The organism is Methylobacterium sp. PvR107, from assembly GCF_017833295.1.
Classification (GTDB): domain Bacteria; phylum Pseudomonadota; class Alphaproteobacteria; order Rhizobiales; family Beijerinckiaceae; genus Methylobacterium.
This window is the reverse complement of record NZ_JAFIBW010000001.1, coordinates 2,648,513-2,760,254: the sequence shown is the minus strand read 5'-3', so window position 1 is coordinate 2,760,254 and position 111,742 is coordinate 2,648,513. Positions and strand designations below refer to the sequence as shown.

Sequence of the window (111,742 nt, the reverse complement as noted above, 5' to 3'; positions counted from 1 at the left end):
CGTCCGCTTCGGGACGAACGGGCACGTGGCGATCCGCAGCGTCGCACGCCGCAATGTCGCCGGCGCCCGGGCGGACCGCCTGTGAGCGTGGTCGAGATCACCGCACCCCTGAGGTCCTGGCGCGGCATCTCGCGGCCCGGGCTGCTCACGACCTGAGGCAGGCCTTCGACGGTCCGCTCCCGGGGTGGTTCGGCCGGCCGCGGGACCGCCTGTTGCAGCCGTTGCGAAGGCAGCCGGGACATATCGCCGATCCGGGCCGCCCTCGTCCGGAAGGAAGCTGCCTTCAAACAGCGGCCTGCTTCTCGACCACGGTCGTCTCGACGATGTCCGCAGGTTCATACAGCCACCGGGCCAAGGCCCCCGCCGCCATCGCGCCCACAATCGGCGCCAGCCAGAACAGCCAGAGCTGACCGATGTACTCGCCGCCTGCGATCAGGGCCGGTCCCGTGCTGCGCGCCGGGTTGACCGAGGTGTTGGTCACCGGGATCGAGATGAGGTGGATCAGCACCAGGGCGAAGCCGATCGGGATACCGGCAAATCCCACCGCGGCGCCCTTCGACGTCGTGCCGATGATGATGAACAGGAAGAAGAATGTCGTCAGAAACTCGGTGATCAGGCAGGCTGCAAGCCCGTACTTGCCGGGGCTGAGCTCGCCATAGCCGTTGGACGCGAAGCCGTTCGGAACCCAGCCGGCCTTGCCGGAGGCGATGCTGTAAAGGATTCCTGCGGCGAGAACGGCACCGATCACCTGGGCGCCGATATAGGGCAGAACGTGCCGCGTCGCGCAGCGATGGCCCGACCAGAGTCCAAGGGTCACGGCAGGATTGAAGTGGCCGCCTGAGATGTGGCCGACGGCGTAAGCCATCGTGAGCACCGTGAGACCGAAGGCGAACGCGACACCCAGGAAACCGATCCCGAGTTCGGGGAACGCGGCTGAGAAGATGGCGGCGCCGCAGCCGCCAAAGGTCAGCCAGAACGTGCCGAAGAACTCGGCCGTCGCCCGCCGCATCGTATCATGATCCATGCCGCTACCTCCCGCTGCTCAGGCCTGCGAGGCACTCATGAAGCAGGTCTCGAAAGGGTTCTTCGCGCGTCGCGCGGGTGACGTACCTGCGTCCGTTACGGACATTCTGCTGGTGCAGCACGCGATGATTGCATGTCACAGAATGAAGTGCAATTATGAGGTCAGAGATTATTTTTAATACAATATAAATTTGTAGAATTGCCCTGAACGGCCGTATTGAATGGTGACTTACTGTGCGCTGGCCGACGACCGATTGCCCGAGGCGATGGGGGGAAGGAGCGCGTCGGGACGGCGGGCTCCGCGACCTCGCTCACGATGGGGCGCCTTCCGCTCAAGCCCGCGCCGCCGCCCCCTCCAGCACCCCCCGGATCCGCGGCAGCGCCGCGCGGGCGGCCCTGTGCCCCAGCGCGATCCCCTCGGCGGCGCGGTGGAAGTCGAACAGGCCGAATCCGGTCATGTCCGGGCCGATGGCCACGTCCGGCGGGTCGCGTTCCAGCCGCGCCCGGGAGATCCGGTCCTGGGTGATGTTGAACGCGTCGAGCACCACCCGGGCGATGCCCGGCACGGCGATCTCGGGCTCGGCCCGGACGAAGCCCGGCAGGCGCCCGCGCACCCCCTGCAGGAAGCCTCGGCGCGGGGCCGGCTCCGGCGCCTCGCGCACGACCGGGCCGCCGGTATCGCCGTTGAGGTTCACGCAGATCACCAGATCCGCGCCGAGCGACCGGGCCAAAGCCACCGGCACCGGGTTGACCAGCGTCCCGTCCATCAGCACCCGGCCGTCATGGGCCACCGGGGGGAACAGGCCGGGAATCGCGTAGGAGGCGCGCACCGCGTCCACCGCCGGCCCCTCGGTCAGGCTGACCTCGTGGCCGGTGCCGTATTCGGTGGCCACGCAGCCGAAGCGGATCGGCAGGGTCTCGATCCGGCGCTCGCCGAGATCGGCGGCGAGCCGCTGGCGCAGGCGGTTGCCGGCGATCAGCCCGGAGCCCGGCAGCCGCGGATCGATCAGCCCGACCACCCGGCGCCGGGTCAGCGCCCGCGCGAAGGCTTCGAGCCGGTCGAGCCGCCCGGCCGCGTAGCAGGCGCCGACCACCGCGCCGATGGAGCAGCCCGCCACCACGGTCGGGGTCAGGCCCGCCTCCTCAAGCGCCCGGATCACCCCGATATGGGCCCAGCCCCGGGCCGAGCCGCCGCCGAGCGCCAGCCCGATCACCGGGCCGGCGCTCGGCGGTGGCCGGACCGGCTCGACGGTCCCGGGGAGGAACAGCGACTCGGCCGATTCGCCTTGCCACCGGGTGGCAAGGGGCCGGCTCATCGCCCGGCGGCCTTCAGGACGACGCGGCCATCCGGCGCCCGCGCGACGCTGCGGTAGAAGCAATCCCGCCGGCCGGTGTGGCAGCAGCCGCCGTCGCCGCCGACCTCCACGCGGATCAACAGGGCGTCCTGGTCGCAATCGACCCGCATCTCGACGACGCGCTGGATCTGCCCGCTGGTGGCGCCCTTGTGCCAGAGTTCCTGCCGGGACCGCGACCAGTACCAGGCCTCGCCGGTCTCGAGCGTGCGCGCCAGCGACTCGGCGCTCATGTGGGCGAGCATCAGCACGCGGCCGTCCTGCGCGTCGACCGCGATGCAGGCGACGAGCCCGTCCCGGTCGAAGCGGGGCGTCAGGGCCGTGCCCTCCTCGACCTCGGCACGGGTGCCGGGGGGGTCGAACGCGCTGCTGCTGTCGGTCATGGCGCCGAGGATCGTCCGGGACGTTACTTGGCGCCGCCGCGCACGAGGGTCAGGAAGCGGACCTGCTCGTTGGCGTCGTCCTTGAACACGCCACGGAACTGGCTGGTGATCGTCGAGACCCCGGCCTTCTGGACGCCGCGCATCGCCATGCAGAGATGCTCCGCCTCCACCATCACGGCGACGCCGCGGGGCTTGAGGATGCTCTCGATCACGTCGGCGATCTGAGCCGTCATGGTCTCCTGCGTCTGCAGGCGGCGGGCGAAGGTGTCGACCACCCGGGCGAGCTTCGACAGGCCGACCACGCCCTTGGTCGGGTAATAGGCGATGTGGGCAAGCCCCATGAACGGCACCATGTGGTGCTCGCAATGGGAATGGAACGGGATGTCGCGCACCAGCACGATGTCCGAGTAGCCCTCGACCTCCTCGAAGACACGCTCGAGCAGCGCCTCGGCATTGACGCCGTAGCCGCCGAACAGCTGCTCGTAGGCCTTGGTGACTCGGGCCGGGGTGTCGCGTAGGCCCTCGCGGGCCGGGTCGTCGCCGGCCCAGCGCAGGAGCGTGCGCACGGCGGCCTCGGCCTCGGCGCGGCTCGGGCGGCCGGTCTCGATCCCCTCGGGCACCCGGGTCGCCGAGGCCGGCTCCGGGGCGATCCCCACGGACCGGCCGTTCGCCGCCGGCCGATCGTCGTTGCGCATGCCGTTCAGACCTTGCCCGTTGATCCCGTTCCGGTCGAAACCGTGGCTGTCGCTCTGATAGGACAAGGATTTGAGCGCGGCATCCATGGCATCTCCGGCCCGCGCGATGCGGGACTTCATCGGGGTGCTGTCGGGCTTGGCGTACATCGTCGGATCGCGTCGGGCGTTTGAGGGAAGATCCCGGGCTCGAAAAAGGTTTCAAGCCGGCGCCCCGGGTCGATGAAAGCCTGGGCTCACCCCGGCCGTGGGCGCGACCCTGGTCGACGACGCGCCTCCTCGCGAAGCAGCCGTGTGGGGCCTATATCATCGTTCGCGCGGCAACACGCAATGCGCAGGCACTGCGCGGGTCGCGCGGCAGAGTCCCGGGGGCTCTGCGCGGCTCTCTGCGCCCGCGGCTGAGGATCCGATGCTCGACGACATCTACAACCGCCGTATCCTGGAACTCGCCGCCGATATCCCACGGCTCGGCCGGCTGGAGAGCCCGGATGCCAGCGCCACCGCGCATTCCCGCCTGTGCGGCTCGACCGTGACGGTCGATCTCGTCCTGGGCGCGGACGGGCGGGTGGCGGATTTCGCCCACGAGGTGCGCGCCTGCGCCCTGGGTCAGGCCTCCTCGTCGCTGATGGGCCGGCACGTGGTCGGCGCCAGCGCGGACGAGCTGCGCGGCGTGCGCGAAGCCATGCGGGCGATGCTCAAGGAGAACGGCCCGGCGCCGGACGGACCTTGGGCGGATCTGGCGGTGCTGGAACCGGTGCGGGAGTTCAAGGCGCGCCACGCCTCGACGCTCCTGACCTTCGACGCCGTGGTCGACGCCCTGGACCAGATCGCGGCCAAACGGCGGGCTGCGTGAGCGCGTGATCCGGCGCGCCGCGCATGGGCTGATTCGCGGCTACCAGCTCACCCTGTCGGGGCTGATCGGCCGCCAGTGCCGCCACTGGCCGAGCTGCTCCGAGTACGCCGACACGGCGATCACCCGGCACGGGCTGTGGCCTGGCGGCTGGATGGGCTTCGCGCGGATCTGCCGCTGCGGCCCGTTCGGCACCCACGGCATCGACCTCGTGCCGGAGCGGGTGCCGGCGGGCTCCACGTGGTACCGACCCTGGACCTACGCCCGCTGGCGCGGCGTCGAGGCGCCGCCCTCGCCCTTCGCCTGCGAGTCCGTGCAGGAAAGGGCGGAGACGCGCTGAGCGGTTCGTTCCTGTTTTGTTTCACGTGAAACAGGCGGTGTCGATCCGCTGACGCGCGCCGTCATCCCGAGGCCGTGCAGCGGAGCCCGGGATCCAGACCCGCCGACGCGTGAAAACCCGCACTGACAGCGGCTCTGGATTGCCCGCCTCCGGGCCTGCCCGTCCGGGTCCGGGCTCGCCTGCGGCGCCCCGGAATGACGGGATTGCCCGACGGGCCCATGCCATCGGCAGGCCGATCATTCGTCTCACGCGTAGAGCCCGGAGCCCGCACCGGACACGGGGGCACGGCGCGGCTGTCGCGACCGGGGGCGCCGCCCTTCCAGACCGTGGTAAGGCGATCGGGAACGGCTCTAGCTGACCTTGTCGTCGGGCTCGGTCGGCTCCACGCTGGTCCCCAATGCTCCGCCGCGAGGCGCATCGGCCGGATCGTTCCGGTCCCGGTTCGAGAGGCCGCCGCTCGCGGCAATGCGCGTATCATGCGGGTGCGTCGCGCGCCGTTCGGCTCCGCTCAGCTCCTTGCGGGTCGGGAGGGGCCGCCAAGGAGCCGGGGCGGCGCCGAGACGGAGGGCCGCAGGGGCCCGCGTGAGGAACACCGCAAGCACCACCCACGGGACGACGAAGAAGACAAACGCGGCCAGGCCCATGGCGATGCTCCGATGAAGTTTTGCAGTAATGGTGAGAACGCCGGCCATCCATGACTGATCCCGCCGCGGCAAGCTCAATCGATGTTGCGCCGCACCGCATTGATCGTCCTCGGCGGCGCAATGCACCGCCATGCCGACGCGACCCGAGCACCGCTTCTTCTCTCCCATCGACCGGCCGGAGATCTCGGACGTGATCCGGTTCGGCCCGCGAAAGCTGGTTGTGAGGGCTGCGGACGCGGCAGGGACGGAGGGCCGCACCCCGGCGACGGCCGCTGCGGAACGGGAAGGCCGACTGAGGGCGCGCTGCGGGGGCCGAGGCGGATCCGCGCGGCGCCGGGGACAGGTTCGGCGGCTCCCGATCCTGAACACGCCGCGACGCGGCCGCTGCGCGTGTTCCTCAGCACATCGGACCGGAGCGCTTGAGCATAGTTCTTCCTCAACGACGGCAGCCGCCGCCCATCCCGTGGAGATCGTCATGTCCCTCTCAGCCCGCCTCGTCCTGCTCAGCGGTGTCGTCGTTCCGGCCGGAGCCTTGCTCGTCGGTGCGTATGTCGCCCTCGTCAGCCTGGCGCTGCCGATGCACTTCGCCTGAAAGCCTGCGCGGCGTGCAGCCTGAAGCAGGGCCGCCGCCGAGACGCCCTGCAACGCACCGTCCTCAGATATTGCCGTCGCGCGTTACCGCGTTGTACGGGTGCTCATCGCCAGAGACCTGCCGTGCGCCACCGAGCCCTCGTTGCCGTCGTCCTTGCCATCAGTGCTCAGGCTGCGCCCGCGCGCGCGCAGCCGCAGGAGCAGGCACTGGCCCTGCTTCGGGCCTCCAGCGCGCAATCGGCCATCATCACGTTCTGCGGCAAGCACTACGCGATCGACGGCACGACTGCGCTGCGGATCTCCCAGACCGCGCGAGACGTGGCCACCGAGGTGTTGGGCCAGGAGCGCGCGCACGCCGCCTTCAAGGACGAGCTGGCGCGGCGTTATGCCGAGGTGCAGGAAGTCGGGGAGCGGCAATGGTGCACCGACCAGCGCGCGGCGCTGTCGGAGGGGGACGTTCGGATCTTCAAGGACTGAGGCGCACGCACGCCCCGCTCGGCGGCTCAGTCGCCGCTGTCGCCATCACCGGCGTCGCCGCCGGCATCCAGCAGCCAGTCCGGTATCCCGGGGAGGACGTCCCCGGCCACCACGCCGGCGGAGTCGAGGGCCCTTCCCGCCTTCGCCTCCTCGCTCTCGGCTCGAACCTCCGCGAACAGCTTGCGCGCCAGGCGGTCGAGTTCCTCGTCCGACAGCGTCTGGTCTGGCTCGTCCGTCATGGCCGTCCCTTTCGCGGACCGGCCGCTCGGCCCCACCCCGATCGGTTCACGAGGCGGGGGAGCGTCCGATCTCACCAGCGCGGGCCGATACGCAACGCGGCCCGACCGCAGGGTGCCAGGATTGCGTTAGCGGCCCGTCAGCGCCGCCGGCCCCGTGGTGTGCCGGATCAGGCCAGGGATTGCGCGGCGAGCCCGTGAAGGCTCCTGCGCGACGGTGCTTCACGCGATTCCGGTTGCACGCCCCATATGATGGCGACCGGTCTGTGAGCACGGGTCCCGGCCATGCGGTATCACCTGCGGATCGCTCGAACCCGCCTGCAAGGCAGCGTGGACACGCACAGCACCGTCCTCAACGCCCCGACCATCGAGGCCGCGATCGACCGCGCCATCGCGATCGTGGACAGCGTCCTCGACGGCCGGCCCGGCGTTGCGACGCTCACCAGTCCCTATCGCGGCCTGATCTGGGCGCATCGCCAGAACCTGCCGCCTCCCTCCTGGCCGTAGACGAAGCCGAGCGCCCATCGACCTGCTGCGCGCTCTGGCAACGGGCAGACGTGTCGGAGCGCGCCTTCAAGGCGGCCGTGGCCGCGGCGCGGACGCCGCGTGCCATCGCGGGCTGACGGAGACTGGGCCGGCTCCAGCCGTACGGGACCGTCAACGCAATCCGTCGGCGGGTCCACCCACGTGCTGACCCGAGTACCGGTAGGCAGGCGCGGGCCGGTCGTGGGTCACCGAGATCCCCGGCAGCAGGATCGCGGCGTTGTCGCCGGCGTAGCCCGCATAGGCTGACGCGGGGTAGGGGCTGTGCCTGCTGTCGATGCCCTGCGCGAAGGCGGGCGTGGCAACGGCGACCAAGGCGGCAGCGAGGATGTGGACCTTCATGACGCTCTCCATGCGTATGCGTTTGACTTCGCGGGGAAGCCATCCGGTCAGTCGGGTCGCGTGAGGAAGATCGTCGGTCTGGCGGTCTTGATCGCGGCGGCTGTGCTTGGCCGGCAGTGACCTCTCAACGGCGGTCCTCTGCCGATCGTTCGCCGGATTTTGTGCGCCGCCACACAAGGCACGCGGGTGGCGTGCCGAGAGGTTTCGAGGGATCCGTCCCGGCCTGAGGCCTCGGAGCGCACGATAGCCCCGGATCCTGTCGGCTCCGTTGCCCGAGACGACATTCTGCTGGGCCGCAACGCGGCCTGCGCACTCAGAACAGGGCGACCATCGCCACACCCGCGAACATCCGCACGGCGCCGAGGGCCCGCCACAGAGTGGCCGGATGGACCGGGACGCCGAACCATCCGTAGTTGTCCAGCACGAGCGAGACGGCGACGCCCACCGTCACGATGATGCCGCGGAACGACGCGGCGCCGATCGCGGGCGAGGCGTAGAGCTGGGCCAGGATCGACAGGACACTGAAGAACCCTCCGAGCCAGGCCCACCAGGGCACCGCAGCCAGTTGCTGTCCGCTCGACATCTCGCGCTTTCCGATGGCGAGGCCGCCGATCAGCAGAGCCGCCGAGCTGACAAGGCGCGTGATCACACGCGCGGTGACGGGGAGGCCGAGCGACTTCGACAGCGTCGCGTTCTGGCCAGGCTGAATCGCGTTCGCGATGCCCGCGAGGATGGTGAGACCGGAGAGGAACAGCACGTTCGGCTCGGGCGCGAACACGCGGCCAAGCTCCGCCGAGAGGGGGATGCGCGGGGTTCTGCCGCACCGCCGAAGCCCGGTGCGCCGCGTGTCCGGCCGGCGACCTCGATCCCCGGGAGGACGGAGGGCTCGGCCTCCGGCCCGCGGTGGCGATGCGGTCGCGCCTGTGCGCCGGCCCGGCCGAGCCGGTGGCGTGAGGCGCGCAGTGGTGTAGGAGGGCGTGACGACCCCGGCGGCAACGGTGTCGCATCCTTCTCGTGTGTGGGTCGCGGTTCATGCGCGCAAGCCGGTCGTGGTGATCCCCCGCTTGATCGGGGGCCTCGCGTTCATCGCTGTCCTGTGGGCCTTCCCGACCGCACCCCACGCGCAGACGCCCCCGCCCGGCTTCGGCGGCCTCGCGCTCAGCCGCGAGCTGGACGAGCACCTCCGCACCATCCACGACAGGTCGAACCATCTGGCGGCGGCGGCGGCCGGCATTCCGTCGGCGACCGCCAGGGCGCTCACGGATATCGTCGCGGACGAGACGTCCTCGCCGGCCGGTCTGGCCGCCCGCCTGCTGCTGCTCTGGTTCGGGGGCTGGCTCGCCGAGCGGCTGTTCTGGCGCTGGTCGGCGTCGTGGATGCAGCGGATCGTCGACAGCCCCCTGGACACGGCGCGACAGCGGCTTCTGGCGCAGGTCCAGCGCGTCCTGTTTGCCCAGACCCTCGTCCTGAGCTTCGCGGCCGGCGCGTGCCTCACCTATCTTGTCGCCGCCCCGCCGGGTGCGGCCGGCGTCATGGCCCTCGACGCGCTCCTGGCCATCGTCGCCGTGCGCAGCACCCGCGCCCTCGGCCGCTTCCTGCTGGCCCCCGGCGGCGCGCGGCTGCGTCTCGTGGCCCTGCCGACGCAGGCGGCGTGGCGTGCGCAGCACGGGGTCACGACACTGGCCTTCACGGCAGCGACAGGGCTGTTATGGGCGGCCCTGCTGCGCTTGGGCGGTGCCGATCCCGCGATTGCGGACGCGGTCACCAGCCTGACGCTGCTGCTCGTCGCGCTGATGGTCCCCGCCGTCGTCGGCGTGGTTGCCGTGTCGCTGCGCGGGCCCGACAGGCGGTCGCCGCGCCCGGCCGCACTGGTCCTCGGGCTTGTTCCCGCCGCCGCATGGCTGCTGGCCCAGGCCGGCCTGCCCAGCGCCGCCTGGGCCACCCTGGTCCTCGGCGTCGCGCCGGCCCTGTCGCTGGCCCTGGGCGACGCGGCCCGGACGGTCGCGTTCGGGCCGAACCACGCCGGCGTGCTGACGCGCGAGGAGCGCATCGTCGCGCGGGCCGCCCGCAACGTCGCCCTGATCGCGGCCCTGCTCCTCCTCGCGGAGCGGCTGCCGGGCGCGGATGGTGGGCTGGGCCCGGCGATGACCGCGCAGATCGTGTCGGCCCTGCTGATCCTGCTCGGGACCGACCTGGCGTGGCAGGTCGTCCGGAGCCTCATCGACCGCGGCCTCGCCCATGTGGGCGGGGACCCGCGCGCGGACCGCCTCGCCACGATCCTGCCCGCCATGCGCACGGTCGTGCTCGTCGCGCTCTCGATCACGGCCGCCCTGAGCATCGCCTCCGCCTTCGGCCTGCAGATCGGTCCCCTGCTGGCGGGCGCGGGCGTGGTCGGCCTGACGATCGGCTTCGGCGCGCAGGCGCTGGTCCGCGACGTCATCGCGGGCTTCTTCCTGCTCCTCGACGACGCCTTCCGGGTCGGCGAGACGATCGAGAGCGGCAGCCTCCAGGGGCAGGTCGAGGCGTTCTCGCTGCGCTCCGTCCGGCTGCGCGACGACAACGGGCACATGCACACGGTCGCGTTCGGCGAGCTGAAGGCGGTGACGAACTTCTCGCGGGACTGGGCCGGACTGGAGGTGCCGGTCTACGTGCCGCACGGCGTGCCCTATGCGGCCGCGGCAGGAGTGATCGAGGCGGCGATCGCGGAGCTGGAGCGCGACGCGGTGCTGAGCGCCCTGATGGTGACACCGCCCAAATTCGTGGGCCCGACGGCCCTGTCGGAAACGTGCGTGCGGCTCGCCGTGCAGGTCCGGACCCTGCCCGGCAGCCAGGCGCGGCTCAGGTCGGAGCTGCTGCGCCGCATCCTGTCCGGCATGGCCGAAGCCCATGTTCCGCTCAGCACCGGTCAATCGCCCGCTTGATCCCGCGTGGTCCGCCGGAGGCCTGGCGCGAGCCCGGATTCCGCAGGTGCGCGTGATCCTCCGCGATCGGAGGCCGAGCGCGGGATCACGCGCGCCGCCTGCTGATCCGGACGCCGCTGCAGAGCGAGCAGCCCGGCTGAATAGGTCAGCGAGACGAGGAGCGCGGCCGTAAGGGCGAGGGCGGCGCCGAACGGCTCGACCAGCAGATGAAGCGTGAGCAGCGTCAGGCCGAAGCCGAAAACGCCGCGGATCGTGATGCTCGCCAGCCGGGCCATCGCCGTCCCGCCGACGCGGCGGTGCAGGATCACGAAGGTGCTCGTGAGGGTGACCGGGTAGGCGGCGACGACCCCGGTCCGCGCCGGGCCCAGGGCCGAACTCACCGCGAGGACAGCCGTCACGAACAGCGCGACGGCGGCCGCCCGGACGATGAGGTCGAGCGGCCGGGGCCGCGCGACGGTGGTGCTCCGGGCGAGCGATGTGCGCGCCGCCGGTCGGGTCAGCAGGGTGCCGGCTCCGTACACGGCCGCATTGAGCAGGAACGCCGTCAGCGGCGTCCACGTGACGGCCGAGATCGGTGCGGCCGCTGCGAGCCACGCCGCCATCGCCGGGCCCAGGCTGAGGGCCAGGCCCCGGCCGGCCGCGCGCCGGGCGTAGACGATCAGGAACACGCCCGTCGCCGCGGTCGCCGCGAAGCCGTTGAGGGCCGCGCCGGCGACGAAGGCGGGATCGTGTTCCAGGGCCATGAACAGGTAGGCCGGTCCGGCCGAGACCGGCAGGCTGATGATGAGCGCCCCCCAGACCGGCCCCAGGAATTCCGCCAGCACCGAGGCGAGCACGACTACGGCTCCCGAGGTCAAGGCCCGGATAAGCGCTGTCACCCAGATCGCTGACAAGACCGTATCCCGTGCGTCGTGTCGCCGATTCGCGGCGGCTTCAGAGTCGAGGCCTCGCTATCATGCGCGACGGGGGACGGGCGAAAGCGGCCTGCGCGACGTCGCGCGATTCTGGGCGGGTGTGGCGCAAGCCGCCGCAGGATCATCCGGGCTCTGGATCCGTCCTCTGCAGCGGCTCGAAGGCCGATGTTCGGCTGCGCACCGCTCCCGGTCCGTCGCGGCTCACGTCCGCGCGCCTCTTGAACGGCCCGGGGCCCGTCGGCATGTCGTGGGCATGCCCGATGCCACGCTCGACGAAGCCAGCCTGTCCCGCTTTCTCGACGCCTTCTACGCCCGCGTGCGCGGCGATGCGCTGATCGGCCCGGTCTTCGCAGCCGCGATCCCCGACCCGGACTGGCCGCTCCATATGGCGACCATCCAGGCCTTCTGGTCCTCAATCCTGTTCAAGACCGGCCGCTACAAGGGCAATCCGTTCGGCAAGCATCGCGCCTTGGGCCAGCTTCAGCCGACGCACTTCGCCCGCTGGCTCGGCCTGTTCGAGGAGACCGCCCGCGCCCACTTCCCGCGTGACGTGGCGGCCATCCTGATCGAGCGTGCGCACCGCATCGGCGACAGCCTCAAGGCGGGCTTGTTCTTCCGGCCGGGTCCGTCAGGAGCGATCACAGGCGATCCCTTCCCGGATGCGGTCGGCGGATGATCGCGCCCGGCCGGATCTCTGCGGCCGTCATCGGCGCCTGCGGGCGCAAACAGGGATGCAAAGGATGAAGAAGATCGGGTTTCTGTCGTTCGGTCACTGGTCGCCGACGGGTGGCTCGGAGACGCGCACGGCCGGCGACACCCTGCTGCAGTCGATCGACCTCGCGGTCGCGGCGGAAGAGCTCGGCGCGGACGGGGCCTATTTCCGGGTCCATCATTTCGCGCGCCAGCTCGCCTCGCCGTTCCCGCTGCTCGCCGCGGTGGGCGCCCGGACCAAGCGCATCGAGATCGGCACCGGCGTCATCGATATGCGCTACCAGAACCCCCTCGCCATGGTCGAGGATGCCGGCGCGGCGGACCTGATCGCGGGCGGCCGCCTGCAACTCGGCATCAGCCGGGGCTCGCCCGAGCAGGTCATCGACGGCTGGCGGCACTTCGGCTTCACGCCGCGTGACGGCGAGAGCGATGCCGACATGGGACGGCGGCACGCGGAGGTCTTCCTCGATCTGCTGAACGGGACAGGCTTCGCCGAGCCCAACCCGCGGCCGATGTTTCCGAACCCGCCGGGCCTCCTGCGCCTGGAGCCGCATTCCGACGGACTGCGCGAGCGGATCTGGTGGGGCTCCGCGTCCGACGCCACCGCGATCTGGGCGGCCCGGCAGGGCATGAACCTGCAAAGCTCGACCCTCAAGGCGGATGAGACCGGCGAGCCGTTCCACGTCCAGCAGGCGAAGCAGATCCGCCGCTACCGACAGGCCTGGGCGGAGGCGGGACGTCCTCGGACGCCGCGGGTCTCCGTCTCCCGGTCGATCTTCGCGCTCGTGAACGACCGCGACCGCGCCTATTTCGGACGCGGCGCGAGCAGCGATCAAGTCGGCCTCATCGACAACATGCGCGCGGTCTTCGGCCGGACCTACGCCGCGGAGCCCGAGCGGCTGGTCGAGGACCTCAGGGCCGACGAGGCGATCGCCGAGGCCGACACCCTCCTGCTGACGGTGCCGAACCAGCTGGGCGTCGCCTACAACGCCCATGTCATCGAGACCATCCTGACGCATGTGGCCGCGCCCCTCGGCTGGCGGTGACGGACCTGACGCACCAGCGGTGCTGCGGGGCGCCATTCCGCCCGCCCTCGACCCGTCCCGGAGCTTCGGACCACCCGAGATCGGCGCCCGTGCGGTCCCGCGCTGTCCAGGCCAGGCACGGACGAATCGCGCTCACGCGGCGGGCAGGCCTGGATTTCGCGGTAGCGCGCATCCGCGTCGCACGCGCTGGGGCGGACGGCCGGTCACAGCGCCAGGGCGGGCATCGATCATGTCGAAACACGGAAGGGTGAATTCCAACATCGCCCTGTTCTGATCCCGGCCGAGTCGCCGCATCATGGTCTCGCCGTCGGGCCCGCGGCGCGGTCAGGCGCATCGCCGCTCCCCGCGGCCGCGTCATGGTCGACCGCGCGGCGGCGGATCCTGGCGTTCCTGATCCCCCAGGTGCGAGACCCGTCATGATGCGACACGAGCACGGATCCGAGGTGACCGGAGGCCGATTGGCCCACGCGACGCGGCGGCATCTGCTCGCCGGCGGTGTGCTGGCGACGGGCGTGGGGACATCCGGCGCCGTCGGGGCGGAAGGCCGCCCTGCGCCGGTCGGCGTGGTCCGCCACGGCACCATCCGGGCCGACGGCGTGAACGTCTTCTACCGGGAGGCCGGCCGCCCCGACGCGCCCGCGTTCCTGCTGCTGCACGGCTTCGCCAACTCGTCCTTCTACTTCCGCCATCTCATGCCGCAGCTCGCAGACCGCTTCCGCCTGATCGCGCCCGATCTGCCGTCCTTCGGTTTCACGGAAGTGCCGGCCGAGCGCGCCTACATCTACGACTTCGCGTCGTTGTCGCGCACGATCGAAGCCTTCGTCGATGCGCTCGGCCTCGATCGCTACATCCTCTATACCTTCGACTACGGAGCCCCGGTCGGATGGGATCTGGCGCTCGCCCATCCCGACCGCGTCGCCGGCATCGTGTCCCAGAACGGCAACGCCTATCTGGACGGGCTCGGCGAAGCGGCCTGGGCGCCGCTGCGGGCCTATTGGGTCGAGCCGAACGAGGCCGCGGTCGGGGCGATCCGCGCCCGCATGACCCTCGACGGCGTCAAGGCCGCCTATGTTGAGGGTGTTGCCGATCCCTCGCGGATCGCGCCCGAGGCGTACACGCTCGACGCCGCCATCCTGGCGCGCCCGGGCAATGCCGACCGTCAGGTCACGCTCAAGCTCGACTACAAGCGCAATCTCGAGCGGTATCCGCTGATCCAGGCCTATTTCCGCGCGCGCCGCCCGAAGCTTCTCGCCATCTGGGGTCGCAACGACCCGTTCTTCATCCCGCCCGGAGCCGAGGCGTTCAGGCGCGACATTCCGGAGGCGCGCGTCACCTTCCTCGATACCGGGCACTTCGCCCTCGAGACGGACGGGGACGCGATCGCGGAGGAGATCCGACGTTTCTTCTGAGGCTCTGCGCCGCTCAGGAATGCCATCGCGCGCCGGTCGCCACCTACCGCCCGAGCGGCGGGGCCGTGCGGCTCATGCGGTGTCGCGCAGCCGCGGCTTGGGCCCATCCTCACCGACGAGGGTCCCGATCAGCCGCCAGAGTTCCTGATGCTCGGGGCCGTTACGGCCGGATGCGAGGAAGGTCGAAAGACTGAAATCCGTCACGTGCCCACCGGACGCGACGTTGCCGGTATGCCGGACGAAGCTGTGCCCGGTCGTGGGATCGAACAGCAGATGCCAGTGGTCGCCGTTCGGGCTGCCATAGATCAGGCGCGCGCTTTCGGAAGGGCTCACGATCATCCTCCGGCCTCGACATGATGCGCCGCGCCGACGGGCCACGCGTTAGTCGCGCCGCGCCTCGATGCTCGCGCGCTCGACCACGGCCCGCAACGCTGCGCTGCCTTCGACCGCGAACCAAGCGCGCAACATGCCGGTGGTCTCAGGCGAGTCGTCCGGCCGCTCGCGATACAGATCGGCGGAGCGGGCGAGTTCGCGCTCCACGAACATGTCGAGGTAGGCAGCGCCCCTGGTCCTGGCGAGGTCGACGAGAGCGTCTTCGAGGACGCGCCGCATCATCTCGCCTACCATGGCCGATACGTAGACCGCTTCGGCGCTTCCCTGTTCGGGCTCGTTCAAGCCACGCTCCAGCCTGCCCAGACGCAACCCTGATCCGCAACGGGCAGGATGAAATGAGCGGGCCCCGAGGCCGGAGCCTCGGGTTCTGTTGCTAGGCGTGCCCACGCCCCGGAAGATTACGCCGCGAGGCGCATCTCCATGCCGACGTTGTCGTTGGCATTTAGAGTTTTGGTCAGGTGTTCGGAACGAGGGTTGCCCGCGCCGAACCGGTCGAGTCCTTACCGAAAGCCGCATCTTACCCTGCCGAGGCAGGACAGAACTCGCGATCCCTTTACCGCCCAGTCGAACCTGTTTCGCCCCCATCAGAAGCACCCTGGCAGCGGGCCATCCGCAACGCCGGATGCTCGCCCTCGTCCCCCCGCGGTATCGGGGGCAGGATGCTTCTGGTGGAGGCGCCGGGTACCGCCCCCGGGTCCTGAAACGTTATTACGAACCGGTCGTCAGCCTCGCGGCGACCGTATCTGATTGTGGCCTGTCCGTCCATCGCATGTGCGCCGCCAATGCGGACCGACGGTGTTGGCGCTTTGCCGGGCGAACGCCCATATGCCTCTCATCCCTCCGCGCAATCCCGTGCTCTGGGCGACGACACGGAGGCCGAAATGGCTCGCGAACTCACGACCGGCAAAGCACAGGCCGTCACGCCCGAGGATTTCAACGCGCGCGTCAAGCGTCTGCTCGCCGACAAGCCGGACCCGCGCAAGGCCGAAACGACACGCAAGAACTTCAAGACGACGAAGCCGGCCCCGAGGGTCTAAAGCCCTTCTCGATCGGGTCGGGACGGAGGCGCTGCACGTGCCCGTGCCGCACGAGGCGCGGGCCGCTCTCCGGTTTCGGAGACAGTTGCACATCGGGTGACGTTCATCGCCCGTTCGGGACAATGTTTCCATCGTCCTTTCTGTATCGCCGCATCTCCGCGTCATTCCGGGGCCGCGCAGCGGAGCCCGGGATCCAGACCCGCCGACGCGTGAAAACCCGCACTGACAGCGGCTCTGGTTTGCCCAACGGGCCCATGCCATCGGCAGGCCGATCGATCGTCTCACGCGTAGAGCCCGTAGCCCGTACGGAGGAGGGGCATGACGCGGCTGTCGCGACCGGGGTCGCCGTCCTTCCGAACCGTCGCAACACGATCCGGAACCGCCCTCGAAAGGTCGATCTCGGAGATGTACGCTTCGCTGCGAACGTCTCCGTGATCGCGAGCTTTGCTCGGCTGCGGGATCTTGCGGAGACCGAGGCGTGTTCACCCTGAGCCGCATCTGCCGCGGTGCGGAGTATCGCGTGTACAATCCTTTCATCACATCGCTGATGCTGGCTTTCGAGGCTCAGCGCGTCATCGAGCTGCGGCTCGTGCGCCTCGCCTGGGGCGGCAAAGAGGGCCTCGCCGAGGCGCAGTCCATGGTCATCGAGAAGGTCCACGCGGCCGCTGAGGCCACGACCACGCTGATGCTCGGCGGCTCGCCCGAGACCGTCATCGCCCGCTACCGTGAGCACGTGGCGGCGAACACGAAGCGCCTGTCCGCGCCCTGACGGTCTTACGGCGTCGTCCCGGAAGACCTAGCCGGAACGCTGGGCGCTCCAGCGTTCCGCGCACTCGACCAGCCCGCCCGACGTGCGCCATGTCCGGTGGTTCGGCACCCGCACGGTCCTGGTTGCGGCATCGACCGGGTCGAGGGCGCCGGCCGTCAGGCCAGCGGCGAGGATCAAGACAGGGATACGTGTCACGGAGGGTTCCGGCGAACGCGTCGCCGGGTGACCACGCTTTGGGAGAACGGTCAGGTTGCAGGAAGTGTTTCCAGGCGACGGTTCTATCGCGCCGCGGCGGTCAGCCGTGCCTGGCCTCCTCCCCCTTACGGGGCCCCTGGGCAGCCCCTGAGCGGATCGGGCGGCGGCCGATCCTGATCCGAACCGCAGCCGATACGCCGCACTGAATTGTGAATGCGCCAGCCGATCGTGCCGCGCGTTGGCAAGCATGGCCATTCCGAACCGCTCCGATCGTCACACCGCTGCGCTGAAGCGGCTCGCAGGCGTCTTGAACGTGCCTGCGGAGACGTTCCTGGGCGAGCCGCCTGAAGGCGATGCCGGAGAGCTGTTCACCCTGGTGCGCCATTGGCTGGCGATCGAGGACAGCCAGGGCCGCCGACGCGTCCTCAGCGCAGCGCGCCAGGAAGCAGAGCGGTCAGGCTACAGGGAGTGCGCCTGAGCCGTCCCAACCCATGTTGGGCAAGGTCGCTTCTGGCCGCATGGCCACCGAGCCGAGCCTGCCGTAGCTCGACCCTATGGCCTCCGATTTCGCTCCCACCATGCTCCCCGACGCCGCCGCCCTGTGGCGCAGCGCGATCGCGGACCTGTCCCCCCACGCCTCGCCGTGCCGGCATCTCATCCTGGCGCGATGGGCGCCCATCCGCGAGGCCGCGATCGACTTCTGCGACCGTCTGGGCGCCGAGGCGCATGCGCTCGGGTGGACGGCGCCCGAGCTGTTCGCCGTCCACCCGGAGCACGGGACCCTGCGGGTCGATTGTTGCGGCGTTCTGATGGTCACCGGCGATCGGGCGCAGGCGGTCGAGCCGGGCCGCCTCGTGTTCGAGCGCGGATCGGCGTACCGGACGAAACCCGGTCAGGTCTGGGGCGTGCCGGTCTGGGAATTCGCGGCGCGGGGTCCCGCACACGCATGAGGCTGGCTGGGGCCTGGAAGTGGTCCGCGTCCGATCCGTACTTCCGCCGTGATCCGATGGCTCGTTAGGATCGTGGATTCTTCGGTGATCGCGGCGACAACAGCCGCGGCCGGAACGGGGTGGATTGATGGCCCAGGGCTTTTCGCGCGCAGCAGACGTCGCGCGCACCGTCAAGACCGCGATGCGCAACCTCGCTCTCGGACGCGACGATACGCTTCCGGTCGCGCCGCCGCCGCCGCGGGGCCCGTCCTATACGGTCGAGGCCGATGTGCCGGTCGACATCGGCTGCATCCAGGTTTTCCGCGCCGAGAGCTTTCCCGAATCCGGGCCCAGCCCGTGGCTCGATCAGCCCGATGCCTTGGACATCATCGAACGACGGGTGGCACGACGGGAGATCAGCCCCAGGCAGGCCGAGATCTGCCGGCACTGGGAGGCGCACGGCTATTACGTCCTGCGCGGCGCCATCGATCCCGACACGATCGACGAGGCTTGGAGCGCCTACGAGGCGGCGATCGCGCGCGGTGACCTCACGCTCGCACCCGAGAAGGCCGCCGCGGATGATCCGCATCCGGGCCGCTACCTCAACCCGCACCTGAAGGTCCAGGAGCTCGATCTCCTCCTGAGGCACCCGGTGCTGATGAACTTCAGCAGCATGGTGCTGGGCCGGCCGGCGATCCCGTTTCAGACGATCTCCTCGCATAAGGGCAGCCAGCAATCCGAGCACTCCGACTCGATCCATATGACGACCTATCCGCTCGGCTACCTTGCCGCCTGCTGGGTCGCCATGGAGGACATTCACGCCGATGCGGGGCCGCTGGTCTACTATCCCGGCACACACCGCCTGCCGTACCTGTTCAGCCACGACGTCGGCATCTCGACCGAGGATTTCCGCGAGCGCGGCTATGGGGCCTATGTCGAGCGCTATGAGCCCGCCATCAAGCATGAGATCGCGGCGCATGGCGCGAAGCCGGAATACTTCACGGCGCGCAAAGGCGACGTGCTGTTCTGGCACGCCAACCTGCTGCACGGGGGCTCGGCCCGCGCCGACATGCAGCGGTCTCGCAAGGCCCTGGTGCACCACTATTTCGCCGAAGGCTGCGTCTGTTACCACGACCTGTCGGCCTCGACATCGGCCGTGCATGGGCCGGTCGAGAATCTGCCGACCTGCGGTGCGTCGAGCCCCAACATCACGGTCAGAGACAAGATCGCATCCTAGCGTGCGCGGGGGCAGGGGGGCCGGCTTCGAAAGCCTGATCGCCGAGCGCGCACGGCATCCAGCCCCTCGGCGTAGGAGCGGTTGCACCACCCCGCAAAGGAGTGCGACAGGCCAAGGCCCCGCGGCGTCTCCGCCCGGGGCCTCGGATCGTGTTGGATCGTGCAGCGGCGGCTAGGGGCAGCTATGCCGACGCCCATCGTTGCCGAGGTAGCTCCCCGTGCGCGGATCGTACGAACGGAAGCGCTGGACACAGTAGCGGACGGAATTGTCCGCCGTCGTGGCATCGGACTCGGCCGTGCCCAGGTCGGCTCCGTATCCGGCAGGCGCGTAACCGGCGCCGTAGCCGGCGGGTCCGACGTCGGACCCGTAATAGCCGTCATCGTAGGCCCCATAGCCGTAGCCCAGGCCGGCGCCGGCAAGACCTAAGCCGACACCGAGCCCCAGGCCGCCATAGCCGAAGCCTCGACCACCGCGGAAGCCACGTCCGGCGAAGCCGCGATTCCCCGCGAAGCCGGCCCCGCGCAGACCCGGATTGCCGGCGATCCCGCGGCCGGCCAAGCCGCCCCGGAATCCCCCGCCCGCGAGCGCATTGCCGCCGACAGCGCCGCCGCGGAAGCCGCCGGCGCCCACGCCAGCGCCGCGGAAGCCGCCACCGAAGCCGCCCCCGTGAAATCCGCCTCCGCGGAATCCACCCCCGCCAAAACCTCGCGCATCGGCCGAAGCCGGGATCAGCGCCAGCGCGCCTACGATCGTAGCAGCCGTCAAAACGATCCGGTTCATTGTGTCCCGCCGATATGAAATGAGGAGCCTCTGACGGGACAACACGGCGGCGACCGGGTTGGTCCCGCCGCCATCGGTCCGTGTCGCCGCAGGCTGTGCGGCCCGGCCGTTCGGGAGCCGCCGACGGCTATCCGCAGGGCTGGCATGAGGGCCGGCGGGCCGAGGACGAACGGCTCGCCGCCGGCGTCCTCGCCCGGCGCACGGAACCTCGTGGCAGCCCGCTACCGGCGGCCGTGAATGACCAGGGCGAGCAGATAGCCGATCGTGCCGGCCAGGATGGCGAGACCGATCGGCGATTCCTGCGCATGCGGCCGAAGCGCCTCGCTGCCCTGCCGATACAGGCGCTGCGCGTCCGGGTAGCGCTCGCGCGCGCGGTTGAGCGCGTCACCGGCAAGATCCCGCGCTTGCCCGGCGGCTTCGCTGAGCGTGTCCTTGGCTTGCCCGTACAGGTTCTGCGCCGCTCCCTTCAGTTCGGTGGTGCTGCCTTCGGCCTGCACTTGCTTGTCCCCGATCAATTCGCCGGCCGCACCTTTGAGCTTGCCACCGAGTTCCTGCGCAGCGCCGGTGATACGATCCTCGTTCATGGCTCGTCCTCATGCTCGGTGTTGGTTGAGCGTCACCGCATCGACAACGTTCGAGCAGCGCAGTTCGTCTCGGCGATGGCGGCCGCGCTGTCGCGTCGGAGGCGCGGAACGGTATCGAACGCGTGCGGTTTCCCTGAACCGGAGTGCCTTACAGGAGTCGCGTCGTGCCGAATGGTGCTCAGGAACAGAGGTCACGCGCAGCCGATCCCGATCCGGGCGCAGCGCAGCGCTTTGCGGAGACGCTGCGCCAGCAGACCGAGGGCTATGTCGAGAAGCGCAAGGCCGACGCCGCCCGGCTGGTCTCGGATGTCGGTGACGCGATCCGCGACACCGGCAGCAACTTCGACGGGCTGCCTCAACTGAAGGAATTCTTCGGTCAGGCCGCCCTCGGCGTCGACGAGCTGGCCGAGAGCATCTCGCGCCGCTCCTTCGGCGAGATGTACGACGAGGTGCACGCCGCCATTCGGCGTCGCCCCGCTCTGGCGACCGCGGCTGCCGTCCTGGCCGGTTTCGCGCTGTACCGCACGTTGAACACCTCTAAGCTCCGGCCGATCCCGCGCTCGCGTGCCGTGATTCCGGTCGATGTCTTCCCGACGCCGGACCTTTAGGAGGACGGAATGGCTGAGCCCGGCTTGCGCAGCATCCCGACCCTCGTCGGCGATGCGGTCCGCGAATTGCGGGACCTTGTCGGCAGCGAGATCACGCTGTTCCGCACCGAGCTTGCGCAGGGCGTCCATCGCATCAGCCTCGGGCTCAGCCTGTTGCTCGCGGCGGCCGTGTTCGCCATAGCAGGCCTGTTCACGCTGCTTCTCGCCCTGGTGAAGGGCATCGCGGTCCTCGTGCAATCGGACGCGCTGGCCGCGTCGATCGTGGGCGGCGTCTTCCTCCTGCTCGCGATCGGCCTCGGGCTGTTCGGACGCAGCAAGACGTCACTGTCCACGCTGGAGCCGACCCGGACCGGGCGGCAGGTCAAGCAGGACGCGCAGGTTCTGACGGAACGGATAGACGCATGAATGACGAACCGGACAAGCTGGAACGTGACGTCGAGGCGAGCCGCGGGCGGCTGGACCGGACGCTGGCCGATCTGCAGGCCCGATTCAACCAGCCCGGGATCCCCCGCGACCTCGCCGATCTGCGCCGGTCAGGGCAGGCCGCGAGCGAGACCGTGGAGCGGATGGTCCAGAATGTGCGGGTCAATCCCGTCCCGGCGCTGCTGATCGCCGCCGGCTTCGGGCTGCTCGTCTATGAGGCCTTCCGGACCGCCGCGGAGCGGCGCCGCCTGACACTCGTCCCGGCCGCGACGGCGGTGCCGGATCGTCACCTGCCGGAGAACCATCCGGACCGGATGCACGCGCGGCTCGACGACGCGCTGGAGGAGAGTTTCCCCGGCAGCGATCCCGTCTCGGTGCGGATCACCAAGTAAGGCGCTCCTGATCCGCGCTTCGACGCTTTGCGCCGGGCCGCGGCCCTCAGTGCTGGCGGCGCGTCACCGACCCGCACCAACCCGGCAGGTAGTCGGCGTCCTTCGACTTGGCGAGGCCCATCGCCTTCTCCAGCGCGGCGGAGAAGTCGTTCTCGATGCGCTTCTCCTTGATGTTCCGCCGCAGGAAATCGGCCCAGAGGAACTCGCTGAAAGGCGTCGTGTCCTTGGCGAAGCCGCCGGCCCGGCGCAGCTCGCCGGCGAGGCTGCGGTAGGGGTCGTCCACCAGCGCATCGATCGACTTCGGGATGTCCGTGAAGTGCTGGCGCACGCCCTCGGCATCGTAGGGATGTGCCCAGGACTTGTGATCGCACACCGTCCAGAAGGCGTCCTTGTCGAGGTAGTGCAGGTCCGCCACCACGGTGACCAGCACGTTCTCGACACCCTCTTCGTGCAGGGCGCGGGACAGGTGGTGGTGATCGATGATGTAATGGTGCTTCTTCGGCCCGAGCAGCGTCGGGATCATGTGGGCACCGAGAAATTCCTTCTTCTTCTCGCCGTCGTATTCCCGCCAGCGCCGCCGCTTCTCCGCCACCTCCCGGTAGCCCACCGTCATCTGCGTCGGGCGCAGTTCCGCGATGGGGACGGGCTTGAGCAGCGGTTCTCGATTGGCCATAGGAAGTCCTTCCTGCGTGATTTTGCCACGCCCATGTCACAACCTATTCGGGATCAGACGCGCGGACAGGGCGCGGGGCGCTCACGTTTCCGGGATCGCGCGCACGGCATCCAGCACGAACACCCGGATCGCCGAGGACAGGTTCTGCGCGCCGCGCCGCGCGTCGATCGCGCCGATGAGCGCCTGGACCGACTGGCCGCGCGCTTCCGCGACCTCGCGCAAAGCTGTCCAGAAGGCATCTTCCAGGGACACGCTGGTGCGGTGGCCGGCGATCATCACCGAGCGCTTGGTGACGCCGGCGCTCATGCGGGATCGGCTGCGCGTCCCGTCCTGGCGCGCGCAGCGAAGCAATGCAGGGCAGCGCGACCGCGATGGGCGTCGCGCGCCTGGGTTGCTTCGCTCCGTTCGCAAAGACACCGGCCGGGGGGCAACACAATCATTCCGCGGGATCGGCCTCGGACTCACCCCGCTCGAGCCGGTGACCCTCGTGACGCTCGGTCTCGAGCGCCTTGCGCCGCTGCTGGAGCGTCTTGGCCTTCTTGGGCTGGCCGAAGGCGATCCGGTTGGCCTCGGCCTTCGTGTCGGCCTCGGCGCGGGCCTTCGCCTTGCGGACCTGACGCAGGTTGATGATCTCGGCCATGGATCGCCTCCCGGAGCCGGCGCGGACAAGTCTGCGCCGGCCCCCCAATCCCAAAAGAATCAATCGGCGCTGGGGGCCAGCATGGTCTCCGGCCGGACCACGCGCTCGAACTCCTCCGCGGTGACGTAGCCGAGGCGCAGGGCCTCCTCCTTAAGGGTCGTGCCGTTCTTGTGCGCGGTCTTGGCGATCTCGGCGGCCTTGTCGTAGCCGATCGACGGGGCGAGGGCGGTCACCAGCATGAGCGAGCGGCTCATCAGGTCGGCGATCTTGTCCTCGTTGGCCTTGATCCCGACCACGCAATTGTCGGTGAAGCTCACCGCCGCGTCGGCGAGCAGCCGGATCGACTGCAGCACCGCGTTGGCGATCACCGGCTTGAACACGTTGAGCTCGAAATTGCCCTGGGAGCCGGCGAAGCTCACCGTGGTGCCGTTGCCGATCACCTGGGCGCAGACCATCGTCAAGGCCTCGCACTGGGTCGGGTTGACCTTGCCGGGCATGATCGAGGAGCCGGGCTCGTTCTCGGGCAGCGACAGCTCGCCGAGGCCGGAGCGCGGGCCCGAGCCGAGGAAGCGGATGTCCTGGGCGATCTTGAACAGGCCGGCGGCGAGCGCGGCCAGGGCACCCTGCGTGAACACCAGGGCATCGTGGGTGGCCAGGGCCTCGAACTTGTTCTCGGCCGACGTGAACGGCAGGCCGGTCAGCTCCGCGACCTTGGCGGCGAAGCGCTCGGCGAATTCCGGATGGGCGTTGAGGCCGGTGCCGACCGCGGTGCCGCCCTGGGCGAGCGCCAGCACGCCCGGCAGGGTCGCGGCGACGCGCGATCCGCCGAGCGCGACCTGCGCGACGTAGCCGGAGAATTCCTGGCCCAGCGAGACCGGCGTCGCGTCCTGCAGGTGGGTCCGGCCGATCTTGACGATCGTGTCGAACGCCTTGGCCTTGGCGTCGAGGGCCCCGTGCAGGTGGGAGAGCGCCGGCAGGAGGCGCCCCTGAATCTCGCGGGCCACCGCGATGTGCATGGCGGTGGGGAAGGTGTCGTTGGAGGACTGGCCGCGGTTGCAATGGTCGTTCGGGTGGACCGGCGACTTGCCGCCGCGCTGGCCCCCCAGCCGCTCGTTGGCGAGGCTGGCGATCACCTCGTTGGCGTTCATGTTGGACTGGGTACCCGAGCCGGTCTGGTAGATGACCAGCGGGAATTCGTCGTCGTAGCGGCCCTCCACGACCTCGGCGGCCGAGGCCGCGATGGCGTCGGCGAGCTTCGGGTCGAGGGCGCCGAGATCCTTGTTCACCAGGGCGGCGGCCTGCTTCACGATGCCAAGCGCGTGCACCAGCGGCGCCGGCATCCGGTCGGTGCCGATCTTGAAGTTCTGGATCGAGCGCTGCGTCTGCGCGCCCCAGTAGCGATGCGCCGGGACCTCGATCGGACCGAAGGTGTCGGACTCGGTGCGGGTGGCGGTCTCGGTGGGCGACATCGTGGCCTCTACGTCTGGTGCAGTGCGGTGCCTACTTAAATGAGGCGCGGCTGAATCGCGATGCCGGTTTCCGCAGCGCGCCGACAAGGGCGGGGCTCTGTTCCCGCCGGACAAGGAGCCGATGAACGCGACGATCGACCTGCTCGAGCCCGCCACGCGGTTCCGCCCGCGCGTGCCGCCTCCGCTGAAGGAGCCGCTCGGCCTGTTCGCGTTCCTGCGGGCGGCCCGGAAGAACCCGATCACCACCTGGATGGACGCGCATTTCAAGCTGCCGGTGGTGGCGGCCGAGAGCGCGATGGGCCGGATCACCCTGGTGAGCGACCCGGCGCTGATCCGCTACCTGCTGATCGAGAACGCCGACGGCTACCGCAAGGACGACCTGCAGCGGCGGGTCCTGGCCCCCGGGCTCGGCAACGGCCTGCTCAGCGCCGAGGGCGACGAGTGGCGGCTCCAGCGCCGGACGCTGGCGCCGATCTTCAACGCCCGCACGGTCCAGGGTTTTTCCGACGCGATGAATGCCGCCGGGGCGCGGCTCGGCCGTCGCCTCGCCCGCCGGGCCGGCAAGCCGGTCGACGTCGCCCTGGAAATGACCCGCGTCACCCTCGACGTGCTGGAGCGAACGATCTTCACGCAGGGGCTGCCGGGCGATCCCGACGCGCTGGGCCGCGCCATCACGCGCTTCCTGGAGGCCGTCGGGCCGATCGACCCCCTCGACGTGTTCGGGGTGCCCGATTTCGTGCCGCGGATCGGCCGCCTGCGGGCGCGCCCGGCCGGCCGCTTCTTCGCCGAGGTTGTCGACGAGCTCATCGCCCGGCGCAAGGCGCTGATGGGTCAGGGCGAGGCGCCTCGGGACCTGCTGACGCTGCTGCTCGCCGCGCAGGATCCCGAGACCGGCAACGGGCTCTCGGACCTCGCCGTGAAGGCCAACATCGTCACCTTCATCGCCGCCGGCCACGAGACGACCGCCAATTCCCTGACCTGGACCCTCTACTGCCTGTCGCAGGATCCCGCCGCGCAGGCGCGGGTCGAGGCCGAAATCGACGCGGCCGGGCCGGAGGATTTCGCCGTCGAGCGCCTGCCCTTCACGCGGGCGGTGATCGAGGAGGCGATGCGGCTGTTCCCGCCTGTGCCGTTCCTCAGCCGACAGGCTGTCCGGGACGACCGGCTCGGCCGGATCAAGGTGCCGCGGGGTTCGCTGGTGATGGTGGCGCCCTGGGTGCTCCACCGGCACCGGCTGCTCTGGGAGGACCCGGAGGCCTTCGTGCCGGAGCGGTTCCTGCCCGAAAACCGGGACGCGATCCCGCGCTTCAGCTATCTGCCGTTCGGGGCGGGGCCGCGGGTCTGCATCGGCCAGAGCTTCTCTGTCCAGGAGGCGGTGATCCTGCTGGCGCACATCGTGCGGGCCGTGCGGTTCCGGATGCCGGAGGATCACCCGCCGGTCACGCCGCTCCACCGGGTGACGCTGCGGCCGGAGCACGGGTTGCGCATGGAGGCCGAGGGGCGAGCTTGAGCGGGTTGGCGGGTTCCCCGTGCGTTCTCACCTTACCGGTACGCGTGGGAGAGTCGCCCTGACTGGAAGCAGGCACGAGCCGCGAGGGCCGACACCGTTGCTCCCGCGACGCTGGATTGTGCCGAGCAGGTCGCCCGCGTCCTGCGTTCCAATGCGGAGACGGAAAGATTCGTTGCCGAGCCGCGTCCGCTGATCGACGAGCAGACCAAGCTTCTGGCTGAGGCGGCGAAGGTGCACGCCGAGACACTCAAGCTCGGTCGAGACCGCGTCCTGGCCCCGCTCGCCATCGCTTTTGCCGGCATGGCGGCAGCGGCCGCCGTCCTTGGCGCAGGCGCCGCGTTCGTCAAATTGCTGAGCCCGTGACGTCGTCTACAGGGCACGACACGCCTATTTGCGTCGGCGTGGTCCGTATTCCTGCCGGCGCTGCAGGCGATCATCGAGCGGGTCGTTCTGAACGGTCGATGCCGGCGAGCGGGTACGCCTCCCGGCTTTCACCTGGACGCGCGCCAAGCGCCTCGACGCGCCTCGAGCTGACGGGTTGTGCGGTCCTAGAGCCGAGCCGCGACGAACGGACCGCCGAAGCCGATCATCGACCTCGCCACGGCGATCGCCGAGATCTGGAACGCGTAGTCTGAGGCATTCCGCTGATCCTCGGCCCGCAGGAAGAACCGAAGGGCGGTCTGTCCAATCCGATGTCGGAGGAAGGCGGCGACGAGAAAGGCCCAGCCGGTGTTGGCGAACACGTCGGCCGGGTGTTGGACGAGTGGCGCGATGAACGCTGTTCCCCGTGTCAGGATTGCCGTCGCGTTGAAGAACGTCGCGGGAGGCTTCACGCCGTCGCTGAAACGCTTGGCGCGATGCTTCCGCTCAGCGGCCGACAACATCGGCTGCGCGACCGTGTCGTCCCCCGCATGAACCCCCCGGCCGTCGATTCGGCCCGGGACAAGGTCAGCTCTTCTTGCGGAAGGCGTCCAGGCTCACGACCTCGGCGCTACCCTCCTCGCCCTCCTTCTTGGCGGCGGGACGGGGGGCGTTGTCGTCGGTCTTGCCGGCAGCCTTGCCGGCGGCCTTCTCGCTCTGGGCGGCAGGGGCGGGAAGCCCCTTCGGCGCGCTCGCGCCGATCGTGGACAGCCCGGCGCTCTTGGGCCGCACCTCGCCGGGTTCCGAGCCGGCCCCGCGCGGGCCGGGCTTGGCCGGGGCGGCATTCGCCTCCTCGGGGGTCTCGCCGGCCTCGCTGAGGTCGAACTTCAGTCCGAACTGCACGGAGGGATCGAAGAAGCCCGACAGGGCGTCGAACGGTACCAGCAGGCGCTCCGGCACGCCCGAGAAGGACAGGCCGACCTCGAAGGTATGCTCGGTGACGTTGAGGTCCCAGAACTGGTGCTGCAGGACGATGGTCATGTCCTGCGGGTACTTCTCGCGCAGGGCCTGCGACATCCGCACGCCGGGCGCTTCCGTCCGGAACGAGACGTAGAAATGGTGCTCGCCCATCAGCCCTTCGCGGGCCGCGTCGGTCAGCACCTTGCGCACGACGCCGCGCAGGGCGTCCTGTACCAGGAGATCGTAGCGGATCAGGTCGTCTGCCATCTGCGGTCGCGCTCTCGCCCGGTCTGCCCGGCGCCCCGCCGCGGATGGCCGGACCGAGGAATGAGTGAAGGCTTCCGGTGCCGGGTGCCTCCGAACCCCGCCTATGCGGTGCTACCCGCTAGGACTTCAGGTCGGTCTTGGGGACCGCTTACGCGGCCACCGCCACCGGAGCAAAGTTGTCGTTGGCAACTCTTGTAAAGGCCCGATAACGGCGGAACCATGCCGAGCGAAAGTCCAACCTTTACGCCCTCGTCGATCCTACTTCGCCCCCGCCGAAGCCTAGGCTTGCAATCATGCGCCTTGCGGCAGCATGTCCTGGGCTCGGGTGGAGGCGCCGGGTACCGCCCCCGGGTCCGATAGGTTTATTGCGAAGAACGTTTATCGCCATAGCCGGCCTCGCGACCGGCTCCCAAGATATAGAGGGGATCGGTCCGGTTTTGAAGCCCGATCGTGTCGCGCCGCTGTCTCATTCGGAGCCTCGGGACGAGGCTGTTGCCGGAAGCGCGCAGTCGCCCGCCGCCGTCCTCGACAGCCGTGGCCCGCTCGAGCGGGTCTGGGCGGCGGCCTGGCGTCTCGGCGCCCTGGTCGCCCTCGTGATCCTCTATCTCGGCGCGGCGAGCCTTCTGTCGCTGGCCGCCGTGCGCGTCGGCTTCGACCTGTGGAAAGGGATCGACCCGTTCCTGCCCCCGGAACGGCGCCCGTTCCTGGGCGCCGTGGAGCTCGCCCACCGGGCCTTCGCGATCGACGCCCTGCGCCAGGTCTTCCTCGCCGCCCTGGTGATCGGCAGCGCGTGGTGGCGCGACCGGGCCGGCTGGCGGCGTCGCCTCGCCCTGGACCGCGAGCGCCCGAACGGGATGCGGCCGGTCGCGCTGCTGGGCCTGCTCCTCGTCTGGCCGGTGCTGCACATCGCCTGGGTCACCGGGACGGCGGAGCTGTTCGGCGCGAGCTTCGGCCAGCACGTGCGGTTGTCGCCGTTCATGAGCCAGACGGCCGTCGCGGCGTGGCTCGTCTATCTCGCGATTCTGGCCCCCGTGGCCGAAGAACTGCTGCTGCGCGGCGAGGCCTTTGCCCGCGCCAGCGCTGCGGTCGGGCCTGTCGGAGCGATCCTGGTCACCGCCATCATCTTCGCCGCCGCCCACGTCTCGTCCTGGGGGCTCGCCCGGCCGGTCTCTCTGCTGCCGCTCGCCCTGGCGCTGGGCTGGCTGCGCTGGCGGACCGGCCGGCTGTGGCCGGGCATCGCCCTGCACGGCTGGTCGAACCTCGCCCTGGTGACCTATCTGCTCTGGCCGGGCTGAGCGCCTCAGCCGGTCACCAGGGCGCGCGACGGCGGTGGACATATGCCGGCGGCGAACTTGCCGGACGGCGTGCCGGCGCGCAGGAATGGGGGATGGACGCTTATCACGACCTGCTCCGGCGCATCCTCGACGAGGGCGTCGCCAAGGACGACCGGACCGGCACCGGCACGCTCTCGGTGTTCGGCCACCAGATGCGCTTCGACCTGTCGTCGGGCTTCCCGCTGGTCACCACGAAGCGGCTGCACTTGCGCTCGATCATCCACGAGCTGCTCTGGTTCCTCACCGGCGACACCAACGTGGCCGCCCTGCGGGCGAACGGCGTGACGATCTGGGACGAATGGGCCGACGAGCGCGGCGACCTCGGACCGGTCTATGGCCGGCAGTGGCGCTCCTGGGAGAAGCCCGGGGGCGGCACGGTCGACCAGATCGCCTGGGTGGTCGACGAGGTCCGGCGCAACCCCGATTCCCGCCGCCTGATCGTGTCGGCCTGGAACCCGGCCGACCTCGACCGGATGGCGCTGGCCCCCTGCCATTGCCTGTTCCAGTTCTACGTCAGCGAGGGGCGGCTCTCCTGCCAGCTCTACCAGCGCTCGGCGGACGCCTTCCTGGGCGTGCCGTTCAACATCGCGAGCTACGCGCTCCTGACCCACATGATCGCTCAGGTGACCGGCCTCGGGGTCGGCGACTTCGTCCACACCTTCGGCGACGCGCATCTCTACCGGAACCATCTGGAGCAGACCCGGACCCTGCTGGCCCGCGCCCCGCGCCCGCTTCCGCAGCTGCGCCTGAACCCGGAGGTCCGCGACCTGTTCGCGTTCCGGTACGCGGATATTGCCATCGACGGCTACGAGCCGCATCCCGCCATCGCGGCCCCGGTGGCGGTATGAGCGCGACCATCGCCCTGGTCGCGGCCGTCGCCCGCAACGGCGTCATCGGCCGCGACAATGGCTTGGCCTGGCACCTGTCCAGCGACCTCAAGCGCTTCAAGGCCCTGACCATGGGCAAGCCGATGCTGATGGGCCGGCGCACCTGGGATTCGATCGGCCGTCCGCTCCCGGGCCGCCGCACCCTGGTGCTCACCCGGGATCGCGGGTTCCGGGCGGAGGGCGCCGAGACCGTCCATAGCTGGGGCGCCGCTTTGGCCGCCGCCGCCGGGACGGAACTGATGGTGGTGGGCGGGGCCGAGATCTACGCACTCGCGCTCGCGCAGGCCGACCGGCTGCACCTGACCGAGGTGGCGGCCGAGCCGGAGGGCGACGTACGCTTCCCGGTCTTCGACCGCGCGCAGTTCCGGGAGACCTTCCGCGAGGCGCATCCCGCCGGCCCGCGCGACGAGCATGCTTTCGCGTTCGTCGATTGGGAACGCGTGCGCTGAGGCGCCCCGCCGCATTTGCCTTTGGACCGCCGCATGCCCACCTGCCAGCCTTGACAGCACGGGGCCTGCGCCCGCAGGTGCCTGTCGGGTGCGCGTCCTCGTGTCGGGCTTGCGCATCCTGCGGGAAGATGCGCCCGTGCAAGTGTTTAGGCCTCCATCCGGGCCGGATCGTACGGCGATCTGTCCGGACAGGCGGGACTAGGCGGGCGAGCGTGGCCGTTCAGGCAAGGGGTGCTGATCGGGGCGCCGGCCGGCATGTCGGTCGGGCGCGGACAGGCGGGAGACGACGGCTAGGATGCCTTGGAGCAATCAGAGCGGCGGCGGAGGCCCCTGGGGCCGGCCCGGCGGTAACGGCGGTGGCGGCCCGTGGGGCAACGGCGGCAAGACGCCGCCGAACCTCGAGGACCTGCTCCGGCGCGGGCAGGACCGGCTGCGCGGCCTGATCCCGGGCGGCGGCGGCACCGGCGGCTACGGTAGCGGCGGCGGTTCGACGGGCCTCGGTGGCGGCCGCAGCGCGGCGGTGATCGCGGCGCTCGCCGTAGCGGTCTGGCTCGCCACCGGCTTCTACACCGTTTACCCGCGGCAGGTCGGCATCGAGACGATCTTCGGCCGCTACGTCGGCACCAAGGGCGAGGGGCTGCGCTACAACTTCCCCTATCCGATCGGCGGCGTGGTCAAGCCGGATGTCGGCTCGCAGAACTCGATCCAGATTGGCTTCCGCTCCGGCCCCGGCGGCCAGGGCCGCAACCGCGACGTGCCGGACGAGAGCCTGATCCTCACCGGCGACGAGAACATCGTCGATCTCGACTTCGAGGTGCAGTGGCGGATCAACCCGCTGAAGGCCTCCGACTTCGTGTTCAACCTCCAGAACCCGGAGGGGACCATCAAGGCGATCTCCGAGAGCGCGATGCGCGAGGTGATCGGCCGCCGCAACATCCAGGCGATCCTCACCAACGAGCAGTCGAGCATCGCCCAGGAGGTCAAGGAGATGGTCCAGAAGGCGCTCGACGAGTACGGCGCCGGCGTGCGGATCGAGGTGGTCCAGCTCGTCTCGGTGAACCCGCCGCCGGAGGTACGCCCCGCCTTCATCGACGTGAATGCGGCCCAGCAGGACGCCGACACGGCGCAGAACGAGGCCAAGACCTACGCCAGCCGCGAGGTGCCGCAGGCCCGGGGTAAGGCGTCGCAGATCGTCCAGCAGGCCGAGGCCTACAAGACCAAGGCGACCGCGGACGCCACCGGCCAGGCGGCACGCTTCAGCGAAGTCTACGCCTCCTACAAGGTCGCCCCGGCGATCAGCCGCGAGCGGATCTTCCTGGAGACGATGGAGAAGGTTCTGGGCTCCGTGAACAAGGTGATCATCGATCAGAACGGGACGCAGCCGGGCTCGGCCTCGGCCGCCGGCGTGCTGCCGGTGCTGCCGCTCGCCGAGTTCGGCGGCCGGGTCCAGAGCCAGACGGGAGCCGCCCGATGAAGCAGGCGCTCCGCACCGGCCTGATCGCCATCGCGGCGATCGTCGCGATCGGGCTCTACGCCTCGATCTTCACCGTCGGCCAGATGCAGCAGGCGCTCGTCCTGCAATTCGGCCGGGTCCGAGCCGTCCTCAACGCAACCGGCGAGGACAAGCCGGGCCTCTACTTCAAGGTGCCGTTCGTCGAGAACGTCGTGATCTTCGACAAGCGCGTGCTCGACCTCGACCTGCCGGTGCAGACGGTGCTGACCGCCGACCGCCAGAACCTGGAGGTGGACGCCTTCGCCCGCTACCGGATCCTCGATCCGCTGCGCTTCTACCAGGCAGTGGGCAATATCGGGCTCGCCAACCAGCGGCTCGCGAGCTTCACCAATTCCGGCCTGCGCAACGTGCTCGCCCGTTCGACCCGCGACGCCATCGTCAAGACCGATCGCGGGCAGCTGATGCACCAGATCCAAGAGGACGTGAACCGGCAGGCCAAGGCGCTCGGGATCGAGATCGTCGACCTGCGCATGACCCGCGTCGATCTGCCCGCGCAGAACTCGGCCGCGGTCTACAAGCGGATGAAGACCGAGCGCGAGCGCGAGGCCGCCGACATCCGCGCCAACGGCGACCAGATCGCCGCCACGATCCGCGCCAAGGCCGACCGCGAGGTCACGGTGATCCTCGCCGAGGCGACGCAGAAATCCGAGCAGCTGCGCGGACAAGGCGACGCGGACAAGAACCGCATCCTCGCGGACGCGTTCGGTCAGGATGCGGACTTCTTCAGCTTCTACCGGTCGATGCAGGCCTACGAAGTTGGGCTGAAGGGCTCCGACACCCGGCTGGTGATCAGCCCGAGTTCGGACTTCTTCCGCTATTTCAGCGATCCGCAGGGTCGGGCGGCCGCAGCGGCGGCGCGTCCCGCGCGCGGACCTGCCGATCCGAGCGCCACCACCGGCTCCACGGCCGGGACGGGGCGCTGACCGGGAACGTGTCGGCGCGCTGGTGCGCCGACGCCCCTTGCGACAACACCAGCGGGCGTCCGACATCCGGTCGGCCGCCCGCGGAGCCGGAAACGCGTTCTTGAAGAGGTCGATCATGCACCCCGTCGCGAGCGCCCCCGAGGCGTCCTTCGGCCGCGCGAAGGCGCAGCCCCGCTCACGCGCCCGGGCGCTGATGGCCTCGATCCTGGTCGGCGCATCCGTGGCGACCGCCGCCCTTCCGGTCCCGGCCTTCGCCAAGGGTCCGGCCTCGCTGGCCGACCTCGCCGAGCAGGTCACCGACGCCGTGGTGAACATCTCGGCCTCCACCACGGTCGAGGCGCGCAGCGGCCGCGCCGGTCCGCAGGTGCCTCCGGGTACGCCGTTCGAGGACCTGTTCGAGGAGTTCTTCAACCGCCGGGGCGGTCGCGGTAGCGGTGGCGGTGGCGAGCGGGGCGACACCGACACGCCGCGCCAGCAGCGCAAGTCGAACTCCCTCGGCTCCGGCTTCATCATCGATGCGGCCGGCCTCGTGGTGACCAACAACCATGTCATCGGCGACGCCAACGACATCCAGGTCATCCTGCACGACGGCACCAAGCTGAAGGCCGAGATCGTCGGCAAGGATTCGAAGATCGACCTCGCGGTGCTGCGGGTGAAGCCGCCGGCCGATCACCCGCTCAAGGCGGTGCCGTTCGGCGATTCCGACAAGATGCGGCCCGGCGATTGGGTCATCGCCATCGGCAACCCGTTCGGGCTCGGCGGCTCGGTCTCGGCCGGTATCGTCTCGGCCCGGGGCCGGAACATCGAGTCCGGACCCTACGACAATTACATCCAAACCGACGCGGCCATCAACAAGGGCAATTCGGGCGGTCCGCTGTTCAACATGGACGGCGAGGTGATCGGCATCAACACGGCGATCCTGTCGCCCACCGGCGGCTCGGTGGGTATCGGCTTCGCGGTTCCGTCGGGCACGGCCAAGCCGGTGATCGACCAGCTCCGCGATTTCGGCGAGGTCCGCCGCGGCTGGCTCGGCGTGCGCATCCAGAACGTCGATGACGCCACCGCCGAAGCCCTCAACCTGAAGGGCGGGGCCCGCGGCGCCCTGGTGGCCGGCGTCGACGAGAAGGGCCCGGCCAAGACCGCCGGCATCGAGCTCGGCGACGTGATCGTGAAGTTCAACGGGACGCCCGTGAAGGCGTCCGGCGACCTGCCGCGCATCGTCGCTTCCACCCCGGTCGGCCAGAAGGTCGACGTGGTCGTGATGCGCAAGGGCGAGGAGGTGACGAAGCCCGTCACCCTCGGCCGCCTGGAGGACGGCGACAAGCCGCAGCTCGCCAACCTGCGCCAGCCTGAGCCCGAGAGCGCGACCCGTCAGGCGCTTGGCCTCAACCTGTCCGGCATCACCGACGAGCTGCGCAAGAAGTACTCGATCAAGGACACCGTGAAGGGCGTGGTCGTCACCCGCGTCGATCCGAACTCGACGGCCTCCGACAAGCGGATCCAGCCCGGCGAGGTGATCGTCGAGGTCGGCCAAGAGGCGGTGAGCACCCCGGCCGACGTGACCAAGCGGGTCGACGCCCTGAAGAAGGAGGGCCGCAAGTCGGTCCTACTGCTCGTGGCGAGCGCCACAGGTGACGTGCGCTTCGTCGCCATCGGGCTGGACTAAAGCCGGTTCCGACGGTTTGGGACGCGGCGCGGATCCCCTCTCCCGCACGGGAGAAGGGGCAAGTCGCGGCGGTCTCGGCCAGAGAGGCCCGTCTCCCAAACCGTGCTGCAATCCCGATCGGGAAGGGCATGAGCGGCGTTAAGGACGACCTCCGAAGGGTGGTCGATGGCGCGGGAAGCGGCGGCTCATCGGGCCCGATGCTCGGAAGGCTCCCGCCGTCGGGCCGCATCCGGTCCGCCCTGATCTGGCGGTAACCGCCGGTCCCGGTCGCGGAGCCCGGGCCGAGCGTCCCGCTGCGTCGCCGCGTCAGAAGTCGGTGTCGGCCGGCCGCTCCGGCCGCCCTCGCGACAACGGAAAACGCCCGGCCGTTTCCGGCCGGGCGTTCCGCAACGTAGCTGATCCGCCCGGCTTCAGGCGGTCAGGACCGTGTTCGGCTCGACCTTCACGCCCGGGCCCATCGTCGAGGTGACGGCGATGCGCTGGACGTAGGTGCCCTTGGCGCCCGCGGGCTTCGCCTTGGCGACGGCGTCCGCGAAGGCCTTGATGTTCTCGACGAGCTTGTCGGCGTCGAACGAGACCTTGCCGACGCCGGCATGGACGATGCCGGCCTTCTCGACGCGGAACTCGACCGAGCCGCCCTTGGCGCCGGCGACGGCGCCCTTCACGTCCATGGTGACTGTGCCGACCTTCGGGTTCGGCATCAGGCCGCGCGGGCCCAGAACCTTACCGAGACGGCCGACGAGCGGCATCATGTCGGGGGTCGCGATGCAGCGATCGAAGTCGATCTTTCCGCTCTGCACGATCTCCAGGAGGTCCTCGGCGCCGACGATGTCCGCACCGGCGGCCTTGGCGTCATCCGCCTTGGCGCCGCGGGCGAAGACCGCCACGCGCACCGTCCGGCCGGAGCCGTTCGGCAGGTTGCAGACGCCGCGGACCATCTGGTCGGCGTGACGGGGATCGACGCCGAGATTCATCGAGACCTCGACGGTCTCGTCGAACTTCGCGGTCGCCCGCTCCTTCACCAGCTTGATCGCCTCGTCGAGGGGATAGAGCTTGGTGACCTCGATGCCCTCGCGGGCGGCGCGGATGCGCTTGCCTTCCTTAGCCATGATGTCCTCCCTCAGGCCGTGACTTCAAGGCCCATGGCCCGGGCAGAGCCGCGGATCATGGCAACGGCCGACTCGATCGAGTCGCAGTTGAGGTCGGGCATCTTCTTCTCGGCGATCTCGCGCAGCTGCGCCTCGGAGATCTTGCCGACGGTCGGGCCCTTGCCGGGGGTCTTCGAGCCGGAGGCCGGCTTCTTGCCGATCTTCAGGCCGACGGCCTTCTTCAGGAAGAAGGTGACCGGGGGCTGCTTCATCTCGAAGGTGAAGGAGCGGTCCTGATACGCGGTGATGATCACCGGGATCGGGGTGCCCTTCTCCATCTGCGCGGTCTTCGCGTTGAAGGCCTTGCAGAATTCCATGATGTTGAGGCCGCGCTGACCGAGCGCGGGGCCGATCGGCGGCGACGGGTTCGCCGCGCCGGCCGGGACCTGAAGCTTCACGTAACCCGTGATCTTCTTCGCCATGGGACTGCTCCCAATGAGAATCCGCCCCCACGCGGCCTGAAGCGCGGCGGGTCAGACGGTTGCAGGTCGCGGTGCGAGCCGTGGATTCCCGGAGGCGAGGCCGGGCGGATCTCCCGCGGATGATGCCCCAGCCTCAGGAGGATGGGGCAAGTTCGCGGCCGCCGCTCAGCGACGGCCGGAATTGACGGGACGGCCTCAGGGCCGCCGAAATCAGGAGGCTCAGGCCTTCTCGACCTGGGCGTATTCGAGCTCCACCGGGGTCGCACGACCGAAGATCGACACGGCCACCTTGAGGCGGGAGCGGGCGTCGTCGATCTCCTCGACGGTGCCGTTGAAGCTGGCGAACGGGCCGTCGGCGACCCGGACGGTCTCGCCGATCTCGAAGGAGATCGAGGGCTTCGGCCGGTCGACGCCCTCGGCGACCTGGCCCTTGATCCGCTCGGCCTCGGCATCGGGGATCGGAACCGGCTTCGACTTGTCGGCGCCGAGGAAGCCCGTGACCTTCGGGGTGTTCTTGATCAGGTGGTAGACCTCGTCGGTGAGGTCGCACTTCACCAGGACGTAGCCGGGGAAGAACTTGCGCTCGGCATCGACCTTCCGGCCGCGGCGGACCTCCACGACCTTCTCGGTCGGGACCATCACCTCGTCGAACAGCTCGGTCAGCCCGCGCTGAGCCGCCTGATCCTTGATGGACTGGGCGACCTTGTTCTCGAAGTTCGAGTAGGCGTGGACGATGTACCAGCGCTTCGACACGGTTCCGTTCAACTCCGACAAGTCCGCGGGGTCTCCCCCGACCGGCGGCGAGCCGCCCTCAGACGCCTCCGACTCAGACGCCCAGAATCAGGCCGACCAGGAAGCGCAGGGCCTGATCCACAACCGTGAAGAACAGGCTGGCGGCCACGACCATCACGAAGACCATGATCGTCGTGATCGTGGTCTCCCGGCGGCTCGGCCACGTGACCTTGCGCCCCTCGTCGCGGACCTGCGCGAAGAACTCGCCCGGCGTGGCGCGCTTCTGCGGCGCGCGAGCCGGCGTCGCCGGCCGGGCCGGCGGCGGGTTCGCGGGGCCGCGGGCTGCGCCGCGCACCAGGTCCACCTTCTTGGTCGCTTCGTTCGATGCCATGGCGCCAGTGTCTGTGCGTGTTCGGCCCCGAGGCAGAGACCGCATCCGGGAATGCGAATATCGGTGCCGAGGACCCGGATGGGCCCGCACCGACGGTCGCTTCAGATCTCGGATTGCGCCCGCTCTAGCGCAACTCCCCCGGCTTGTCGACCGGGCCGCCGCGCGGGATCGGGCAGGATGTCTGGCAGGAGTGGAGGGACTCGAACCCGCAACCTCCGGTTTTGGAGACCGGCGCTCTGACCAGTTGAGCTACACTCCTAGCGCACCGCCCAATGCCCCATCGTGGTCCGGCTTGCAAGAGGCTGGGTGGGGGGCGGGGCCCTCCGAGCGCAAAATCGCGGGGTCGTCGCGCCGACAAGGACCCGCCGCCGCCCGGGAACGATGACGCCGGCCCCCGTCGAGACGGAGACCGGCGTGGCAGGACGGAGCGGAGCGAGACGCCGCCCCGGATCGCGCTCAGTCGTTGATGGCGGCGACGACGCCGGCGCCGACGGTACGGCCGCCCTCGCGGATGGCGAAGCGCAGCTTCTCTTCCATGGCCACCGGCACGATCAGCACCACGTCCATGGTCACGTTGTCGCCCGGCATCACCATCTCGGTGCCCTCGGGCAGCGTGCAGATCCCGGTCACGTCCGTCGTGCGGAAGTAGAATTGCGGCCGGTAGTTCGTGAAGAACGGCGTGTGGCGGCCGCCCTCTTCCTTCGTCAGGATGTAGGCCTCGGCCTTGAACTTGGCGTGCGGCTTCACCGAACCCGGCTTGCACACGACCTGGCCCCGCTCCACGTCCTCGCGCTTCGTGCCGCGCAGCAGCACGCCGACGTTGTCGCCCGCCTGACCCTGGTCGAGCAGCTTGCGGAACATCTCGACGCCCGTCACCGTCGTGGTCTGCGTGTCGCGGATGCCGACGATCTCGACCGTCTCGCCGACCTTCACGATCCCGCGCTCGACCCGGCCCGTCACCACCGTGCCGCGGCCCGAGATCGAGAACACGTCCTCGATCGGCATCAGGAACGGCAGGTCGATCGGACGCTCCGGCTGCGGGATGTAGCTGTCCACGGTCGCCATCAGCGCCAGCACAGCCTCCTTGCCGATCTTCGGCTCCTTGTCCTCCAGCGCCATCAGCGCCGAGCCCTTGGTGATCGGGATGTCGTCGCCGGGGAAGTCGTACTTGGAGAGAAGCTCGCGCACCTCCAGCTCGACCAGCTCCAGCAGTTCCTCGTCGTCGACCATGTCGACCTTGTTGAGGAACACCACCAGCGCCGGGACGCCGACCTGACGCGCCAGCAGGATGTGCTCGCGGGTCTGCGGCATCGGGCCGTCGGCCGCCGACACCACCAGGATCGCCCCGTCCATCTGCGCCGCGCCCGTGATCATGTTCTTCACGTAATCGGCGTGGCCGGGGCAGTCGACATGCGCGTAGTGACGGTTCTGCGTCTCGTATTCCACGTGCGCCGTCGAGATCGTGATCCCGCGCGCCTTCTCCTCCGGCGCCTTGTCGATCTGGTCGTAGGCCGTGAACGTCGCCCCGCCCGTCTCGGCCAGAACCTTCGTGATCGCCGCCGTCAGCGACGTCTTGCCGTGGTCAACGTGGCCAATCGTGCCAATGTTGCAGTGCGGCTTGGTGCGGGAGAACTTTTCCTTGCCCATGATTCCCGTTCCTGCGCGGGGACCGAATCGGTGCCCCGGATTGACTCGGTCGCCCCGAACTCGGAACGGGGCGAAAAGCGCGGTCCGCTTAGAGGCTCGGCCGCCCGCGATCAAGCTCCGGCGCGCGGGGTGCCTCCGGCGGGCGGCCCGCTGTCAAGCGCCGACGGCGAATCGTGCACGGGGCGATACCAGTCTTCGGCAGTGTTCGGGCGCTTTCAGGTCACAGTGTGGCATTGCGGGCATAGCGGGATCAGTGCGGCCGAGCTTAACTGAGGGCAACAACGCGTAACGTCGGATCCCGCCACCATGATCAAGAAGCTCCTCCTCGCCACCGCCGCGACGGCCCTCGTCTCGACCGCCGCCTCGGCCGCCGACCTGCCGCGCCGTGCCGCCCCGCCGCCGGTGTTCACGCCGGTGCCGGTCTTCACCTGGACGGGCTTCTACGGCGGTCTCGAGACGGCCTACACCTTCACCGACAGCCAGCGGATCACCACGGCCGGCATCTCGGCTATCAACATCGCCAACGTGGCGACGGGCGCCCGCCCGGCGGCGACCCGGATCTCCGATGACGGCTTCGCCAACATCGGCGGCACGGCCGGCTTCAACTACCAGTTCACGCCGGGCTCGGGCATCGTGGTCGGCATCGCCAACAGCATCGACTGGACCGATCTGGCCAAGAACCGCGCCTATCTCGGCAGCACCGGTGCGCTGAGCAGCTTCCGGCAGAGCACCGACTGGATCGGCACGCTCGTGGGCCGCGTCGGCTACGCCTTCGACCGCGTCATGGTCTACGGCCTGGGCGGCCTTGCCTACGGCAACGTGTCCTACGACGCGAACTTCTTCTCGCCCGCCGGCGCCCTCGCCTTCGCCGGCCGCCACGACGACTTCGAGACCGGCTTCGCCTACGGCGGCGGCATCGAGTTCGCGCTGCCCACCGACAGCTTCCTGAACACCTTCGCGGTGGGCCGGTATCTGGGCCTGAAGTACGACGCCCTGACGGTCAAGGCCGAGTACGTCCACTACGATCTCGGCAGCCGGAACGTGCTCGTCGGCGCGATCCCGGGCGTCGGCCTCGGCTCGGGCTACATCTCGCGCTTCCGGACCGAGGGCAGCATCGTCCGCGCCGGCTTCAACTACAAGTTCGGCGGCCTCTGAGATCCACCAATCGGATCGCCCGGACGCCTGGCGTCCCGGGCGAATCTTTCAGGGCGCGTGCCGGGATCGGCGCGCGCCCTTTTTCATGCCGGCCCGATATACGGCGCCGGGGCGCCGTCGGGCCTTCATACCCGAGCGGCATCGCCAGGCGGCGCTCCGTCAGGCCACGTCGGCGAGGTCCGGGCTGATCGCGCCGACGGGGCTCCGCGGCGCCCCGGGCCGGCGCTTCGGCGCCAGCACAACAATCGCCGCCCGCGGCGGCACGGACCGCGCGGCCGCGCCTCGGCGGCGGAAACGGCCACGACCCTGCGGCGAAGCGGCCCGCCCCTTGCCTCCCTGGACGTGATACCGAAACATACCGGGTGTCCGGTGTGCCGGTACACAACGCGGAGTTGCCGGCCCGCCGCCGGCCGGCGGAGACCGCATGGGCCTCGTCCTCTACGCCCTCAAGTTCCGGATCACGACCTACGTGCTCGCGGTGCTGATGATGCTAGGCGGCATCGGGGCGATCCTCGTCACGCCCAAGGACGTGCTGCCGGTCGTCGATATCCCGGTCGTCGTGGTGGTCTGGACCTATACCGGCCTGTCCGCGCCGGAGATGGAACAGCGCATCACCACCTATGCCGAGTACGGCATCTCCAACAACGTCAACAACATCCGCCGCATGGAGTCGACGACGCTCCAGGGCACGGCGGTCCAGCGGATCTATTTCGACCCCTCGGTCAGCATCGACCTTGCCATCGCGCAGGTCGTTTCCTCCACCAACTCGATCCGCGCCGTCATGCCCACCGGCACGCAGCCGCCGGTGATCGTGCGCTATTCGGCCTCGTCGGTGCCGGTGATCCAGCTCGCCCTGACGTCGGCCAAGCAGAGCCTCAACGAGGTCTACGATTACGCCCAGTACCGGATCCGTCAGACGCTCGCGCAGGTCCCGGGCTCGACCCTGCCGTCGCCGTTCGGCGGCGCCCCCCGGCAGATCATGGTCGATCTCGATCTCAACGCCCTGCAGGCGCTCGGCCTGACGCCGCTCGACGTCACCAACGCCATGACGGCCCAGAACCTGACGGTGCCGTCCGGGCTCACCAAGATCGGCGAGCAGCAATACCCCGTGCAGCTCAACGCCACCCCGCCGTCGATCGAGACGCTCAACACCGCGCCGATCAAGGTGGTGGCGGGTCAGCCCGTGCTGATGCGGGACGTCGCCTATGTCCGCGACGGCGGGCCGCCACAGGTCAACGTGGTCAGCGCCGACGGCCAGCAGGCCGTGCTGATGCAGATCATCAAGAACGGCACCGCCTCGACCCTCAACGTCGTCAACAACGTCAAGGCGGCGATGCCGACGATCCGCGCGGCGGCGCCCGAAGGCCTGTCGATCAAGCAGCTGTTCGACCAGTCGGTCTTCGTGTCGAACGCCATCGAAGGCGTGCTGCACGAGGCGCTCACCGCGGCGGCGCTGACGGGGCTCGCGATCCTGCTGTTCCTGGGATCCTGGCGCTCGACGATCATCGTGCTGATCTCGATCCCGCTCTGCGTGATGACCTCACTCGCCGTGCTGGCGGCTCTGGGCCAGACCATCAACGTCATGACGCTCGGCGGCCTCGCGCTCGCGGTCGGCATCCTGGTGGACGATGCCACGGTGGCGATCGAGAACACCTACCGGCTCTTCGAGGAGGGCGAGGAGTTCCGCGAGAGCGTGGTCCACGGCGCCGCCGGGATCGCCAAGCCGGCCCTGATCTCGACGCTTGCGATCTGCGCGGCCTTCACGGCGGTGTTCGCGCTGACCGACACGCCGAAATACCTGTTCACCCCGCAGGCGCTCGCGGTCGTGTTCGCGATGCTGACCTCCTACCTGCTGTCACGGACCCTGGTGCCGCTGCTGATCGACGTGATCGTGGCGCCGGAATACCGGCAGAAGCATGCCAAGGACCGGACGCAGCACGAGGCCCCCCGCCGGGGCCGGATCGCGCGGGGACTCGGTCTCGTCGGCGCCCCCGTGATGCGGCTCGCCGGGTGGATCCATGGCCATTTCGAGCGCGGCTTCGCGCGGTTCCATCGGGGTTATGTCGGCCTGCTCCACGCGGTGCTGCGCCACCGGCTCGTCACCCTGGGCGCGGCCGGCGGCGTGCTCGGCATGACCGGATTGCTGTTCATGTTCGTGGGCCAGGATTACTTCCCGCAGATCGAGGCGAGCCAGATGACCATGCATCTGCGCACCCGCACCGGCATGCGCATCGAGACCGCCCGGCAGGTCTTCGCCGAGATCGAGGGCACGGTCCGCGAGGTGATCCCGCCGGATGAGGTCGACCAGATCCTCCAGAACATCGGCCTGCCGTCGAACAACTACAATTTCGCGTTCTCGGACGGTTCGTTCGTCTCCTACAACGACGGCCAGATGCTGATCAGCCTCAAGGAGGGGCACCACGCGGTGGCCGGCTATCAGAAGCGCCTGCGCGCGGTGCTGATGAAGCGGTTTCCCGACGTCACCGTGTATTTCCAGCCCGCCGACATGATCACCCAGATCCTGAACTTCGGCGTGATCACCCCGATCGACGTGCAGGTCTCCGGCCGGAACAAGGAGAAGGACCTGGAGGTGGCCCAGCGCATCGTCCAGCGGCTGAAGCACACGAAGGGCCTCGTCGACGTGCACCTGCAGCAGATCGTCAACGAGCCGCAATTCTACGTCGAGGTCGACCGGCGCCTCGCCTCCGAACTCGGGCTGACCGAGCAGCAGGTGGCGCAGAACATGAACATCTCGCTGTCGGGCAGCTACCAGGTGACGCCGAACTTCTGGCCCGATCCGAAGACCGGCATCCCCTACCAGCTCTGGGTGCAGACGCCCGAATATCGCAACAGCTCGCTCACCGACCTGCGCAACACGCCGATGTTCGTGCGCGCCGCGACCACCGGCTCCGGTCCGGGCGTGCTGACGCTGCTCTCCAGCCTCGCCGACATCCGCCGGATGCCGACGCAGACGATGATCAGCCACGTCAACATCCAGCCGACCTTCGACATCTTCGCGTCGGTCCAGGACCGGGATCTCGGCGCGGTGGCCCGCGACATCGACGCGATCGTCCTGGACGAGCAGAAGAACCTGCAGGCGCCCGACAAGATCACGGTGCGCGGGCAGATCGAGAACATGCGCTCGGCCTTCTTCCGCCTGGAGGTCGGCCTCGCCATCGCGCTGATCGCCGTCTACCTGCTGATGGCGGTGAACTACCAGAGCTGGGGCGACCCCTTCGTGGTGATCGCGGCCCTGCCGATGGCCTTCTGCGGCATTACCTTCGCGCTGTTCATCACCGGGACCACGTTCTCGATCCCGTCGATCTTCGGGGCGATCATGTCGGTGGGCATCGCCTCGGCGAACTCGATCCTGCTCGTCACCTTTGCCAAGGAGCACCGGGAGGAAACGGGCTGCAGCGCCCTGGAGGCGGCGATCACCGCGGGCGAGACCCGGCTGCGGCCGGTGCTGATGACCGCCTCTGCGATGTTCCTGGGGTTGATCCCGATGGCGCTGGGCACCGGCGAGGGCGGCGAGCAGAACGCCGCGCTCGCCCGCGCCGTCATGGGCGGCATCGCCTTCGCGACGCCGGCGACGCTGCTTCTGGTGCCGTTCCTCTACGTGCTGATGCGGGGCGGACCGGCGCAGCCGGTGCAGGATTACCTGGAGCCGGGGGCGCAGCCGGCCGCCTGACGATCGGAAGGGCCGAGCGCGCGTCATTCCGGGGCGCCGAAGGCGAGCCCGGAACCCAGAACCGCCGGCCGTGCCAGGATCCGGCGCGTCGGCGGCTCCGGGTCCCGGGCTCCGCTGTGCGGCCCCGGGACGACACGCTGTTCAATGGATCTCGAACATCTCCGGACCGCTCACCCCTCCTTGAACCCGTATTCCGGGGTGTCGTCGTCGTTGCCGTAATACTTGTACGGCAGGAACTTGCCCGACATGGTGAGCCGCACGCGGTCGCCCTTGTTGTTGGCCTCGCGGGCCATGTCCATGTTGAAGTCGATCGCCGACATGATGCCGTCGCCGAATTCCTCTTGGATCAGCTCCTTGAAGGTCGTGCCGTAGACCATCACCAGTTCGTAGAACCGGTAGATCAGCGGATCGGTGGGCGGCATCGACGGGATCGAGCCCCGGTAGGGCGGCTCGTTGAGCATCCGCTCCTCGGCGGCCGTGAGGCCGAACAGCTCGGCCGCCCGCTTGGCCTGCGCCTTCGGCAGCTTCATCTGGCCCATGCAGGCCGCGGTGATCAGGAACGGCGAGAGCCCCCCGATCTCCGCGTGGATATGCTTCCAGCTCCAGCCCTTCTCGCGCTTGATGTCGAGCAGCTTCTCGGTGAGGTCCTCGCGCTTCATCTCCGCTCCCTGTCCTGTCTCTCTGGTTGGCCCGGCGCGTCGTACCTTGGCCGGCGGCCGGGCGACCGCGATCGAAGGCACGCTGCATGCCACCCGGCGTGGCCGGTGCCTCGCCCGGATCCGCGACCCGGACGGCCGCCGCTCCCTTGGGGCAACCTTAAGATTGCCGTGCCAAAGCTCGCACCGGGCTTCCCCGTCGCAAGTGAACCATGGCCGGCCGGTGCAGGACACGTCCGATCACATCCATCTCCCAGCCGGCGCCATCCTGTTCGAGGCGGGCGCCATCGGAGACTGCGCCTACCTGATCCTGAGCGGGAGCATCGAAATCTTCCTGCGTCGCGACGGCGCGGTGGCGGTGCTCGGCCGTCGCGGCCCCGGCGAGATCTTCGGCGAGATGGCCATCCTCGACGCCCGTCCGCGCTCGGCGGGGATCCGCGCCGCGGCGGATTGCGTGCTCCTGCCGGTCGGCGAGGCGCAGATCCGCCAGAGGCTCGCCGGGGCCGACCCGATCCTGCGGCTCTGCCTCGAGACGCTCATCGCGCGATTTCGCGAGGCCCTGCCGCGCCTCGCGCCCGCGGAGGCGGAACGACGGCCCATGCCGCCATCGCCCACGGCGCGCGCCGATTTCGACGCGGCGCTGGCGGCGCTCACGCAGGAGCACGCCCTCCGCCGGGCGCTCGCGCGCCACGAGTTTGCCCTCTACCTGCAGCCGATCGTGCGGCTCGCCACCGGGCGGCTCGCCGGGTTCGAGGCGCTGATCCGCTGGCACGATCCCGAGCGCGGGCTCGTCGCCCCCGCGGCCTTCATCCCGGCCGCGGAAGCCAGCGGCCAGATCGTCGCGATCACCGCCTGGGTGATCGACGAGCTCGGCCGGATCATGCCCGGGATCCTGCGGGCGGCCCTGCATGCACCGGCCACCGTGGAGCCGTCCCTGTTCGTGAGCTTCAACGTGACGGCCCAGGATCTCGCCCGGTCGGACATGCCGGGCCTGATCGGCGCGATGCTCGGCCGAAGCGGCCTCGCTCCCGAGGCTCTGAAGCTCGAGATCACCGAGAGCACGCTGATGCAGGATCCGGCAGGGGCCGCCGCCGCGCTCGCGCGCTGCCGCGCCGCCGGCCTGGGCATCGCGGTGGACGATTTCGGGACCGGCTACTCCTCGCTCAGCCACCTCAGCACCCTGCCGATCACCACCCTCAAGATCGACCGAGCCTTCATCCGGCCGATGCTGGCGGAGCCGCGCGATCGCCGGATCGTCCAGACCATCCTGCGCCTCGCCGACGAGATCGGGGTGGTTGCGGTGGCCGAGGGGATCGAGGGGGCGGCCGAGGCGCAGGCGCTCACCGCGATGGGCTGTGCGCTGGGCCAGGGGTACCATTTCGGCCGTCCCATGCCGCTGCCGGACGCGCTCGCCCGCGCGGCTTCCTGGGATGCCCAGGCCTGGCGCGGCGTTCCGCCGGCCCCGGCCACCCCGCTCTCGGCCTGAGCCTGACGGACGCCGATTGCAGCGTTCGGCGAGCGTGGTTTCGATGCACCGGGCCGGCGGGAAGCGCACAACCGCGGCCGGAAACGCTTGCATCCTTGGCGTGTTTCCGGACCATGCGCCCTCTGGTCTCGGAGGCGGGCTTTGGACGGAGACGATCGGGACGGGCAGAAGGCCGACGAGGGGGCGGGCGCATCCGCGCCGCCGGCCCCGTGGGAGTTCGTGCTGCCGGAGGAGACGGCGACCGAGGATCTCGGCCTGTTCCTCTCCGAATTCCTGTGTCCGGGCGACGTCGTGGCCCTGTCGGGCGGTCTCGGCGGCGGCAAGACGACGCTCGCCCGCGCGGTGATCCGCGAACTGGCGGGCGATCCGCGCCTGGAGGTGCCGAGCCCGACCTTCACGCTGATCCAGCCCTACACGGCCCGGGACGGCCGGGCGATCATCCACGCCGACCTCTACCGTCTGCGCGATCCCGATGAACTGGTCGAGCTCGGCTTCGACGAGATGGCCGAGGGCGCGATCACGCTGGTCGAATGGCCCGAGCGGCTGCCGTCCCGCGACGCTCCGGTGCTGACCGTCGATCTGTCCCTGCGGGCGGAATTCGGCCCCGAGGCGCGGTTCGCCCGGATCGACGGCACCGGCGGCATGCGGGCCCGCCTCGACCGGGCCCGGGCCGTGCGCCGGCTGCTCGAGCGCAGCGGCTGGGACTTGGCCGAGCGCGTGCTGATGCAGGGCGACGCCTCGTCCCGTGCCTACGAGCGCCTGACGAAGCCCGACGGCACCAGCGCCGTGCTGATGATCGCGCCGCCCCGGCCCGACGGGCCGCCGGTGCGCGACGGCAAGCCCTACAGTGCGATCGTGCATCTGGCCGAGAGCGTCCACGCCTTCGTGGCCCTTGACCGGGGCCTGCGGGCGCTCGGCTTCTCGGCGCCGAAGATCTACGGCGAGGACCTCGCCGAAGGCCTCCTGATCCTGGAGGATCTCGGCAGCGAGCCGGTGGTCGAGGCCGGCGCGCCGCGGCCCGAGCGCTACGCCGAGGCCGTGCGGCTGCTCGCCAGGCTCCACGCGACGCCGCTTCCCCCGGTCCTGCCGGTGGCGGACGGGATCGAGCACGTGCTGCCGCCCTACGACACGGAGGCGCTGCTGTTCGAGGCCGAGCTGATGCCCGACTGGTACGCGCCCGCGATCCGGGATGCCACCTTGTCGGCCGAGGCGCGGTCGGACTTCGTCGACCTGTGGCGGGCGGCCCTGCAGGGCGCGGCCCCGGACCGGCCGACCTGGACCCTGCGGGACTACCACTCGCCCAACCTGATCTGGCTGCCCGAGCGTGCCGGGCTGGAGCGGGTCGGGCTGATCGACTTCCAGGACGCCGTGATGGGTCATCCGGCCTACGACGTCGCCTCGCTGCTGCAGGATGCCCGGGTCGACACCACCGCCGAGTTCGAGCTGCGGCTGCTCGGGCTCTACGCCCGCGAGCGCCGCGGTCGCGACCCGGCCTTCGACGTCGGCGCCTTCGCCACGGCCTACGCGCTGCTCGCCGCGCAGCGCGCCACCAAGATCCTCGGGATCTTCGCGCGGCTCGACCGGCGCGACGGCAAGCCCGGCTACCTCGCCCACTTGCCGCGGATCGAGGGCTACCTCGCGCGCAATCTCGCCCATCCCGCGCTCGCCGGGCTGCGCGACTGGCACGCGGCGCATCTGCCGGGCCTCGTCACCCCCGCCCCCGAATCCTGACCACCGGACCTCCGATCGCATGAGCGAGCTCAAGCCAGCCGTCAGCCGCGCCTTCGTCCTGGCCGCGGGCCTGGGCAAGCGCATGCGTCCGGTGACCGCCACGATGCCCAAGCCCCTGGTGGAGGTCGCCGGCAAGGCGCTCCTCGACCATGCCCTGGACCGGGTCGCGGAGGCCGGGATCGGCACGGCCGTGGTCAACGTCCACTATCTCGCCGACCTGATCGAGGGCCATCTCGCCCGGCGGGCGGAGGAGTCGGGTCAGGGACCGGCCACGATCGTGTCGGACGAGCGCGCGGCGCTTCTGGAGACCGGCGGAGGCATCCGCAAAGCGCTGCCGCTTCTGGGCGAGGCGCCCTTCGTGGTGCTGAACTCGGACTCGTTCTGGCTCGAAGGGCCGGCCTCCAACCTGAGCCGGCTGATCGGCCGCTGGGACGCGGACCGCATGGATTGCCTGCTGCTGGTGGCCCCCACCGCCACCAGCCTCGGCTACGAGGGGGCCGGCGACTTCGTGATGGAGCCGGATGGACGCCTGGGGCGCCGCGGGGAGCGCAAGGTCGCTCCCTTCATCTACGCGGGGGTGGCGATCCTGAGCCCAGGCCTGTTCGCGGGCACGCCGGAGGGCGCCTTCTCGCTCAACCTCCTGTTCGACCGGGCGATCGAGGCCGGACGGCTGTTCGGCCTTCGTCTCGACGGCCAATGGCTGCATGTCGGCACGCCGGAGGCGATCCGGGCCGCGGAGGAGCGGGTGCGGGCGAGCGCGCGGACGCCATAGCCGGATCGGGCGGCCGGTCCGCGTGCGCGGCGCATTGGTGATGGCGGTGCCGTCTCGACCGAATGTGGCGCTAATCCTTGCGCCGTGCGCGTGGTGCGATGTGATGCAACGAGGTGTCTTGCCAAGCCCGATCCGAGCCTCTAGAAGCCCCCTCACACCGGCGGGCCGAGATCCCGCCGCCGTGTCAGGCGCCCGTAGCTCAGCTGGATAGAGCACCAGACTACGAATCTGGGGGTCAGAGGTTCGAATCCTTTCGGGCGCGCCATCACTCAGCTAGACTTCAAGACATCGCCGAACGGACCGGCGCAACGCTGCGGGTAACAGCGGGACCGCTCGCGTTCGGCTGCGGCGCGCATCGGATGCGCGAGCGGCCGTCGTGAAGGGCGGGCTGATTAAGCTGTCGACAGCCTCAGCGCCCTGGAACCGCTCAGCGCTCCATCCGTAGCCTTTATGTGGCTGGTCGATGTGGAGGCCATCATGATGGCGCTGGGCGTGTTCTGTGTCGTGGCAGGCGTCAGCATGGCAGCCGGATCCCTGTGGTCGCCTCGCTACCGCGCCATCCTTGAGGTGATGGGCGGCAGCCTGTTCCTCGCTGGGCTTGGATTGGCCGGAGCGGACCTCGCGCTGGCGTCCTGATCCAAACCTTTTCCCGGTCCGCGCCTCAGAGCGCAGGGCGCCGGCCGGGACGCTGCCGCCGAGACCAACTCTTTCGTGATCACGCCTCCGGAACCATCAATCGGCGCCACGCCTTCCTCGAGGGGTTGAGGATGTTCGGCTGCCCCCTTGATCCGCTGGTCATCCAGCTCCGACGGCGGCACGAGAGGAAGCTTCCCTTGCGCACATCGTTGATCTCCGCAGCCCTGATCGCCGCGTTCGGCGTCACCGCTCACTTGTCGCCCGCCTCGGCGGCGCCTCTCAGCCCAGCTCCGGCCGCTTCTGTGGGCGCGGTCCAAGACAGCGTCGTCAACGCGCGCTGGCACCCAATCCGCCGCATGCGTCGCATGATGCATCGGCGCGGGCACCACCGCGTCTAGCAACCGCGCGGTCGCTCCGGCGACATCGTTCGAGGCTCGGCCGCGGACGGCACCGCTGCCGGGCCTTTCATTTGCGGGGCGACGCGCATGCGCACGGCCTTGCTGTCCGTGACGGGGGGCTACCCGCGCTGTGCCGAAGCTATTGCTTGACGCGCGCGCGCTCGCGACCGTCCGAAGGCCTCATGACCCTCAAGGTGGAGGCGTTCGAACCGGGCGAGCCGGAGCATCCGGACGGCGAGGCCGATGGAGATCAGGCGCAAGGCGTGCCTTCCGCACCCGGTCCAGCGTCAGGCCGGATGCCATCGCGTTCATGCACACGGCGTCGTTCCTGACCGGGCACCGCGCGGCGATCCTCGACCCGTCCGGTGCACCGTAGCTCCCAAGCTGGCCGATGTGCCCTCGTGCGCCGAATTGGCGTCCACTTCGCCGGGGAGCACGTTAAGGCAGAGCCGTATCGACGATCAGCAATCCCCGGGCTTTGCCGGACGTGCGATCAAGCGTCGTGACGGCGCGCCACAAACGCTCGCTGCCGACAAGAAAAGGCCGGTAATCCCCGTTCACGTCGCCGACAAAGACGAGATCGCGGTCCGGAAGATATCCGAGGATCGGCGAGAAGTGCCCGGCGCCCTGGCCGAACAGGGGCCCCCGGTGGAAGTTGACGACCAGCCGCTTGTCGGGATCGTTGCCGCTGGCCATCGCCGCGCGGAAGTGAGGCAACGAGAGATCGCGGACAACACGGACCGGACGATCGAGCCGCCTTCGTATCAGCGCCGCCAGCTCATCCAGCGTCAGGCCGTTCACGAGCACGCCGAACCAGGGCTGAAACGCCGTACCGCGGAGCAAATCGGCTTGTGAGAAGTCGACCCCGAGGGAGCGGAGCAGGTTCGCCACGCTGGCAGGACCGCAGAAGCTCGGGTTGCTCTGGTATTCGTAGGGACGTCGCCGGTACGCCGCGGCCACGGGCAAGGCCCAGGCCCGCGCCAGGAGGGCAGGATCCTGAAAGTCCGGCCGTGTCGCGATCGAGATCACGGACGTGTCGGCGTCCGGCCCGACGAGACGCGGACCGAGGCGTGCGGCGCCGATGATCCCCACCACGAGCGCGATCGTTCCGAGGACAACGGGCCGGTGGCGTCTCCAGCCCCGGCCGCGTCGCACCTGTTCGGCTACCATGCCGCGAATACTCCGCTCCGAATAAGATTGCGCCCGGCCGCTACGGGTCCAGCCGGATGGCGAACAGGCGCAGGACGGCACAGGCGCCGCGCACCGGCCGAACGGCGACAATCCGTGCCTCGCCGGGCGCCGCATCCTGAACCACGGCCTCCGAGACGATGCAGTCGCAGGCCAGAGTGCGGGTCATCTGCTCCAGGCGGCGGGCCACGTTGACGGTATCGCCCACCGCGGTGAACTCGACGCGCTCCGCCCCGATGGCGCCGATGAAAACCGAGCCGCGGTGCAGCCCGATCCCGATCCGGACCGGCGGCAGACCCGCCCGCTCCCGCTCGCCACTCCAGGCCGACATTGCGGCAGCCAGAGAGCGGGCCGCCGCGACGGCGCGATCGGTATCACCTGGTGCCGCGTGCGGCACGCCGAACACGGCCATGACCTCGTCGCCGACGAACTTGTCGACGAGGCCGCCCGCAAGCTCGATCGCCTGCGCGGCGCGCGTCCGGAACGCCGCGAGGAAGGCCGCAACCTCGCCGGGCGCCAAGGTCTCGCACAGGCAGGTAAAGCCGCGGATGTCGGCAAACAGCACCGTCGCCTCCTGCTCCCAGCCGGCGCGCAGCGCGACGGAATCGGACTCGGCGACCAACCGGGCAACCGCCGGCGCGGCCAGGCGCGCGAGGTTGTCGCGATGACGCGTCGCGATCCGGGCCGCGGAGCGCAGGCGCTCCATCCGCAGCGCGAGCCAGGTCAGGGTAAGCCCGGCGAGGCCGAGGGTGACGGGTTCCGGCTCCGTCGCGGCTGCGAGCCCCAGAAGCAGCGGCATCGCCGCCGCGGTGAGGAGCGCGGCGCCCCATGGCGCGGCGCCGTCGCGCGGGGAGGCGGTCTGCGCCGGCCCGGCCCCCCGGCGCACCCGACCGGACCCGGAAAGGGCGTCCACCGTCGCCGTGCGGGTTTTCGGAAGGGACATCGCCGGCATCAGCAGCCCGAGCAGACGCGGTTCATGATGCGCTGCGCCTTCAGATGCTCGCGCTCGACGTCGGGAGAGCGGGAGGCTTGGCTCCGCCAAGACGGGAGGGTGTGAGCCGTCGCGGCCGGGCTCGGAACGTCGGGCTGCGCGAAGCGCGGCATCGGCTGTGACAGCGCCGCATTGGGGGCCGCCAAGGAGAGGAGAAGGGTTGCGACCGCAGCGCCTGCCGTGGACCTTTTTCGCGGGTTGATCATGGTCTTGTGCTCCCGGTTTCGGAGCATTAGACGTACATCTTCGATATTTCGACGTTGTTCCGTAAAGCGTAAATTCTATTACAGCAGAAATTTGGCGTATAAGATCGAGTTCGTTCAAGATTTGCTGATCAATATTGGCTTCATATCGGGGCCGGCGTGACCTCACGCGAACGGCACCCAGCCCAGCGGGCCGGGTGCCGTCATGGGCGTATAGGGGGGACGGCCGCTCTTCGCGCAGCGGCCCGCGGCATGGTCCGATGTTCGATCAGGCGGCGCTGCGCACGTGACCGCCTCCGCCGTATTGGGACAGGAGCCGCAGGATCTCGGCCTTCGCGTCGTACGCGGCGAACGCGGCGGCGAGGCGCTGCGCCGCCCGGCGGTGGCCGGGCGCGTCGAGCACAGTCCGGACCGCCTGCCGGATCGCCGCCGGCGTCGGCGCGTTCGTGGCGAGGTCGATCCCCGCCCCCGACCACGCGATGCGGGCATTCACGTCGGCCTTGTCCTCGGTGAGTCCGGCGGCGACGAGCGGGATCCCGAAGCTCAGCGCCTGGTTGACGCTCCCATAGCCGCCATTGGTCACCATGGCGTCGATCCGGGGCAGCAGCCACTCGAACGGCAGGTACGGCGCGAGCCGCGCATTGGCGGGGATCGGGCCCGGGATGGCGTCGAGCCCCCGCCCGCCCGCCGTCACCACGGTCAGGATGTCGGGCTCACCGGCGAGAGCCTGGAGGGCCGGGGCGACGAGCAGGCCGAAATCGTGGTTCGCGACCGTGCCCTGCGTGACGAGCACGACCTTGCGGGTGCCGTCGAGATCGCCGGCCCAGGACGGGAGCGCCGCCTGATCCGGGACGATCGGCAGGGCTCCGATGAAGCGCACCGCCGGCGGCATCGCGAACGGGTATTCGAAGCTCGGAACGGTGAGCTGCAGGTAGGTGTCGGCGAGCCGGACGACCGCGTCGAACAGCGGCCAGGGCGGCGCGGCCAGGCCGAGCTCCGCCAGAACGGCGGCGAGGCTCAGCCCGACCGGCCGATCGACCGCCGCATCGTAGGCCTCGGCGATCCGCCCATAGGCCGTCTCCTGCTCCGGTGACTCCGCCGGCGGGAGGCCCATGAACGCCGGGGCTTTGTCGGGGCGTGTGCAGTGGAGGAACGAGGTGCCGCACAGGACGACGGCGGGCCGCTCCGCGCGCGGCCCGAGCAGCAGCGGCAGGGCGCCGAAGTACATGTCGTCACCGATCACCACCGCGGCGGGAAAGGCCCGCAGCGCCTCGCGCAGGCCCCGGTACTGGTCGGGGATCCGATCGACGAAGATCCGCTCCATGGCGACGCGCAGCCAATCCAGCCCGGGCGGGATCTGAGCCAGTTCGGGCACGACGGCGCGGAGGTCGCGACCGTCGAAATCCGCCTTGCCCGGCAGGGCCATGAAGCGGGCACCCGCCGCGGTGATGCGGTCGCGGAAGGAGGAGCCCGACAGGACCATGACGTCGTGGCCGTCATCGACCAGCATGCGGGCGATAGCCAGAAGGGGGTTGAGATGCCCGGTGGCGGGCGTCGAGCAGAGGAGGACCTTCATCGCATGTCCTATCTGTGAGGAGGAAAGGGGGCGCCGCACGATCGCCGCGAGGCCCGGGAGCCAGGCTGGGCGCGGCCTGTTACGGCGCGGCTGCGGAGCGCGGCCGAAACGGTTACGGCTGAAACGGGGGTGGGCAGCCGCTAGGCGGCGACCCGCAGCGCATCGATGCGGCGGATGCCGCTGTGGCCCTGGATGACCGGCATCGCGCCTGTCAGGCGCAGGTCAGGGGCGAGGCGCATCAGGGCGCCCAGGCCCTCTTCCAGCTCGATTCGGGCCAGGGCCTCGCCGATGCACCGGTGCGCGCCGCCGCCGAAGATCGGATGCAGGCGCGGAAGGTCGGCGCGCCGGATGTCGAACGTGTCGGGATGCGCGTAGACCGCTTTGTCCCGCAGCGCCGACAGCGTCGAGAGCAGGATCATGCTCCCGGCCGGCATGACATGCCCGTCGAGCGCAATATCCTCCCGGGCGACCCGTCCGGCGGAGCCGACGCTCGGCTCGTACCGGAGCGACTCGGCCACCGCGGCCGGGATCAGGCCGGGATCGTCGCGCACCGCCGCCCATTGCTCGGGATGCTGCAGCAGCAGCGCCACCTGCATCGCGCCGGCGACCCGGGTCGTGTCGGTGCCGCCGATGATCATCTGCACGAGCTGGACGACCACCTCCTGCGGCGTGAGTTCGCCCGCCGCATCGGCCTCCGCCAGGAAGCGGGACAGGAAATCGTCCTGGGGCGACGACCGGCGCGCCTCGAGGATCGCGCGCACGTAATCCTGCAGCGCGAGCGCCGCCGCCTCGAGATCCGGGATGTCCTCCGGTCCGAAAGTGAAGCTCAGCACCCGGGAGACCTCGTAGGCGAGCCGCGTGAAGCGCGGGATGTCATCGCGCGGCAGGCCGAGGATGTCGGCGATGGTCTGGGCCGGGATCAGGGCGGTGTAGCGCGCGACGAGGTCGACCGCGTCCTCCGCCAGCACGTCCCGGACGAGGCTCTCCGCGGCCGCGCGGATCCGGGGGCGCAAGCCTTCGATCATCCGGGCCGCGAAGGTGCGGGTGAAGGGCGAGCGGCGCCGGCGATGGATGGCTCCGTTGGCGGTGAGCATCCCGTGCGCGAAGATGTCGAACAGCCTGCCTTCCGGGATCCCGCGCGTCTCCGGATAGAGCGTCTCCGTCGCCTGGGCGCGGGGGTCGCGCATCAGCAGGTCGACATCGCGGGCACGGAGCACGAGGAAGCCCGCGACCTCGTGGCCGACGAGGGGCAAGCGGGGCCGCCAGACGCGGAACACGCCGTGCGGATCGGCCTCCAGCTCCGCCACCGTCAGCGTCGGGACGCCGTCCGGAAGCTCGGACCGGCTGCCGTGACGCGTCGGGTCATCGGTTCCGTTCATCTGTCATCCTCGCTGCTGTGATGCGCGAGAACTCTCGGAAGCCCGAGCTACAGGATGATTTCGGAAGCTCGGCCGACGGTTACGATCATAACATTCGGCGCGCCGAAAGGCACGAGCCGAAGAGGCGGCTTCCTGAAGGGCCATTCGCCCGGATTGTGCGCAAGGACACGTCCGCTGCGCTGCGTTTCGCGCGTCGGGTATTCCGAAATCATGCCGTAACCCGGCCGATCGAGAAGGTCTCCGCTTCACAGAAGGAGAAGTCCTCATGGTTGAAGGGTGGGCGAATACGGACGACGTCTTCGAGACGTTGCTGAGGCGGACGATCACCGAGTCCGTGATCGGCGGTTTGGATCACGGGGTCGCGCGTGACGAAGACCTGGTCCACCGCCTGCGGCATTACGAGCGGCGTGCGCGCGCGGAGCAGCTGAGCTCCCAGACCCTCCAGGTCATCACATCGGCGCGCCGTCTTCTGGGCGATCGGCCCGGGCAGGACGGGATCGGTGACGGCAGAGCGCGGTGACGCCCGATCGGTACGCGCTGGCGGCGCTGTCGGTCCGGTTGCGGCAGCGTCTCCGCACCACGTGTGGCTCGGAGATCTCTCACGGAGGCAGGTTTGCGGAGCCGCACGTGTGCCGCCTGCATCACCCCCGCGCGGGATCTGCGATCCCAAACTCGTTCCCACACGCGCGAGCGATCCCGGGCAGGCCCGGGACGCCAGGTTAGGAGAGGGCGTCGCGCCGCTGCGGAGACGAGGCGTTGAACGGCCATCGCTGTGCGGCGCGTGAGCCGGGCGGGCCGGTCCGCGCCGGCACAGGAACCGCGTCTTCCGCCAGGCGCGGCTATCGCCCGCGGGTCCTCAGGCCGACCGCCAGGAAGCGCTCGATCATCGGGTTGACCTGCTCGGCCACCTCGATCGTGTTGAAGTGGCCCGCGAGCAGCGTCTTGGCGGTGACGAGCTGCGGGCAGAGTTCGCGCAGCCGGTCGAGGTCGCGCGCCGCCTCGACCAGGGGCACGTCCGCCGAGATGTAGGCCATGGGGATCCGGCAGGCACGCGCTGCCGGCACCGGATCGTGGTGCCGGATCATGTCGCGGAGCGCCGAAGAGGCCACATGCTGCGGTGTCTTCAGGCAGGGGCCGAGGACGAACGTGTCGAACAGCGCCTGCCGCCGCGCCGGGTGGTCGTAGTCGCAGCCGATCGCCCAGGCCATCTCGCGCACGACCGCCCGGTAATCCGGGCCGCCGACGCCCGCCAGCAGCCCCTCGATCTCGGGGCTGCCGGCTGCGTCCGGTGACGGCAGGACGATCGTGTCGATCATCACGAGACCGGCGGCGAGCGCCGGATGGCGGCCGCACAGCTCGAGGGCCACCGCGCCGCCGAGGCTGTGGCCGATGACGACCGGCTTCACCAGGCCCAGGGTCCGGCATTGCCACGCGATGTCGTCGGCGAAGCCCGCCATCGTGTAGTCCTGCTCCGGCGCATCGCTGGCGCCGTGACCGCGCAGGTCCACCGCCACGACGCGGCGGGTCTTCGCGAAGTGCCGGATCTGCGGCGTGAAGATGCCGTGATCGCCGGTCCAGCCGTTGATCAACAGCAGCGGTTGCCCCTCGGGCGTGAGCGGTCCGGCCTCGATATGGGCGAGCTTGGCGCCGTCGCGCGTCAGGTGGACGGGCTGCCACGGGGGCGGGTCGAACATCATGCGGTTTCTCCGTGTTGGGGGGAGGGGGTTGAGAGGGGCGATCGCCGGTCGGCCGGCCGCGTGAGGCCGGCTTGGGCAGCGGTCGCGGCGAGGCTGCATCCGAGCATCACGGCGGCCATCGACAGGGCGGACCGCCCGTCGAAGAACCGGGCCACGAGGTCGCTCGCGAGGGCCGCGCCGCCCATCTGCAGGAAGACCGCGACGGCGCTCGCCGCGCCCGCCGCGTCCGGGCTGAGTTCCGTGGCGCCGTGCATGGCGTTCGGCGAGACGAGGCCGAAGGCCAGGGCGACACAGACCATCGCGGCGATCACCGGCGGGGCCGCGGGAGGCCAGGCCAGGGCGGCACCGAGGAGGAGCGCCGCGGCGGTCGTCGCCAGGGCGAGACCGGCGCCGATCACCCGAGACGGGTCGATGCTCCAGGCCGCGAGGCGGCCGTTCAGGAACGCGCCGCTCATCACCGACAGGGAGCTCGCCCCGAAGACCAGCCCGTAGGTCAGCGGACGGAAGCCGAGGGCGTCGATGAACACCAGCGCCGAGCCGGTGATGTAGGCGAAGACCGCGCCCGCCGCCGCGGCGTTGCACAGGGCGTAGCCGAGGAAGGCCCGGCTCGCCAGGATCCGGCCGTAGCCGCGCAGGATCCCGGTCGCCGCCGGCCCAGGCGCCGCGACGCGCCGCAGGGGCTCGTCGATGTGCCGGATCGCCGCCAGCGCCACCAGGGCGGCGGCGATCGGCGCGGCGTGGATCAGGCGCCAGCCGCCGAGATCCATCAGCCCTGCGCCCACCGTCGGGGCCAGCATCGGCACCACGTTGATCGTGAGGACGACGAACGACATCCGGGTGCGCGCCGCCTCGCCCTCGAACAGGTCGCGCACCATCGCGAGGACCGCCATGCCCGGGCCTGCGGCGCCGATGCCCTGGAGGGTCCGGAACAGCAGGAAGTCCGGCAGCGTCCGGGCCGCGCCGCAGCCGAGGCTGCCGCCGATCAGGAGGAGGCAGCCGCAGGCGATGGCGGGCTTGCGGCCCAGCCGGTCCGAGGCCGGACCGTAGACCAGCAGCGCGCCCCCGAGGCCGAGCAGGTAGGCGCCGATGGCCGCGCCCATCGCGGAGGGCGGGACATTGAGCGCGGCGGCCGTGTCCGACAGGCTCGGCAGGATCATGTCGATCCCGAAGGTGGGGAGCGCCGCCAGCAGCCCGAGCAGCGCCGAGAAGGCGGCCGAGCCGGCGCGGATTCGGGGATGCGCCGGCACGGCGGCGGCCCGGATCAGGCCCAATGCCGATCTCCGGCCCGGACGGCGCCCCGATGCGACGCCGTCATCCCCTCGATCTCGCGGACGAGCCCGGCCGCGTCGAGATCCGCCCGCACGGCCGCGCCGAGGGCCCTGGCGGCGGTGCGGAAACCCGGTTCCGCCAGAATCCGGCGGGCGGCCGCTGCGATCTCGGCCTCGCTCGCCCCGGCGGCCAGGTGCAGACCGGCGCCGCGCAGGGCGATGCGGGCGGCGTTGTCGGCCTGGTCGCGGGCGAGCGGGATCACCAGCAGCGGCGCGCCGTGCAGAAGTGCCCGGCTGACGGTGCCGTGACCGCCCTGGCACACCACCAGATCGGCTTCCGCCATGAGGGCGTCATGGGAGGCGGCCGCCACGACCCGGATGGAGTCCGGGGCGGCGAGGTCCTTCGCCCCGACATGGGGGCCGGTGGTCAGGACGGTCTGGGCCTCCACCGTCCCGAGCGCCCGCGCGACCCGCCGCAGGAGGTCGGTCTGGTTCTGCGCGCCGGTGCTGCCGGCGACGAGGATCCGCGGCCGGCGCGCCTCGGGCCATGCGGTCAGCGCCCCGCGGCACCAGCCCGGCTCGTCGAGCAGGGGGCCGATGTAGCGGTAATTGGCGGGAAGCGCCTCGGTGTCGAAATCGAAGGTGCGGCTGACGGCCAGGAGGACGCGGTCGGCGCGCTCGAAATGGGCGAACGCGCTGGCGACCGGCGGCAGCCCGAAGGCACGCCGCGCGGCATTGAGCGCCGGCCGACCCTGCTCCATCGCCGACACGATCGCGTCGGTTGCCGCGTCCACTACGGCCCGCTCCTCGGCATTCCGCGGCGGCGCCAGGCCGCTCGCGGCGGGCGGCATGCCGGGCAGCGGGCGGATGCTGATATGCGGCGACAGGACCGCGTGCGGCAGGTTGGCCGCCTCGGCCGCCAGGGCGCAGCCGGGCAGCAGATCGAGGCTCAGGACGGCGTCGGTGGGAAGGCGGCGGATCTCGTCGAGCGTGTCGGCCGCGTAGGTCCCCGCCGGCGCGAACATGGTCTGGCGCAGCCAATCGGCCAGATCCGAGAAGTCGGCCGGGTCGGCATCGGTCCCGGTCGGCGCCCGGCGCCACCCGATGAACGGGAAGCCCGCCGCCTCGACCTCGCCGCGCATCGAAGGGTCGGCCATGACGCGCGGTCGGTGCCCCGCCCGGTGCAGTTGCCGGGCCGCCGTCAGCACGGGGCTGAGATTGCCCGTGGTTCCCCACGAGATGCAGAGGACATGGAGCGACATGGATCGCGTTTCCCAATCTGATCGCGCGTGCAGGCGCAACGTTAGGTCAGTAGTCGGAGGATTTTTCCGGGATCGGTTTAGTTTTTTGATCAGAAAACATTGAGATATTTAAAAACCGAGAGATTCGTAGCCAGGTATATCGGATAATTACATCACTAAATCTTGGTATGTCTGCTTATATTGCGCAGGAAGTCGACATAATCCGGATGTATATTGTGGATGCAGCCGCCGTAGGCGAAGCTGACCACCAATCCCTCCAGCAGCCACCGACTGAGGCCGCGACGCGCCGATCGGCCACCCGCGACGGATGCTGAAGCCGGGCCGGCCCGCTCCCGCGACCGAAATCCCGCTCGTTCCGCAAGATCAGCAGCGAGTGTCTCGCGCGCTGATCCTGACGTGAGCAGGTATCTTCCGCCATGTCGGCGAACATCGGGGATTGCGGCGTCGGCCATGGTCGCCTCTCTATTGCGAGAGGATGATCATGGTATTTGCAAATTACACCCCTATTTCCGGTCGCATAGGTTCCGGTTACAACCGTAACAGAGCCAATTTCCTCTAGCCGGAAGAGCCATGTCCGGTGCGAATGCTCGTATTGTGCTGCCCCGCACAATATGAAGGGCGCAATCCTTTGGGGGGCGTGGTATCAGCTCGGCCGTGCAAGGCCCGACGTCCGGACGCGCCTCGATGGGCCGCCGGGATGGGTCGGCGATGGATGCGGAGGTCTCCCGGTCGGCGGTGTCTCCCGACCCGGGCGGCGCTCACGCGCCCCGAGCCGGCGCATCGAGATCGTGCCGTCGCGGCAGGCTGCCGCGAACCGGAGGTGGCCATGATCGAACCCAGTCTGGATCGGGGTCAGGGTCGGAGCGCGCGTCCCGGCGCGACGCGCATCCTCCTCATCGAGGACGATGCCGGCATGCAGCGCATCGTCTCGGACCATTTTGCCGACCACGACGTCGACGTCACCCCGGCGATCAACCGGGCGGAGGCGGAGAAGCGGCTCGCGGAGGATGATTTCGACCTCGTTGTGCTCGACCTGCGGCTGGGCTCGGAGAACGGTCTCGACCTGCTGCGCGACCTGCGCGCCCGGAGCGACCTGCCGGTGATTATCACCACCGGCCACCGCCGGGACGAGATCGACCGGGTGATCGGCCTCGAACTCGGCGCCGACGATTACCTCGTCAAACCCTACGGGCTGCGCGAGCTGCTCGCGCGGGTGCGGGTCATCCTGCGCCGGGCCGAGGTCGCGCCCGCCCCGGCCCGGGTTCAGGATTCCCATCGCAGCCGCTTCGACGGCTGGGTGCTCGACCGGCGCCGGAGGCGACTTGCCAACCCCGCCGGCGCGGATGTCGCGCTGAGCAAGGGCGAGTACGCCCTGCTGGTGGCCTTCCTCGACGCGCCCCAGCGCCCGCTGAGCCGCGAGCAGCTCCTGCAGGCCACGCGCGTCCACGAGGACGTGTTCGACCGCAGCATCGACGTCCAGATCCTGCGGCTGCGCCGCAAGCTGGAGGCGGACCCGAGCGCGCCGCGCCTGATCGTCACCGAGCGCGGCATCGGCTACGTCTTCGCCGCGCCGGTCGAGAAGCTGTAGCCGTGGCCCCACCGCGCCTCGCCCGTTCCCGCGCGGCGGCTCTCGCGGCCGGCCTCGTTGGCAGCGCCCTGGCCATCCTGCCGCCTCTCGCCCAGGAGCAGCCGGTCGGCAGCCCGCTGACCGCCGACGCCGTGGAAGCGCTGGACGTCATCACGCCCGTCCCGAGCAGCCTCGGGGCGGATCCCGACCGGGTCGCCCTGGGCCGGATGCTGTTTTCCGACACCCGGCTGTCGCGCCGGGGCGACCGGGCCTGCATCAGCTGCCACGACATCCGCAGCAACGGGGCGAGCGCCGTCGCCCGGAACCTCACCACCGATGGCACGCCGGTGCCGCGCAACACGCCCACGGCCTTCAACGCGGCGCTGAGCTTCCGTTTGGGCTGGGCCGGCGACATCCCGACCCTGCACGATCAGGCCGAACTCGCCCTAACGCGGGCGGAATTCCTGGGCGGCTCCTGGCCCCGGATCCTCGACACGGTCCACGGCGACCCGGTGCTCGCCGCGCTCTTCCAGGCCGCCTACGGCCACGCGGCCGACCGGGAGGCGGTGATCGACGCGATCAACAGCTTCGAGCGCAGCCTGCTCACCCCGGACAGCCGCTTCGACCGCTGGCTGCGCGGCGACGTCGACGCCATCACCCAGGCGGAGCGGGCGGGCTACGCCCTGTTCCGGGGGATCGGCTGCGCGGCCTGCCACCAGGGCGTCAATGTCGGCGGCAACCTGTTCGAGAAGGTCGGGATCTTCGTCACGATCCCCAACAAGTCCGCCGAGGTGCTGCGGGTGCCGAGCCTGCGCAACGTCGCGGTCACGGCGCCGTACTTCGACGATGGCGGCGTCGCCACGCTCCCCGAGGCGGTGCGGCTCATGGCCCGGGCGCAGCTCGGCCGGGAGCTGACGGCGTCGCAGACCGCCTCGATCGTGGCGTTCCTCGGGACGCTCACCGGCTCCTATGCGGGACGCCCGCTCACGGCTCCGAACGCGCCCGGCGCCGCGCCGCAGCCATGAGGCTGACCGTGCAGGCCGCCGTGCTCGGCGTGCTCTTGGCCGGGCTGCTCACGTGGCTCATGATCAACGGCAAGGGCGAGATGGACGCCGCCTACGTGCAGACCCAGCGCACGACCGACGCCCTCGCGCTCGCCGAATCCCGGATGCAGCACGACGTGCTCCGGGCGCGGACCGGGCTCCTGCGCAATTACGATCAGATCGTGGCCCATCTCCGGGAGATGCAGGCGGCGCTCGCCGGCATACGGGCGGCGAGCGGGCCGGACGACGGCGAGGTGCGCGCCCTCGCCGAGGCGATCAACCGGGAGGCGCAGATGGTCGAGCGCTTCAAGACCGGCAACGCCCTCGTGCAGAACTCGATCGCCTATTTCGACTCCCTCAGCGACCGCCTGTCCGAGCCGGACATCGACCCCTGGCTCGCCCGCGCGGTCGCCGCCCTTCAGATCCGGGTCTCGGAACTCGCCCGCGAATCCAGCCCCAGGCGCCTCGACGACATCCGCGCCCGGCTCGACGCCCTGGCGGCGGTCAGCCATCCGGCGGATCGGGGGGCGGACATCGCCGCCATCGTCCTGCACGGGCGTCAGCTCCTCGACCTGCTGCCGCAGGTCGACACCGTCACCCGCTCCCTGCCGGCCTCGTCGAGCGAGGCGGCGCGGCAGGCTTTCCTGGAGGCCCGCCGCGCCGCGAAGGATGAGCGGCAGGGGCGCGCCGACGGGTTCCGCCTCGCGCTCTACGCAGCGGCCCTCGCCCTGGTGGCGCTTGTCGTCCGCGTGGGCCTGCTGATGCGGGCGGGGACCCTCGTCCTGCGCCGGACGGTCGCTTTCCAGTTCGTCGTCGCTCAGGCGGCCAACCGCTTCCTGGCGAGCCAGCCGGACGAAATCTCCGCGTGCATCGGCGAGGTTCTCGCCATGATCGGGGAAGGGTTGGGCGTGGACCACAGCTACGTCCTGATGCTCGACGGGACCGAAGCGGTCTATCTGTGGAGCCGGCCCGGCCGGCCGCAGCCCCGCGACTGGCCCGAGGCGCAGCGCGCCCTGATCCCCGCCATTCTCGCCGCGCCCGACGATCACTTCTTCGTCGAGACCGGAGAGGGGACCGGACCGCCGGCCCTGCTGCAGGTCCTGGCCGCGCGTGGCGTCCTTTCATGGACCTGCGCGCGGCTTCGGCGCGGGGAGCGCGTCGTCGGCGTGATGTGCTTCGAGCGCACCAGCGCGCGGCCGGCCTGGCTGCAGCACTCGCGCGGCCTGCTGCAGATCGGGGCCGACAGCTTCGGAGCCGCCCTGGAGCGTCAGCATGTCTGGGCCGAGCGCCGCGAGATCGAGGCGACCCTCCGGCGCGCGCAGCGCCTCGAAGCGATCGGGATCTTCGCCAGCGGCGTGGCGCACAACATCAACAACGTGCTCAACGTCATGCTCGGCCATGCCGAGATCGCCGCCGACGCCCTGCCGGCCGACCCGCACCGGGCCGCCCGGCAGATCAATCTGCTGGTTCAGGCGGGGGGCCGCGCGCACGAGATCGCGGGGCAGATTCTCGACTACGGTCGTCGGGGCGGTGCGACGCAGAGCACGAGCGCCGTCGATGCGATCGTCGCCGAGACGGTCGCCCAGATCCGGGCCTCGACCGCCGAACGGGCCGCGATCCGCCTGACCGGGGCTGCCCAAGGTGCGGTCGTCGACGGCGAGCCGGCGCAGCTGCAGCAGGTGGTCCATAACCTGATCCGCAACGCCATCCAGGCTTCCGACCCGGGCAAGGCGATCGACGTGCAGCTCGAACGCGTCCGCCTGTCCGAGGGGAGGACGCTCTCGCACGGTGAGCTATCCCCCGGCGAACACGTCCGGATCCGCGTGGCCGATACCGGCCGCGGGATGGACGAGGCCACGCTCGCGCGGATCTTCGAACCGTTCTTCACCACCCGTCCGGCCGGCACCGGCCTCGGGCTCGCCACCGCCTTCGAGTTTGTCCAGGAACAGGACGGCGCCTTCCATGTTCGCAGTGCGCAGGGGGTGGGCAGCGTGTTCGAGGTGTGGTTGCCCGTACGCCCGCAGACCGAGCCCGGTGTCCAGGCCGCCGGCGGCACCGTGATGATCGTCGGCGGTGCGCGCGCCGCGGTGCAGGAGGATGAAGAGACGCTCGCGGCCTTGGGCTACGAGCCGATCGGCTACACGGACCCGGAAGCGGCGCTGACGGCCCTGCGCGCGGAGCCAGGGCGCTTCGATCTGCTGATCGTCGAGAACCGGCCGTCGGGCCCTTTGGGCCTCGCCTTCGCCCGCCGCGCCGCCCGGATCGTGGATCGTCCGATCGTGCTCTCGCTCTCGGCTGCGGACACGGTCAGGCCGGAGGTTCTCTCAGCCATCCCGATTGTCGACGTGGCCCGCCGACCATGGCGTTCGACCGCCCTAGCACTCACGCTGCGGCGACATCTGGGCTCCGAGACGCGCGGCGCATCGCCTCGGCGCAAGGCGGTCGAGAACCGGGCGGCGTCGCGGTAGCGGTTGCTGACGGAGTCTCGCATCCGGTTCGCAGATTGAAAACGACCGCGGCAAGCTGCCATGCGTCAGGTCATCGACGCGGATCGACCATCCACACCCGCCAGCCTCTAGCAACGCCCTCGAAACGTCGGCGGCCGTGAATGCATAATTCTTGCATCCGGCGAGCGTCGAGCCTCCTCTCGACCTCCACGCTCGCTCCGAGGCCATTCCCCCCAGACTGAGGGGCGGGCGTGGGTGCCCGACCGGGCATCGCGTCTCTGCATAGGTGAGAGACCGGCACTCAGATCGTCCATCGTGCCGGCCGGTCGGATAGGTGCCGCTCGCCACGCCCGCCTGATGATTCCTCCGGATGACCCAGGCGGGCTTGGCTGTGCGATCCGTACCCCGCCATCCGGATGACGGGTGCGCGCCTGCCGGAAGAGGAATTCCTTAAAGTCTGCGGGCGCAACCTCGCCGTTTCGACGCTCTTGCGGGCGTTCAGCCTGGGCGCCGGGGCACCTGCCATGACCATCCTGAGTCTGTTCTGCCTGCTCTCGGGTGTGGTGCTGGCCGGTCTGGCTCCGCGCCGCTCGGTTCAGCAGGCCGCTCTGGAGAGCGCGGGCGGCGGCCTCTTCGTGCTCGGCCTCGTCATCATCGGCGCAGGCCTGCCCCTGTTCCGGTAGCCGGCCCGCCCCGCATCACGGCCCGTGCACTCCAGGCTTATCCGATGCCGGATCGAGGGATGTTCGCTCGAAAAGCGCCGCTATGGTGCGCTGAAATCCAACGCGTTATTTTTTTCGTTCGCGTAAATCCGGAGTCAATCTTCGTCCGTGGCGGCCGACCGGGCAGCGATTCGTGAACAGCGTGGCGCCGGCCTCGCCACCGCGGCGGACTTGATCGTCCAGACCGTCCTCGACACGCGGTGCCGGCCGTATCTCGACGCTTTCGCGAGCCCCCGGCCTCGTCATCAAGGCCGCGCTCAGCCTCGCCTTCGCGACGCGACAGGCGCCTCTTTGCAGGCACCCTCATCACCGCCATCCCGGACGGCCGCGACATCGGACCGGACGTCGTCCAGCGCGCAGCGGACGCGTTCCATGGCCGTCGCGACCATCTCGGCCGGGTATGGGGCCGCCGGGTCCTGCGCATCCTGGCAGAAGCTGTCCACCAGGTAGGGCATCATCTTGTCGTGAAGCACCGCGTAGGCGCCAGGATTGGACAATTCGTAGACCACCGCCAGGGCGTGATACGCCCGGACAAGGACCTCGAGCGCGACATCGTCGCCTTGCGCGTTTCGGTCACAATCATCGCCGTCCATCATCACGCTTAAGAATTTATTGCCGTCCTTCCACCGGGTAACATGCCCTATTAAGACTGTCGATACTTTCGGTGAAGTCAATCGCGGAACCCATAGTCACGTTCCCGTTCTCCAGATTATCGTAAATAGACCGCAATATTAGATGATTTTGGCGGCCGATGCCAAATAATGATTTGATCACGTCCGTGCCGGGACGGTCGAGCCAACGTTGCGATCCTGTTCTCCGCCTCGGCGAGGACGCTGCTCGCGAGAAGATTTGCGCGTTCGACCGTGTCGGCGGGCGCGTTTCGCTCCCGCTCGTTTCCTCAACGATGCGGACATTCTCTTGGACGAAGGTGCGAATCTTCTGCTGGACCTCGCTGAACGCGCCCGGACGCGCCGTCCCATCGAGCAGGGCCAGGGCTCGATAGGCGCGACCGACCATGTCGCGCGCCAAACTCGTACGCGTCGCTGCGTTTGCCGACCCTCCGGGCGGCATGGCGCGCCTCGCCGTCAGGATGATCTGACGGACCTGGCACGTTCTCCGCCACGACGCGCATTGTCCCGGCGGCCCTCCAGCATGACGACGCTCGTCACGTGCGGCGGTTGGCGCGGGCGGCGGGATGGTCGGTAATCCAGGGTCTGTCAAACGGCCCTGACACGGGAGCACGTGGCCCTTGCCCCAGCAGGTGCCGGACAAATCGGCGCTCCTGGGACATCGCGGACTTGTCGGATGCCTGACGCTCGCACGCACCCGTCGTCGATTCCACATGCTCTGCTGTAGTCTCGCGCGTTCAAGCCGATTATCGACACGCGCACGGGGCCGGCCGCGCGCGGTGCGCCCAAGTCCAGGAGAGTCGTGACTGTGCCCGAGAGTACCCCGCGTCCCGTGATGCTCGTGATCCTCGACGGCTGGGGAATCCGGGACGCGGTCGCCGACAACGCTGTTCATCAAGCCAGGACGCCGGTTTTCGACGCGCTGATGCGGGAGCACCCGCGGGCGCAGCTGCGCACCTTCGGCGCCGATGTCGGCCTGCCCGAGGGACAGATGGGCAATTCGGAGGTCGGCCACCTCAATATCGGCGCGGGCCGCGTGGTCCTGCAGGACCTGCCGCGCATCGATTCCGCCGTCGCGGACGGCTCGCTGGCCACCAACCCGGTCCTTATCCGCTTCGTCGAGGCCCTCCGTGCGTCGGGCGGTACCTGCCACCTCGTCGGCCTGCTCTCTCCGGGCGGCGTCCATGCCCACCAGGACCACGCGGTGGCGTTGGGGCGCGTGCTGACCGCGGCCGGCATCCCGGTCCGTCTGCACGGGTTCACCGACGGACGCGACATGCCGCCCCGCTCGGCCGCCACCTGCATCGCCGCCGTGGAACCCGCGCTGCCCAAAGGCATGCGGATCGCGACCCTGTGCGGCCGCTACTTCGGGATGGACCGCGACCGGCGCTGGGAGCGGGTCCAGACCGCCTACGACGCCTTGGTCGACGCGCGCGGGACCCGCTTCGCCCGGGCCGGGCAGGCGGTCGCTGCGTCCTACGCGCAGGACGTCTCCGACGAGTTCATGCGACCCGCCATCATCGGCGACTATGCCGGGATGCGGGACGGCGACGGCATCCTGAGCTTCAACTTCCGCGCGGACCGGACCCGGCAGATCCTGGAGGCGCTTCTCGACCCGGATTTCGCGGGCTTTGCCCGCGGACGGACCGTCCGGTTCGCAGCCGCCCTCGGGATTGTGCAGTACAGCGTCGAGATCGACGCCTTCGCCGAGACCCTGTTCGGGCCGCTCGACCTGCCGAACGGGCTGGGCGAGACCGTGTCGCGGGCCGGGCGCACGCAGCTGCGCATGGCCGAGACCGAGAAATACCCCCACGTCACCTACTTCATGAACGGCGGCCGCGAGGTGCCCTTTGCGGGCCAGGATGCGGTTCTGGTGCCCTCGCCGAAGGTCGCGACCTACGATCTGCAGCCGGAGATGTCGGCGCCCGAACTCACCGACCGGGCCGTGGAGGCGATCGGCTCGGGCCGCTACGACCTGATCATCCTGAACTTCGCCAATCCCGACATGGTCGGCCATACCGGCATCCTCGCCGCCGCCGTGACGGCGGTGGAGACCGTCGACGCCTGCCTGGGCCGGGTGGTCGACGCGGTGACCAAGCAGGGCGGCGCCCTCCTCGTGACCGCCGACCACGGCAATTGCGAGATGATGCGCGATCCGGAGACCGGCGAGCCCCACACCGCCCACACCCTCAGCCCGGTTCCGGCGATCCTGGTCGGCCGGGCGGGGACGTCCCTGGCCGACGGCCGGCTGGCGGACGTGGCGCCGACGCTCCTCGACCTGATGGGCCTTGACCAGCCGGCCGAGATGACCGGGCGATCGCTGATCCGGATATCGGGCGGTCGCTGAAGGTCGGGTCGGCGGCACGCGGCCTGCAGCGCCCAGCCTGCCATGCGTGAGCCCCCTGGGAGACGTCCCGCCATGAACCCGGTCCGTCCCAGAGCGGTGCGAGGTCGTCGTGCGTCTGACCGATCGTAGGACATGATCGCCCGGCACAGCCTGATCTATGTCGGCTCGCGCGGCTTCGCGGCCGCCCTGAACATGGCCTCCGTGGCGGTGTTCACGCGGCTCGCGCCCGTGGAGAGCTACGGCACCTACCTGTACGTCCTGTCCTGGGCGCTGGTGCTCTACGGGGCGACCTGCCAGTGGCCGAAATTCGCGTTCTTCGCCCTGTACGACGAGGCGCGCGAGCCCGCGCAGGTCGGCACCGTGGTGCGGATCCTGGGGGGCACGCTGCTGCTCGCCGGCCTCGGCAGCGCCCTGGCCGCCGGCCTCGGGCTGATTCCGGCCCGGATGGCCGCCGCGATCCTGGCCCTGGCCTTCGGCACGACCCTGTTCGAGGGCTCGACCGAGATCGCGCGCACGCGCCTGCAGGCCGGGGCCGTGGCGGCCTCGGTGATGAGCCGGGCGGTTCTGATCCTCGGCCTCGGCAGCGCGGCTCTGCACCTTTCGGCCGACCCGCTGCACCTCGCCTTCGCGGTGGCCGCCGCCAATGCCCTCGCGGCGCTTCCGGCCGCCGCCACCATCGCGCCGATGATGCCAGGCCGCGGCAGCCGGGCCGAGGCCCTGCGCCTGTTCGCCTATGGCTGGCCGCTGGTGCTCTCCTTCGGGACGGCGGCGCTCGCCCAGAGCCTCGACCGGCTGATCATCGCCCACACGGTGGGGCCGGCGGGGCTCGGCGCCTACGGCGCCCTCGCCGACTTCCTGCGGCAGAGCTTCATCGTGTTCGGCGAGGCGATCGCCCTGTCGCTGATCTCGATCGCCAAGCGCGATGCCCGCGCGGGCGGCGTGGCGGCGGCGGCGCGGGTGCTGAGCGATGCCGCCCGGGCCATGACGCTGATCGCCGCCTTCGGAGCCGTGTTCTTCCTCTGCTTCGACGACATCGTGGTCGCGGTGCTCCTCGGGCCCGATTACCGGGCCGAGGCACAGCAGCTCGCCCCGGTGCTGGTCCTGGCGAGCATCCTGATGATGTTCCGCGCCTACTACTTCGGGCAGGTGATCTACTTCACCCGGACCAGCCGGCTCGAGGCGGCCGCCGCCTTCGCAACCCTGGCGGCCGTGGCCGTCCTCTCGCTCCTGCTGATCCCGGCGCTCGGCGCCACCGGGGCGGCCCTCGCCTTCGCGGGCGGGCAGAGCGCGGCCTGCCTCGTCCTGGTGCTCGGCGCCCGTCGGGCCGGCACGACGATGCCGCTGCCGCTCGCCGACATGGCGGGGATCGTCGGGATCGCGCTCGCCTGCGGCGCCGTGATGGCCGGGATCGGCCTGATGCCGGGCGGGCTGATGGTCCCCGGGCAGGGGCTGCGCATGGTCCTCCTTGCGGCCGCCGCAGGGGCGACCGCGTGGCGCTACGACGTGCTCGGCTTCGCCGGCGCGATCCGCCACCGACTCGCCGCCTGACGGGGCGCCATGCCGGATACCGCGATCCTTGCCTCAGGCCTCGTGGCGGCACTCCGCCCCCTCGACCCGTCGATGCCCTGGATCCCGGCCTGGCGGGCGCTCGCCGCCGCGGCCCTGGTCCGGAACCCGTTCTACGAGGCGGGCTACGCCCTCGCGGCCGGCGCTGCCTTCGGCGCGGGGGTGCGTCTCCTGCTCGTCGCCGACCGGCCCCCCGAGCAGCCGGGGGCGCGGCTCCTCGCGGCTTGGCCGTTCCGGGTCTCGTGGGGGCGCTGGGGGCTGCCGCTGCCGCTGCTGATGGGCTGGACCCACGGCTACTGCCCCTTCGGCGCGCCGCTCCTGGACAGGGCCGACCCGGCGGGGGCCCTGGCGGCGCTGCTCGCCGCCCCGGGGGCGCTCGGCCTGCCGCCGCGGCTTTACTGGCCGAACGCACCCGCGGACGGGCCGCTGATGGACCTTCTCGCGGCCTGCAATCCGCGCCGCGCCGCCTACTGGCCCCACGCGCGCGGGCTGCTCGACCTCACGGCGCACGCGCCGGAGGCCCGCACCGCCTATCTCGACCACCTCTCCGGGCCGCGTCGGCGCAAGCTGCGCCGCGCCCGTGCGCTCCTGGAGGCGGACGGCCCGGTCACGTTCGAGATCCTCGACGCACCCGCCGACCTCGGTCCCGCGCTGGATTCCTACGTCGCCCTCGAGGCGGCCGGGTGGAAAGGCCAGGCCGGCACGGGCCTGGGGCAGCGGCCGGAGGAGGTCGCGTTCCTACGCGCCGCCTTGGCCGATCTTGGCGCGGCGGGCGGGGTGCGCGTCGTCCGCCTGCGCCGGGGGGAGCGGACGCTGGCCGCCGCCATCGTGCCGGTCACCGGCGCCGAGGCCTGGGTCCTGAAGATCGCCCACGACGAGGCGCAACCGGAGGCCGCCCCCGGTGTCCAGCTCGTCCATCGCCTGACCGAGGCGGTGCTCTCCGGTGCGTTGGGGATCGACCGGATCGATTCCTGTGCGCCGCCGGACTTGGCCCTCGGCTCCACCTTCTGGACGGAGCGCCGGCCGATCGCTCATCTCCTGGTCGAGGCGGGGCGCGACAAATTGTTTCCGGTGGCCCAACGGCTGGAGCGGGTCCGCGAGCGCGTGGCCCGGGCGCGCCTCACCAGCCGAACCGGGCGATCTGCTCCAGCTTCGCCCGCGTCGCCGCCGCGTCCTGCCCGATGACGGCGATCCGGCCCGACAGGTCGTAGCAGGTCGCGCAGAACGGGAGCTGCAGCAGCGTGAACCCGTCGTCGCGCGCCCGGGCAACGGACGCGATCAGGCAGGGCAGGACCGGCTGATCCGCCGGGGCCGCAAGACAATCCGCCCGGGGGCTGCCGAAGACCGGACGGTTCGGCCAGGTCAGCAGCAGCGTGGTGCCGCCGCGACGGTCGGGTGCCGGGGGCAGAGTGTAGCTGCGCAGGAACAGCGCGCCGGCCGCGAGGACGAGCATCGGCAGGATCAGGGCTGTGCGCATCGCCGGCCTCCCAGCGCCTCAATCGCCTTCGTCGAAGCGGGAGCGATAGAACACCTCCCGGCCGGCGCCGTCGATCACCCGGACCGCCTGGGCCGGCTCGCCCGAACGCTGCGGCACCCGGGCGCGGGCGAACAGGCGCAGCGCCCGCTCCTGCGCGCTCTCCAGGCTGCCGACCCGCACGGAGATCCGCGTCTGGATCTCGTCGGGTTCGGGACCGAGGACTTCGATATGGAAGGTCTCGCGCAAGGTTGTCCGCCTGATCGAGGGGTTTTCAGTTCCGGATCGGAGTGTCCGGCCGAGGCGCGGCATACCACGATCCGCTCCGGGGCCGTCCGTATGCCCAGCGCCAGCCTACCAACACCGTCATCGCGAGCGGAGCGAAGCGACCCAGAGACGCGCCACGAGTTCGATCGTGGGGCTGCCGGATCGCTTCGCTTCGCTCGCAAGGACGGTGCGCGCGGCCGCTCTCGGGCTTGGACCCCTCTCGGAGACAGGCCGGTCCTGAGCGGAAGTCCAATTGCCCCGCAGCCGGTCAGGGCTCTATGACGGCGGTCCCGACCGAGGAGAGATCACCGGAGAACCCGTTGGACCCGCTCAAGGCCGCCGCCGCGACCCTTCTCTGCCTCGCCCTGTTCTGGCTGGCCTTCCGGCTGACGCGCCGGCTGGTCGATCTCGCCATCGCGGGGGGCTATGCCGAGGAGCGGCAGCGGCTGGCCGAAGAGGCGGCTCAGGCCGAGGCTGGCGCCGTGCCACAGGCCTCGGCCATCCTGGCCACCGCGGCGAGCTTGGCCTCGAACAGGGACCAGTCATCCGCCGCGGCGATCGGCGCCCACACGGCTTCGACCTCGTCGATCAGCAGGGTGCAGGGCGCCGCCGCGAAATAGGGATGGTCGAGCCGCGCACCGGCCACCGGCGCGAGCGGCTCCAGCGCGGCCCGCACCGGCGCGAAGGCCTCGGACCGATAGTAGACCGCGGCCGGCCCGGCCTCGGCCCGCGCGGCGCTCGCTACGCCGCCGTACCAGTCGAAGAAGAACCGCTCGAACGGTGCCCGGCTCTCGGCCAGGAACCGCCAGACGGCCGCCACCAGCCGGTCGGTCTCGGGCCGCGGCGCCTCGGCGAGCCCGAGCCGGCGGAACAGGCCGATCGCGAACGCCTCCTGCAGGGCCGGTCCGAAGCCCGAGAGGGCGGCTTCCAGCCGCGCCTGCGGCGCCAGCACCATCAGGCAGTCGGCGAGCCGGGCGAGGTTCCAGAACAGCGCCTCCGGCTGGCGGCCAAAGCTGTAGAGCCCGGTCTCGTCGAAATAGGCCGCGGTGAAGTCCGAGTCGAAATGCGGCAGGAAGCGCCAGGGCCCGTAATCGAAGCTCTCGCCGGTGACATTGATGTTGTCGGTGTTCAGCACCCCGTGGACGAAGCCCGCCGCCGCCCATTGCGCCCCCAGCCGGGCGACCCGGACGACCACGTCCTCCAGGAAGGCAACGCCCCTGTCCTCCAAGCTGTCGCGCCAGAGCTCCGGCCGGTGGGTCTCGATCGTGTGGTCGAGGAGCCGGGCGATGTTGTCGGGTTCGCCCGAGGCCAGGAAACGCTGGAAGCTGCCGATGCGGATATGCCCGTGGGACAGACGGACCAGCACGGAGGACCGCGCCGGCGAGGGCTCGTCGCCGCGCACGAGGTCCTCGCCGGTCTCGATCAGGCTGAAGCTCTTCGAGGTATAGACGCCCAGCGCCTCCAGAAGCGCGGTCGCCAGAACCTCGCGCACGCCGCCCTTCAGCGTGAGCCGGCCGTCGGCGCCGCGCGACCAGGGCGTCGTCCCGCTGCCCTTGGTGCCGAGGTCGAGGAGCCGCCCGTCCGCACGGTCATGGACCTGCGCGAAGAGAAAGCCGCGGCCGTCGCCGAGGTCCGGGTTGTACGCGCGGAACTGGTGGCCGTGGTAGCGTAGGGCCAGCGGGGTCTCGAAGCTGCCGGGCAGGGGCTCGAACCGGCCGAAATGGGCGATCCACTCGGCTTCCGAGAGGCCGCCGAGGCCGACCCGATCCGCCCAGGCCTGGTTGCGATAGCGCAGGATCGTCTCCGGGAACCGGGCGGGGGTGACGCGATCGAAGAAGGCGGGCCCGAGATCGGCGTGGCGTCGCGAGGGCTTGAAGGTGGTGTCGTCCATGCGGCGGCTTGTCTCTCCGGTCGGAAGGTAGATCTCCTCCTACAAAGCCGGCGGAACGGGATCCGTTGCCGATCCTGCCTCTGCAAGCGGGGCCAAGCCCTCCAGCGCAGCGGGACATCCGTCAGCGTGGCGCTACCGGGTTGCCGCGCTGCACGCGCAAGGATGGCGACCGATTGGGAGGCTTCGGTTCTAGATGGCCGCCGCCGGCGGTCCAGCCCCCTGCCGCAGCGCCTCGCCGGCGATCATCGCGGCCGCCACCGCGACGTTCAGCGAGCGCAGACCCGGCCGGATCGGCACCACCACCCGGGCGTCGGCCGCGGCGTGCACCGCGTCCGGCACGCCGGCGGATTCCCGCCCGACCATCAGGCAATCGCCGGGGCGGAAGGCGAAATCCGTATAGGGTCGCGCGCCCGCCGTGGTGGCGAGCACGAGCCGCAGCCCGGCCTCGGACCGCCACGCCTCAAAGGCCGCGAACGAGCGGTGCCGGGTGATCGCCACATGGTCGAGGTAGTCGAGACCGGAGCGGCGCAGGTGCCGGTCCGTGACGTCGAAGCCGGCCGGCTCCACGATCTCCACGGCGAGCCCGAGGCAGGCGGCCATGCGCAGCATCGTGCCGGTGTTCTGGGGGATGTCGGGCTGGTAGAGGGCGAGGCGGAGCATGGCGCCCGCCTTGTGGGCGGCCGGAGCCGTGCCGTCAAAGACCCGCGGCGGCGTCGCGCAGCCGGCAAAGCGCCGTGCCGGTCCCGCGGACCCGCCGAGGACGGGGGAACTTAAGGGCCGCCAGAACCTTAAGGCGGCGCCACCCCGTTCGCGGCCCGACGTCCGAAAGACCTGATCCGATGCGCACCCCGCTCCTCGCCTCGGCCCTGCTGCTGGCAGGGCTCGCCACAGCCTCAGCGCAGAATGCCGGCCCGGACAGCGGCAGCGCCGCGACGCCGGTGCCCGGCCAGCCCGCCACCATGGCCGACAACCTGCGCCCGACCTTCGTGGCCCAGACACCCGACGACATGGTCGCCAGCAAGCTGATCGGCTCGAGCGTCGTCAACGGCGCCAACGAGACGATCGGGCAGATCGCCGATTTCGTCCTCGATCAGAAGGGGGCAGTGAAAGCCTGGATCGTCGGCGTCGGCGGCTTCCTGGGGATCGGCTCGAAATATGTCGCGGTCGATCCCTCCGTGCTCAAGCTCAACCGGACCGACGACAAGACGCTCCAGGCGCGCATCGACACGACCAAGGATCAGCTGCGCGCCGCCCCGGAATACGTCTATCTGGGCAAGGAGCCGCCGAAGGGCGCCGCCCCGGCCGGTCCCGCGGGTGAGCCGGCGACGAAGCCCTGACGGGCCGCGCCAGCCGCGCCAGCCACGTCTGAGGGCCGGCGGCGCCGCGCCGGCTTGCGTCCGTGCGCCGTTCCGTGCTGTGCCAACCGCCGCACGGAGGTCGGAACCGTCACATGCGCCGCGCCCTCATCCCGCTTCTCGCTTTCTGTCTCGGCCTCGTCGGCATCACCGGGGCGGCGGTGTTCGCGTTCATGCCCGACCGGGCGCCGGTGGGTGTGCCCGGCGTCGGCGGCCCGTTCACGCTGATCGACCAGGACGGGCGCACGGTCACCGAGCGCGACTTCACCGGCGCGACCCACCTCGTGTTCTTCGGCTTCACCCATTGCCCGGACGTGTGCCCGACGACCCTGCAGCAGGTCTCGGATGTGCTCGCCGCCCTGGGACCGAAGGCCGAGCAGATGCGCGTCGCCTTCATCACGGTCGATCCCGAGCGCGACGACCCGGCGAGCCTGAAGACCTATCTGTCGAGCTTCGACCCGCGGATCACCGGGCTCACCGGCAGCGCCGAGCAGGTCGCCGCGACCGAGAAGGCCTATCGCGCCTATGCCCGCAAGGTGCCCGGCAAGGACGGCGACTACACGATGGAGCACACCGCCATCGTCTATGTGATGGACGGGCAGAACCGCTTCCTCGGCGCCCTGGACCTGTCGCGACCGGCGGCGGACACGGCCGCGCAACTCGCCAAGAAGATCTGAGTGGATCGGAGGAACGCCCCTCGAGCATTTTCGGCGGTTCGAGAGTCGGCAAAAATGCTCTAGCTTATTGATAATACTGCATTTTATTTCGCCGAACCGGTGAACACCTCGGCGAAAGATGCTCTACAGCGTCATCCCGGCATGGAAGCGGTCGGGGGAGAGCGGCAGCAGGAACTGCACGCCGAATCCGCCTTCGAAATAGCGCACCAGCCGCCCGGGGGTGCTGCCCACCGTCACGGGCGTGCCCAGAGGTGGGGTCAGCGGGCAGGTGATCGCGACGCCCGACATCGAGATGTCGATGAGCCGGGCCTGGACCTCATGGTCGCCGTCGATCCGCAGGATCACCACCGGCTGCGTCGGTACGAGACGCTCGTGGGAGCGCCCCTCCGGCAGCCCCAGCATCTCCCGGTTCGCCAGCCACGTCAGCTGGGAGGCGAGCTTGTCGCGCTTGCGGGGCGTGGCGTTGAGCTGGACTGCGAAGCCATCCGCGCAGTGTCGAGCGATGATGCCCTCGATCCGGCCGATATGTTCCAGGTAGAGCACCACGCGCTCGCCGACCTCGCCCTGCACCGCGCAGGTCAGCCGCACGCCGCCCGGCGACATGTCCACGGTCTGGCAGGGATATTCCCGACGGTCGGCCAGCATGTAGCGGCCCAGCACGGCGATCCGGACGCGTTGGTGACGACGCTGGTCGGCGGCGCCGCGCGCCGGCCGGAGCACGTCGCGTAGCCTGGTTCCAGCAAAGGCGTCGACCGCGATCATCCTGAGATTGGTCCTGCGCCGTCGTAATCGTCGCTGCAGACTAGGCACAGACTGTTACGAAACCATTGTCCGCAGGTTCACCGGCCGTCGAACGACCTGTTGCCGAGGGGGAGTAGGCGGACCCGCCAGCGGAACGACGTGGCCAACGTCAGGTAGCTGACCTCTGAGATCCAATTCGTCCCGGGGTCAAGGCGGTTTTCAGGCTCGACCGCCGGCATGCACGAGGAGGTGTCCGCGGCGTACGGGGCCAGGATAGCTGGTCGCGGTCCGGACGGCCGGCCGCGCGGGCATCCCGGCCTCGGGCCGGCGGCTCGGTAGGATGCGCAGGGAGGTCGTTTCCGCCTGCATCAGCGGTCGCAGGCCGATCCAGTGCGGCGTGCCGTCAAGGCTCAGCGCGCCGAGCGCGCGCACCTGCGTGCGACCGCGGTGGCGCAGCGGCAGGAGCAGGAGTTCGAGGTCCGCCGCCTCTCCGGCCGCGTTGGTGCCGCGCAGGCCAGCCACCACGCCGAGCGTGTCGCTGGCGACGATCTCGACGATCCGCCAGGGATCCGGAGCCTGCGAGCCCCAGAGTTGGGCGAAAGCCTGGCCCTTCAGTTCCCGCCCGTACAAGGCGCAGACCCGCGTGCCGGCGAGCCGGATCGTGGCCGAGCGGGCGGCCATATCGAGTTCCAGGATCAGGCTGTCGGCGAGGAGGTGGCGGATCTCGCCCGGCTCGATCTCGGCGCGCTCCGGCGCGGCGCGCTCTCCGCGCAGGCGCTCCCAGTAGGCGTGGAGCATACGGCTGGTGGGATGCTTCATCGGTGTCCCGACTCTAAACGCCTGTGTTCGATCCCTGGATCATTCTGGCACATCCGCGAGGCTGTGGCCGGTCGATCCGGGCGCTCGCGGCGGCAGGGCGCATGGGCCGTGCCGCCCGGGCTGAGACGCGTCTGCGGTGCTGCATCGGGCTCAGGGCCGGCGCCTGAGGCATTGCGGATCGAATCAGCGACGCGTCCGGCGAGAGACCTGCGCGAAGCCACCGCACTTTACAACCAGCTTGGCCAGCGCCGCCCGATATGGGCCGACAAGTCCATCGGCACCATTCTCATCCGGCCGATTCAATACGTCGCCGGGACTTGCCCTGCCGGCCACAGCCCCGACATGGTGCCGCGATGGACGCCTCCCCCGATTTCCCGCGGCAGAGCCGCGTGCCCGTGTTCAACATGCCGGGGGTGGTGACACTCGCGATCGGGCTGCTGCTGGCGATCCAGGCGGTGCGCGAGTTCCTGCTGCCGGATACCTGGGACATCCGCCTCGTCCTCGACCTCGCGCTGGTGCCGGCGCGCTGGACCGTGTGGTTCGATCCCGGACGCGCGTCCGAGGTGATCCGCGCCGCCGCCGATACCGCCGATCCCAGCCTGGAGGCCGCCCGCGAGGCCTTCGCCCGCTACATCGTGGGGGAGCACGCGCTCCAGCCCTGGACGCTGGTCACCTACGCGCTGCTGCACGGCTCGTGGATGCACGTGATCTTCAACTGCGTCTGGCTCGCTGCCTTCGGCTCGCCGGTGGCGCGGCGCTGTGGGGCCCTGCGCTGGGGCGTGCTCGCGCTGGCCGGCGCGGCGGCCGGCGGCCTGCTCCACCTGCTGATCGATCCCTTGAGCGCGGGGCCGCTGGTCGGCGCCTCGGCGGGGATCTCGGCGCTGATGGCCGCGGCGGCCCGCTTCGTGTTCCAGCCGCCGGTCTCCGGCTACGGAGGCCCGTCCTGGCAGATGCCGCCGCACCGGCCCGCCGAGACGATCCCGGAGCTGCTGCGCAACCGGACGGCGGTCTCGTTCCTTGTGATCTGGCTTCTGACCAACCTGCTCTTCGGACTCGTCAGCATGCCGCTCGTCGGCGAGAGTGCGGCGATCGCCTGGGACGCGCATCTGGGCGGCTTCGTTGCAGGCTTCCTCCTCTTCCCCCTCGTCGACCCGCGAGCGCCGGGCCGGCACTGAGCACCTTGCCAACCGGCCGGATCAGTCACACACTCGCCACAATGTGAAAGAGCCGGGGACTACCCGGACGACAGCGCAACTCGGGCGCCGCGGGCTGACGGCGCACCGGACGCGTCACAAGGGAGAGAGTCATGAATGTCGCACGCATCCTCGCCGAGAAGGGCAGCTCCGTCGCCACCGTGAGCCCCGACAAGAGCCTCGAGGAGGTGATCCAGATCCTGGCCGACAAGCGGATCGGCGCCCTGGTGGTCGCCCAGGCCGACGGGTCGGTGGCCGGCATCATCTCCGAACGCGACATCATGCGGGCGCTGGCCGGGCACGGCGGCTCGGCCTTCGACGCGCCGGTCTCGGCCCACATGACAAGCGCGGTCACGACCTGCGGCAAGAGCACGACGATCGAGGAGGTCATGGCGCTGATGACCGACGGCCGCTTCCGCCACGTGCCGGTCTGCGAGGACGGCCGCCTGATCGGGCTCGTCTCGATCGGCGACGTGGTCGCGCGCAAGATCGCCACCGTCGAGGCCGAGCACCAGGCCCTGCGCGACTACATCACGATGGCGTAGGGGGCTGGGCTTGCACGGTTCCGCCTGCGCGAGGGCCGTCTCTCCCGGGCTCCGTAGGGGGAGCCCGGAATCCACGAGCACCGTAAGCGCCGTCCTGGGCACCGCGGCGTCTCTGGATCCCCGGCTGCACTGCGCGGCCCCGGGATGACGTGCACATGCCCCCGCCTCACGCCCTCGCCGGATCGAGCGTAACGTGCCAGAGGTCGGTGTCGGCCGCGTCCTTGAGGGTCACGGTCATCTGCTCGGTGGCGCCGTCGACCGCCACATGGCCGAAGAACTGGTAGCCGGCGGCCGGCGACAGGTTCACCTGGCCCTTCTCGGGCGCCTTCACGAAGCGCAGCTGCGGCCCGAACGTGTTGTCGAGGGCATTCGGCCCGAAGGTCCCGGCGTGCAGCGGCCCGGAGACGAATTCCCAGAACGGGTCGAAATCCTGGACCTGCGCCTTGTTGGGGTCGTAGTAATGGGCGGCCGTGTAGTGCACGTCGGCCGTCAGCCAGACCGTGTTGCGGATGCCGGCGCTCTTGATGAAGCGCAGGAGGTCGGCGATCTCCAGCTCGCGCCCGAGCGGGGGCCCGTCGCCCTGCGCCACCGCCTCCGAGCCGAAATTGCGGTCGGTGTCGTAGGTGACCACGAGGCCGAGCGGCATGTCGGCGGCGATCACCTTCCAGGTGGCGCGCGACGCGAGCAGCGCCCGCTTCAGCCACGCGAGCTGCTGCGGTCCGAGGAAGTAGGATTCGGGCCCGTATTCGGTCTGCCGGTTCTCGCCGTTTGGCCCCCGATAGGAGCGCATGTCGAGCATGAAGACGTCGACCAGCGGGCCGTAGCCGATCCTGCGGTAGACCCGCCCGGGCTCCGAGGGCTCGAACCGCATCGGCATGTATTCGTGGAACGCTTTGGCCGCCCGCAGCTGCAGGGCGAGCACGTTCGGATCGGCGTATTTCTTTTTGAGGTGCTCGGCCCGGGTCAGTGGCTCGCCCGGCCACCAGTTGTTGGTGACCTCGTGGTCGTCCCACTGCGCCAAGATCGGCACCGCGGCGTTCATCGCCAGAACGTTCCGGTCTGTGAGGTTGTACTTGTGCCGGCCCCGGAACTCCGCGAGCGTCTCGGCGGGCTTGGCGACCTCCTCGGTCACGCGGTTGCGCCACAGGCTGCCGTCGGGGAGCTTCACCTCGGATTGGATCGGCCCGTCGGCGTAGATCGTGTCGCCGGAATGGATGAAGAAGTCCGGACGGTTCTTCAGGATGGCGGAATAGATCGTCATGCCACCGCGGGCCTCGTCGATGCCCCAGCCCTGGCCCGCCGTGTCGCCCGACCAGCAGAACGACACGGAGCGCCGGTCCGCCGGCGCGGTGCGGAACCGCCCGACCTGTGCCTGGCCCACGATCGTCGGCGCGGCGATATCCTGAAGGCGGACCCGGTAGAACACGTCCTGGCCCGCCGGCAGTCCGGTCAGCGCCACCTTCACGGTGCCGTCGGTCTCGGGGAGCGCGTCGGCGAAGACGCCGCCGCGGATGTCCGAGAAGCTCTCGGTGGTCGCCCACTCGATGACCGCCCGGGCGGGCCGGTCCGAGCGCGCCCAGACCACCGCCGAATCGGTCCCGACATCGCCCGATTGCAGGCCGTGGGTCAGGATCGGCCGATCGGCCGCGCGGCTCAAACCGGGGCGCGCGAGGCCGGAGGCGACCCCGATGAGGCCGGCGCCTCCGGAGAGCAGGATCTGACGGCGACTCGCGGACATTGGAAACGCTCCAGCTGGCCGGGCGCCCATCGCAGGCGGCCACGACAGCGGGATGACATTCCTGGACCTGCGCTGCGGATCAGCGCAGCAATGCAGCCTTGTCCACCTGCAGCGCCGCCGCGATCTCGTCGAGCGCCTTATGCTCGACCGCGCTGATGCCGTCGAAATCGGCGACGTCGGCGCCGATCAGGAACACGTCCTGGCGCTGATCGATCGGCCGCTCCGCGATGGCGCCGACGAGGCGCAGGTTCTCCAGGCGCCCGGCGCGGGTCTTGGCCCGAGCGATCGCCTCGTAGAGTTCCTGCTCGACCCGCAGGGTGTCGTAGGATTTCTCGAGGATCGGGTTGGCGCGGATGCCGGCGATGGCCGACTCGATCTCCTCCTCGGCCACGTCGCCGTCGGCCACGATGACGTTGGCGGCGGACGAGACCGCAGCCTGCAGGAAGACCGCGTCGCCCGCATACGACATGATCGTGCGGCCGAACCGAAGGATGGCGTCCTGAAAAATGCTCATGCCGACCTCCCGTCGGACCGGAAGTGGCGGATATTGTGGCCGCCGAGTCAAGATCCGGCCGAGCTTGCCCCGGGGATGCCGGATTCAGGTCGCCGGTTCGTGGCCCGGCCAATCCCGTCCCAGATGGGCGGCCACACGGGCCGGCTCGTCCCCGACCTCCGCCACGGCGGCCTCGACCTGCTCCACCGGCACCATGAACCGGCGCGCCCAGTAGGCCCGCTCCCAGGCATGGGCGGTGTTGACGGCCCTCGGCTCCGTCGACCCGGTCCGGTCCTGCGCGCTGTCGTCGGTCATCGGCCTTCCGCATCCGGCGAGGACCGGACGGCCCTCCGGGGTGACAAACGCCGGTCGGGCCGGATCGGCTCCGTCGGCTCCGCACAGCAGCGGGGCTCGGTCTGCGGCGAAGACACGCCACCGTTCTTGCGAGCGGAGCGAAGCCATCCAGGGCCGCGCGAACTCTGTCGGCGTGGCGCCACTGGACGGCTTCGCTCCGCTCGCGAAGACGAACCGGCCCACCGGCCCGCCTGTCAGCAGCAGCGGAACCCGGACGTGTTGCCGACCCCAAAACGGGCGTTCTCCCGGTTGCGGAAGAATTCCACCTCGGTCATCGGCGCCCGGTCGGGATGGGTGCGGCGGATGTGATCGGCATACGCCGCGTAATCCCCCTGTCCGACCATCAGCCGGGCGCCATCGCAGACGCATTTGGACAGTGTCCGGAGCCGGTCCCGCAGGTTTGGCTGCTGCTGCATGTGGGGTCCTACTCCGCCGCGACGAGGCGCGGCTCGGTCTCCAGCGCGGTCCAGCGGTCCGCGCGCCAGGCCCTCAGGCAGGCGGCGATGCCGAAGCCCGCAATGGCGACGACGAGGCCGATGAACAGGGCCGCCAGCACCGCGTCGATCCGGTCGTTGAGGATGATCTGGCTCATCTGGTCGGCGTTCTTGGCCGGCGCCAGGATCTTGCCCTCGGCGGCGGCCGCGGCGTAGCGCTCGGCATGGGCCAGGAACCCGATCTTCGGGTCGGCGGAGAAGATCTTCTGCCAGCCGGCCGTCAGAGTGCACAGGCACAGCCAGGCGGTCGGGATGATGGTCACGAACGCGTAGCGCTCGCGCTTCATCTTGAAGATCACCACCGTGCACAGCGTCAGCGCCACCGCGGCCAGCATCTGGTTCGAGATGCCGAAGAGCGGCCACAGAGTGTTGATGCCGCCGAGCGGGTCGGTCACGCCCTGGTACAGGAAGTAGCCCCAGGCCCCCACCGAGATGGCGGTGGCTGCGATGCTCGGCCCCCACGACGTGGTGTTCTTGAACGACGGCACCGCGAGCGCGACGAGATCCTGCACCATGAACCGGCAGGCGCGCGTCCCCGCATCCACCGCCGTGAGGATGAACAGGGCCTCGAACAGGATCGCGAAATGGTACCAGAAGGCCATCATCGCCTTGCCGCCGATGGCCGACGAGATGATGTGGGCCATGCCGACGGCCAGCGTCGGGGCGCCGCCCGCGCGGGAGGTGATCGTGCGCTCGCCGACATCGGCGGCGGTCTGGGTGATCACCTCCGGCGTCGTGGCGAAGCCGAGCTTGGTCACCGCGGCGGCCGCGCTCTCGGGCGTGGTGCCGATGAGGGCCGCGGGCGAGTTCATGGTGAAGTAGACGCCCGGGTCGATCACGCAGGCGGAGACCAGCGCCATGATCGCCACGAAGGATTCCATCAGCATGCCGCCGTAGCCGATGAAGCGGGCATCGGCCTCGCTGGCGATCAGCTTCGGGGTGGTGCCCGACGAGATCAGCGCGTGGAAGCCCGAGACCGCGCCGCACGCGATGGTGATGAACAGGAACGGGAACAGGCTGCCGGCCCAGACCGGGCCGGTGCCGTCCACGAACTTGGTGACCGCCGGCATCTGCATGTGCGGCGCCACGAAGGCGATGCCCAGAGCGAGGCCCACGATGGTGCCGATCTTGAGGAAGGTCGACAGGTAGTCGCGCGGGGCGAGGAGCAGCCAGACCGGCAGGATCGACGCCACGAAGCCGTAGCCGATCAGCATCCAGCAGAGCTGCGGGCCCGTGAAGGTGAAGGCCGGCCCCCAGACCGGGCTCGACGCCACGGAGCCGCCGGCGACGATCGCCAGCATCAGCAGGACGAAGCCGAGGATCGAGACCTCGCCGATCTTGCCGGGCCGGATATAGCGCGAATAGACGCCCATCAGCATGGCGATCGGGATCGTCGACATCACCGTGAAGGTGCCCCAGGGGCTCTCGGCGAGCGCCTTGACGACGATCAGCGCCAGCACGGCGAGCAGGATCACCATGATCAGGAAGGTGCCGAACAGCGCGATGATGCCCGGTATGGTGCCGAGCTCGGCCCGGATCAGCTCGCCGAGCGACCGGCCGTCCCGGCGCATCGACACGAACAGGACCATGAAGTCCTGCACCGCGCCGGCGAGGACCACGCCGGCCAGGATCCAGAGCATGCCGGGCAGGTAGCCCATCTGGGCGGCGAGCACCGGCCCGACCAGCGGGCCCGCCCCGGCGATCGCCGCGAAATGGTGGCCGAACAGGACGCCGCGGTTGGTGGGCACGTAGTCGAGCCCGTCATTGTGGCGCAGGGCGGGCGTGGCGCGTTTCGGGTCCAGCCGCATCACCTTGTCGGCGATGAACTGGGAATAGTAGCGGTAGGCGATCAGGTAGACGCAGACCGCCGCGACCACGATCCAGAGGGCGTTGATGGTCTCGCCGCGCTGGCTCGCCACGATCGCCAGCGCCGCGGCGCCGAGCGCCCCTACGAGGGCCCAGGGCCCATGCCTGCCGATCGCCGTACCCATAGTCCGCTCCCTAAGCGCCGCCTCTGGCTCAAGCGGCCGTTCTGGCCCTCGGCCGGAATTCGTGGATCCCGTGCGACAGGTTCGGTTTATCCTATTCACCTCCCGTTGACGCAAGCGATCCGAGCTGTGATGCAGCGCTCCGGACCGCACGATGACTGCTCCCTGTAACAGCGGACATTCATCACGGACCTGCTCTCCTCACCGGGCCGGATCATGGAAACCCGACGCCGCTCGCCGCTGATGTGGCTCCTGCTGCTGCCCTTCCTCGGGCTCTTGTGGGTCCCGTTCTACAACCAGCACGATCCTGTATTGCTCGGTTTCCCGTTCTTCTACTGGTATCAGCTCGCCTGGGTGCCGCTGACCTCGCTGATCCTCTACGTCGTCTACCGGGCCGTGCGCGATGACCGCTGATCTCGATATCCCGGCGCTGTCGGTCTTCGTCTTCTTCTTCCTGCTCGTGACCGTGATGGGCTTCGTGGCCGCCCGCTGGCGCCGGCCTGAGACGCTCGCCCATCTCGACGAGTGGGGCCTGGGCGGGCGCAAGTTCGGGACCTGGATCACGTGGTTCCTGATCGGCGGCGACTTCTACACCGCCTACACGGTCATCGCGGTGCCGGCCCTGGTCTATGCCGTGGGCGCCTACGGCTTCTTCGCCCTACCGTACACGATCATCGTCTATCCGTTCGTCTTCGCGGTGATGCCTGTCCTGTGGCAGGCCGCCAAGGACAAGGGCTACGTCACGGCGGGCGACGTCGTGTACGGCACCTACGGCTCGCGGGCGCTTGAACTCGCGGTCGCCGTCACCGGCGTGATCGCCACCATGCCCTACATCGCGCTCCAGCTCATCGGCATGGAGGTGGCGATCAAGGCGCTGGGGCTTCACGGCGAGATCCCGCTGATCCTCGCCTTCCTGGTGCTGGCCTTCTACACCTACTCGTCCGGCCTCCGGGCGCCGGCGCTGATCGCCTTCGTCAAGGACATCATGATCTACGTCGTGGTGCTGGTGGCGATCGCGATCGTGCCCTCGAAGCTCGGCGGCTACGGCGCGGTGTTCGACGCGGCCGACGCCGCCTTCAAGGCCAAGGGCTCGGGCGGCATCCTGCTGAGCCCGGCGCAGATCCTGCCTTACGCCTCACTGGCGCTGGGCTCGGCGCTCGCGGCCTTCATGTACCCGCATACGCTGACCGGCATCTTCGCCTCCTCGGGCGGCAACACGATCCGCAAGAACGCCGTGATGCTGCCGGCCTACACGCTGCTCCTCGGCCTGCTCGCCATGCTGGGCTACATGGGCCACGCCGCCGGCCTGAAGGTGGCGAGCAACAACGACATCGTCCCGGCCCTGTTCAAGACCCTGTTCCCGAGCTGGTTCGCGGGCTTCGCCTTCGCGGCGATCGCCATCGGCGCGCTGGTGCCGGCGGCGGTGATGTCGATCGGCGCCGCCAACCTGTTCTCGCGCAACGTCTGGAAGGCCTACGTCAACCCGAACGTGACCTCGGCTGGCGAGGCGCAGGTCGCCAAGATCACCTCGATGCTGGTCAAGATCGGCGCGCTGGTGGCGATCCTGGTCCTGCCGACGCAGTTCGCCCTCGACCTGCAACTGCTGGGCGGCCTGTGGATCCTGCAGACCCTGCCGGCCCTGGTCTTCGGCCTTTACGTATCGTGGTTCCGCGCGCCGGCCCTGCTGGCCGGCTGGGCGGTGGGCTTCGTCGCCGGCAGCGCCATCGCGTGGTCGGACGGCTTGAAGCCCCTGCACACCCTGACGCTCGGCGACGCGAAACTCACGCTCTACACCGGGCTGCTGGCGCTCGCCGTGAACATCGTCGTGGCGGTGGTGGTCAATGCATCACTGAGCCTCGGCGGCCGCAGCCCCGCCGTCGCGGCGGGCCGCTGAGCCCCCGGAACCCTGTTTGAGGAGAGCACAATGGCGAAGGTCGCATTCCTGGGTCTCGGCGTGATGGGCGGCCCGATGGCCGGCCACCTCGCCAAGAAGGGTGGCCACGACGTCACCGTCTACAACCGCACCACGCCGAAGGCGGAAGCCTGGGTGAAGACCTATGGGGGCGCCTTCGCGCCCACGCCCCGGCAGGCCGTCGAGGGCGCCGAGATCGTGTTCGCCTGCGTCGGCAACGATGACGACCTGCGCAGCGTCGTGCTGGGCGAGGACGGGGCGCTCGCCGGCATGAAGCCCGGCGCGATCTTCGTGGACCACACCACGGCCTCGGCCGAGGTGGCCCGGGAACTCGCCGCCGCGGCCGAGGCCAAGGGTGTCGGCTTCATCGACGCCCCGGTCTCCGGCGGCCAGGCGGGTGCCGAGAACGGCGTGCTCACCGTGATGTGCGGCGGCGACGCGGCGACCTACGCCAAGGTCGAGGGCGCGATCGGGGCCTTCGCCCGGGCGTGCCGGCTGATGGGTCCGGTGGGGTCCGGCCAGCTCACCAAGATGGTCAACCAGATCTGCATCGCGGGCTTGGTCCAGGGCCTGTCCGAGGGTGTCCACTTCGCCAAGCGCGCCGGCCTCGACGTCGAGGCGGTGCTCGACGTGATCTCCAAGGGGGCCGCCGGCTCCTGGCAGATGGAGAACCGCGGCAAGACCATGAACCAGGGCAAGTTCGACTTCGGCTTCGCGGTCGACTGGATGCGCAAGGATCTCGGGATCCTGCTCGACGAAGCCCGGCGCAACGGCGCCAAGCTACCGGTCTCGGCCCTCGTGGACCAGTTCTACGCCGAGGTTCAGGCCATGGGCGGCAACCGCTGGGACACGTCGAGCCTGGTGGCGCGGCTGGAGCGCTGAGCTTCGCACGCTGGTACGCGGCCGCCGAGTCGGCAGGCTTAGGGCGCCTCCGCAGGCGGAGAGATCACCGACCGTCATCCCGGGGCCGCGGCGCGGAACCCGGGATGACGGCCCCGCGGGCGGGACCAGGACCTGTGCCGACCCTGCGTCTGGATTCCGGGCTCGCCTCCGGCGCCCCGGACTGACGGCTTGAGACGAACCGCGACCGACGCAGTTCCCAGGCGCATCGCGTCAAGGCAGATCGGCGCTCTCAACGGCATCCGGATCCATCCAGCGCCAGCCCTCTCCCATCTGGTGGCGGAACCACGTGACCTGGCGCTTGGCGTAGGCCCGCGTATCCGCCTGGCCACGGACGATGGCCGCCTCGAGGCTCATGGCTCCGTCGAGATGCGCGATCAGGCCCGGCACGCCGTGCGCGCGCATCACCGGCAGCATCGGGTCGAGGCGTCGCGCGCGCAGGCGGGCGACCTCGTCCAGCGCACCCTCCGCGATCATGGTCCGGAACCGGGCATCGATGCGGGCGCGCAGCACCGTGCGGTCGGGCGCCAGGAAGATCTTTTCGAGATCCCAACCGGCCAGCGGGCCGGGCACCGGGTCGCCGTAGAAGCTCGCGATCGGCCGGCCGGTGGCGAAGAAGACCTCCAGGGCGCGCATCACCCGCATCCGGTCGCTCGGCCGCAGACGGGCGGCGCCTTCGGGGTCGTGGCGGGAGAGGTCGGCATGCAGCGCCTCGGTCGGGCGGCCCTCGGCCTCTTCCCGCACCCGCGCGCGCACGGTTTCGGGCACCGGCGGAAGCTCCGAGAATCCCCGCTCCAGCGCCCGGAAATACAGGCCGGTGCCGCCGACGAAGACCGGCAGCCGACCGCCGAGCGTCGCCAGCAGCGCCGACGCATCCCGTGAGAAATGCCCCACGGAGTAGTTCACGGCGCCGTCGACATGGCCGTAGAGCCGGTGAGGCACAAGCGCCTCCTCGTCCGGGCCGGGCCGGGCGGTGAGGCGGCGCAGGTCCGTGTAGACCTGCATCGAATCGGTGTTGATCACCACGCCGTCGCGCTGTCGGGCCAGCCGGGCGGCGAGCGCCGACTTGCCCGAGGCGGTGGGCCCTGCGATGAGAATGGCCGCCGGGCGCCCCCCGGCTTCCCCCCGGTCTGGCGGCAAGGCGAAACTCCACGATGCTGGTCGCGGTCCTGATAGCAAACCCGGATCGGCCGTCCATCACCGACGCGGTGCTGGCCGAGACCCGCGCCGTGCTGCGGACGGAGCACCAGCCGCGGATCCTGCACGGGGAGGTCGCCGCCGAGCTGCTGGTGCCGGGCGCGCCCGGCGCGGCCAAGGCCCTCACGGAGCGGCTGCGGAACGCGCTCGCCGGCGAGCCGATCGACCTCGCCGTGCTCCCCGCCGACGCGCACAGGCGCAAGCGCCTGTTCCTCGCCGACATGGACTCGACCATGATCGAACAGGAATGCATCGACGAACTCGCCGGGACGCTCGGCCTCAAGGACCACGTCGCGGCGATCACCGAGCGTGCGATGCGCGGCGAGATCGCCTTCGAGCCGGCGTTGCGCGAGCGCGTGGCCCTCCTGAAGGACATCCCGGTCGGCGCGGTTGACGAGCTGATCGCCGGACGTCTCAGCCTGACCCCAGGCGGTCCCACGCTGGTCCAGACGATGCGGGCGCACGGCGTTCACACATGCCTCGTCTCGGGCGGCTTCACCCTGTTCACCGGCCCGATCGCCGCGAAGATCGGCTTTCACGAGCACCGGTCCAACGTGTTGGGCATCGGGGAGGGGCGGCTCACCGGCACGGTCGAGGGCCCGGTCGTCGGCAAGGCCGAGAAGCGTGCGATGCTGGTCGCGCTGCGCGGAACGCTGGGCCTCGGCCTTGCGGAGACGCTCGCGGTCGGTGACGGGGCCAACGATCTCGACATGCTGACCGAGGCCGGCCTCGGCGTGGCCTTCCGCGCGAAGCCGGCGGTTGCTGCGGCGGCGCATGTCCGGGTCGAGCACGGAGATCTCACCGCGCTCCTCTACCTGCAGGGCTACGCCGCGGCGGAATTCGTGGGGTGAGCGCTCAGCGCTGGGAGCGGGTCGGGGCGACGATCGCTTCGGGAACGTCCGGCGCCTGAAGGTCGATCGCGTCGACGTGCCAGCGCGTCGCTTCGAACTCCGCGGACGCGACGGCGCCGTCCTCAGCTTCGAACGCGACTCCGGTCGTGTGCTGCGCCGCCGCGCTGTCGGCGCGGATCCGGATCTTCGGAATCTCTACCTCTCTCCTCACGCCATTCTTAACAGGCAAGGGGGGCGCCAACGCGCGAGGCTGTGCTAGATAGTCCGCCATGCGATGCACCCTGACGGTTACCTCCAAGCGACGCATCCTGTGCGTCTTTCCCGCCTACACGCCGTCCTTCGGGACCTTTTCCCACGCCTACCCGCTGATGGGCGGGGTGAAGGCGTTCATGCCGCCGCAAGGCCTGCTGCTGATCGCGTCCTACATGCCGGAGGCGTGGGAATGCCGGTTCATCGATGAGAATATCCGCCGCGCGGGTCCGGCCGACTTCGCCTGGGCCGACGCGGTGTTCGTCTCGGGCATGCACATCCAGGAGCCGCAGATCCACGACATCCGCGACCGGGCGCACGCCGCCGGCAAGGTCACGGTGCTGGGCGGTCCCTCTGTCTCGGGCGCCTCGGAGAAGTACCGAGACTTTGACTATCTCCATATCGGCGAGATCGGCGACGCCACCGACCAGCTCGTCGCACGCCTCGACGCCGACCTGACGCCGCCCGCCGCCCAGATGGTGCTGGAGACCAAGGACCGGCTCGCGCTCTCGGACTTCCCGGCCCCGGCCTACGAGGCGGCGCCGCTCAAGCGCTACCTGATCGGCTCGCTGCAATTCTCCTCCGGCTGCCCCTATCGCTGCGAGTTCTGCGACATCCCGCAGCTCTACGGCCGCCAGCCACGCCTGAAGAGTCCGGAGCAGATGTGTGCCGAACTCGACGCCATCATCAGCCAGCCCGGCCATCCGGCGGTGGTCTATTTCGTCGACGACAATTTCATCGCCAACCGCAAGGCGACCCGCGAGATGCTGCCGCATCTCGTCGAATGGCAGAAAAAGAACGCCTACCCGCTCCAGTTCGCCTGCGAGGCGACGCTGAACATGGCCAAGCAGCCCGAGATCCTCGAGCTGATGCGGCAGGCGAACTTCATGACCGTGTTCGTCGGGATCGAGACCCCGGAGACGGAGGCGCTCAAGGGCATCGACAAGACCCACAACGCCGCCGTGCCGATGTACGAGGCGATCGAGACTCTCAACTCCTACGGTCTGGAGGTGACCTCCGGCATCATCCTGGGCCTCGATTCCGACAGCGACAAATCCGAGCAGAACCTGATCGACTTCATCGACCGCTCGGCGATCCCGGTCCTGACCATCAACCTGCTCCAGGCCCTACCCAAGACGCCGCTCTGGGACCGACTCGAGCGCGAAGGCCGGCTCCTGCACGATGCCAGCCTGGAATCGAACGTCCTGTTCAAGCGCCCCCACGATTCGGTGGTCAGCAGCTGGCGCCGGGCGATCGCGCACGCCTACGAACCTGAAAAGATCTTCGAGCGATTCAAGCACCAATGCGCGGTGACCTACCCGAACCGGATCACCACGCCGACCGCCGGCAAGCTCACCTTCACCAACCTGCGCCGCGGCCTGATCCTGGGCTTCAACATCATCACGCGGGTCGGGATCTTTTCGGACTATCGCAAGCCCTTCTGGAGCGCGGCCGGCTACGCCCTGAAGCGCGGGCAGATCGAGGCGGTGTTCAACATGGGCTTCGTGGCCCACCATCTGATCCGCTTCACCCGCGAGGCCTTGCGCGGCGAGCACAACGCCTCGTTCTACGCCGCCAAGGCCGCGGAGGCGAAAGAGGCCCGCGACCGCAGCTGGTGGGAGGCGGCCCGGCGCAAGCTGGCGCCGGAGCGCGAGGCGGCGTAGCCTGAATCCCAGGCCGCTCCAAGCGATGCAATTGCAGCAAGGCTCCTGCGCAACCCCTTGCCTGCGGCGGAAAAGTCGTGCTTCGGCTCTTGGCAGGTGGCTTGCTAGGCTCTATACACCGCGCCTCACGCATTTCATCCTCACGGAAGGAGAACGGCCGATCGGCCGGTTTCCGCTCGAAATGTCGCCCGGGCAACCGGGTGGCACTGGCCGGAAGGATCCAAGGGGCGACGAGCCCCGCGGAGCCTCGTCCGGCCATGTCCTGTCCGAGACTGCAGGTGCCGGTTCGCCGGCTTAATCCACCAGCCTGCACAGACGGGGAAGACCGAATTCGAAAACGCCTCGCCTCGGCTCCCGGCCGTGGAGGGGTTGTCGGTTTGAACCAACTCACCCGAGGCGGCCCGAAGGGGCACGTGCGGGGACAGGGCCGCGAAGCGTCGTTCGGACGTTCCCGGTCTTACGGCCGAGATCACGTCCGGGCGGCATGTGCAACCGGCGGACCCGAATTCGGGTTCCGCCAACCGGAGAGAGCCCAGTGGACCGGACAGCTAAAGCTGATCTCGTCTCGACGCTCAACGGCGTGTTCAATCAGAGCGCCGTCGTCGTCGTGGCCCACTACAAGGGCCTCACGGTCGCCGACATGCAGAAGCTGCGTTCGCAGATGAAGCAGGCCGGCGCCACCGTGAAGGTCGCCAAGAACAGCCTCGCCGGCATCGCACTCGATGGCACGGACGTCGCCTCCATCAAGCCGCTCCTGAAGGGCCCGACCCTGCTCGCCTATTCGGGCGATCCGGTCGCTGCCGCGAAGGTCGCGGTCGATTTCGCCAAGGTCAACGACAAGCTCGTGATCCTCGGCGGCGCGATGGGGACAACGGCCCTGAACCCGGACGGCGTGAAGGCCCTCGCCTCGCTCCCGTCCCTCGACGAACTGCGCGCCAAGATCGTGGGCCTCGTGCAGGCGCCCGCGACCAAGATCGCTCAGGTCGTCAATGCGCCGGCGGCCAAGCTCGCCCGCGTGTTCGGGGCCTATGCCACCAAGGACGAGGCCGCCTGAGGCCCTTCAAAAATCACCTGTTCGAACCGATATCTAAGAGGAATTGAAAATGGCTGATCTTGCCAAGCTCGTCGACGACCTGTCCTCGCTGACCGTTCTCGAGGCCGCCGACCTCGCCAAGATGCTCGAAGAGAAGTGGGGCGTCTCGGCCGCCGCTGCCGTCGCCGTGGCCGCTGGCCCGGCTGCCGGTGGTGGCGCTGCCGCCGTCGAGGAGCAGACCGAGTTCACGGTCGTCCTCGCCGCCGCCGGCGACAAGAAGATCGAGGTCATCAAGGAGGTCCGCGCGATCACCGGCCTCGGCCTTAAGGAGGCCAAGGACCTGGTCGAGGGCGCGCCGAAGCCGGTCAAGGAAGGCGTTGCCAAGGACGAGGCCGAGAAGCTCAAGGCCCAGCTCGAGAAGGCCGGCGCCAAGGTCGAGCTCAAGTAAGTCGACGATGGGCCGGTTCCGGCCCATCACCCCACGGAGGTCCGTCTCGGGCCTGTCGTGACCGGAGCCCGCGGGTGTTACGCCCGCGGGCTTTAGGCCGCTTCGGCGGATGGCCCCGAGAGGGGGCCGGCGAGGAATTCGGTTCGGTGGCGCGGCCCGGCGGGGCGCGCGTCACGGCCCGGTGCGGGAGGTCCCTTTCGGGAACGCTTCCCCGGGCGAGAGGTACGCGGGTAGGAGCGAGGTCACATGGCCAACACGCTGGTCGGTCGCAAGCGCATTCGGAAGTTCTTCGGCAAGATCAAGGAAGTTGCCGAGATGCCGAACCTCATCGAGGTTCAGAAGGCGTCCTACGACCAGTTCCTGATGGTCGACGAGCCCGAGGGCGGGCGCGGCGACGAGGGGCTGCAGAGCGTGTTCAAGTCGGTGTTCCCGATTTCCGACTTCGCCGCCACGGCCCTCCTCGAATTCGTCCGCTACACCTTCGAGCAGCCGAAATACGACGTCGATGAGTGCCGCCAGCGCGGCATCACCTTCGCGGCGCCGCTGAAGGTGACGCTGCGCCTGATCGTGTTCGATGTCGATCCCGACACCCAGGCCAAGTCGGTCAAGGACATCAAGGAGCAGGACGTCTACATGGGCGACATGCCCCTGATGACGGAGAACGGCACCTTCATCGTCAACGGCACCGAGCGCGTCATCGTCTCGCAGATGCACCGTTCGCCGGGCGTGTTCTTCGACCACGACAAGGGCAAGACCCACTCGTCGGGCAAGCTCCTGTTCGCCGCCCGCATCATCCCGTACCGGGGCTCCTGGCTCGACGTCGAGTTCGACGCCAAGGACATCGTGCATGTCCGCATCGACCGGAAGCGCAAGCTGCCGGCGACGTCGCTGCTCTATGCCCTGGGCCTGGACGGTGAGGAGATCCTGTCGACCTTCTACAACCGTGTCGTCTACGACCGGGACGGCGCCGAGTGGCGCGTGCCGTTCGATTCCGAGCGCATGAAGGGCATGAAGGCGACCGTCGACCTGATCGATGCCGATTCCGGCGAGGTCGTGCTCGAGGCCGGCAAGAAGCTCAACGCCCGCAACGCCCGCCAGATCACCGAGAAGGGGACCAAGTTCCTCAAGGCGACCGACGAGGATCTCGTCGGCCAGTACATCGCCGAGGATCTGGTGAATGCTCAGACCGGCGAGATCTGGGCCGAGGCCGGTGAAGAGATCACCGACAAGCTCCTGAAGAGCCTGGAGGATGTCGGCACCACCGAGCTGCCGGTGCTCGACATCGACCACGTCAATGTCGGCCCCTACATCCGCAACACGCTGGCGGTGGACAAGAATTCCGGCCGCGAGGGCGCGCTGTTCGACATCTACCGGGTCATGCGCCCGGGCGAGCCGCCAACCCTCGACACCGCCGAGGCGATGTTCCACTCGCTGTTCTTCGATTCCGAGCGCTACGACCTCTCGGCGGTCGGCCGCGTGAAGATGAACATGCGCCTCGATCTCGACGCCGCCGACACGGTCCGTACCCTCCGCAAGGAGGACATGCTGGCAGTTGTCAAGGCGCTGGTCGAGCTGCGTGATGGCAAGGGCGAGGTCGACGACATCGATCACCTCGGCAACCGCCGCGTCCGCTCGGTGGGCGAGCTCATGGAGAACCAGTACCGCCTGGGCCTCCTGCGCATGGAGCGCGCCATCCGCGAGCGCATGAGCCAGGTCGATATCGACACGGTCATGCCGCAGGACCTGATCAACGCGAAGCCCGCGGCGGCCGCGGTGCGCGAGTTCTTCGGCTCGTCGCAGCTCTCGCAGTTCATGGACCAGACCAACCCGCTGTCCGAGGTGACGCACAAGCGCCGCCTCTCGGCGCTCGGCCCGGGCGGTCTGACCCGCGAGCGCGCCGGCTTCGAGGTGCGCGACGTGCACCCGACCCACTATGGCCGGATCTGCCCGATCGAGACGCCGGAAGGCCCGAATATCGGCCTGATCAACTCCCTGGCGACCTTCGCCCGGGTCAACAAGTACGGCTTCATCGAGACCCCGTTCCGCCGCGTCCGCGACGGCGTGGTCACCAACGAGGTCGCCTACCTGTCGGCCATGGAGGAGGCGAAGTACTACGTCGCCCAGGCCAACGCCCAGATGGACGAGAACAAGAAGCTGACGGAGGACCTCGTGGTCTGCCGTCGGGCCGGCGACGTGATCGTCGTGGGTCCTGAGCGCGTCGACCTCATGGATGTCTCGCCCAAGCAGCTCGTCTCGGTCGCCGCGGCGCTGATCCCGTTCCTGGAGAACGACGACGCCAACCGCGCGCTCATGGGCTCGAACATGCAGCGCCAGGCGGTGCCGCTGGTCCGCGCCGACGCCCCGTTCGTGGGCACCGGCATGGAGGCGGTGGTCGCCCGGGATTCCGGCGCCGCCATCGCGGCGCGGCGGGCCGGCATCGTCGACCAGGTCGACGCCACCCGTATCGTCGTCCGCGCCACCGAGGAGGCCGACGCCAACAAGCCGGGCGTCGACATCTACCGGCTGCAGAAGTTCCAGCGCTCCAACCAGTCGACCTGCATCACGCAGAAGCCGCTGGTCCGCGTCGGCGAGTTCGTGAAGAAGGGCGAGATCATCGCCGACGGTCCCTCGACCGAGTTCGGCGAGCTGGCGCTCGGCCGGAACGTGCTCGTCGCGTTCATGCCGTGGAACGGCTACAACTTCGAGGACTCGATCCTGCTTTCCGAGCGGATCGTGAAGGATGACGTGTTCACCTCGATCCACATCGAGGAGTTCGAGGTGATGGCCCGCGACACCAAGCTCGGGCCGGAGGAGATCACCCGCGACATCCCGAACGTCTCCGAGGAGGCGCTCAAGAACCTCGACGAGGCCGGCATCGTCTACATCGGTGCCGAGGTGAACGCCGGCGACATCCTCGTCGGCAAGATCACCCCGAAGGGCGAGAGCCCGATGACGCCGGAGGAGAAGCTGCTCCGCGCCATCTTCGGCGAGAAGGCCTCGGACGTGCGCGACACCTCGCTGCGGGTGCCGCCGGGCGTCACCGGCACGATCGTCGAGGTCCGCGTGTTCAACCGCCACGGCGTGGACAAGGACGAGCGCGCCCAGGCGATCGAGCGCGAGGAGATCGAGCGGCTCGCCAAGGACCGCGACGACGAGCAGGCGATCCTCGACCGCAACACCTACGCGCGCCTCGCGGACGTGCTGATCGGTCAGGCACCGGTGGCCGGCCCGAAGGGCTTCCGGAAGGACACCACGCTCACCCGCGAGCTGATCAACGACTACCCGCGCTCGCAATGGTGGCAGTTCGCCGTCATCGAAGACCGTCTCATGACCGAGATGGAGGCGATGCAGAAGCAGTACGACGAGTCGAAGAAGCGCCTCGAGCAGCGCTTCCTCGACAAGGTCGAGAAGCTGCAGCGCGGCGACGAGCTGCCCCCCGGCGTCATGAAGATGGTCAAGGTCTTCGTGGCGGTGAAGCGCAAGATCCAGCCGGGCGACAAGATGGCCGGCCGTCACGGCAACAAGGGTGTCGTGTCGCGGATCGTGCCGATCGAGGACATGCCGTTCCTGGAGGACGGGACGCATGCCGACATCGTGCTCAATCCGCTGGGCGTGCCCTCGCGCATGAACGTCGGCCAGATCCTGGAGACGCACCTCGGCTGGGCGGCTGCGGGCCTGGGTCGCAAGGTGTCGAAGGCGGTGGATGCCTATCTGAAGTCGCAGGACATCGCGCCGCTGCGTCAGGAGATGGAGGCGATCTATTCTCCGGGCGAACTCGACGGCCTGACGGACGAGGAGCTGGCCGAGGCCGGCAACAACGTCCGCCGCGGCGTCCCGATGGCCACTCCGGTGTTCAACGGCGCCAAGGAGGCCGATATCGAGCAGATGCTGGAGATGGCCGGCCTCGACCGCTCGGCGCAGTCGACGCTCTATGACGGGCGTACCGGCGAGCCCTTCGACCGCAAGGTGACGATGGGCTACATCTACATGCTGAAGCTGCACCACCTCGTGGACGACAAGATCCACGCCCGGTCGATCGGCCCGTACTCGCTCGTCACCCAGCAGCCGCTGGGCGGCAAGGCGCAGTTCGGCGGTCAGCGCTTCGGCGAGATGGAGGTCTGGGCGCTGGAGGCTTACGGCGCGGCCTACACGCTGCAGGAGATGCTGACGGTGAAGTCGGACGACGTGGCCGGCCGCACCAAGGTCTACGAGGCGATCGTCCGCGGCGACGACACGTTCGAGGCCGGCATTCCCGAGTCGTTCAACGTGCTCGTCAAGGAGATGCGCTCGCTCGGCCTCAACGTCGAGCTGACGTCTTCGAAGAAGGCCGCGAACGATCAGCTGGAGCCGCCCGCGGACGCGGCCGAGTAAAGCCAGTCGCAGAACACCTCCCGTGGCGGCGGAGTGCCGCCGCCACGGTCGAGCGGGAAGGGGAGGGGCCTTCCGGGTTTGACGACGGTGAGCAGCGCCCGTGCGGGGTGCGGCCCCGGACCTTTTTCAGGACGCGGTGGCCCGGCGCGGGGCTGCCGGCGTCAACAGGGAGCGGATCATGAACCAAGAGGTCATGAACCTTTTCAACCAGCAGGCCACACCGGTCAGCTTCGATCAGATCAAGATCTCGATCTCGTCGCCGGAGAAGATCCTCTCCTGGTCGTACGGCGAGATCAAGAAGCCCGAGACCATCAACTACCGGACCTTCAAGCCCGAGCGCGACGGCCTGTTCTGCGCGCGCATCTTCGGGCCGATCAAGGACTATGAGTGCTTGTGCGGCAAGTACAAGCGCATGAAGTACAAGGGCGTCATCTGCGAGAAGTGCGGCGTCGAGGTGACCCTCGCGCGCGTCCGGCGCGACCGCATGGGCCATATCGAGCTGGCCGCACCCGTCGCCCATATCTGGTTCCTGAAGTCGCTGCCGAGCCGCATCGGCCTGCTGCTCGACATGGCGCTCAAGGACCTTGAGCGGATCCTGTACTTCGAGTCGTACTGCGTCATCGAGCCGGGCCTCACCCCCCTGAAGGAGCGTCAGCTCCTCTCGGAGGAGGAGTACCTGCGCGCCCAGGAGGAGTACGGCGAGGACTCGTTCACCGCCATGATCGGCGCCGAGGCCATCCGGCGCATCCTGCAGGAGCTCGACCTCGACAAGATCGCCAACGATCTGCGCGAGGAGATCGCCGTCACCACCTCGGAGCTGAAGCCCAAGAAGCTCCTGAAGCGGCTCAAGATCATCGAGGCCTTCCAGATGTCCGGCAACAAGCCGGAATGGATGATCCTCACGGTCGTGCCGGTGATCCCGCCGGACCTGCGCCCGCTGGTCCCGCTGGATGGCGGCCGCTTCGCGACCTCCGACCTGAACGACCTGTACCGCCGCGTCATCAACCGCAACAACCGCCTGAAGCGGCTGATCGAGCTGCGCGCGCCCGACATCATCATCCGCAACGAGAAGCGGATGCTGCAGGAGGCGGTCGACGCGCTGTTCGACAACGGCCGCCGCGGCCGCGTCATCACGGGTGCCAACAAGCGCCCGCTGAAGTCGCTCGCCGACATGCTGAAGGGCAAGCAGGGCCGGTTCCGCCAGAACCTGCTCGGCAAGCGCGTCGATTACTCGGGCCGCTCGGTCATCGTGGTCGGCCCGGAGCTGAAGCTGCACCAGTGCGGCCTGCCCAAGAAGATGGCTTTGGAGCTGTTCAAGCCGTTCATCTACGCGCGCCTCGACGCCAAGGGCTTCTCCGCCACCGTGAAGCAGGCGAAGAAGCTCGTTGAGAAGGAGAAGCCGGAGGTCTGGGACATCCTCGATGAGGTGATCCGCGAGCACCCGGTGATGCTGAACCGCGCGCCGACGCTGCACCGCCTCGGCATCCAGGCCTTCGAGCCGAAGCTGATCGAGGGCAAGGCGATCCAGCTGCACCCGCTGGTCTGCGCCGCGTTCAACGCCGACTTCGACGGCGACCAGATGGCCGTGCACGTCCCGCTGTCGCTCGAGGCGCAGCTGGAAGCCCGCGTCCTGATGATGTCGACCAACAACATCCTGCACCCGGCCAACGGTCAGCCGATCATCGTGCCGTCGCAGGACATCGTGCTCGGCCTCTACTACCTGTCGATCGTGGCCGAGGGCATGCCGGGCGAGTTCAAGGCGGACAACGCCAAGAACCCGATGCAGGGCGTCTACGGCGACATGGGCGAGCTGGAGCACGCCCTGGCCGCCAAGGCCGTGTCGCTGCACACCAAGATCAAGTGGCGCTGGACCGGCATCGGCCCGGACAATCAGCCGCTGACCAAGACCTATGAGACCACGCCGGGGCGGGTGATCCTGTCCGGTGCCCTGCCGAAGCACGCCAAGGTGCCCTTCGAAGTCGTCAACAAGCTGATGACCAAGAAGGAGATCTCGGCGATGATCGACACCGTCTACCGCCACTGCGGTCAGAAGGAGTCGGTGATCTTCTGCGACCGGATCATGGCGCTCGGCTTCAACCACGCGTTCAAGGCCGGCATCTCGTTCGGCAAGGACGACATGGTCGTGCCGGAGAACAAGTGGTCGATCGTCGACACCACCCGCGCGCTCGTGAAGGATTACGAGCAGCAGTACAACGACGGCCTGATCACCCAGGGCGAGAAGTACAACAAGGTGGTCGATGCCTGGGCCAAGTGCTCGGACAAGCTGGCCGCCGAGATGATGGGCCGCATCTCCGCGGTCCAGAAGGACGAGAACGGCGCCGACAAGCAGATCAACTCGATCTACATGATGAGCCACTCCGGCGCCCGTGGCTCGCCTGCCCAGATGAAGCAGCTCGCGGCGATGCGCGGCCTCATGGCCAAGCCGTCGGGCGAGATCATCGAGACCCCGATCATCTCGAACTTCAAGGAAGGCCTGGACGTTCTGGAGTACTTCAACTCCACGCACGGTGCCCGTAAGGGCCTGGCCGACACCGCCCTGAAGACCGCCAACTCCGGCTATCTGACCCGCCGCCTCGTCGACGTGGCCCAGGACGCCGTCATCCGCGAGGTCGATTGCGGCACGACCAATGGCATCAAGATGCGCGCCATCGTGGATGCCGGCCAGGTCGTGGCGACGCTCGCCACCCGCATCCTGGGCCGCGCCACGGCCGAGGATCTGGTTGCCGCGGACGGCACGGTGATCGTCAAGACCGGCGAGACCATCGAGGAGCGTCACCTGCCGGCGATCAACGCCGCCGGCATCCAGGAGGTGAAGATCCGCTCCGTGCTGGTCTGCGCCACCAAGAGCGGCGTCTGCGCCACCTGCTACGGGCGCGACCTCGCCCGCGGCACGCCCGTCAACATGGGCGAGGCCGTCGGCGTCATCGCGGCGCAGTCGATCGGCGAGCCGGGCACGCAGCTGACGATGCGCACCTTCCACATCGGCGGTGCGGCCCAGATCGCCGACTCGTCGTTCATCGAGTCGAGCTTCGAGGGCACGATCAAGATCCGCAACCGCGCGATCGCCAAGAACTCCGATGGCGATCTGATCGCCACCGGCCGCAACGTGGCGGTGGTGATCGTCGGGTCCGACGGTGTCGAGCGGGCGGTCCACCGTCTGCAATACGGCGCCAAGCTCCGGGTCGATGAGGGTGACAAGATCAAGCGCGGGCAGCGGATCGCCGAGTGGGATCCCTACACCCGTCCGATCCTCACCGAGGTCGACGGCATCGTGGCCTACGAGGATCTGGTCGACGGCCAGTCCATGACCGAGACCACCGACGAGTCGACCGGCATCGCCAAGCGCGTCGTCGTCGACTGGCGCGGCTCGGCCCGGACCTCGGACCTGAAGCCCGCGATGGTCGTGGTCGACAAGGACGGCAAGGCGCTCAAGCTGCCCCGCGGCTCGGACGCCCGCTACTTCCTGCCGGTCGACGCCATCATCGGCTTCGATCCGGGCGCGAAGGTGAATGCCGGCGACATCCTGGCCCGCGTCTCGACCGACTCGGCCAAGACCCGCGACATCACCGGCGGTCTGCCGCGGGTGGCGGAGCTGTTCGAGGCACGGCGCCCGAAGGACGCGGCGATCATTGCCGAGAAGTCGGGCACCATCGCGTTCGGCCGCGACTACAAGAACAAGCGTCGGCTCACGCTGACGCCGCATGACGGCTCGGAGGCGGTCGAGTACCTGATCCCGAAGGGCAAGCACATCCACCTGCAGGACGGGGACGTGGTCGAGCTCGGCGATTACATCGTCGACGGAAACCCGGCCCCGCACGACATCCTGGCGATCAAGGGCGTGGAGGAGCTCGCGGCCTACCTCGTCAACGAGATCCAGGAGGTCTACCGGCTGCAGGGCGTGTCGATCAACGACAAGCACATCGAGGTGATCGTCCGTCAGATGCTGCAGAAGGTCGAGGTGACCGACGGCGGCGACTCGGACATCCTCTCGGGTGACCAGATCGACCGGACGGAGCTGACCGACTTCAACGAGAAGCTGCTCGCCGAGGGCAAGAAGCCGATCCAGGGCGTTCCGGTCCTGCTCGGCATCACCAAGGCGTCGCTGCAGACCAAGTCGTTCATCTCGGCGGCCTCGTTCCAGGAGACCACCCGCGTCCTCACCGAGGCGGCGGTCAACGGCAAGGTCGACACGCTGGAAGGCCTGAAGGAGAACGTGATCGTCGGCTCGCTCATCCCGGCCGGCACGGGCTCGATGGTGGCGGATATCCGCTCCATCGCCCGCCGCCGCGACGCGATGATCCTGCAGCAGAAGCAGACCGACAGCGGCGCGCTTCCGGTCGAGGAGCTTCCGCCCGCCGCCGAGTAAGGCGGTAGGCAGATTGGCGATGCGAGAGGGCGGCCTTCGGGCCGCCCTTTTTCGTTGCGGGAACGCGCCGTCTTTGCGGGGCTCCGCTCCGCGACCCCGGAATGACGGTGACGAGACCCGAGGGACATCCACCGCCCCTCCCGGGACACCGCGCCCGCGGCGGACTTAACCCGCCCTCAACCATACCGGGCGATAAATCCCATGCGGCCCCAGAAACACCCTGGAAACGGGGAGGATCGGGCCGGTTCGGGTGCGTGAGTGCGGGTCTGGCGTCGTGGGCACGAGACGGGGACGACGGGAATCGAGCCTGCGCTGGCTCTCGGCGGCGATGACGCCCTGGATGGTCGGTCTCGGCCTCCTGGTGTCGTTCACAGCCGATGCCGGCACGGAGAACGCCATCGGATCGAGCCGGCTCGGCGTGATCGACGCCGGCACCGTCCCGCCACTGCCGCCCGGCACAGTCCTGATCGGCTCCGCCCTGCGGCGCCTGGGGGACGAGCCGCCCCAGGCCGTGTTCAAGACCGGCGCGCATGTCTTCCCGGTGGTGCAGCGGGGGGGCAAGGGCAATCCGGCCCGGCCGCCGGCCGAGAGCTTCGCCCGCCGGGCTGCCGGACTGCGGGAGACGGGCGCCGCCCTGGTGTTCGGCGACGTGACCGGCAGCGTCAGCGGGGTGATGACGCAAGGGCCCGCGGTCTGGGACCCGGAATCCGAGCCGGAAGCCACCTTCGTGCCCGTGCCGGATCTCGGCCTGACCACGGGCGCCGGCAGCGCCGCGTCCACGGGCGAGGGCTCGGCTGACCTGACCGAGGACGGCGATCCCGAGCGCTTCGACGGCTCGACCCCGCCGGTGCCCCGCGCGGTCGCCCTGTCGTCGACCACGCCGGCGCCGGCGGACGCGATCCCCGTCGAAGTCGCCGCGGCGAGCCTGGCCCTGCCCGATTTCGCAATCCGCACCGAGCGTCCCGACAGCGCCCAGCCGGTCCCGGAGGATGCGCGGCGCCGCTACGCCGACCTGATCGACCCGGATTCCCTCGACAAGGAGCAGCGCTGCCTGTCGGAGGCCGTCTATTTCGAGGCCCGGAGCGAGCCGGAGGCGGGACAGGCCGCCGTCGCCCAGGTGGTGCTGAACCGCGTGAAGAGCGGGCTCTACCCGGCGAGCGTCTGCGGCGTCGTCTATCAGAACCGGCACCACTACATGGGCTGCCAGTTCTCCTTCGCCTGCGAGGGCAAGTCCCTGCGCATCACCGATGCCGGGGCCTGGGAGTCGGCCACCCGCATCGCCCGCTCGGTGATCGAGGGCCGGACCTACCTCGCCGAGGTCGGCGCCGCGACGCACTACCATGCCGACTACGTCCGGCCCGGCTGGGCGCGCCGCCTGCGCAAGATGGACGTGATCGGCCGTCACATCTTCTACCAGCTCCGGGCCGGTCAGACTTGATGAGCCTGTCCGGCTCCGAACTTCATAAAAGACACTATCCTTAATCGAAAGAATCCTACCTAAGTAGGCGACGCCTAAGCAGTCGAACCCAAGGGTTAATTTTACCCTCGATTCGGATAATGCTTGCGCGCAAGGCAACGAGTCTGGCCTCTAGTACGTCGAGACGAGCGTCGCTTCCGCGTCGCTTCTCGCCAGTATCGCGTACCAGAGGACTTCCATGACCGCGCCGGTCGCTCGCATCACTCTTCTTGCCGCCGCTCTCGGCGGACTGCTGCTCGCCGCCCCCGCCCAGGCCGGCGGCTGCTACAGTTCCGAATGCTACCGCCACGTGGTCACGCCGCCGGTCTACGACACCGTGCAGGAGAACGTGCTGGTGCGTCCGCCGCGCACGGTCTACCGGACCACGCCGCCGGTCTATGACACCGTGTCCGAGCGCGTCATGGTCTCGCCCGGCGGACGCTTCTGGCAGACCAGCCGCGGTCCCGGCGGTGAACTCATAGGCTGCTGGGTGAACACGCCGCCGCGCTTCGCGGTGCGCACCCGGACCGTGCTGGTGCGTCCGGCCCAGTCGATCCCCGAGACGATCCCGCCGGAATACGCCAGCGTGAGCCGCCGCGTCCTGGTGGCGCCGGCCCGCGCCGGCTGGGTGCCGGCCGGCGGCGGCTACGGCGGCGGTTACGCCCCGGCCGCCTATGCGGGCGGTCCGCTGGTCGGCTCGATCCCGGATGCGGTCGGCATCACCGGAGCGAGCTCGTCGGATATCGGCGTCGGCCTCGGCTTCTCCTACGGCAGCCGCTACGAAGGCTACTGATCGGCGGCGCGGCCCGGGCGACGTGTCCGGGCCGCCTTGATTCCGGGCCGCCCGGCTACACCTCACCGCGCAACACGGGAGGTGACGATGGGGACGTTCAAGGCTTGGGTGGTCGAGAAGAACGAGGGCGGCCAGAGCCTCGCCTTCCGGGATTTCGATGATGCCGACCTGATGGACGGCGACGTCACCGTGCGGGTGACGCACTCCACCCTGAACTACAAGGATGGCCTCGCGCTCACCGGCACGTCGCCGGTGGTGCGCCGCTTCCCGATGATCCCCGGCATCGACTTCTCGGGGATCGTCGAGACCTCGGATCACCCCGCATACAAGCCGGGCGACGCCGTCGTGCTCACCGGTTGGGGCGTCGGCGAGACCCATCTCGGCGCCTACGCGCAGCGCGCCCGGGTCAAGGGCGACTGGCTGGTGCCGCTGCCGCAGGGCTTGACGCCGGAGCAGGCCATGGCGGTCGGCACCGCCGGCTACACCGCGATGCTGTGCTGCATGGCGCTCGACGCCCACGGCGTGAGGCCGGAGCACGGCCCGGTGATCGTCACCGGCGCCTCGGGCGGCGTCGGCTCGGTGGCGGTGGCGCTGCTCGCCCGGGCCGGCTGGCACGTGATCGCCTCCACGGGCCGGGATGGCGAATCCGGTTACCTGAAAGGGCTCGGGGCCGCCGAGATCCTCGACCGGGCTGAGCTGTCGAAGCCCGGCAAGCCGCTCGGCAAGGAGCGCTGGGCGGCGGGGATCGACGCGGTCGGCTCCACGACGCTCGCCAACGTGCTCGCCATGACCAAGGCCGACGGTGCGGTCGCCGCCTGCGGGCTGGCGCAGGGCATGGACCTCCCCACCTCCGTGGCGCCGTTCATCCTGCGCGGCGTCTCGCTGCTCGGCATCAACAGCGTCACGACCCCGCAGCCGAAGCGCCGCGAAGCCTGGGCGCGGCTCGCCCGGGAGCTCGACCTCGGCAAGCTCGCCACCATGACCAGCAAGGTTCGGCTGGAGGAGGTCGGCCCGCTCGGCGCTGAGATCCTGGCCGGCAAGGTCCGGGGGCGGGTCGTGGTCGAGGTGGCGTAGAGGATGCGGGCCTCACGGCCCCTTCCGGGTATCGTACGGTGCCGGTCGCCGACCACGCCAGGCGAGACGCCGCTCTGTGCCCGCCGGCCGGGAACACTGTCTTCTCCCTCGCCCCGGGATCCAGGGCCGGAGCCGTCGACAGGTGTGAGGCGACAGGTTTCGCAGCCCAGGCGGAACCTTCGCCGTTCCTGAAGGGTTTCATTTTTTATGAGCGTTGCATTCGTCAAAGAGCCCGAGGGCGGGGAAGCATTCGAGAATCTGCCGGATCGGCCGATCTCGCCCCATACCAACTTCGTCACCCCGGAAGGCCTCGCGCAGATCGAGGCCGAAGTCGCGCGCCTGGAGAAGGAGGTCGCCTCCCTGGACCCCGCCGACAAGGCCGAGGATTCCCGGATCGGGCGTGATCTGCGCTACTGGGCAGCGCGCAAGAACACCGCGCAACTCGTCGAGCCGAAGGGCGGCGACACCGTCCATTTCGGCGCGACCGTCACAATCTTGCGCGAGGACGATGCCGGCAAGGAGAGCCGCCAGACGTTCCGCATTGTCGGCGAGGATGAGGCCGACCCGCATAAGGGATCGATCTCCTATGTGGCGCCGCTCGCCCAGGCGATCACCGGCAAGACGGTCGGCGACGTGGTCGAGGTGAACGGCCACGAGGTCGAGGTCGTCGAGATCCGCTAAGCGGGCTTACCGGCCCTCGAACCGCGCCCGCAAGGGAAGCATCGCTTCGGCGAAATGCTCCATGAAGACCCGGACCCGCGCCGCATGGCGCAGGTCGGGATGCGTCAGAACCCAGAGATCGGCCCCGAGTTCCGGGTGGGGTCCGGACAGGCGGCGCAAGGCCGGATTGGCGTCGGCCGCGAAGCAGGGCAGGGGACCGATCCCGAGGCCAGCCGAGACCGCCGCGTCGAGACCTGTCACCGTGTTGATTTGCAGCCGGATTCGGTCGGCCGGAGCACGGGCCGCGACGAACCGCATGAACGAGCCGTTCGCCACCCCGGGACCCGGACAGACCCAGGCCTCCCGGGACAGGTCGCCGTATTTCCGATCGACCCGGCCGTAGAGACCCCAGGCCGTGGCGGCCAGGCGGCGCCCGACCAGGGTCTCGCTGGGCCCCCGGCTCACCCGGATCGCGACATCGGCATCCCGGCGCGACAGGTTGAGCGCCTCCTCGGTGAGGAGCAGGTCGATCCGGATCTCCGGGTAGCGTGCGCTGAAATCGGCCAGGACCGGCATGAGCAGGTCGGCCGCGAAGCCGGCGGGCGCGGTCACGCGCAGCTCTCCCGAGGGCGTCTCGCCTCGGCCCGCCACCGCGCGGGCGAATTGCGTGACGTCGGTCTCGATCCGGGCCGCAGCCGCGATCATCGCCTGACCCGCGGACGTCGGCACGTAGCCGGTGCGGAGGCGCTCGAACAGCCGCGCGTCGAGCTTCGCTTCCACGGCCGCGAGCCGCCGGAACGCCGTCGAGTGGTTGATCCCGAGCTGCGCGGCGGCCGCCGTCAGGCCGCCGTGATCCGCCACGGACTTCACAAACCGGAATTCGTCCCAATCCAGCGACACCCTCGAACCCTTGCGTTGATGCAAGACCATCCTTGCGCCGTAGGGCATATTTGCAAAGCGTGAAACGCGCCATGGAGGGGCACCGCGCCGGCGCACGATTCGCCGTGCCGTTCGAGACACAGGATGGGAGACCACCGCATGGCCAAGGTTTTGGTGCTGTACTACTCGACCTACGGGCACGTGGAGCAGATGGCCTACGCCGTCGCCGAGGGCGCGCGTGAGGCCGGGGCCGAGGTCGTGGTGAAGCGGGTGGCCGAGCTGGTGCCCGAGGAGGTCGCCCGGCAGAATCACTTCAAGCTCGATCAGGCCGCGCCGGTCGCCACCGTGGCCGAACTGGCCGATTACGACGCCATCATCTTCGGCACGCCGACCCGCTACGGCAACATGGCCGCGCAGATGAAGCAGTTCATCGACCAGACCGGCGGGCTGTGGATGAAGGGCGCGCTGGTCGGCAAGGTCGGCTCGGTCTTCACCTCGACCGCTTCGCAGCACGGCGGCCAGGAGACCACCCTGACGAGCTTCCACACGGTGCTGTTCCACCACGGCATGGTGGTGGTCGGTCTTCCCTACAGCTTCCAGGGCCAGGCCGGCGTCGAGGCGGTCAAGGGCAACACGCCCTACGGCGCCAGCACGATCGCGGACGGCGACGGCTCTCGCCAGCCGAGCGCGGTGGAGCTGGAAGGGGCCCGCTTCCAGGGCCGCCACGTCGCCGGGATCGCCGCCAAGCTGGCCCGATAGAAGCCCAAGAAAAAAGGCTCGGATTGCTCCGAGCCTGGAAGGGAAAAGGCCATTTGGGGGCTGAGAAGGCCTTCGTGGTCAATAAACGGATGGCGGCGATCTCTGTTCCGTCGCCGCTGAAAAAATCTCTGTTCTCAGCGCGGCGCCGCGGCCCGGGCGAGGCGGTCGCCGATAGCCTCGCCCAATCCTTCGGTGGGAATGGGCACGACCGCTATGGCGGCGGCGCCGCTCGCGTCAAGATCGCGCATGGCGCCGAACAGGCGCGCTGCCGCTTCGGCGAGATCACCCGACGGGCTGAGGTTGAGCGCGGCGTGCGCACGCTCGTGACCCGCCGGGCGTGCCGATCCGAACAGCAGCACTGCCTCGCCCGGCTCGATCTGCGTCGCATTCAGGCGGACACGCGCCCGCGGAGCGTAGTGCGAGGCGAGCATGCCTGGGCCGGCCGGGCGGACAGCATCCGCGGATTCGGGCACGGCCGGGTCTAGGCCGAGGACGTCGCGCAGCGCCGCGCGGGTGATCCCGCCGGGCCGCAGCAGCCGCGGCGTCCCCCCGAGACACGCCACCACGGTCGATTCGAGGCCGACGCGCGTGTCGCCGCCGTCGAGCACCGCGCCGATCCGGCCCGCGAGATCCGCGAAAACGTGGTCCGCCCGGGTCGGGCTGACGCGTCCGGACCGGTTGGCCGAGGGTGCCGCGACCGGGCGGCCGACGCCGGCCAGCAGGGCCTGGGCCAGCGGATGGGCCGGGACCCGCAGGGCGACGCTCGGCAGGCCGGCCCGGGCGAGATCGCAGATTTGGGTCCTTGGGTGGGCCGGCACCACAAGGGTCAGGGGACCCGGCCAGAACGCGTCCGCGAGGCGGCGTGCATGCGCGTCGAAGACACCTTCCGCGAAGGCGGCTTCCGCCTCCGGCAGGTGGGAGATCAGCGGGTTGAAGCGCGGCCGGTCCTTGGCGGCGAAGATCCGCGTCACCGCGCCGGCCTCTGTGGCGTCCGCCCCGAGCCCGTAGACGGTCTCGGTGGGGAAGGCCACGAGGCCGCCGGCTCGCAGGAGCGCGGCGGCTTCGGCGAGGCCGGACGCGTCTGGGCCGAGCCGCCGGGTCGCGGCCGGGACCGTTGACCCGGGATCGTTCATGCGAAAAGCCGTCTCCAAGATGATGGCGGCGCGCGGCGCGTGCGCCTATTCTCGGGCCGCCGTAGCCCCGGTTCGCGGGCGCGGTCAAACCCGCCCCGGGGGCAACGAACGGGCGGGCCGCGATAAGGGAGGATCGTATGAGTTACCGCGCCCCGGTCCCCGAGATGCTGTTCACCCTCCGGCACGTGGCCGGGCTCGAGGCGTTCGATCCGGACGATGCCGAGGCGATCCTCACCGAGGCCGGGCGGATCGCCGCCGGGGTGATCGCGCCGCTGAACCGCATCGGCGACCGGCACGGCACTCCGTTCGCGGACGGGCGCGTCACCACCCCGCCCGGCTGGCGGGAGGCGTACCGCACCTTCACGGAGGGCGGCTGGAACGGGCTCTCGGCGGAGGCCGATCACGGCGGGCAGGGCCTGCCGAAGCTGATCGAGGCCGCCTGCGCGGAGATGTGGAACGGCGCCAACCTCGCCTTCGGGCTCTGCCCGCTCCTGACCCAGGGCGGCATCGAGGCGCTGGCGGCCCACGGCTCGGACGACCTGAAGGCGCGCTACCTCGAGAAGCTGGTCTCGGGCGAGTGGCCCGCCACCATGAATCTGACCGAGCCGCAGGCGGGCTCCGACCTCGCGCTGCTGCGGAGCCGGGCCGTCCCCGCGGACGACGGCACGTACCGGATCACCGGCAACAAGATCTACATCACCTACGGGGAGCACGACCTCGCCGACAACATCGTCCACCTCGTCCTGGCCCGGCTGCCGGACGCGCCGGCGGGCACGCGGGGCATCTCGCTGTTCCTCGTGCCGAAGGTGCTGCCGGACGGCACCCGCAACGACCTGCGCTGCTCCGGCATCGAGCACAAGCTCGGCATCCACGCCTCGCCGACCTGCTCCATGGCGTTCGGCGACGATGGGGGCGCCACCGGCTGGCTGATCGGGCAGGAGAACAAGGGGCTGGCCTGCATGTTCACGATGATGAACGCGGCCCGGCTCAATGTCGGCCTGCAGGGCGTCGGCGTGGCCGAGGCCGCGACCCAGCGGGCGCTCGCCTACGCGCAGGAGCGCCGCCAGGGCCGGGCCATCGGCGCCCCAGAGGCGACGAGCCCGATCGCCGCGCATCCGGACGTACAGCGGATGCTGCTGACCATGAAGGCGTCGACGGCCGCCGCCCGGGCCATCTGCTACCTCACCGCCGCCGCGCTCGACGCGTCGAAGGGGCCCGAGGGGCAGCCCGCTCTGGATCGGGCCTCCCTGCTGACGCCAGTGGCGAAGGCGTTCGCGACGGACCTTGCCAACGAGGTGACCTCGCTCGGCGTGCAGGTCCATGGCGGCATGGGCTTCGTGGAGGAGACGGGCGCGGCGCAGCTCATGCGAGACGCCCGCATCCTCGGCATCTACGAGGGCACCAACGGCATCCAGGCCATCGACCTCACCGCCCGCAAGCTGCCGCTCAACGGCGGCGCCACGGCCCGGTCGCAGATCGCCTGGATGCGTCGGGCAGCCGAGGGCCTGCTCAAGGCCGGCGATCCGGCCTTCGGCCACATGGCGGCGCGGCTGCGGGACGGGATCGGCAGCCTCGACCGGGCGACGAGCCACCAGCTCGCTTCTCTGAGTTCCAACCGGCCGGAGACGGCGCTCGCCGGCGCGACGCCGTATCTGCGCCTGTTCGGCCTGGTTCTCGGCGGCGCCTGCCTCGCCCGGAGCGCGCTCGCCGCGAGCGCCGCCCTGAAGGCCGGCGAGACCGATCCGGCCCATGCCGGCCGCATCGCCCTCGCGCGCTTCTATGCCGAGAACCTGCTGACCGCGGCCGGGGGCCTGGAGCAGAGTGTCGTGGCGGGCGGCGCCTTCACGGACGACGCCGCGCTGGCGCTGGCGGTTTGAGGGAAGCGGATCATGGCCGATACCGTCGCGATCGACGATCTCCAGGGCGGCGTCCGCCTGATCACCCTGAACCGTCCGGAGAAGAAGAACGCGCTGACCGGCGCGATGTACGACGCCATGCGCGCGGCGCTCACCGAGGCCGACGCTTCGGACCAGATCGGCGCCGTGGTCTTCGCCGGCCAGCCCGGCATGTTCAGCGCCGGAAACGACCTCGCCGACTTCATGGGCCGGTCGTCCGCGGATAGGGCCGGGGACGGGTTCAGCGCCTCGCCGGCCTTGGCCTTCATCCGCCAGCTCGCCCGGACGCGCACCCCGATGGTGGCGGCGGTCGACGGCATCGCGGTGGGCATCGGCGCGACGCTCTGCCTGCACTGCGACCTCGTCTACGCGAGCCCGGCGGCGCGGCTGCGGATGCCGTTCGTGGAACTCGGCCTCGTCCCGGAGGCGGCCTCGAGCTACCTGCTGCCCCTGCGGGTCGGGCGGCTCCGGGCCACCGAGCTGCTGCTCCTGTCCCGGCCCCTCGACGCCGACGAGGCGCAGGCGCTCGGCCTCGTCAACGCGGTGCTGCCGGCCGACATGCTGGTGGAGCAGGCCATCGCGCAGGCCACGCGCCTCGCCGCCCTGCCGCGCGGGGCGCTGCTGGCGTCGCGCGCCCTGATCCGGGGCGACCAGGCGCAGGTCGAGGCCGCCCTGGAGGCGGAGGCCAAGGCGTTCGACGCGCAGCTGCGCTCGCCCGAATCCCAGGATCGCCTCGCCGCCTTCCTGGCGCGGTCGAAGCCCGCGTCCTCGGCGTGAGCGCGCCCGACCTCTCCAAGAAGATCTGCCTCGTGGCGGGCGCCTCGCGGGGCGTCGGCCGGGGCCTCGCCCGAGCCCTCGGAGAGGCCGGGGCCACCGTGATCGTCACCGCCCGGTCCAGCGAGACCGGCGCCCGGACCGAGATGCGGCCCGAATCGATCGAGGACACGGCCCGCATGGTCGATGCCGCCGGCGGCCGCGGACACCATTATCTCTGCGACCACCGCTCCGAGCGCGCCACCGACACCCTGATGCACTGGGTGCTGCGCCGCTTCGGGCGGATCGACGTCGCGGCCTGCAGCGTCTGGGGCGGGAACGAGGGCTATGACGGCGAGCGATACCCGGATGGCGCCGAATGGGGCACGCCGTTCTGGCGCCGCTCGGCCGAGCCCTATCTCGGCTTCCTGGAGGCCGGACCGCTGCCGGCGCTGCTGCTCGCCCGCGCGGTCGCCCCCGCCATGGTGGCGGCGCGCTCCGGACTGATCGCGCTGGTCTCCTTCGGGACCGAGGATTACCTCGGCGACGTCTTCTACGATTCCGCCAAAGCCGCGACCAATCGGCTCGCCTTGGCCTTCGCCCGTGAGCTGGCGCCGCACGGCGTGACCGCGCTCGGCCTCTCGCCGGGCTACGTTGCCACCGAGCGGGCGCGCGATCTCGGGCAGGATGATCTCGCCACCGAGGGACCGCTCTATGCGGGCCGGGCGCTCGCCGCTCTGGCAGCCGACCCGAACATCGCGGCGCGGGCCGGCACCGTCCTGCACGCGGGCGACCTCGCCCGGATCTACGGCTTTACCGACGCGGACGGCGCGCAGCCGGAACGGTTCCGGATCGCTCCCTGATCTTCCACAGTGCCGAGACGTGTCGCGCAAAGGGCGCAGCGTCCGGGTAATCGGATCAACGGCGCGGCGGCAGGGCCCGGCAGGGTTGCTTTGCGGCGTCCGGACGGGCGTGTTGGCGCAATCGGCGCTCCGGATTGCTGCGGGAGCGAAAAACGGCCTTAATTCGCCCGCAGGTCAGGGGTCGATCCTGCGCCCGCACCGATCTCCGGTCGGATTTGGGCTGCGCGTCTGAATGAGGGAATTGGCATGTCGGAAGCGAACACGGCGCCGCGCGTGCTGATGGTGTTCCCGAAGTTCTACGAAAACTCGATGTGGAACTTCAAAGAGGCCATGGAGCTGCAGGGCGCCCGCGCCCCCGCGCCGCCGCTCGGCCTGATCACGCTCGCCGCGATGCTGCCGCCGGCCTGGCAGGTGACGCTCGTCAATCGCAACTGCGAGGAAGTGACGGACGCGCAGATCCAGGCGGCCGACCTCGTGATGACCGGCGGCATGCTGCCCCAGGAGCCGGACTGCCTCGTGGTCATCGACCGGTGCGTCGCCCTCGGCACCCCGGTCTGCGTCGGCGGCCCCGCGCCGACCTCGACGCCGGAAGTCTACGACAAGGCCGACTTCCTGGTGCTGGGCGAGGCCGAGGGCATCCTCGACAAGTTCGTGGCCGCCTGGGAGGCGGGCGAGCGCCGGGGCCGGCTCATGGCCGAGAAATTCAAGGCCGACGTCACCAAGAGCCCGATCCCGCGCTTCGACCTGCTGACCTTCAGCCACTACCTCTATATCGGCGTCCAGTTCTCGCGCGGCTGCCCGTTCACCTGCGAGTTCTGCGACATCATCGAGCTCTACGGCCGCGCCCCCCGGACCAAGACCACACCGCAGATGCTGGCCGAGCTCGACCGGCTCTACGGCCTCGGCTACCGCGGCCATGTCGACTTCGTCGACGACAACCTGATCGGCAACAAGAAGGCGATCAAGCTGTTCCTGCCGCACCTGATCAAGTGGCAGGAAGAGCACGGCTACCCGTTCAAGTTCTCCACCGAGGCCTCGCTGAACCTCGCGGACGACGACGAGCTGCTCGGGATGATGCGGGACGCGAACTTCTTCGCCCTGTTCACCGGGATCGAGACGCCCGACGAGGCGACGCTGATCCAGACGCAGAAGAAGCAGAACACCAAGCGGTCGATCGCCGACAGCGTGCACAAGCTCTACGAGCACGGCATGTT

Annotated in this window: 107 protein-coding genes, 2 tRNA genes and 2 other RNA genes (1 of these 111 only partly in view); 59 read left to right on the top strand and 52 right to left on the bottom strand. The window is 69.9% G+C overall.

The window, feature by feature from the left end; genetic code table 11:
* Nucleotides 1–283 precede the first annotated feature (283 nt).
* From aqpZ to folE, 4 genes are all read right to left on the bottom strand, one after another.
* Entirely contained in the window at nt 284–1,024 is a 741-nt protein-coding gene (gene aqpZ / locus JOE48_RS12955; protein ID WP_210030291.1) for an aquaporin Z, read from the bottom strand.
* Between the two features lie 331 nt (nt 1,025–1,355).
* Nucleotides 1,356–2,339, bottom strand: a complete 984-nt coding sequence (locus JOE48_RS12950) for a patatin-like phospholipase family protein (protein WP_210030290.1) — start codon at nt 2,337–2,339, stop codon at nt 1,356–1,358.
* Nucleotides 2,336–2,758 (bottom strand): phosphoribosyl-AMP cyclohydrolase, encoded by a 423-nt coding sequence (gene hisI, locus JOE48_RS12945; protein WP_210030288.1) that lies wholly within the window; start codon nt 2,756–2,758, stop codon nt 2,336–2,338. The genes JOE48_RS12950 and hisI overlap by 4 nt, the downstream gene beginning before the upstream one ends.
* Before the next feature lie 23 nt (nt 2,759–2,781).
* A complete protein-coding gene (folE, locus tag JOE48_RS12940) occupies nt 2,782–3,600 on the bottom strand; it encodes a GTP cyclohydrolase I FolE (protein ID WP_210030286.1) in 819 nt (272 codons plus the stop codon).
* Between the two features lie 259 nt (nt 3,601–3,859).
* Here folE and JOE48_RS12935 point away from each other — a divergent pair, with 259 nt between their 5' ends.
* Both JOE48_RS12935 and yidD read left to right on the top strand, forming a co-directional pair.
* Complete coding sequence (locus JOE48_RS12935) at nt 3,860–4,303, top strand: iron-sulfur cluster assembly scaffold protein (protein ID WP_210030284.1); 444 nt, start codon at nt 3,860–3,862, stop codon at nt 4,301–4,303.
* Between the two features lie 4 nt (nt 4,304–4,307).
* Nucleotides 4,308–4,640: a membrane protein insertion efficiency factor YidD gene (yidD, locus tag JOE48_RS12930; RefSeq protein WP_210030282.1), complete on the top strand. Its 333-nt coding sequence runs from the start codon at nt 4,308–4,310 to the stop codon at nt 4,638–4,640.
* A 350-nt stretch (nt 4,641–4,990) separates the two neighbouring features.
* On the opposite strand, the gene JOE48_RS30290 is transcribed toward yidD, so the two are convergent.
* The gene (locus JOE48_RS30290) at nt 4,991–5,452 is read right to left on the bottom strand and encodes a hypothetical protein (protein ID WP_245252811.1); all 462 of its coding nucleotides are present in this window, start codon (nt 5,450–5,452) and stop codon (nt 4,991–4,993) included.
* A gap of 546 nt (nt 5,453–5,998) precedes the next feature.
* On the opposite strand from JOE48_RS30290, the gene JOE48_RS12920 reads away from it, so the two are divergent.
* Nucleotides 5,999–6,352: a hypothetical protein gene (locus tag JOE48_RS12920; RefSeq protein WP_210030279.1), complete on the top strand. Its 354-nt coding sequence runs from the start codon at nt 5,999–6,001 to the stop codon at nt 6,350–6,352.
* 26 nt (nt 6,353–6,378) lie between these two features.
* On the opposite strand, the gene JOE48_RS12915 is transcribed toward JOE48_RS12920, so the two are convergent.
* Complete coding sequence (locus JOE48_RS12915) at nt 6,379–6,591, bottom strand: hypothetical protein (RefSeq protein ID WP_210030277.1); 213 nt, start codon at nt 6,589–6,591, stop codon at nt 6,379–6,381.
* 327 nt (nt 6,592–6,918) lie between these two features.
* Here JOE48_RS12915 and JOE48_RS12910 point away from each other — a divergent pair, with 327 nt between their 5' ends.
* Nucleotides 6,919–7,095, top strand: coding sequence for a hypothetical protein (locus tag JOE48_RS12910; protein ID WP_210030276.1), 177 nt, complete (start codon nt 6,919–6,921; stop codon nt 7,093–7,095).
* 150 nt (nt 7,096–7,245) lie between these two features.
* On the opposite strand, the gene JOE48_RS12905 is transcribed toward JOE48_RS12910, so the two are convergent.
* Together JOE48_RS12905 and JOE48_RS12900 are read right to left on the bottom strand one after the other, a co-directional pair.
* On the bottom strand, nt 7,246–7,473 hold the full coding sequence (locus tag JOE48_RS12905) for a hypothetical protein (protein WP_210030275.1): 228 nt from the start codon (nt 7,471–7,473) through the stop codon (nt 7,246–7,248).
* 313 nt (nt 7,474–7,786) lie between these two features.
* Nucleotides 7,787–8,230, bottom strand: coding sequence for a DMT family transporter (locus JOE48_RS12900; RefSeq protein WP_210035730.1), 444 nt, complete (start codon nt 8,228–8,230; stop codon nt 7,787–7,789).
* A 241-nt stretch (nt 8,231–8,471) separates the two neighbouring features.
* Here JOE48_RS12900 and JOE48_RS31045 point away from each other — a divergent pair, with 241 nt between their 5' ends.
* Nucleotides 8,472–10,394, top strand: coding sequence for a mechanosensitive ion channel domain-containing protein (locus JOE48_RS31045; protein WP_210030274.1), 1,923 nt, complete (start codon nt 8,472–8,474; stop codon nt 10,392–10,394).
* On the opposite strand, the gene JOE48_RS12890 is transcribed toward JOE48_RS31045, so the two are convergent.
* A complete protein-coding gene (locus tag JOE48_RS12890; RefSeq protein WP_245252810.1) occupies nt 10,379–11,287 on the bottom strand; it encodes a hypothetical protein in 909 nt (302 codons plus the stop codon). The two genes, JOE48_RS31045 and JOE48_RS12890, sit on opposite strands and share 16 nt — an antisense overlap.
* A gap of 274 nt (nt 11,288–11,561) precedes the next feature.
* Here JOE48_RS12890 and JOE48_RS12885 point away from each other — a divergent pair, with 274 nt between their 5' ends.
* From JOE48_RS12885 to JOE48_RS12875, 3 genes are all read left to right on the top strand, one after another.
* Nucleotides 11,562–11,984, top strand: a complete 423-nt coding sequence (locus tag JOE48_RS12885; protein ID WP_210030273.1) for a group III truncated hemoglobin — start codon at nt 11,562–11,564, stop codon at nt 11,982–11,984.
* Between the two features lie 64 nt (nt 11,985–12,048).
* Nucleotides 12,049–13,065: an LLM class flavin-dependent oxidoreductase gene (locus JOE48_RS12880; protein WP_210030272.1), complete on the top strand. Its 1,017-nt coding sequence runs from the start codon at nt 12,049–12,051 to the stop codon at nt 13,063–13,065.
* A 416-nt stretch (nt 13,066–13,481) separates the two neighbouring features.
* Nucleotides 13,482–14,474: an alpha/beta fold hydrolase gene (locus JOE48_RS12875; RefSeq protein ID WP_210030270.1), complete on the top strand. Its 993-nt coding sequence runs from the start codon at nt 13,482–13,484 to the stop codon at nt 14,472–14,474.
* A 72-nt stretch (nt 14,475–14,546) separates the two neighbouring features.
* Here JOE48_RS12875 and JOE48_RS12870 read toward each other — a convergent pair whose 3' ends face one another.
* The 3 genes from JOE48_RS12870 to ssrA (JOE48_RS12860) form a co-directional block, all read right to left on the bottom strand.
* Entirely contained in the window at nt 14,547–14,807 is a 261-nt protein-coding gene (locus tag JOE48_RS12870) for a hypothetical protein (protein ID WP_312893183.1), read from the bottom strand.
* Nucleotides 14,808–14,855: 48 nt separating this feature from the next.
* On the bottom strand, nt 14,856–15,149 hold the full coding sequence (locus JOE48_RS12865) for a hypothetical protein (protein ID WP_210030265.1): 294 nt from the start codon (nt 15,147–15,149) through the stop codon (nt 14,856–14,858).
* Nucleotides 15,150–15,232: 83 nt separating this feature from the next.
* Nucleotides 15,233–15,602: a transfer-messenger RNA gene (ssrA, locus tag JOE48_RS12860) on the bottom strand.
* A 146-nt stretch (nt 15,603–15,748) separates the two neighbouring features.
* Between ssrA (JOE48_RS12860) and JOE48_RS12855 the strand changes: the two genes are divergently transcribed.
* Both JOE48_RS12855 and JOE48_RS12850 read left to right on the top strand, forming a co-directional pair.
* A complete protein-coding gene (locus JOE48_RS12855) occupies nt 15,749–15,904 on the top strand; it encodes a hypothetical protein (RefSeq protein WP_210030264.1) in 156 nt (51 codons plus the stop codon).
* Between the two features lie 520 nt (nt 15,905–16,424).
* Nucleotides 16,425–16,673 (top strand): hypothetical protein, encoded by a 249-nt coding sequence (locus JOE48_RS12850; RefSeq protein ID WP_210035728.1) that lies wholly within the window; start codon nt 16,425–16,427, stop codon nt 16,671–16,673.
* A 27-nt stretch (nt 16,674–16,700) separates the two neighbouring features.
* Here JOE48_RS12850 and JOE48_RS12845 read toward each other — a convergent pair whose 3' ends face one another.
* A complete protein-coding gene (locus JOE48_RS12845; protein ID WP_210030262.1) occupies nt 16,701–16,868 on the bottom strand; it encodes a hypothetical protein in 168 nt (55 codons plus the stop codon).
* A gap of 247 nt (nt 16,869–17,115) precedes the next feature.
* Between JOE48_RS12845 and JOE48_RS12840 the strand changes: the two genes are divergently transcribed.
* The 3 genes from JOE48_RS12840 (at nt 17,116) to JOE48_RS12830 (ending at nt 19,034) form a co-directional block, all read left to right on the top strand.
* A complete protein-coding gene (locus tag JOE48_RS12840) occupies nt 17,116–17,346 on the top strand; it encodes a hypothetical protein (protein WP_210030260.1) in 231 nt (76 codons plus the stop codon).
* A gap of 100 nt (nt 17,347–17,446) precedes the next feature.
* Nucleotides 17,447–17,818, top strand: coding sequence for a hypothetical protein (locus JOE48_RS12835; protein WP_245252809.1), 372 nt, complete (start codon nt 17,447–17,449; stop codon nt 17,816–17,818).
* Between the two features lie 127 nt (nt 17,819–17,945).
* Nucleotides 17,946–19,034, top strand: coding sequence for a phytanoyl-CoA dioxygenase family protein (locus JOE48_RS12830; protein ID WP_210030256.1), 1,089 nt, complete (start codon nt 17,946–17,948; stop codon nt 19,032–19,034).
* Between the two features lie 171 nt (nt 19,035–19,205).
* On the opposite strand, the gene JOE48_RS12825 is transcribed toward JOE48_RS12830, so the two are convergent.
* Nucleotides 19,206–19,799 (bottom strand): BA14K family protein, encoded by a 594-nt coding sequence (locus JOE48_RS12825; protein WP_409518578.1) that lies wholly within the window; start codon nt 19,797–19,799, stop codon nt 19,206–19,208.
* A 236-nt stretch (nt 19,800–20,035) separates the two neighbouring features.
* Complete coding sequence (locus tag JOE48_RS12820) at nt 20,036–20,398, bottom strand: CsbD family protein (protein ID WP_210030252.1); 363 nt, start codon at nt 20,396–20,398, stop codon at nt 20,036–20,038.
* A 164-nt stretch (nt 20,399–20,562) separates the two neighbouring features.
* On the opposite strand from JOE48_RS12820, the gene JOE48_RS12815 reads away from it, so the two are divergent.
* Genes JOE48_RS12815 through JOE48_RS12805 form a run of 3 tightly spaced genes read left to right on the top strand, consistent with a single transcriptional unit; the run spans nt 20,563 to nt 21,821 of the window.
* Nucleotides 20,563–21,006, top strand: coding sequence for a hypothetical protein (locus JOE48_RS12815; protein ID WP_210030250.1), 444 nt, complete (start codon nt 20,563–20,565; stop codon nt 21,004–21,006).
* Nucleotides 21,007–21,015: 9 nt separating this feature from the next.
* The gene (locus JOE48_RS12810; protein WP_210030249.1) at nt 21,016–21,411 is read left to right on the top strand and encodes a phage holin family protein; all 396 of its coding nucleotides are present in this window, start codon (nt 21,016–21,018) and stop codon (nt 21,409–21,411) included.
* The gene (locus tag JOE48_RS12805; RefSeq protein WP_210030248.1) at nt 21,408–21,821 is read left to right on the top strand and encodes a DUF3618 domain-containing protein; all 414 of its coding nucleotides are present in this window, start codon (nt 21,408–21,410) and stop codon (nt 21,819–21,821) included. The genes JOE48_RS12810 and JOE48_RS12805 overlap by 4 nt, the downstream gene beginning before the upstream one ends.
* A gap of 46 nt (nt 21,822–21,867) precedes the next feature.
* Here the strand turns inward: JOE48_RS12805 and JOE48_RS12800 are convergent, their stop codons facing one another.
* The 4 genes from JOE48_RS12800 to fumC all read right to left on the bottom strand — a co-directional run bounded on the left by JOE48_RS12800 (nt 21,868) and on the right by fumC (nt 24,603).
* Complete coding sequence (locus tag JOE48_RS12800) at nt 21,868–22,494, bottom strand: ParB-like protein (protein ID WP_210030247.1); 627 nt, start codon at nt 22,492–22,494, stop codon at nt 21,868–21,870.
* Nucleotides 22,495–22,575: 81 nt separating this feature from the next.
* Nucleotides 22,576–22,800 (bottom strand): ribbon-helix-helix domain-containing protein, encoded by a 225-nt coding sequence (locus JOE48_RS12795; RefSeq protein ID WP_210030246.1) that lies wholly within the window; start codon nt 22,798–22,800, stop codon nt 22,576–22,578.
* Nucleotides 22,801–22,930: 130 nt separating this feature from the next.
* Nucleotides 22,931–23,134 (bottom strand): DUF4169 family protein, encoded by a 204-nt coding sequence (locus JOE48_RS12790; RefSeq protein ID WP_210030245.1) that lies wholly within the window; start codon nt 23,132–23,134, stop codon nt 22,931–22,933.
* A gap of 59 nt (nt 23,135–23,193) precedes the next feature.
* The gene (gene fumC, locus JOE48_RS12785) at nt 23,194–24,603 is read right to left on the bottom strand and encodes a class II fumarate hydratase (RefSeq protein WP_210030243.1); all 1,410 of its coding nucleotides are present in this window, start codon (nt 24,601–24,603) and stop codon (nt 23,194–23,196) included.
* Between the two features lie 121 nt (nt 24,604–24,724).
* Between fumC and JOE48_RS12780 the strand changes: the two genes are divergently transcribed.
* Nucleotides 24,725–26,113: a cytochrome P450 gene (locus JOE48_RS12780; protein ID WP_210030242.1), complete on the top strand. Its 1,389-nt coding sequence runs from the start codon at nt 24,725–24,727 to the stop codon at nt 26,111–26,113.
* A gap of 548 nt (nt 26,114–26,661) precedes the next feature.
* Here JOE48_RS12780 and JOE48_RS12775 read toward each other — a convergent pair.
* From JOE48_RS12775 to ssrA (JOE48_RS12765), 3 genes are all read right to left on the bottom strand, one after another.
* A complete protein-coding gene (locus tag JOE48_RS12775; protein WP_210030241.1) occupies nt 26,662–26,997 on the bottom strand; it encodes a hypothetical protein in 336 nt (111 codons plus the stop codon).
* A 64-nt stretch (nt 26,998–27,061) separates the two neighbouring features.
* A complete protein-coding gene (locus tag JOE48_RS12770) occupies nt 27,062–27,700 on the bottom strand; it encodes an SspB family protein (RefSeq protein WP_210030240.1) in 639 nt (212 codons plus the stop codon).
* A gap of 63 nt (nt 27,701–27,763) precedes the next feature.
* Nucleotides 27,764–28,146: a transfer-messenger RNA gene (gene ssrA / locus JOE48_RS12765) on the bottom strand.
* Here ssrA (JOE48_RS12765) and JOE48_RS12760 point away from each other — a divergent pair.
* From JOE48_RS12760 to JOE48_RS12735, 6 genes are all read left to right on the top strand, one after another.
* Nucleotides 28,138–28,995: a CPBP family intramembrane glutamic endopeptidase gene (locus JOE48_RS12760; RefSeq protein ID WP_210030239.1), complete on the top strand. Its 858-nt coding sequence runs from the start codon at nt 28,138–28,140 to the stop codon at nt 28,993–28,995. The two genes, ssrA (JOE48_RS12765) and JOE48_RS12760, sit on opposite strands and share 9 nt — an antisense overlap.
* 92 nt (nt 28,996–29,087) lie before the next feature.
* Complete coding sequence (locus JOE48_RS12755) at nt 29,088–29,882, top strand: thymidylate synthase (RefSeq protein ID WP_210030238.1); 795 nt, start codon at nt 29,088–29,090, stop codon at nt 29,880–29,882.
* On the top strand, nt 29,879–30,370 hold the full coding sequence (locus JOE48_RS12750; RefSeq protein WP_210030236.1) for a dihydrofolate reductase: 492 nt from the start codon (nt 29,879–29,881) through the stop codon (nt 30,368–30,370). Before JOE48_RS12755 ends, JOE48_RS12750 begins: the two co-directional genes overlap by 4 nt.
* A 295-nt stretch (nt 30,371–30,665) precedes the next feature.
* The gene (hflK, locus tag JOE48_RS12745) at nt 30,666–31,844 is read left to right on the top strand and encodes an FtsH protease activity modulator HflK (RefSeq protein ID WP_210030234.1); all 1,179 of its coding nucleotides are present in this window, start codon (nt 30,666–30,668) and stop codon (nt 31,842–31,844) included.
* Entirely contained in the window at nt 31,841–32,806 is a 966-nt protein-coding gene (gene hflC, locus JOE48_RS12740) for a protease modulator HflC (RefSeq protein WP_210030232.1), read from the top strand. The genes hflK and hflC overlap by 4 nt, the downstream gene beginning before the upstream one ends.
* 115 nt (nt 32,807–32,921) lie before the next feature.
* Nucleotides 32,922–34,472, top strand: a complete 1,551-nt coding sequence (locus JOE48_RS12735) for a DegQ family serine endoprotease (RefSeq protein WP_210030230.1) — start codon at nt 32,922–32,924, stop codon at nt 34,470–34,472.
* A gap of 410 nt (nt 34,473–34,882) precedes the next feature.
* On the opposite strand, the gene rplA is transcribed toward JOE48_RS12735, so the two are convergent.
* The 6 genes from rplA to tuf all read right to left on the bottom strand — a co-directional run bounded on the left by rplA (nt 34,883) and on the right by tuf (nt 38,812).
* Nucleotides 34,883–35,581, bottom strand: coding sequence for a 50S ribosomal protein L1 (gene rplA / locus JOE48_RS12730; RefSeq protein WP_192711268.1), 699 nt, complete (start codon nt 35,579–35,581; stop codon nt 34,883–34,885).
* Between the two features lie 11 nt (nt 35,582–35,592).
* Nucleotides 35,593–36,042, bottom strand: coding sequence for a 50S ribosomal protein L11 (gene rplK / locus JOE48_RS12725; RefSeq protein ID WP_043385646.1), 450 nt, complete (start codon nt 36,040–36,042; stop codon nt 35,593–35,595).
* Nucleotides 36,043–36,261: 219 nt separating this feature from the next.
* The gene (gene nusG / locus JOE48_RS12720) at nt 36,262–36,795 is read right to left on the bottom strand and encodes a transcription termination/antitermination protein NusG (RefSeq protein WP_012320778.1); all 534 of its coding nucleotides are present in this window, start codon (nt 36,793–36,795) and stop codon (nt 36,262–36,264) included.
* 73 nt (nt 36,796–36,868) lie between these two features.
* Nucleotides 36,869–37,165 (bottom strand): preprotein translocase subunit SecE, encoded by a 297-nt coding sequence (gene secE, locus JOE48_RS12715; protein WP_210030228.1) that lies wholly within the window; start codon nt 37,163–37,165, stop codon nt 36,869–36,871.
* 182 nt (nt 37,166–37,347) lie between these two features.
* Nucleotides 37,348–37,424, bottom strand: a tRNA-Trp gene (locus tag JOE48_RS12710).
* Between the two features lie 197 nt (nt 37,425–37,621).
* Entirely contained in the window at nt 37,622–38,812 is a 1,191-nt protein-coding gene (tuf, locus tag JOE48_RS12705) for an elongation factor Tu (RefSeq protein WP_210030226.1), read from the bottom strand.
* A 306-nt stretch (nt 38,813–39,118) separates the two neighbouring features.
* Between tuf and JOE48_RS12700 the strand changes: the two genes are divergently transcribed.
* Both JOE48_RS12700 and JOE48_RS12695 read left to right on the top strand, forming a co-directional pair.
* Nucleotides 39,119–39,967 carry an outer membrane protein gene (locus tag JOE48_RS12700; RefSeq protein ID WP_210030224.1) on the top strand — a complete coding sequence of 283 codons (849 nt, stop codon included), beginning with the start codon at nt 39,119–39,121 and terminating at the stop codon, nt 39,965–39,967.
* Nucleotides 39,968–40,391: 424 nt separating this feature from the next.
* Nucleotides 40,392–43,658: an efflux RND transporter permease subunit gene (locus JOE48_RS12695; protein ID WP_210030222.1), complete on the top strand. Its 3,267-nt coding sequence runs from the start codon at nt 40,392–40,394 to the stop codon at nt 43,656–43,658.
* A gap of 170 nt (nt 43,659–43,828) precedes the next feature.
* Here JOE48_RS12695 and cynS read toward each other — a convergent pair whose 3' ends face one another.
* Nucleotides 43,829–44,317 (bottom strand): cyanase, encoded by a 489-nt coding sequence (gene cynS / locus JOE48_RS12690; protein ID WP_210030220.1) that lies wholly within the window; start codon nt 44,315–44,317, stop codon nt 43,829–43,831.
* Nucleotides 44,318–44,537: 220 nt separating this feature from the next.
* Here cynS and JOE48_RS12685 point away from each other — a divergent pair, with 220 nt between their 5' ends.
* The 5 genes from JOE48_RS12685 to JOE48_RS12665 all read left to right on the top strand — a co-directional run bounded on the left by JOE48_RS12685 (nt 44,538) and on the right by JOE48_RS12665 (nt 48,939).
* Entirely contained in the window at nt 44,538–45,800 is a 1,263-nt protein-coding gene (locus tag JOE48_RS12685; protein WP_210030218.1) for an EAL domain-containing protein, read from the top strand.
* 141 nt (nt 45,801–45,941) lie between these two features.
* Entirely contained in the window at nt 45,942–47,531 is a 1,590-nt protein-coding gene (gene tsaE / locus JOE48_RS12680) for a tRNA (adenosine(37)-N6)-threonylcarbamoyltransferase complex ATPase subunit type 1 TsaE (protein WP_210030216.1), read from the top strand.
* Nucleotides 47,532–47,550: 19 nt separating this feature from the next.
* Nucleotides 47,551–48,303, top strand: coding sequence for a nucleotidyltransferase family protein (locus JOE48_RS12675; protein ID WP_210030214.1), 753 nt, complete (start codon nt 47,551–47,553; stop codon nt 48,301–48,303).
* 188 nt (nt 48,304–48,491) lie between these two features.
* Nucleotides 48,492–48,568 (top strand) — tRNA-Arg (locus JOE48_RS12670).
* Nucleotides 48,569–48,753: 185 nt separating this feature from the next.
* On the top strand, nt 48,754–48,939 hold the full coding sequence (locus tag JOE48_RS12665) for a hypothetical protein (RefSeq protein ID WP_210036136.1): 186 nt from the start codon (nt 48,754–48,756) through the stop codon (nt 48,937–48,939).
* A gap of 836 nt (nt 48,940–49,775) precedes the next feature.
* Here the strand turns inward: JOE48_RS12665 and JOE48_RS12660 are convergent.
* From JOE48_RS12660 to JOE48_RS12630, 7 genes are all read right to left on the bottom strand, one after another.
* Nucleotides 49,776–50,366 (bottom strand): phytochelatin synthase family protein, encoded by a 591-nt coding sequence (locus JOE48_RS12660; protein WP_210030213.1) that lies wholly within the window; start codon nt 50,364–50,366, stop codon nt 49,776–49,778.
* A gap of 181 nt (nt 50,367–50,547) precedes the next feature.
* Nucleotides 50,548–51,468, bottom strand: a complete 921-nt coding sequence (locus tag JOE48_RS12655; RefSeq protein ID WP_210030211.1) for an adenylate/guanylate cyclase domain-containing protein — start codon at nt 51,466–51,468, stop codon at nt 50,548–50,550.
* A gap of 519 nt (nt 51,469–51,987) precedes the next feature.
* Nucleotides 51,988–53,295: a glycosyltransferase gene (locus tag JOE48_RS12650; protein WP_210030208.1), complete on the bottom strand. Its 1,308-nt coding sequence runs from the start codon at nt 53,293–53,295 to the stop codon at nt 51,988–51,990.
* Nucleotides 53,296–53,435: 140 nt separating this feature from the next.
* Nucleotides 53,436–54,674: a cytochrome P450 gene (locus JOE48_RS12645; RefSeq protein WP_210030205.1), complete on the bottom strand. Its 1,239-nt coding sequence runs from the start codon at nt 54,672–54,674 to the stop codon at nt 53,436–53,438.
* An 839-nt stretch (nt 54,675–55,513) separates the two neighbouring features.
* Complete coding sequence (locus tag JOE48_RS12640; protein WP_210030203.1) at nt 55,514–56,371, bottom strand: alpha/beta fold hydrolase; 858 nt, start codon at nt 56,369–56,371, stop codon at nt 55,514–55,516.
* The gene (locus JOE48_RS12635) at nt 56,368–57,642 is read right to left on the bottom strand and encodes a Bcr/CflA family efflux MFS transporter (protein WP_210030201.1); all 1,275 of its coding nucleotides are present in this window, start codon (nt 57,640–57,642) and stop codon (nt 56,368–56,370) included. The genes JOE48_RS12640 and JOE48_RS12635 overlap by 4 nt, the downstream gene beginning before the upstream one ends.
* Nucleotides 57,633–58,901 carry a glycosyltransferase gene (locus tag JOE48_RS12630; protein WP_210030200.1) on the bottom strand — a complete coding sequence of 423 codons (1,269 nt, stop codon included), beginning with the start codon at nt 58,899–58,901 and terminating at the stop codon, nt 57,633–57,635. The genes JOE48_RS12635 and JOE48_RS12630 overlap by 10 nt, the downstream gene beginning before the upstream one ends.
* Before the next feature lie 826 nt (nt 58,902–59,727).
* On the opposite strand from JOE48_RS12630, the gene JOE48_RS12625 reads away from it, so the two are divergent.
* From JOE48_RS12625 to JOE48_RS12610, 4 genes are all read left to right on the top strand, one after another.
* Entirely contained in the window at nt 59,728–60,489 is a 762-nt protein-coding gene (locus JOE48_RS12625; RefSeq protein WP_210030199.1) for a response regulator, read from the top strand.
* A 2-nt stretch (nt 60,490–60,491) separates the two neighbouring features.
* A complete protein-coding gene (locus JOE48_RS12620; protein WP_210030198.1) occupies nt 60,492–61,493 on the top strand; it encodes a cytochrome-c peroxidase in 1,002 nt (333 codons plus the stop codon).
* Nucleotides 61,490–63,979, top strand: coding sequence for a two-component system VirA-like sensor kinase (locus JOE48_RS12615; RefSeq protein WP_210030197.1), 2,490 nt, complete (start codon nt 61,490–61,492; stop codon nt 63,977–63,979). Before JOE48_RS12620 ends, JOE48_RS12615 begins: the two co-directional genes overlap by 4 nt.
* A gap of 503 nt (nt 63,980–64,482) precedes the next feature.
* The gene (locus tag JOE48_RS12610; protein ID WP_210030196.1) at nt 64,483–64,641 is read left to right on the top strand and encodes a hypothetical protein; all 159 of its coding nucleotides are present in this window, start codon (nt 64,483–64,485) and stop codon (nt 64,639–64,641) included.
* Between the two features lie 296 nt (nt 64,642–64,937).
* On the opposite strand, the gene JOE48_RS12605 is transcribed toward JOE48_RS12610, so the two are convergent.
* Nucleotides 64,938–65,276 carry a hypothetical protein gene (locus JOE48_RS12605; protein WP_245253274.1) on the bottom strand — a complete coding sequence of 113 codons (339 nt, stop codon included), beginning with the start codon at nt 65,274–65,276 and terminating at the stop codon, nt 64,938–64,940.
* Nucleotides 65,277–66,144: 868 nt separating this feature from the next.
* Between JOE48_RS12605 and gpmI the strand changes: the two genes are divergently transcribed.
* From gpmI to JOE48_RS12590, 3 genes are all read left to right on the top strand, one after another.
* Nucleotides 66,145–67,656: a 2,3-bisphosphoglycerate-independent phosphoglycerate mutase gene (gene gpmI / locus JOE48_RS12600; RefSeq protein WP_210035726.1), complete on the top strand. Its 1,512-nt coding sequence runs from the start codon at nt 66,145–66,147 to the stop codon at nt 67,654–67,656.
* A 132-nt stretch (nt 67,657–67,788) separates the two neighbouring features.
* Nucleotides 67,789–69,204, top strand: coding sequence for a lipopolysaccharide biosynthesis protein (locus JOE48_RS12595; RefSeq protein WP_210030195.1), 1,416 nt, complete (start codon nt 67,789–67,791; stop codon nt 69,202–69,204).
* A 9-nt stretch (nt 69,205–69,213) separates the two neighbouring features.
* Nucleotides 69,214–70,407 (top strand): GNAT family N-acetyltransferase, encoded by a 1,194-nt coding sequence (locus JOE48_RS12590; RefSeq protein WP_210030194.1) that lies wholly within the window; start codon nt 69,214–69,216, stop codon nt 70,405–70,407.
* Here JOE48_RS12590 and JOE48_RS12585 read toward each other — a convergent pair.
* From JOE48_RS12585 to JOE48_RS12570, 4 genes are all read right to left on the bottom strand, one after another.
* The gene (locus JOE48_RS12585) at nt 70,343–70,699 is read right to left on the bottom strand and encodes a hypothetical protein (protein WP_210030192.1); all 357 of its coding nucleotides are present in this window, start codon (nt 70,697–70,699) and stop codon (nt 70,343–70,345) included. The two genes, JOE48_RS12590 and JOE48_RS12585, sit on opposite strands and share 65 nt — an antisense overlap.
* An 18-nt stretch (nt 70,700–70,717) precedes the next feature.
* Nucleotides 70,718–70,945, bottom strand: a complete 228-nt coding sequence (locus JOE48_RS12580; protein ID WP_210030190.1) for a hypothetical protein — start codon at nt 70,943–70,945, stop codon at nt 70,718–70,720.
* 481 nt (nt 70,946–71,426) lie between these two features.
* Nucleotides 71,427–72,854, bottom strand: a complete 1,428-nt coding sequence (locus JOE48_RS12575; RefSeq protein WP_210030188.1) for a protein adenylyltransferase SelO — start codon at nt 72,852–72,854, stop codon at nt 71,427–71,429.
* A gap of 189 nt (nt 72,855–73,043) precedes the next feature.
* The gene (locus tag JOE48_RS12570) at nt 73,044–73,514 is read right to left on the bottom strand and encodes a tRNA (cytidine(34)-2'-O)-methyltransferase (RefSeq protein WP_210030186.1); all 471 of its coding nucleotides are present in this window, start codon (nt 73,512–73,514) and stop codon (nt 73,044–73,046) included.
* A gap of 179 nt (nt 73,515–73,693) precedes the next feature.
* Between JOE48_RS12570 and JOE48_RS12565 the strand changes: the two genes are divergently transcribed.
* Together JOE48_RS12565 and JOE48_RS12560 are read left to right on the top strand one after the other, a co-directional pair.
* Nucleotides 73,694–74,191 (top strand): PRC-barrel domain-containing protein, encoded by a 498-nt coding sequence (locus JOE48_RS12565; protein ID WP_210030185.1) that lies wholly within the window; start codon nt 73,694–73,696, stop codon nt 74,189–74,191.
* Nucleotides 74,192–74,304: 113 nt separating this feature from the next.
* Nucleotides 74,305–74,886: an SCO family protein gene (locus JOE48_RS12560; RefSeq protein WP_210030184.1), complete on the top strand. Its 582-nt coding sequence runs from the start codon at nt 74,305–74,307 to the stop codon at nt 74,884–74,886.
* Nucleotides 74,887–75,009: 123 nt separating this feature from the next.
* On the opposite strand, the gene JOE48_RS12555 is transcribed toward JOE48_RS12560, so the two are convergent.
* Together JOE48_RS12555 and JOE48_RS12550 are read right to left on the bottom strand one after the other, a co-directional pair.
* Complete coding sequence (locus JOE48_RS12555; protein ID WP_210030183.1) at nt 75,010–75,648, bottom strand: PilZ domain-containing protein; 639 nt, start codon at nt 75,646–75,648, stop codon at nt 75,010–75,012.
* 198 nt (nt 75,649–75,846) lie between these two features.
* Nucleotides 75,847–76,446, bottom strand: coding sequence for a PAS domain-containing protein (locus tag JOE48_RS12550; protein ID WP_210030182.1), 600 nt, complete (start codon nt 76,444–76,446; stop codon nt 75,847–75,849).
* A gap of 353 nt (nt 76,447–76,799) precedes the next feature.
* Between JOE48_RS12550 and JOE48_RS12545 the strand changes: the two genes are divergently transcribed.
* Both JOE48_RS12545 and JOE48_RS12540 read left to right on the top strand, forming a co-directional pair.
* Nucleotides 76,800–77,621 (top strand): rhomboid family intramembrane serine protease, encoded by an 822-nt coding sequence (locus tag JOE48_RS12545; RefSeq protein ID WP_210030181.1) that lies wholly within the window; start codon nt 76,800–76,802, stop codon nt 77,619–77,621.
* Between the two features lie 131 nt (nt 77,622–77,752).
* Nucleotides 77,753–78,184, top strand: a complete 432-nt coding sequence (locus JOE48_RS12540; RefSeq protein ID WP_210030179.1) for a CBS domain-containing protein — start codon at nt 77,753–77,755, stop codon at nt 78,182–78,184.
* Nucleotides 78,185–78,350: 166 nt separating this feature from the next.
* Here the strand turns inward: JOE48_RS12540 and JOE48_RS12535 are convergent, their stop codons facing one another.
* The 5 genes from JOE48_RS12535 to JOE48_RS12515 all read right to left on the bottom strand — a co-directional run bounded on the left by JOE48_RS12535 (nt 78,351) and on the right by JOE48_RS12515 (nt 83,254).
* Nucleotides 78,351–79,922 carry an alkaline phosphatase gene (locus JOE48_RS12535; protein WP_210030177.1) on the bottom strand — a complete coding sequence of 524 codons (1,572 nt, stop codon included), beginning with the start codon at nt 79,920–79,922 and terminating at the stop codon, nt 78,351–78,353.
* A gap of 79 nt (nt 79,923–80,001) precedes the next feature.
* Nucleotides 80,002–80,436, bottom strand: coding sequence for a tellurite resistance TerB family protein (locus tag JOE48_RS12530; RefSeq protein ID WP_210030176.1), 435 nt, complete (start codon nt 80,434–80,436; stop codon nt 80,002–80,004).
* 84 nt (nt 80,437–80,520) lie between these two features.
* Nucleotides 80,521–80,730, bottom strand: a complete 210-nt coding sequence (locus JOE48_RS12525) for a DUF3606 domain-containing protein (protein WP_210030175.1) — start codon at nt 80,728–80,730, stop codon at nt 80,521–80,523.
* 233 nt (nt 80,731–80,963) lie between these two features.
* Nucleotides 80,964–81,185 carry a YbdD/YjiX family protein gene (locus JOE48_RS12520; protein ID WP_210030174.1) on the bottom strand — a complete coding sequence of 74 codons (222 nt, stop codon included), beginning with the start codon at nt 81,183–81,185 and terminating at the stop codon, nt 80,964–80,966.
* 8 nt (nt 81,186–81,193) lie between these two features.
* Entirely contained in the window at nt 81,194–83,254 is a 2,061-nt protein-coding gene (locus JOE48_RS12515) for a carbon starvation CstA family protein (protein ID WP_210030173.1), read from the bottom strand.
* A gap of 213 nt (nt 83,255–83,467) precedes the next feature.
* Between JOE48_RS12515 and JOE48_RS12510 the strand changes: the two genes are divergently transcribed.
* Genes JOE48_RS12510 through JOE48_RS12500 form a run of 3 tightly spaced genes read left to right on the top strand, consistent with a single transcriptional unit; the run spans nt 83,468 to nt 86,045 of the window.
* Nucleotides 83,468–83,665, top strand: coding sequence for a DUF3311 domain-containing protein (locus JOE48_RS12510; protein ID WP_210030172.1), 198 nt, complete (start codon nt 83,468–83,470; stop codon nt 83,663–83,665).
* Nucleotides 83,655–85,145: a monocarboxylate uptake permease MctP gene (gene mctP / locus JOE48_RS12505; RefSeq protein ID WP_210030171.1), complete on the top strand. Its 1,491-nt coding sequence runs from the start codon at nt 83,655–83,657 to the stop codon at nt 85,143–85,145. The genes JOE48_RS12510 and mctP overlap by 11 nt, the downstream gene beginning before the upstream one ends.
* 12 nt (nt 85,146–85,157) lie before the next feature.
* Nucleotides 85,158–86,045, top strand: coding sequence for an NAD(P)-dependent oxidoreductase (locus tag JOE48_RS12500; RefSeq protein WP_280921368.1), 888 nt, complete (start codon nt 85,158–85,160; stop codon nt 86,043–86,045).
* Nucleotides 86,046–86,276: 231 nt separating this feature from the next.
* On the opposite strand, the gene miaA is transcribed toward JOE48_RS12500, so the two are convergent.
* Nucleotides 86,277–87,203: a tRNA (adenosine(37)-N6)-dimethylallyltransferase MiaA gene (gene miaA / locus JOE48_RS12495; protein WP_210030167.1), complete on the bottom strand. Its 927-nt coding sequence runs from the start codon at nt 87,201–87,203 to the stop codon at nt 86,277–86,279.
* Nucleotides 87,204–87,217: 14 nt separating this feature from the next.
* Here miaA and serB point away from each other — a divergent pair, with 14 nt between their 5' ends.
* Complete coding sequence (serB, locus tag JOE48_RS12490; RefSeq protein ID WP_210030166.1) at nt 87,218–88,111, top strand: phosphoserine phosphatase SerB; 894 nt, start codon at nt 87,218–87,220, stop codon at nt 88,109–88,111.
* Nucleotides 88,112–88,115: 4 nt separating this feature from the next.
* On the opposite strand, the gene JOE48_RS12485 is transcribed toward serB, so the two are convergent.
* Nucleotides 88,116–88,382 (bottom strand): hypothetical protein, encoded by a 267-nt coding sequence (locus tag JOE48_RS12485; RefSeq protein ID WP_210030165.1) that lies wholly within the window; start codon nt 88,380–88,382, stop codon nt 88,116–88,118.
* Between JOE48_RS12485 and JOE48_RS12480 the strand changes: the two genes are divergently transcribed.
* From JOE48_RS12480 to greA, 9 genes are all read left to right on the top strand, one after another.
* Entirely contained in the window at nt 88,381–90,024 is a 1,644-nt protein-coding gene (locus JOE48_RS12480; protein ID WP_210030164.1) for a B12-binding domain-containing radical SAM protein, read from the top strand. The two genes, JOE48_RS12485 and JOE48_RS12480, sit on opposite strands and share 2 nt — an antisense overlap.
* Before the next feature lie 535 nt (nt 90,025–90,559).
* Nucleotides 90,560–91,078: a 50S ribosomal protein L10 gene (rplJ, locus tag JOE48_RS12475; protein ID WP_210030163.1), complete on the top strand. Its 519-nt coding sequence runs from the start codon at nt 90,560–90,562 to the stop codon at nt 91,076–91,078.
* 49 nt (nt 91,079–91,127) lie between these two features.
* Nucleotides 91,128–91,505: a 50S ribosomal protein L7/L12 gene (rplL, locus tag JOE48_RS12470; protein WP_210030145.1), complete on the top strand. Its 378-nt coding sequence runs from the start codon at nt 91,128–91,130 to the stop codon at nt 91,503–91,505.
* A 246-nt stretch (nt 91,506–91,751) separates the two neighbouring features.
* Nucleotides 91,752–95,876 carry a DNA-directed RNA polymerase subunit beta gene (gene rpoB / locus JOE48_RS12465; protein ID WP_210030143.1) on the top strand — a complete coding sequence of 1,375 codons (4,125 nt, stop codon included), beginning with the start codon at nt 91,752–91,754 and terminating at the stop codon, nt 95,874–95,876.
* Between the two features lie 178 nt (nt 95,877–96,054).
* Nucleotides 96,055–100,263, top strand: a complete 4,209-nt coding sequence (gene rpoC / locus JOE48_RS12460) for a DNA-directed RNA polymerase subunit beta' (RefSeq protein ID WP_210030141.1) — start codon at nt 96,055–96,057, stop codon at nt 100,261–100,263.
* Between the two features lie 340 nt (nt 100,264–100,603).
* Nucleotides 100,604–101,701 carry a cell wall hydrolase gene (locus JOE48_RS12455; protein WP_210035725.1) on the top strand — a complete coding sequence of 366 codons (1,098 nt, stop codon included), beginning with the start codon at nt 100,604–100,606 and terminating at the stop codon, nt 101,699–101,701.
* A gap of 217 nt (nt 101,702–101,918) precedes the next feature.
* A complete protein-coding gene (locus tag JOE48_RS12450; RefSeq protein ID WP_210030139.1) occupies nt 101,919–102,512 on the top strand; it encodes a hypothetical protein in 594 nt (197 codons plus the stop codon).
* Between the two features lie 87 nt (nt 102,513–102,599).
* Nucleotides 102,600–103,586 carry an MDR family oxidoreductase gene (locus JOE48_RS12445; RefSeq protein ID WP_210030137.1) on the top strand — a complete coding sequence of 329 codons (987 nt, stop codon included), beginning with the start codon at nt 102,600–102,602 and terminating at the stop codon, nt 103,584–103,586.
* 207 nt (nt 103,587–103,793) lie between these two features.
* The gene (greA, locus tag JOE48_RS12440) at nt 103,794–104,267 is read left to right on the top strand and encodes a transcription elongation factor GreA (RefSeq protein WP_210030136.1); all 474 of its coding nucleotides are present in this window, start codon (nt 103,794–103,796) and stop codon (nt 104,265–104,267) included.
* Between the two features lie 6 nt (nt 104,268–104,273).
* Here the strand turns inward: greA and JOE48_RS12435 are convergent, their stop codons facing one another.
* On the bottom strand, nt 104,274–105,146 hold the full coding sequence (locus tag JOE48_RS12435) for a LysR family transcriptional regulator (protein WP_210030134.1): 873 nt from the start codon (nt 105,144–105,146) through the stop codon (nt 104,274–104,276).
* Between the two features lie 138 nt (nt 105,147–105,284).
* Between JOE48_RS12435 and wrbA the strand changes: the two genes are divergently transcribed.
* A complete protein-coding gene (gene wrbA / locus JOE48_RS12430; protein WP_210030133.1) occupies nt 105,285–105,884 on the top strand; it encodes an NAD(P)H:quinone oxidoreductase in 600 nt (199 codons plus the stop codon).
* A 134-nt stretch (nt 105,885–106,018) separates the two neighbouring features.
* On the opposite strand, the gene JOE48_RS12425 is transcribed toward wrbA, so the two are convergent.
* Nucleotides 106,019–107,017, bottom strand: a complete 999-nt coding sequence (locus JOE48_RS12425; RefSeq protein WP_210030131.1) for an L-threonylcarbamoyladenylate synthase — start codon at nt 107,015–107,017, stop codon at nt 106,019–106,021.
* Nucleotides 107,018–107,154: 137 nt separating this feature from the next.
* Here JOE48_RS12425 and JOE48_RS12420 point away from each other — a divergent pair, with 137 nt between their 5' ends.
* The 4 genes from JOE48_RS12420 to JOE48_RS12405 all read left to right on the top strand — a co-directional run.
* On the top strand, nt 107,155–108,894 hold the full coding sequence (locus tag JOE48_RS12420) for an acyl-CoA dehydrogenase (protein WP_210030130.1): 1,740 nt from the start codon (nt 107,155–107,157) through the stop codon (nt 108,892–108,894).
* Between the two features lie 12 nt (nt 108,895–108,906).
* Nucleotides 108,907–109,689: an enoyl-CoA hydratase/isomerase family protein gene (locus JOE48_RS12415; RefSeq protein ID WP_210030129.1), complete on the top strand. Its 783-nt coding sequence runs from the start codon at nt 108,907–108,909 to the stop codon at nt 109,687–109,689.
* 32 nt (nt 109,690–109,721) lie between these two features.
* A complete protein-coding gene (locus JOE48_RS12410) occupies nt 109,722–110,528 on the top strand; it encodes an SDR family NAD(P)-dependent oxidoreductase (protein ID WP_210035724.1) in 807 nt (268 codons plus the stop codon).
* 246 nt (nt 110,529–110,774) lie between these two features.
* Nucleotides 110,775–111,742, top strand: the 5' portion of a protein-coding gene (locus JOE48_RS12405; RefSeq protein ID WP_210030128.1) for a B12-binding domain-containing radical SAM protein. 718 nt of this gene lie beyond the right edge of the window; only the first 968 of its 1,686 coding nucleotides appear in the window; the start codon lies at nt 110,775–110,777; its stop codon lies off the right edge, out of view.

Bases quoted from the DNA above. Each gene is read 5' to 3' on its own strand.
- aqpZ (WP_210030291.1), bottom strand. From the start codon at position 1,024: ATGGATCATGATACGATGCGGCGGGCGACGGCCGAGTTCTTCGGCACG.
- JOE48_RS12950 (WP_210030290.1), bottom strand. From the start codon at position 2,339: ATGAGCCGGCCCCTTGCCACCCGGTGGCAAGGCGAATCGGCCGAGTCG.
- hisI (WP_210030288.1), bottom strand. From the start codon at position 2,758: ATGACCGACAGCAGCAGCGCGTTCGACCCCCCCGGCACCCGTGCCGAG.
- folE (WP_210030286.1), bottom strand. From the start codon at position 3,600: ATGTACGCCAAGCCCGACAGCACCCCGATGAAGTCCCGCATCGCGCGG.
- JOE48_RS12935 (WP_210030284.1), top strand. From the start codon at position 3,860: ATGCTCGACGACATCTACAACCGCCGTATCCTGGAACTCGCCGCCGAT.
- JOE48_RS30290 (WP_245252811.1), bottom strand. From the start codon at position 5,452: ATGGGAGAGAAGAAGCGGTGCTCGGGTCGCGTCGGCATGGCGGTGCAT.
- JOE48_RS12915 (WP_210030277.1), bottom strand. From the start codon at position 6,591: ATGACGGACGAGCCAGACCAGACGCTGTCGGACGAGGAACTCGACCGC.
- JOE48_RS12905 (WP_210030275.1), bottom strand. From the start codon at position 7,473: ATGAAGGTCCACATCCTCGCTGCCGCCTTGGTCGCCGTTGCCACGCCC.
- JOE48_RS12885 (WP_210030273.1), top strand. From the start codon at position 11,562: ATGCCCGATGCCACGCTCGACGAAGCCAGCCTGTCCCGCTTTCTCGAC.
- JOE48_RS12880 (WP_210030272.1), top strand. From the start codon at position 12,049: ATGAAGAAGATCGGGTTTCTGTCGTTCGGTCACTGGTCGCCGACGGGT.
- JOE48_RS12875 (WP_210030270.1), top strand. From the start codon at position 13,482: ATGATGCGACACGAGCACGGATCCGAGGTGACCGGAGGCCGATTGGCC.
- JOE48_RS12855 (WP_210030264.1), top strand. From the start codon at position 15,749: ATGGCTCGCGAACTCACGACCGGCAAAGCACAGGCCGTCACGCCCGAG.
- JOE48_RS12840 (WP_210030260.1), top strand. From the start codon at position 17,116: ATGGCCATTCCGAACCGCTCCGATCGTCACACCGCTGCGCTGAAGCGG.
- JOE48_RS12835 (WP_245252809.1), top strand. From the start codon at position 17,447: ATGCTCCCCGACGCCGCCGCCCTGTGGCGCAGCGCGATCGCGGACCTG.
- JOE48_RS12830 (WP_210030256.1), top strand. From the start codon at position 17,946: ATGGCCCAGGGCTTTTCGCGCGCAGCAGACGTCGCGCGCACCGTCAAG.
- JOE48_RS12820 (WP_210030252.1), bottom strand. From the start codon at position 20,398: ATGAACGAGGATCGTATCACCGGCGCTGCGCAGGAACTCGGTGGCAAG.
- JOE48_RS12810 (WP_210030249.1), top strand. From the start codon at position 21,016: ATGGCTGAGCCCGGCTTGCGCAGCATCCCGACCCTCGTCGGCGATGCG.
- JOE48_RS12805 (WP_210030248.1), top strand. From the start codon at position 21,408: ATGAATGACGAACCGGACAAGCTGGAACGTGACGTCGAGGCGAGCCGC.
- JOE48_RS12800 (WP_210030247.1), bottom strand. From the start codon at position 22,494: ATGGCCAATCGAGAACCGCTGCTCAAGCCCGTCCCCATCGCGGAACTG.
- JOE48_RS12795 (WP_210030246.1), bottom strand. From the start codon at position 22,800: ATGAGCGCCGGCGTCACCAAGCGCTCGGTGATGATCGCCGGCCACCGC.
- JOE48_RS12790 (WP_210030245.1), bottom strand. From the start codon at position 23,134: ATGGCCGAGATCATCAACCTGCGTCAGGTCCGCAAGGCGAAGGCCCGC.
- fumC (WP_210030243.1), bottom strand. From the start codon at position 24,603: ATGTCGCCCACCGAGACCGCCACCCGCACCGAGTCCGACACCTTCGGT.
- JOE48_RS12780 (WP_210030242.1), top strand. From the start codon at position 24,725: ATGAACGCGACGATCGACCTGCTCGAGCCCGCCACGCGGTTCCGCCCG.
- JOE48_RS12775 (WP_210030241.1), bottom strand. From the start codon at position 26,997: ATGTTGTCGGCCGCTGAGCGGAAGCATCGCGCCAAGCGTTTCAGCGAC.
- JOE48_RS12770 (WP_210030240.1), bottom strand. From the start codon at position 27,700: ATGGCAGACGACCTGATCCGCTACGATCTCCTGGTACAGGACGCCCTG.
- JOE48_RS12755 (WP_210030238.1), top strand. From the start codon at position 29,088: ATGGACGCTTATCACGACCTGCTCCGGCGCATCCTCGACGAGGGCGTC.
- JOE48_RS12750 (WP_210030236.1), top strand. From the start codon at position 29,879: ATGAGCGCGACCATCGCCCTGGTCGCGGCCGTCGCCCGCAACGGCGTC.
- hflK (WP_210030234.1), top strand. From the start codon at position 30,666: ATGCCTTGGAGCAATCAGAGCGGCGGCGGAGGCCCCTGGGGCCGGCCC.
- hflC (WP_210030232.1), top strand. From the start codon at position 31,841: ATGAAGCAGGCGCTCCGCACCGGCCTGATCGCCATCGCGGCGATCGTC.
- JOE48_RS12735 (WP_210030230.1), top strand. From the start codon at position 32,922: ATGCACCCCGTCGCGAGCGCCCCCGAGGCGTCCTTCGGCCGCGCGAAG.
- rplA (WP_192711268.1), bottom strand. From the start codon at position 35,581: ATGGCTAAGGAAGGCAAGCGCATCCGCGCCGCCCGCGAGGGCATCGAG.
- rplK (WP_043385646.1), bottom strand. From the start codon at position 36,042: ATGGCGAAGAAGATCACGGGTTACGTGAAGCTTCAGGTCCCGGCCGGC.
- secE (WP_210030228.1), bottom strand. From the start codon at position 37,165: ATGGCATCGAACGAAGCGACCAAGAAGGTGGACCTGGTGCGCGGCGCA.
- tuf (WP_210030226.1), bottom strand. From the start codon at position 38,812: ATGGGCAAGGAAAAGTTCTCCCGCACCAAGCCGCACTGCAACATTGGC.
- JOE48_RS12700 (WP_210030224.1), top strand. From the start codon at position 39,119: ATGATCAAGAAGCTCCTCCTCGCCACCGCCGCGACGGCCCTCGTCTCG.
- JOE48_RS12695 (WP_210030222.1), top strand. From the start codon at position 40,392: ATGGGCCTCGTCCTCTACGCCCTCAAGTTCCGGATCACGACCTACGTG.
- cynS (WP_210030220.1), bottom strand. From the start codon at position 44,317: ATGAAGCGCGAGGACCTCACCGAGAAGCTGCTCGACATCAAGCGCGAG.
- JOE48_RS12675 (WP_210030214.1), top strand. From the start codon at position 47,551: ATGAGCGAGCTCAAGCCAGCCGTCAGCCGCGCCTTCGTCCTGGCCGCG.
- JOE48_RS12665 (WP_210036136.1), top strand. From the start codon at position 48,754: ATGTGGCTGGTCGATGTGGAGGCCATCATGATGGCGCTGGGCGTGTTC.
- JOE48_RS12655 (WP_210030211.1), bottom strand. From the start codon at position 51,468: ATGTCCCTTCCGAAAACCCGCACGGCGACGGTGGACGCCCTTTCCGGG.
- JOE48_RS12650 (WP_210030208.1), bottom strand. From the start codon at position 53,295: ATGAAGGTCCTCCTCTGCTCGACGCCCGCCACCGGGCATCTCAACCCC.
- JOE48_RS12645 (WP_210030205.1), bottom strand. From the start codon at position 54,674: ATGAACGGAACCGATGACCCGACGCGTCACGGCAGCCGGTCCGAGCTT.
- JOE48_RS12640 (WP_210030203.1), bottom strand. From the start codon at position 56,371: ATGATGTTCGACCCGCCCCCGTGGCAGCCCGTCCACCTGACGCGCGAC.
- JOE48_RS12630 (WP_210030200.1), bottom strand. From the start codon at position 58,901: ATGTCGCTCCATGTCCTCTGCATCTCGTGGGGAACCACGGGCAATCTC.
- JOE48_RS12625 (WP_210030199.1), top strand. From the start codon at position 59,728: ATGATCGAACCCAGTCTGGATCGGGGTCAGGGTCGGAGCGCGCGTCCC.
- JOE48_RS12615 (WP_210030197.1), top strand. From the start codon at position 61,490: ATGAGGCTGACCGTGCAGGCCGCCGTGCTCGGCGTGCTCTTGGCCGGG.
- JOE48_RS12610 (WP_210030196.1), top strand. From the start codon at position 64,483: ATGACCATCCTGAGTCTGTTCTGCCTGCTCTCGGGTGTGGTGCTGGCC.
- JOE48_RS12605 (WP_245253274.1), bottom strand. From the start codon at position 65,276: ATGATGGACGGCGATGATTGTGACCGAAACGCGCAAGGCGACGATGTC.
- gpmI (WP_210035726.1), top strand. From the start codon at position 66,145: ATGCTCGTGATCCTCGACGGCTGGGGAATCCGGGACGCGGTCGCCGAC.
- JOE48_RS12595 (WP_210030195.1), top strand. From the start codon at position 67,789: ATGATCGCCCGGCACAGCCTGATCTATGTCGGCTCGCGCGGCTTCGCG.
- JOE48_RS12590 (WP_210030194.1), top strand. From the start codon at position 69,214: ATGCCGGATACCGCGATCCTTGCCTCAGGCCTCGTGGCGGCACTCCGC.
- JOE48_RS12585 (WP_210030192.1), bottom strand. From the start codon at position 70,699: ATGCGCACAGCCCTGATCCTGCCGATGCTCGTCCTCGCGGCCGGCGCG.
- JOE48_RS12575 (WP_210030188.1), bottom strand. From the start codon at position 72,854: ATGGACGACACCACCTTCAAGCCCTCGCGACGCCACGCCGATCTCGGG.
- JOE48_RS12570 (WP_210030186.1), bottom strand. From the start codon at position 73,514: ATGCTCCGCCTCGCCCTCTACCAGCCCGACATCCCCCAGAACACCGGC.
- JOE48_RS12565 (WP_210030185.1), top strand. From the start codon at position 73,694: ATGCGCACCCCGCTCCTCGCCTCGGCCCTGCTGCTGGCAGGGCTCGCC.
- JOE48_RS12560 (WP_210030184.1), top strand. From the start codon at position 74,305: ATGCGCCGCGCCCTCATCCCGCTTCTCGCTTTCTGTCTCGGCCTCGTC.
- JOE48_RS12555 (WP_210030183.1), bottom strand. From the start codon at position 75,648: ATGATCGCGGTCGACGCCTTTGCTGGAACCAGGCTACGCGACGTGCTC.
- JOE48_RS12550 (WP_210030182.1), bottom strand. From the start codon at position 76,446: ATGAAGCATCCCACCAGCCGTATGCTCCACGCCTACTGGGAGCGCCTG.
- JOE48_RS12545 (WP_210030181.1), top strand. From the start codon at position 76,800: ATGGACGCCTCCCCCGATTTCCCGCGGCAGAGCCGCGTGCCCGTGTTC.
- JOE48_RS12540 (WP_210030179.1), top strand. From the start codon at position 77,753: ATGAATGTCGCACGCATCCTCGCCGAGAAGGGCAGCTCCGTCGCCACC.
- JOE48_RS12535 (WP_210030177.1), bottom strand. From the start codon at position 79,922: ATGTCCGCGAGTCGCCGTCAGATCCTGCTCTCCGGAGGCGCCGGCCTC.
- JOE48_RS12530 (WP_210030176.1), bottom strand. From the start codon at position 80,436: ATGAGCATTTTTCAGGACGCCATCCTTCGGTTCGGCCGCACGATCATG.
- JOE48_RS12525 (WP_210030175.1), bottom strand. From the start codon at position 80,730: ATGACCGACGACAGCGCGCAGGACCGGACCGGGTCGACGGAGCCGAGG.
- JOE48_RS12520 (WP_210030174.1), bottom strand. From the start codon at position 81,185: ATGCAGCAGCAGCCAAACCTGCGGGACCGGCTCCGGACACTGTCCAAA.
- JOE48_RS12515 (WP_210030173.1), bottom strand. From the start codon at position 83,254: ATGGGTACGGCGATCGGCAGGCATGGGCCCTGGGCCCTCGTAGGGGCG.
- JOE48_RS12510 (WP_210030172.1), top strand. From the start codon at position 83,468: ATGGAAACCCGACGCCGCTCGCCGCTGATGTGGCTCCTGCTGCTGCCC.
- mctP (WP_210030171.1), top strand. From the start codon at position 83,655: ATGACCGCTGATCTCGATATCCCGGCGCTGTCGGTCTTCGTCTTCTTC.
- serB (WP_210030166.1), top strand. From the start codon at position 87,218: ATGCTGGTCGCGGTCCTGATAGCAAACCCGGATCGGCCGTCCATCACC.
- JOE48_RS12480 (WP_210030164.1), top strand. From the start codon at position 88,381: ATGCGATGCACCCTGACGGTTACCTCCAAGCGACGCATCCTGTGCGTC.
- JOE48_RS12485 (WP_210030165.1), bottom strand. From the start codon at position 88,382: ATGGCGGACTATCTAGCACAGCCTCGCGCGTTGGCGCCCCCCTTGCCT.
- rplL (WP_210030145.1), top strand. From the start codon at position 91,128: ATGGCTGATCTTGCCAAGCTCGTCGACGACCTGTCCTCGCTGACCGTT.
- rpoB (WP_210030143.1), top strand. From the start codon at position 91,752: ATGGCCAACACGCTGGTCGGTCGCAAGCGCATTCGGAAGTTCTTCGGC.
- rpoC (WP_210030141.1), top strand. From the start codon at position 96,055: ATGAACCAAGAGGTCATGAACCTTTTCAACCAGCAGGCCACACCGGTC.
- JOE48_RS12455 (WP_210035725.1), top strand. From the start codon at position 100,604: ATGGTCGGTCTCGGCCTCCTGGTGTCGTTCACAGCCGATGCCGGCACG.
- JOE48_RS12450 (WP_210030139.1), top strand. From the start codon at position 101,919: ATGACCGCGCCGGTCGCTCGCATCACTCTTCTTGCCGCCGCTCTCGGC.
- JOE48_RS12445 (WP_210030137.1), top strand. From the start codon at position 102,600: ATGGGGACGTTCAAGGCTTGGGTGGTCGAGAAGAACGAGGGCGGCCAG.
- greA (WP_210030136.1), top strand. From the start codon at position 103,794: ATGAGCGTTGCATTCGTCAAAGAGCCCGAGGGCGGGGAAGCATTCGAG.
- wrbA (WP_210030133.1), top strand. From the start codon at position 105,285: ATGGCCAAGGTTTTGGTGCTGTACTACTCGACCTACGGGCACGTGGAG.
- JOE48_RS12425 (WP_210030131.1), bottom strand. From the start codon at position 107,017: ATGAACGATCCCGGGTCAACGGTCCCGGCCGCGACCCGGCGGCTCGGC.
- JOE48_RS12420 (WP_210030130.1), top strand. From the start codon at position 107,155: ATGAGTTACCGCGCCCCGGTCCCCGAGATGCTGTTCACCCTCCGGCAC.
- JOE48_RS12415 (WP_210030129.1), top strand. From the start codon at position 108,907: ATGGCCGATACCGTCGCGATCGACGATCTCCAGGGCGGCGTCCGCCTG.